The sequence below is a fragment of the uncultured Psychroserpens sp. genome, from assembly GCF_947501425.1.
GTDB lineage: Bacteria > Bacteroidota > Bacteroidia > Flavobacteriales > Flavobacteriaceae > Psychroserpens.
This window is the reverse complement of record NZ_CANMVN010000004.1, coordinates 173,015-288,357: the sequence shown is the minus strand read 5'-3', so window position 1 is coordinate 288,357 and position 115,343 is coordinate 173,015. Positions and strand designations below refer to the sequence as shown.

The window sequence follows — 115,343 nt, the reverse complement described above, 5'->3', positions numbered from 1 at the left end:
GTGCCGGAACTGGTGGAGATGAGGCAAGTATTTTTGCAGGTGATCTTTATAGAATGTACACTAAGTATTGCGAGAGTAAAGGTTGGAATGTGAGTACTGTAGATTACAGCGAAGGGACTAATGGTGGATTTAAAGAAATTCAGTTTGAAGTCACAGGTGATGATGTTTACGGAACTTTAAAATTTGAAGCCGGTGTGCATCGTGTGCAACGTGTGCCTCAAACTGAAACCCAAGGGCGAGTTCATACCAGTGCTGCAACTTGTATGGTATTTCCTGAGGCTGAAGAATTTGATGTGGAGATTGACCCTAAAGATGTACGTATCGATTATTTCTGCTCGTCAGGTCCAGGAGGTCAGTCGGTAAATACAACCTATTCAGCTGTTAGATTAACTCACGAACCAACCGGATTAGTAGCACAATGCCAGGATCAAAAGTCACAGCATAAAAACAAAGAGAAGGCATTCAAAGTATTGCGTTCTCGTTTATATGATCTGGAATTAGCAAAAAAACAGGAAGCAGATGCGGCTAAACGAGGTAGTATGGTAACCTCTGGAGATAGAAGTGCTAAGATTAGAACTTATAATTATCCGCAAGGTCGTGTAACCGATCATAGAATAGGATTGACTTTATATGATCTTCAGAATATCATCAATGGTGATATTCAAAAAATAATTGATGAATTAATGCTAGCTGAAAATACTGAGAAGTTAAAAGCTAGTGACGAACACATATAAATTTTGAGCCTCTGTTTTAGAGGCTTTTTTAATATGACAACACAAGAACTTACACAACAAATCAAAAAAAAGAACTCTTTTCTTTGTATAGGATTGGATGTCGATTTAGATAAAATTCCAAAGCATTTATTAAAAGAGGAAGATCCAATATTTGCTTTCAATAAGGCTATAATTGATGCGACTCATCATTTATGTATCGCTTATAAACCAAACACTGCTTTTTATGAAGCCTACGGACTTAAAGGATGGAAAGCTTTAGAGAAGACTATTATGTATCTCAATGTTAAGCATCCCGAAATATTTACCATTGCTGATGCCAAACGTGGTGATATCGGTAATACCAGTACGATGTATGCTAAAGCATTTTTTGAAGACCTAGCCTTTGATAGTGTTACTGTAGCACCTTATATGGGAAAAGATTCTGTAGAGCCTTTTTTAGCTTTTGAAGACAAACATACTATTATGTTAGCCTTAACTTCCAATCAAGGAGCTTTTGATTTCCAAACAAAAACAGTTAATGGGCAAGAGTTATACAAACAAGTTCTAGAGATTTCAAAATCATGGAAAAACTCCAACAATTTAATGTACGTGGTTGGTGCTACTAAAGCTGAATACCTTGCAGATATAAGACAGATTATACCTGATAGCTTTCTGTTGGTTCCAGGTGTTGGAGCTCAAGGCGGAAATTTGCAGGAGGTGTGTAAATATGGAATGAATGATTCTGTGGGATTGCTAATCAACTCTTCAAGAGGAATTATTTATGCGTCACAAGAGGATGATTTTGCACAGGCTGCAGCTCGTAAGGCTCAGGAGCTCCAGGAGCAAATGAAGATCATTTTATTGCAGTAGACATAGCGCTTAGCTGAGTATTTTTAGCTTCTCATCATGATACATCGAGACCAACTTAAAAGGCTTTTAGAGTTTGAGACCACTCCCAAACGCATTATCTCTTTAGTGCCTTCTCAAACAGAATTACTAGTTGATCTTGGTTTAGAAGCGTCAATAGTTGGAGTGACCAAGTTTTGTGTTCATCCTGAATATTTGCGAAAGGAAAAAACTATTGTAGGAGGAACTAAGGCAGTAAACATGAATAAAATCAAAGCCTTAAAGCCAGATATCATTTTATGTAATAAGGAAGAGAATACTCAGGAAATGGTTTCAGAATTGGAAACTATAGCAGCTGTTCATGTTAGTGATATAAATAATCTTGATGACTGTTATGAGCTTATTAAGATGTATAGTGCTTTATTCAAGATTAAATCAAAAGGAGAACAACTCATATCAGTTATTAATAATGAGCGTAATGTATTTAGAGAGAAGTTTTTGAACAGAAAGCAGTGTAAGGTAGCCTATTTCATTTGGAAAAATCCATGGATGGTTTGTGCTAATCATACGTTTGTCAATGTTATGATGACTGAAGCTGGCTTTGATAATGTATTTAAAAAGAGAGAGCGTTATCCAGAAGTGCTTCTTGATGATCCCTTACTTAATGATGCCGAAGTGATATTGCTCTCCAGTGAGCCATTTCCGTTTAAGGAAAAAGACAAACAAGAGTTTTTTGTAAAATATCCAAATAAACAGGTTATTATTATTGATGGAGAATTATTTTCCTGGTATGGGAGTAGATTGAAATATTCATACAAGTATTTTGGTACAATTTTTGAGAAATTACTTACATCTTAAAAATATTAACCTAAAAAAAACTCATTTATGAAGTCAACTATTACCCTCTTTTTATTCCTCTTTTCTTTTACCTTATTTGCACAAATCAAATACGAAAAAGGATACGTTATTGATAATACTGGTAAAAAAATTGATTGTTACATTAGAAACCTGGATTGGAGTAACAATCCATTGGAAGTTCAATACAGATTAGAAGAAAATTCTGAAACAATCACTGCCGACATAACATCTGTAAGCAGTTTTATGATTGGAAATAGCATTAAATATGTAAAAGCAACTGTCCAAGTAGATCAATCCTCATCAAAAGCTTCTAAACTTAGCAATAGACCTGAGCCAAATTTTAAATCTGAAACTGTATTTATTAGAGAGTTGGTGTCTGGTGACGCAAAATTGTACGCTTATAAAAGTAACAAGTTTAAGCGGTTCTTTTATCAGCTGGATGGTGGAAAAATTGAACCTTTAATTTATAAGAAATATTATGTTTCTAATAACTCGGTTGCCACAAACGAATCCTACAGAAAAACACTTTTTGACACTATGAAATGTCGAGGAATTGATTCCAATACCTTGAGAGAAATTGATTATAATCAGGATGATCTCGTTGGTTTCTTCTCAGACTATAATATCTGTATTAGTGGAGAAAACTTAGTCTTACAAGAAGAACCACTTAAAGGGAAGTTCAATATTAGAGTGAAAGCAGGTTTAAGCGTCAATCAGTTGAATGTAGAATTTGATGAAGGAGCTATCAGACAAGATAGACAATCTGCTCAATTTCCGCAGGAAATAGGACCGAGATTTGGTTTGGAGTTAGAATCCTTATTGCCATTTAATAAAAACAAATGGGGTGTTTTTTTAGAGCCAACATTCATGAGTTACTCGTCTTCTGTAGATATTAGAGTAGAAAACGATGTGACAGTTTTTGAAGATACTGCTACAATAGATTATAAAGTCATTGAAATTCCGTTTGGATTGCGTCACTATATGTATTTGAGTGATAAATCAAAGATTTTTATTAATGCGGCTTTAGTACTAACGGTTGATTTAACAGATGAAATTGACTATGCTGATGATTCTGTTGCCACAGATAATGATCCTGACATCAAATCAAGTTCAAATTTACTTTTCGGATTAGGATATGAATTCAACGATAGATTTAGTATCGAAGCCAGAACATATACTAATAGAGATATACTCTCAAGTTTTGTGACCTATAACGGAGAGTTTAGTAGCTACGGAGTTGTACTAGGATATAGATTTTTGTAATTGGAAATAATGATTTGATACGCTACAGTCTAGCTTTTTTAGTTTTGCTGTAGTGTGTTTAAATCTCTAATTAGGTATTTCAGTTTATTGATCTTGTGAAGTAACTTGATGGCTTTATATTCTGAAATATCACTAAGTGCAGAATCGGTCTGGCGAAAATTATAAGCTTGTTCAACCAACTTTTTGTAACGTGAAAGTAACAAGGATTGGTGATTTATAATTTTCTTAGTCTGATTCATTATGGTAATGGCTTTTCGTAATTAAATGTAGATAAAATATTGTAATTGAGCAAGATAAATTTACAAAAAGGCCAAAAAAAAACCGACCTTAGGACAAGATCGATTTTTGCAACTAACTTTTCTAATTCAAAATGAATGGTATTATTCTGCTAACTGATACAAAGATGGGCATTATCTAATAGTCTTATGTTATGCTAACATTAGGTTTATATTAATTCTTAATTTGTAAAAAAGGAAACTTTAATTTTGTAGCTATTGGATCAATGCATATCATTGCAGCTATTAATAAATTTTAATTTTCCTATTTATGAAATCCAATCTACTTTTCTTTTTTTTATTTTTTAGTTTCTTGTCATTTGCTCAATTAAATTATGAGCCTGGTTATATAATAGATAATCAAAATAAGAGAACTGAGGTGTATATAAAAAATGTTGATTGGAATAATAATCCGACAGAGTTCAAATACAGGTTGTCTAAAGCGTCTAAAGAAACACTCATCACAGATATCGAAAATGTAAAAGAATTTGGAATAGGTGATTATATCAAGTTTGAGAGGTTTAGTGTTGATATTGATCAGTCATCATCCAGAGCCAATAAACTGAGTATTACTAAAGAGCCTGAATATTTGAATCAAACGGTTTTTTTGAAACAACTAATTGAAGGCGACGCCGATTTATTTTACTTTCATGATAATGATAAAAATCGTTTTTTCATTAGAATTGGTGAAACAGATCTTCAGCCGCTTGTTTATAAAAAGTATTTACTCACAAATAAAACACTTGGAACAAATTCAACATACAAAAAACAAATATTTGATGAGTTAAAATGTGAGAGTATTACACTAGATCAAACAAGAGATTTAAAGTATTCTAAAGATGATTTGAAAGACATTGTCTCTAAATACAATATGTGTAGCTCTTCATTAAATAAAGTTTATGAGAATCCTAATAAAAAAATAGATTTAAACCTATCGGTTAAAGTTGGCTATTTTAATTCAAGTTTAGATGTGGTTTATGACGGAGGAGCTATAGCTGCTGATAGACAAGGAGGAGATTTAGGTTCTCAAAGTTCATATAGAATTGCAGCAGAGTTAGAGTACATGTTATCTTCAAAGTCAAAAAGATGGTCTGTGTTTATTGAGCCAGGTTTTCAATCGTATGAAAGTTCTGTTACTATTTTTTACGAAAGTGTAATTGAAGCCAATAGGAGACAAGATATATCGGTAGACTACAAGTATATTGATGTTCCAATTGGTTTAAGGCATTATTTTCTGTTGTCTGAAAAGTCTAAAATTTTTGTAAACGCAGCCTACGTTATTGTGTTTGACATGTCAGATAAAATTGAATACTCTGATAATCCTGGTATTGTAGATTTAGATATCCGATCTTCTCCAAACTTATTGTTTGGTATAGGTTATGAATTTGATAATAGGTTTAATATCGAAGCTAGAATTAATACGATGAGAGATATTACTAATGACTATACAATAGTTGAAGGTCGTTTTAATTCTGTTGGTGTTGTTTTAGGTTATAAATTATTTTAATCTCTTACAGTTTACAGGATAGAACTTTTAATCTTGAAGCGCAAAAACTTTTTGCAATAAATCAGTAGTTCTAGATGATACTTTATTTCGTATCTCTTTTTCTTCGACAGCAATCATAGTGTAAACACCTTTCAAAGCCTCTCCGGTGACATAATCTGTAAGATCTGGATTGACATTATTGGTAAGCGGTATGGCGTTATATTTGGTGATGAGATTTTCCCAAATTTGATCGGCTCCAACTTTACTGAATGAATTATTGATAACAGGTTTAAATTTGTTATAAAGTTCTGTTTGTGTTCTGCTTGTTAAATACTGGGTTGCAGCATCATCAGCACCTAATAGAATGTCTTTTGCATCATTAAATGTAATGCCTTTTACAGCATTTACGAATATAGGTGTAGCTTCTTTTACAGCATCTTCTGCAGCTCGGTTCAATACTTTTAAACCATCATCTGCTAAACTGCTCAAACCAATATCACGTAAGGCTTTATCTACTTTTTTTAATTCATCAGGCAGTAAAATTTTAACCAATTCATTTTTAAAGAATCCGTCCTTTTGTGTCAGTTTGCTTACTTGTTTATCGATTCCAAAATCCAAAGCTTGACGCAAACCTGAAGCGATATCAGCATTGCTTAAAACACCACCTCCTTGTTGAGGTAGACTATTAACAACATCCTGTAATTCGGCACAGGCTGTAAGATTAAAAATTAGAATGAAAGTGAGAAGTTTACGAATCATGATTTCGGGATTTTATTTATGACAAATATAAAATATTAAAGCTGTTATAGTTCAAAACTTTGTGAATTACATGCTGTTGAATTTTAAATTAATTAGTTTAAAATACTATTTTAGCACAATAGTTGTTAATCATAAGGGAGAAAGTAAACAAACAAAAAATGAATTTAAGTAAATTTTTTTTAGTCATTCTCTGTATTTGTCTTCCCTTATTAAGTAGCGGGCAAATTCGGTTTTCTGAAACCTTGCAAACATCAAAAAGCGCTAATGATACCCAAGCATCACTGTTCTTTATTGATTTCTGGGCAACATGGTGTGGGCCTTGTGTTTACGCCTCTGAGTATTTAGGCGTACTTCAGCGTCAATATCCTGATCGGTTTTATGTCATATCACTTTCAGAAGAAAACCCTGAAGTAGTAAAGCGTTTTCTTAAAAAAAATCCAACAGATTTAGCGGTGTCTATAGATTACAAAGGTGAAACTTTTAAGGCAAATAACACAAGAGTTTTGCCATACGGACTTCTTTTAAATGCTGACGGAGTTGTCTTATGGAAGGGAAGTCCAACCGATTTCAAGCAAGGTGACTTAGAGCGGTATTTAAGACAGAATACTAAGCAAAGAGACATAAGTAAAGTGTTTAAAGTTCAGCGAATAAAGGAAGAAACATTTAAAGCTGATTATACTCCAAAATCAGATTTTGAGATTAAAAGACTTAAAAATGAAAGCTATGAAACACTTGTAATGAATATTAACGGTGATTATGTGCATTATAAAGGTGACTTAAAAAGTATTATCGCAAAAGAACAAAAGCTTCTCAATAATCAAGTCCAAATTACTCCAGAACTAAATAAGACCTATGAGGTGTATAAAAAGAAAGGTGGAAATGTAACGTTTCAAATTTTAGACGAATTAAAATTAGACCTTTATCATACCGAAAAAGAAGGCGATGTCTTAATGTTAGATATATCAAATATCAATTATTGGGATACAAAACAAATAGATTGGGGTAAAGATACAGCTCCATATCTTATAGATGACACTCAAATTCAAGGAGATAATGTAACGTTTAAAGATGCTATGTATCAATTGGCTTCTGTGTTGAATATGCCAGTAATAACAAAAGGCGCAGAAGCAGATAATGAAGAGCATGACTGGCAAATACATCACAGGTTCTTTAATCTTATGCAAACAGATTTCCAAGACACCTATGGTATAAAAGTAAGCAAAGAGAAAGGCAACTTTAAAGTTTATACTATAAGAAAAAAGACACCTTAAAAAGGTGTCTTTTTTTATTATCTATTTGAAATAACGATTAGTTATTCAATACTCTAAATTCAGTACGTCTGTTTCTTTGGTGCTCATTGTCTGAACAATCAACGCCATTAGAACAACGGTTTGTTAATCTTGACTCACCATATCCTTTAGCAGATAAACGGCTTCTTGAAATTCCTTTAGAAACTAAATAGTTTACTACAGAATTAGCACGTTGCTGAGATAAAGACATGTTGTAATCATCATTACCTCTTGAATCTGTGTGAGACATGATTTCAATGTTAACTGGCTTATCATTTAAGATAGGAAGTAATGTTTCGTCAATAACTCTTTTAGAAGCAGGTGTTAAACGAGCACTAGCAGTTTCATAAAAAATAGGAATAACAGTTGGGTTTAATAACTCACACTCAACTTCTTCCCAAGTAGTGATACCACCTTTTTGATCTAAAATAGTTCTTGTTACTGTTTCAGTTCTCGCAGGAATAGTGTTGCTTCTTGTTGTTGCAGGAACATCAACAACTTGACGCGTAATTGTTTTGTATTCAGCTGGAATTTCAATCTTGTCCATACGAGCTGGAGTCTTAATAACACGTTTTTTGTAAGAAGACATTTGCTCAGGAACTGGAGCTGAAGTCGTGCTAGCATCAGTAACTAAAGTTGTAAAAGGTACATCTCTCATCACTGCTGGATACTCTACAAAACATGCAGCAACACAGTCATCTTTGTTTACAGAAGGACAATCTTCAAGAACCTTGTATTCCCAACCTGAAGTTGCAGGATAAGTTTCAAATGTTCTAGAATCTCTTCCAAATGTAGCAGGAACAATACTTAAATCTGTACGTCCTTCTTTTCTTACGTAAGAAACATCTACTGTTTCATAAGTAGCTGGAGTATATACATACTTTTCTGTTGCTTCTTTAACTAATACTGTTTCCTCTACAGTTTTATATGTTGCAGGTACAACTTCTAAAGTTGTATATGCAGGATATACTTGTAAAGTTTCAGTCACTTCTTTAAATGTATCTTTAGTAATACACTTTACATAACATTTTCCAGGTTCTGGATTAGTTGGAAGCCCTTGAGCTTGTACGTAGCCTACACTTGCTAATAAGCATAGGAATAAAAATAATTTTTGTTTCATAAAAATAATAATTAGTTAATGGTTATAGATAATAATTTTGCACCAACACTCATCGTGTAGTCATACATTAGACACACAATAACTTAAAGGGTCACTATTAAGTGATCTTTGTTAAAGCAGGGGAATCTTAAAATTTTAGTTTTAATTCAATTATTTGGATAGCGGAATACAAATTTAATAAAAATTAACATAAAATTATATGTTATATGTAATTTTTTAATATAAAAAATCTTACAAATATTTTTTTAAAAATTTGTTTGAGTTGTTTTTCCTTGCGTTAAAGAATTCTAATTAATTGAATGCTTCTTTTGAAAATTCCGTAAATTTGTCGCATCAAAACCATATATAATTACGAATGAAACAAGTCGCACCATATAATCCAAAGCATAAAGTTAGAATTGTTACCGCAGCATCATTATTTGACGGTCATGATGCCTCTATTAATATTATGAGAAGAATCATCCAATCAACAGGAGTTGAAGTGATTCACTTAGGTCATGATAGAAGTGTTGAAGAAGTGGTAAACACCGCTATCCAAGAAGACGTAAATGCTATTTGTTTGACATCGTATCAAGGTGGTCATAATGAATATTTCAAGTACATGCATGATCTTCTTGAAGAGAAAGGTGCAGGACACATTAAGATTTTTGGAGGAGGAGGAGGTGTAATTCTACCTTCGGAAATTAAAGAATTAATGGATTATGGTATCGATCGTATCTATTCACCAGATGATGGTCGTGAAATGGGACTTCAAGGAATGATTAATGATTTGGTTGAAAAATCTGATTTTGCCATAGGTGAGTCCTTAAATGGTGAATTTGATATCCTTCCGAAGAAAAATCCTAAAGCGATTGCTCGTGTTATTTCGTCTGCGGAAAACTTTCCAGATGTTGCTAAAGCGACTTTAGATAGAATTCATGTCAAAAATAAAAATTCTAAAACACCAGTTCTTGGAATTACAGGTACAGGTGGTGCTGGGAAATCTAGTTTGGTTGATGAACTGGTTCGTCGATTTTTGATTGATTTTCCTGAAAAAACTATAGGCATCATATCTGTCGATCCTTCAAAACGAAAAACAGGAGGCGCCTTGTTAGGTGATAGAATTCGTATGAATGCCATCAATTCTCCACGCGTTTACATGCGTAGTTTGGCTACACGTCAATCTAATTTGGCATTATCCAAATACGTTAATGAGGCGGTAGAAGTTCTAAAAGCTGCAGAGTTTGACCTTATTATTTTAGAAACATCAGGTATTGGTCAGTCAGATACTGAGATTATTGAACACAGTGATGTGTCATTATATGTGATGACTCCAGAATTTGGAGCAGCAACACAATTAGAAAAAATTGATATGCTTGACTTTGCCGATCTTGTAGCTATCAATAAATTTGATAAACGAGGATCACTCGATGCATTACGTGATGTGAAGAAACAATACATGCGTAATAATAATCTTTGGGATACACCTCAGGAAGATCTTCCAGTCTTTGGAACGATAGCATCACAGTTTAACGATCCTGGAATGAATACGCTTTACAAGGCCATCATGGATAAACTTGTAGAGAAAACAGATACTGATTTAAAATCTACATTTCATATTTCAGATGAAATGAGTGAAAAAATCTTTGTGATTCCACCAGCAAGAACACGTTACTTATCTGAAATAGCAGAAAATAACCGTGCCTATGATAAAAAGGCTAACGAACAGGTTGAAGTGGCTCAAAAGCTCTACGGTATTTATAAAACAGTAGAATCTGTGGCTGAAAGCACCCCAGAATTAGATAAAGCAGGTATTAATAATGAGATCCTGAAACAAGTTCAGGATGACAATAAGGATTTTGCAAGGCTTCTTATTGGAGAATTTGATCGTGTGAAACTTAATTTAGATCCATACAACTGGGAGGTAATTACAGGTTGGGAAGACAAAGTGAATACTTATAAAAACCCAATTTATTCTTTTAAAGTTCGTGATAAAGAGATCAAAATTGAAACGCATACAGAATCGTTGTCTCACACACAAATTCCAAAAGTAGCTTTACCTAAGTATCAGGCTTGGGGAGATATATTGCGTTGGACCTTACAGGAAAATGTACCTGGAGAATTTCCGTATACTTCAGGATTATATCCTTTCAAAAGAACTGGGGAAGATCCTGCACGTATGTTTGCAGGTGAAGGTGGTCCTGAACGAACCAATCGTCGTTTTCACTATGTGAGTATGGGATTACCTGCAAAGCGTTTATCTACAGCATTTGATAGTGTAACACTCTACGGAAATGATCCAGATCACAGACCAGATATCTACGGTAAAATTGGTAACGCTGGTGTGTCTATTTGCTGCTTAGATGATGCTAAAAAATTATATTCAGGTTTTAACCTGGCAGATGTTATGACGTCTGTGAGTATGACCATTAATGGTCCTGCACCAATGTTATTAGGTTTCTTCATGAATGCAGCAATCGATCAACAGTGTGAGATCTACATCAAGGAAAATGGATTAGAAAAAGAGGTTGAAGCTAAGATTGCTAAGATTTATATGGATAGAGAACGCCCAAAGTATAACGGAGAATTACCTGAAGGTAACGACGGACTTGGTTTAATGTTATTGGGTGTTACAGGAGATCAGGTATTGTCTGCCGATGTTTACAACAACATCAAAGCAAAAACAATTGCTCAAGTGAGAGGAACGGTTCAGGCAGACATATTAAAAGAAGATCAGGCGCAAAATACCTGTATTTTTTCTACAGAATTTGCATTGCGTTTAATGGGTGATGTACAAGAATATTTTATTGAAAATAACGTACGAAACTTCTATTCGGTATCTATTTCAGGATATCATATTGCCGAAGCTGGAGCAAATCCAATTTCGCAATTAGCATTTACATTGGCTAATGGTTTTACTTATGTTGAGTATTATTTGTCAAGAGGAATGGATATCAATAAATTTGGTCCGAATTTATCATTCTTTTTTTCTAACGGTATTGATCCTGAGTATGCTGTTATTGGTCGTGTAGCCAGAAAAATATGGTCTAAAGCCATGAAGCATAAATATGGAGCTAATGCCAGAGCTCAAATGCTGAAATATCATATTCAAACTTCTGGACGTAGCTTACATGCTCAGGAAATTGACTTCAATGATATTCGTACAACACTACAAGCGCTGTATGCTATTTATGATAATTGTAATTCACTGCATACCAATGCTTATGATGAAGCCATTACCACACCAACAGAAGAGTCGGTTAGACGTGCTATGGCCATTCAATTGATTATTAACAAAGAATTAGGGCTAGCTAAAAATGAAAATCCAATTCAAGGATCATTCATTATTGAAGAACTCACCGATTTAGTTGAAGAAGCTGTATTAATGGAGTTTGATCGTATTACCGAACGTGGAGGTGTACTTGGTGCTATGGAAACAATGTACCAGCGCAGTAAAATTCAGGAAGAAAGTTTGTATTATGAGACCTTGAAGCATAATGGACAATTCCCAATAATTGGCGTAAATACATTCTTAAGTAGTAAAGGATCTCCAACTGTTATTCCTGCTGAAGTAATTAGAGCAACTGAGGAAGAAAAACAATACCAGATTAGGACTCTTGAAAATCTTCATAGTGGTAATGATACTAAAACACTTTTAAGAGATCTTCAACATAAGGCTATTAACAATGAAAACATATTTGAAGCTTTAATGGATGTCTGCAAAGTCTGTTCTCTTGGTGAGATCACCTCGGCATTATTTGAAGTAGGAGGTCAGTATAGAAGAAATATGTAGCAGACATTATATCTGCAACACAAACACAAAAAAACCTCTTGTTTAATAAGAGGTTTTTTTTAGTTTATAAGGTCATCATCCAACTGCGTTGCAAGCGTTTAAATTTTCTAAGTTCTTTTTGAAGTATTGGTAAATAGTCTTTACCGTTACTATTGCAATGTTGTAAGCGATCACAGTTAAGATGTAAGCGATGCGTTAATCGTTCAATTGAAGCAATATGTTTATGTTTCTTTTCTGAAAAACGTTCCGCCTGAGCTTTTTCAATTTCTGGTGCAAGTGATTCAGATTGCTGAACAATATCTCCTGAAAAATAGATATCAGTGTCTTCAGAACCATCAGGTCTCAAATAAGATAGATCCTGATTGATATATGTGGAAATACTTCTTGACAATACAAGAATGTCCATAGCCTTTTGATATATAGGCAGTTCAGATAAGTGAGATGGGATATTATAATTCATTTTTCTAATAGCAAGGTTAACAAAATTAGTGACAAATAGGTAAAATTAACTTTGTAATTTAAAGCAAAAATGTATATTTGATTTAAATATTAACGTATATTTTTAATTTACTTTAAATGCAACTAGATACTCTAAATTGGAAGATTTTGAAATGCCTTCAGCTCAATGCGAGACAATCTCATACAGAAATTGGACGCCAAGTTGGTATCAGTTCACCAGCAGTTTCAGAGCGTATTAAAAAAATGGAAGATGCTGGTATTATTGAGAGTTATAACACTTTAGTATCACCTTTTGAAGTTGGATACCAACTCAAGGCATTGATTACACTAAGAGCATTTATGGGCATGTTAAAACCCTTTCTTGAAAAAGTAAAAACCTATAACGAGGTGATCAATTGCTATCGTATTACAGGTAATGAAAATATAGTCATGGAAGTTGTTTTAAAAAACCAAAAACATCTAGAAACCTTTATTGATCAGCTCATTGTATATGGAGAGACCAAAACACAAATCGTGTTATCACACGTCGTTAAACACAATGAGGTCAAACCTTTAAAGTAGTTGGTTACTTTTCAATGATAAGATGAGGTACATTGTCCAGTTTCCAATCAATGACCAATCCACCAGCAAGGCTCTTAGCAATCTCTTTTCCGTAGAGATATTCGCAGAGGTATAAAGCAGCTTCAAAAGATTTTGCGCCTCCAGCTGAAGTAATATATTTTCCGTCGTGTACAAACAGCACATTCTTTCTGATATCTAAATTTGGAAAGCGCTCACGCATGGTATCAATATCACTAGGAAATGTTGTTGATACAGAATGATCTAATAGTCCAGCTTGAGCTAGTACAAAAGCACCATCACAATGTGAGGTTATATACTGAGCGTCTTGGTCAACTCGTTTCACAAAATCAATCATGACTTTATCTTCAAGATCAGTATCTAAGTGATGTTCAGCACTTGGAACAACCAGAATATCAATTTTGGGTAACTCGTCAGTGGTGTAGTTAAAATCAGGTAGAATTCTCATGCCTTCAAATGTTACAATTGGATTGTTGGTTTTAGCTACAGTAAACACATTCATTGGCTTGATACTATCTCTAAAAATGGTATGTTGAAATATATCAAAAGGTGCTGTTAGTTCAGTATTATAAACACCATTCATAATAAGAAAGGCGACATTATATCGGTTGGGTTCTAATTTTGGGAGTTGTTTTTTGTCATGCTGAACTTGTTTCAGCATCTCATTATTTTGAACCTCTGTTTTATCGCTTGAAGTATTACAACTCACAACCAAAATTACTGAAAGTAAAAATAAAATTTGTTTCATTTTAATTTGATGTATTAACTCGCCAAGGTGGATTTTTTCTGTTCTTTCCAGCTTTAAATAATATAATTTGGTTGCCGTCAGAATCTTTTAAATGTGCCTCTCTCCACAGCCAAGGTTTATCCTCAACTTCTGAGGTAAATATAATTCCTTTTTGCTGAAGATAGCTTACATAATCGTCAAGATTATCTTCTTCAAAGTAAATGGTAATGCCATCGCCTTTTGGTAAATTCTCTACCTGATGGATTGAAAACGTAGCATTTCCGTCAGGACATTCAAATCTTACATATCTTGGTAAGGATTCAACAATGAGAATGAGCCCCAAAGTTTTATAAAATTCTGAGGCTTTTTTGACATCCAGTGACGGAATGGTAATTTGGTTGAGATTCATTGTGTTTCGTTTTTACGTTTCATATAAAATTTCAAGAACATTAACAGTAATACACATACAATAGCTAAAAGTGTAACAATAATCCATGTGTTATTAAATCCTAAACCATCCACTAGTTGTAGACCAATATTATGTCCGAAAATATGTGCTACGGAAAACGCCATAACATACATAGCCATGTATTCTCCTTGGTTTCCTCTTTTAGCACGTTGAATGGCAAAAGCGTTTGAAAATGGAAATGTTATCATTTCGCCTATGGTCATAAATAGCATTCCAATAATTAGAATGCCAACCCATGACGTGAAGGTCAAAATGATAAAACTGATGCCAAGCAGAATTGCTCCAAAAAGCATCAATCCAGTTTTTGTATATGATGTATTTTCCAACCACTTAATCAATGGCATTTCTAATGCGAATATTACAAAACCATTGAGCCCAAGTAAAAGTCCAATTTCAAATTCTGTGAGCGCATGCACATCTTTATAGTACAGAGGCATGGTAGAAAAATACTGAAGGAATATAATTCCGAATAATAGCATTGCTATAAAAAATATCCAGAAAGGCTTGTCAGTATAAACCGATTTAGGATTTTCAACTTTAAATTCATCTAGTGGTTTAGTGACTTTTGGGTTCAGTACTTTTACTAATAGAATTGTTGCAAGAATACAGGTTATACCGTCAATCCAAAACAAACCACTATAACCAATAGTAGTAATAATTAAACCACCAATTGCAGGTCCAGCTGAAAATCCGAGATTAATAGCAAGTCTGATTAATGTTACAGAACGTGTTTTGTTTTCTTCTTTACTGTAAGCGCTCATAGCAACAAACATTGCAGGTCTAAATGTGTCGGCAACAACCATAACCAGGAATATCCCAATACAAATGGCATTGAAGGTTTCAAGATATTGTAAAAAAATAAAAAGAATACCTGTTGATAATAAACTACGAACCATCACTTTATAATAGCCAATAATATCTGTTAGTTTTCCACCAATCCATGTGCCAATAACTGAGCCTAGACCATAGGCTGACATGATCCAAGCCACATCGCTAAATGTGAATTTTAAATTTTCAGTGAGATACAATGACAAAAATGGAATAACCATAGTTCCGGCTCTGTTGATGAGAGTCATAAGTGCTAACCACCATATCTCTTTTGAGAGTCCTTTAAATGTGTTGAGGTAATTGTTAAATAGTGTTTTCATTTTGATTGGTCGATCCTAGTATTTAGAATCTGATTGGTCTTTAAATGTAAAAAGTCCGACGATATCGTCGGACTTTTTATGATTGATTGGTTAAATAATTATATCATCATAACATATAGGAAGTCCGACTCTTCATAAAAGAGGTCTGTCTTTTTGTATATGTAATGACGCAGTTTTGCATTGTTTTGGTCTTATTGTACCTCAAAGCTATGAATTTTTTTTTAAAGTTGTATTTTTGATCTGGAAATTAGAATACTATGCGACACTTCTTTTACATTTTACTCATATTTACTTCAACCCTTAGTTGTGCTCAAGATAAACGACCAATTGCTGGTGAAACAGAGTTTCAAAGAGAGATCAATGCCGAATATAAAGATGCTACCACTTCACCTTTAAAGGATAAAGATCGAAAAACCTTTAAAGGCTTAGATTTTTTTAAATTCGATTCTATATTTGTTGTAAAAGCAAAATTTACAAGAACACCTAATGAGGAAGTTTTTAAAATGAAAACCACGACCAGTCGTCTTCCAGAGTATGTAAAATATGGAGAAGTTGAATTTGAGTTAGAAGGAGAAAAACGTCAACTTAATATTTATCAAAATCAAGGATTGATTAAAAAGGAGGGGTATGAAGACTATCTGTTTCTTCCGTTTTTAGACAATACTAACGGCGAGGAGAGTTATGGTGGAGGGCGTTACATCGATATGAGAATTCCTGAAGGCGATGAAATTGTGATTGATTTCAATAAGGCATATAATCCATATTGTGCTTATAATGAGCGTTACTCTTGTCCGATTGTACCAAGAGAAAACTACTTAGACCTTGAGATTAAAGCAGGAGTTAAGGCTTTTGATAAACATTAAGATTTTATCAAATACATTCCAAAGAAAACGGCTAAGAAGCCAACAATAAAACTTGCAATAGTGTAAATTGCAAAAGAGGTGAAATCTCCTGATTTTAACATGACGTGGTTTTCATATGCAAACGTTGAAAATGTTGTAAAGCCACCACAAAACCCTGTTGCTAAAAATAGAGTTTGATTAGATGTTAAGGTGTCATTTTTTGCTGCTATTCCCAGAATAATTCCGATAAGTAAACTTCCAATGATGTTTGCAGCAAAGGTTCCATAAGGAATTCCATTTTCAGCATTGTTTAGAAGTTTTCCGATAATATATCGCAATACACTTCCAAAACCGCCACCAACAAATACAAGTAATAATTGTTTCATTTATTTTATGGCCAAATAGATTTCAGTAATCCATTGAGCTGGATTAGGAACAGAAGTTGGGTCAGTTAAATAAGATTCTATCATTGGACCATTTTCAACTAATTCAAGATTATTCTCTTCGATATAAGTCATAGATGTATCCCATGCCTCTTTCAGGTTTTCATAATCGCCAGTAAGCACAGTTTTAAGCGCTTTAAATGGTTCTAATTGTCCTGTGATCACTTCAGGATCATTGCTGATAATCTTTGATGTTGTAGGAATACAGCAAGAGAACATGACCGCGTTATTTTCTTCGTCCCACTTATGATAGATGACAAATGGTTTTCCAGCCATAGTGATATTGTTTGCTAAGGCATAACCACCAATTTTTGGCATCATTTCCTGCATTTTTTGCTTAAAGTCAGAAAGTTTACAAGAGGTTGTGTTGTAAAGATAAAAGCCGCCACTATGTTGTGTGATTCCTTCAACGTTTACAGTATATTTTTTCATATCGACCATCAATATACTATCTAATTTTTCAAGACTTCTCTCATAATGCGGACCAATTTGTTTTTCCATTCCACCCGTAAAAGCTGCATATGCTTTAAATCCAAAAGGGAGGTCTTTACCTTGAATGGACCAGGTCACGTCGGTTGTGCCATTAGGGTTAGGTTTTAAATCCCAACGTACATCAGATTTAGGGAACTCAGCAAATTGCATTTCCTGAATAATTGTTGAGTTGGTTTTAGCATCGATGGTTTTCATGACACCTACACCATCAGCATCTTCCCATGAATAAGAACCATTAATGCCTCTGGTTTGTTCAGGATAGCTTAATGTCATCTCAGGATCTGACTCTACCCATGAGGACCAAGTTTCCCAGTTTTTAAAATCAATGATATTTTCATAAACTACACTCGCAGGTGCATTGATGGTTTTAGATCGTTGTACTTCAAATGAATTAGGTTGAACTGCTATGTATATTGCTAATCCGATAAATACAATTAACAGTAAGAACAAGATGTATTTTAATACTTTCATTTTGATTGACGCTATTAAATTGATTAGGTACCCAAAGATAATCAATTTTAGCAGATCAAGAGTTGAAGTAAAATGACTGCTAGTATTTACATTCTGTTTTTATTGATACTGAATTTCAATAGCAATAGATTGATTACAATTAGGCAGATGATTGTATATATGATAATCATAGTTAATGTTTAATTAGTATCGTTATTTTTTAGATTTGTCTTCTATTTTTAGAGGCAAATTGTATTAATAAAATTGAAAAATCCCCAATTAAGGGGATTTTTGTTGGTTGGATTAAACATGAATCTCCCTATGAAATAGCAGTCCAACCATAACTAACACTCCAATTATTGTTTTATGATACGCTTTTTTGTTGAACCTGACTTGGTTTCTAAGGATAGTATATAAATGCCACTGTTTAGCTTAGATATATCCATACTTTTATGTTGCTGATCTAAATGTTTTGATATCAACTGTTTTCCCTGGACATCGTATAGAATTGCTTTTAATATGTTAATGGAGTTTGGGAATCTTATGTGTATCATATTGCTGCTTGGATTTGGATGCACATTGATAAGCTCTTCAAGTTCGGTATCTGAAATGTTTAGGGTAGAACAGTCTTCACTGTAAGTCGCTATTGCATCTTTAAACCAGTTGGAATTATTTAAAGCAGCATTGGCATTATCAACTTGAATGCACGTTAAGTTAGGGTTGCCTGTAGCGTCTAGATAAGTTAAGGTCAATGCATCTTGCGTATTCCTATTGTTATTTCCATTCTTTATGTTTAAACTATTAAGTTGATTATTGCTGTGAGCTGAAATACTTTGTAAGTTGAAATTGCCAGACAGGTCTAAGTTGATCAGGTTAGTACTGTAAGCACCAAAAGATTCTAATAGAAGATTAGAGCTAACATCAATTGCAGCTATAGGATTTAATCCAATATTCAGATAAGTAAGTTGTGGGTTATTACCAACATACAAAGAAGTGAGATTATTTGCTCCGAGTTCAAGTATTCTTAAGTTTATATTTTGCGAAACATCTATAAAGTTTAAAGTAAATGTCTGGGAAGACACTGTTAGTTCTTCAAGTAATACATTCTGACTTACATTAACGCTGGTAATTGGGTTGTTGATTACATTGATTTTTGTAAGATTTGTATTAGAACTAAAGTCTAATGTTGTCAACGGATTTTGAATCGAGGTAAATTCTTCCAAAGCAGTAAAATCTTCAATCCCTGTGATATTAGAAACGTTCATAGACGATATGTCCAAAGCAGTTACATTTTCAATATTTTGTGTCGGAACTTGTCCGTCTATTGCCCCTGAATCGAGTCCGAGATTTATCAGTAATTGTTCGAAATTAGCATCAGAAATTGTGGTCATCACAACAGTTTGAGGTGTGTATTTATGCAGTTCATTCCCGAGGCCATTTCCGTTATCTGCACCAAAATATAAGGTGTTATTGAATGCAGCTCTATAGAAGGGGTTCGAACTTGTTGAACCTGGATTATAGTCTTCAATAAGTTGTGCTGATGGACCTAAAGCATATCTATATAATTCAAATCCTGTGCTAGGTTTTGCTGCAGAAAAATATAAAGAGCCATCTAATTCATCATAGAATATAATGTTGGTAATGTCTTCAGTTGTGCCTCCCAAAGGAATAGCAGTCTTTACGTCATTGGTATTAAGTTTTGCTAGCTGTCTCGTATTATTACTTGTGTTTATTTCAGAAAAATATAATTCGTTATTGAATACTTTCATTTCGAAGCCTATTGTAGTTGTAAACGCAGTAGCATTTGAGGTAGAAGTATCTAACTTAAAAAGCTGGATGTTAACCCCTTCGTTAAGAAGACCTAAATAGAGATAACCATTAAAAGATGTCATGTGAATGGGAAAGCTACTCAATGCACCAGGAAGAAATTCAAAGGCCAAAGTGACGTTGACTCCGTTGGTTTTATACAATTCCCATCCATTAGTACTTGTAAATCCTCTAAAGTAGAGCTCGTTGTTGTGAATCTCAAAGTCCTGAGGGCTGAAATCTCCTGATGGATTTACAGCGTCTACCAATCGAAATGATGAACCATTGAAGGCATATAATTGCTTGTTTTCATTGCTGAGACATGCCGATTTTGCACTCATATAAAGTTCATTATTATACACAAAGTTGTCATAAACTAAGAATTGATAGTTTCCGCAGAAAGCATCAAGAATTTGATCAGTTCCGAAGAAATTAATTCTCCAAAGTTGAGGTTCTGAAAATTCTCCAAAAGGCAATACAATGGACTTTACTGTTGCATACATTTGACCATTTAAAGGAATTAACTTTACAATCTGTACTGAAAAGTTAAACGTGTTAGCTTCTGTAACTGTCCCATTAGCATCTATTGAAAAAATACTTTGGTTGCCGGAAGAATTGTTTGCAATGAAATAAACTTTCCCGTCAAATTCGACAAATCCTCTGGGTGAACTGGCATTAGCTCCAAGATTGATATCTTGAACAAATTCCATTTGAGAAAAAGCAGGTTGCAAAAAGAAAAGGGTAATGGTTAGTAAGAGTAATACTCGTTTCATAATTAATAAGGTGTTGAATTAATAATTATGTAAACTTAGTTTTCTGTCTTAGGGGAAACCATACCCAATAACGGGTAAATCTAGAATTTGTATTTCTTTTCTAAGGCATATCGCATTAATTCACCTTTGCCTTGTAAACCTAAAATGCGAGCCATATTTTTTCTGTGCGTATCTACGGTATGAACTCCAATAAATAACTCATCAGCAATCTCACGGGAGGTTTTGCCTAAAGCAATAAGCTCGAGAATTTCTATTTGACGCTTGGTTAGTAGTCCTTTAGTTTTAGTAGTATTTTTTGAATCTAAGGCATTAGTATTAATATTAGCATCAAAATATGTGTCGCCTTTGGCTACAGTACGAATGGCATTGAGGACTTCAGTTAGTGATGAGTTTTTTAAGATGTACCCACTAGCACCAGCAGTAAGCATTTGTTGAATGGCATCTGTTTGGTCAAACATGGAAAATGCAAGAACTTTGATGTCCTTGTTAAAGCTTTTTATGCGTTTAGTAGCTTCAATACCATCCATTTTTGGCATTCTAATATCTGTTAGCACAACAGTTGGCCGCTTTTTTTCTACAATGTCAAGTAGCATTTCCCCATCATTAACTGTACCAATAATAGAAATATCATCTTCATATTCCAGAAGTAATTGTATACCATCAATGAGAGATTGATGATCTTCGGCAATAGCTAATCGTATCATAATGGAATGTCAATTATTATGGTTGTACCCTGATTTTTTTCTGATTCTATGGTCATTGATCCCTCCAGATGTTCTACGCGCTTGTCTATACTGCTTATACCCATGCCTTTATTGGTTTTGGTAATTTGACTTGGATTAAAACCTTTACCATTATCTTCTACCATAATATTAAGACTATCTTCATGATTGGTGATATGAATAGAAACCTCGTTGGCATTAGCATGTTTAATCACATTAGTGATGAGTTCTTGTACTATTCTGAAAATGGTAAGCTCAAGACTATTCTCTAATCGGTTTTCTAAACCGTGGTCTATAACATCAATAGTAATTTTATTTGCTACTGAAACTTTATCGGCCATGTCTTTAATAGCTTTTAAAAGACCTTGCTTAGCTATCACACCCGAATTTTTAGCATGAGCAACTGTTCTCACTTTGTCATAAGCTTCATCAATAAGCTGATTGGTTTTCGAGTAGAGCTCAGGAGTTTGCTTCTCTTTTAGCGCATTGAAATGGAGTTTCACTGTAGCCATAAGTCCGCCAAGGTCATCATGAAGGTCATTAGCAATACGCTGACGTTCTTTTTCCTGACCTTCAATCATAGCATCAATGGCTGTAAGTTCCTGTTCTTTTAAAACGGTAGCCAGTTTTTGGGTTTCGAGTGCTTTTTCCTGTTCGGCGAGTTTTTGTTTTCGTTTGGTGTTTTTAAAGAGGAGGAAGGCAATGATACTGCCTAGTGTGAGGCTGCCTCCTAAGCCAATGGCGATGTTTCTGTTTTTTCTGCTTTTGGCTTCACTCTCCAGACGACGCGCTTCACTTTCGGCTTTTTCAGCTCTGAGTTTTTCGTTGTCAAATTGCTCTTTAATTTCTGTGATAGCTATGTTTTGTTTGGTGTCATTGACATTTCCTTTTAAACTGTCTAATTTTTTAAGGTAATATGTAGAATTAATAAAATCTTTATTGAGCTCATAGGCCTCAGACATATTTTCATAAAGGATAATCTTACTTTTGGCTTCGTATTTGTCTAATGGAATAGAGTCAGCTTTGAGGTATAATCTAATAGCTTCATCATATTCTTTTAACTGTTTATATTGTTCTGCTTGATTATTATAATTATTAAATAAAGCGTTATTGTCTTGAAGTTTTTTATAGACGGGAACCACTTTTTTAGTGTAGTACATTGCGGAATCAATGTTCCCAAATACAGTTTGATGAACTGTGCCTATATTCTCTAGAGCGAAGGCTATATTTAAAGAATCATTTTTTTCTTTAGCAATGTCAATTACTTTTTTAAAGTATTTAATAGACTCTGATCCATTATCCCTATAAAGTAAATCTGCTGCAATTCTATGATATATTTTTCTTAGCGCATTGGAGTCTTTTCGGCTAATTGCTTTTTTATGCTCTTCATCTATTATATTATTAATTTTTTTGTAACGGTCCTTAAGGTTATTTTGGTGGCTTAAAATAGAAATTGTTAAAAAGTTAGCATCTGAAACGTCATTTACAGAATCCATACTTTCGAATAGGTCTTTAGATTCTAAAATATTCCTGTAAGCTTTATGGTGTTTGTCTAGATAAAACTGACAGTCAGCTTTAAAATATAGCCATGTGGCTTTTTCATAAGTTGTAAGTTTGCTTGTATCTATTATGGCAAGACGTTGTTCGGCAAATTCATAGTCTTCAGTATCATAGGCATTATAGAAACTTTCAAAGGTTGAGTTTTGTGCATATGAAAAATCAGCAAGCAGAAGGATACTTGCTGAGATAAATAGGTAGTATTTAAAATTGGTTTTGTTCAAATTTAATTACCTCCTTGTAAAATATTACCTTTTTTTCGCTCAGGTTGATTACCTGGACCACCATTTTGCGCAGGATCTACGAAGCACAATTCTAATTTAGGTTTTTCATCTTTGATGTAGTCGATGAAATCGAGTGTAATCTTTTCACTAGGAGCCAAAGTCATTCCATTTAAGTGTTTCTTTTCAGCAGTAAATGTACTTACTTGTGCTCCACCTTTAAAAACATGAATTTCTAATGTGTTTTGATCTTTACAATAATGAACATAATCTATTAAATGAGTAACATCATAATCGGTAAGAGTCAATTTTAGTTGTGTGACTTCTGAGTTGTCCCATTTGGTGAATTTCCCCTCCAGTAACCAGTAACCAGATTTAAAGAGTTCATAATTTGTTTGATCATCTTTTGTTTTAATTGTTATTGTTGCCATAAAAAATAATTTAAGAGTTATAAAAAATTGTCGAAATCCAATTTTGGCATTATCAAATATTCTGAATCTCCGATAAGCCTATAAAAAATATTATTGAGTTTATTGTGATAAGAATAATTTTCAGAATCACCCGCAAATAGAAGCCCAAGAGCTGAAGTAGAATGACCGTTTTTTGCAGATTTCAACAATACTGATCCTGAGTCTCCTGCTAAAGACATACATTTTGTTAATATTTGGTCTTTGAATATCCTACTTCCAGTTTTTGAGACAAGCTTATATTTGTCTTTAATTAGTACGGTACAGCGATCAGATCTAATAACACCGTGTGTTAAATTTGTAGATCTTCCACACTTCATCACATTTTGACCTATTTCTGGAGAATCAACGCCTTCTATTTTTAGATTGGGTAAGCATCGAATTCCAGAACCTATAGATTTTTCACAATTTGATTTTGCAATTGCTGCATCTACATATTCATCTAAATTAAACCAAAAGAGTGTAGCAATTGGATTTAAATCTGAGGTGTTATTATCATAAGTATCAGATTTACTTGGGTGTATTATTGTTTCATAGCGCTTTACATTTAGTTCTTTTCTTCTAGCTAAAACATGAAAATTTGATAAAAAATAAGAGCCGGTATGGTTTTTTAGTTTAAACGCCAACCCTAAACTACCACTAAAATCTTTGTGTAATTGATTATTGATTACACTGGTGCCTCCCGAAGGATTTTTATCTCTTAGTTTATAAGGATTATAGTGTTTATAATAGTCATCATTTTGAAGTGCTGGTCTGGTGCTTTCTGTAAACTCTGTTTCATCATTACTTACAGTCTTTGTGTCAAGTGATTTATTAATTTCCTGAATTACATTGTCAGAAAATGATTGAAGTCCAATTTGGAAAACGGGTAGCTTTTCAAACGCTATTTCAATTTTGTAATCATCGTCTAATTCAAATTTACCGTTTTCATCTTTATCGTAACTGTCTTTGATTATTGCGATATGAACAGTTTTATGCATCCTAAGAAAAACAGGACTAAAAACTATTGGTTCAATACTATTAAATAAATCTTCAGCATAATCTCTTTTCATTCAAACCTAGTTAATCGGATTAAACAAATACACTAATACAAAAACAGCAATAGCACCACCAGCAACAATAGTTGGTTGTTTATCTACCAAAGTAGCATGTTGGTTGTTTTGAGTGGTAATAAATGAACCATCATTATTGTAACTTACCTTTAGCATTCCAGGTATAGAAATACTCACAGCACTTGCTGCCAGAGCTGTGATGACTCTAAAGAACCAAAAGACAAACTCGTAATTGTCTTTGGTGAGCTCATTACTGGGATCAACTATTTTTTGTGAAATGTTGTTTAATGTAATTGCGGTAATTGCCAATGCGCCTATGGAAACAAGAAACATAACAAATGGTGGAACTGTTTTCTTCATAATGGTTGGTTTAGTCAGTTAATATTACAAAGATGAGAAGTAGGAACACATCAAAACATACCCAATAACAGGTATATTAAGTCAATAAGTTACGTAAAAAAGTGATAGTAAGGAGAAATTTCTGTCAATACGCAGGAAATTTCCGAAGAAATACAATTATACAAATATGTACTTGATGGTGGCAATCATAACCAGAAAAGCTATAAAGGCAATTAATACCCAAACACTTCCTTTGTAGTATTTTCTATGAAGCTTTAGGTCTTTTCGGTAAGCCATAAAAATGATGATCGCAAAGGCGATGGCGAATAAAATTCCAAAAATCAATTGACCGTTAGTAAACATATCTCTATTTTTATACAAAAATAATTAAACATTGTGTCTAACCCTATAAATAAAATGTGAATATTAATTTAATTTAAACAAATTATTATCAAGTTATACTATAGGTACGAAAAATAACTACATAAAGTTTTTAATATTAAATAAATACCATGAAAAATAAAATAGAAGCTGTTAAAGCATTTCATACAGCATTTAAAATAGGTCACAGAGAAACACCAAAAGCAGATTTAGGTCTTGAAAAAAATATGTTACGCTATAAACTCATGCGTGAAGAAAATGAGGAATATCTCGAAGCCGCTAATGATAATGATCTGGTAGAAGTTGCTGATGCTTTAGGTGATATGCTTTACATTCTTTGTGGTACAATTATAGAGCACGGACTTCAATACAAAATTGAAGAGGTCTTTGACGAAATACAACGCAGTAATATGAGTAAATTAGGTGAAGATGGAGAGCCAATTTACAGAGAAGATGGTAAGGTCTTGAAAGGACCTAACTATTTTAAACCACACATAAAAGAGATTTTAGAGTCATAAAAAAAAGAGCCGTGAGGCTCTTTTTTTTAGTTTACAGGATATCTCCAATTATGTTTATCTTCAGCTAAATTATGCTGTATGTTTAGCATGTTTTGTTTCAGTTTAGCAGCGTACGAATTTGAACCAAGATCTTGAAGATCATATACTTCATCTCTATATTCAAAAGCCGATATTTCACTAATCACTGCTGCTGTTCCAGCTCCGAAAATTTCTTTGAGTGTTCCATCATTTGAAGCATCAACAATCTCTTGAACTTTAATAGGTCTTACTTCTACTGTAATACCATTATCTCTGGCTAGTTGAATAACACTTTTCCTAGTCACACCATCCAGAATTCTGTCGCTAGTTGGCGCAGTAATTAAAGTGTCATTGATTCTGAAAAACACATTCATTGTTCCAGCTTCTTCTAAGAATGTGTGTGTGTTAGAGTCGGTCCAGATAATTTGTTGAAATCCTTTTTCCTGAGCTAATTTTGTTGGATAGAATTGAGCGGCATAATTTCCAGCTGCTTTTGCATAACCAACACCACCATCTGCAGATCTGCTAAAATGTTCAGCAATGACAACTTTTACTTTTCCTTTATAATAAGGGGATACAGGAGAGCAAATAATCATAAAACGATAGCTTTCTGAAGGAGCTGCAGAAATTACAGGCTCTATTGCTATAGCAAAAGGTCTTATGTATAGAGAATTACCAACTCCAGATTGGATCCATTCTTTATCAAGATTTAAAAGTGTTGTCAAACCTTCAAAAAAGTACTCTTCAGGAAATTCAGGCATCGCTAGTCGCGAACAAGATTTGTTAATTCGTCTGAAGTTTTCATCAGGTCTAAATAAAAATACGTCTCCATGTTCGTCTTTGTAAGCTTTCATACCTTCAAAAACAGCCTGTCCATAATGAAACACACGAGCTGATGGCTCCATTGGCATTGGTCCATAAGGAACTATCTTTGGTTGTTGCCACTCGCCATTAACATAATCACATACAAACATATGATCTGTAAAGGTTGTTCCGAAGGTAAGATTACTAAAATCTACACCCTTTATTTTTGAAGATTCTACTTTTTCAATGAGTAAATTACTGGTATTTATGTTTGACATTTTTGGTTGTATTTAGTCTTGCAAAATTAGTCATTTCTAATGGGTAAAAAAACATAATATTTTCACAAAAATTTTGTAACTTCGTAGACTTAAAACTTAACATAAATCACATTCAAAATGAAACATATTTTTTCAATATTATTAGTTGTTTTTTTACTAGTATCATGTAAAGATGAAGCCAAAAAAACAGAAGAAGTTGCACAAGCTGAAACAGAGCTTCAAGATATTGCTTATGCATCATTTGGTAAAGAAATCACAGCTACTGACGCTCTTGCTGCTGAACAAATGGCAGCTAACTACACTAAAATGTCTGTAGGTGATACTATCAATGCTAAAATGGTCGCTAAGGTTGATGAAGTTTGTCAAGCTAAGGGTTGCTGGATGAAACTTGATTTGGCTAACGGCGAGCAGGTGATGGTAAAATTTAAAGACTATGGTTTTTTTATGCCAAAAGATATTGCAGGAAAAGAGGTGATTATCAATGGTAAAGCCTTTGTTAACGAAGTGCCTGTTGATGAACAACGTCACTATGCAGAAGATGGTGGAGCAACGGCAGAGGAAATTGCTAAAATTACTGAGCCTAAAAAAACATTATCATTTGAAGCAGACGGTGTGCTTCTAAAAGAGGACTAATGAAAGTATACCTAAGCGGCTTATTGCTTATAGTACTTTTAGGTTGTAACACTTCAGAACATACAGAGAAAAAGGTTACCATTACCGATGGTGCTAAATCCTATGAGGTTTATAAACCTTCTGAAATGTCCTCGCTCATGAAAGGCATGTATGCTTACAATGAGCAAATCAAGGCAGAGATTGTAGATGGTAATGAACTATCTAACGAATTTCCTGAGGAGTTCTTAAAGATTCATTCAGCTGAGTTATCTGAGACCAAGTTACGGAATGAAACTTTTCAACATTATTCAGGTAAGTTTATTGATGCTCAGAGACAGGTGTTCATGTCAGATTCTGAACTATCTGTGAAAGATCGATATAATAACGCGATCAATATGTGTTTGTCATGTCACAAAACAGAGTGTACAGGACCAATTCCTAAGATCAAAAAGTTATTGATTAAATAAAACAGCGTGCAACGTAAAATAATTACCACGGCAGATGGCTCAAAAACCATTCAAATAGAAGATTGGAACGAGCAATACCACTCTGTTCATGGTGCCATACAAGAAGCAAGTCATGTATATATCAAGCATGGTTTGCTTTTTTTTATCTCTGAAAATAAGCCTCATGACCCTATATCAATATTAGAAATTGGTTTCGGGACAGGTTTAAATGCACTCCTTACCTTGCTGAAATCAGAAGAGCTGAAGTTACCCATGAGTTATGTTGGAGTTGAAGCTTTTCCTGTGTCTTCGGAAGAATTAAACCAACTCAATTACACATCTGAATTAAATATTGATTCCTTATATTTTCAACAACTTCATCAACCTTCTTGGGAAGAAGTACATCAAATTTCTAATCTGTTTCAACTTACCAAGCAACAGAAATTTTTTAAAGATATTTCTGAAGAAAATGCTTATGATATTATCTATTTTGATGCCTTTGGGGCAAGAGTACAACCAGAATTATGGACAGAGGATATCTTCAGGCTGATGCATAGGGCTTTAAGACAAAATGGAGTACTTACAACCTATGCAGCAATTGGTAGTGTTCGAAGAATATTACAATCTTTAGGGTTCGAAGTTCAACGTCTGGAAGGTCCTCCGGGTAAACGACATATGATCAGAGCGATCAAACGTTAAACCCTTATTAAAATGTCGTAGCTTGGAGTGGTATTTGAGTAAATTTGCAATACTATGCAAAAGATACTTATTACAGGTGCTACAGGATTAATTGGTCAGGAAATTGTCAAAGCTTGTCATGATCATAATTTAGCAGTTCACTATTTAACCACGTCAAAAAATAAGTTGGTTCAATCTGATAATTATAAAGGTTTTTATTGGAATCCAGAACAAAACGAAATTGACGAGAAGTGTTTTGAAGGTGTTGGTGCCATCATAAATCTTGCTGGAGCAACAATATCTAAGCGTTGGACTGAGAGTTACAAGAAAGAAATCATATCCAGTAGAGTAGACACTGCAAAGTTATTGTATGCTACCATAAAGAAGAATAATTTTCCGGTAAAGCAAATCGTATCTGCCAGCGCTATTGGTATCTATCCAAGTTCTGATACTAATTATTACGAAGAAGATGAAACGAAAGTGTCTACATCTTTTCTAGGTCAGGTTGTTGAACAATGGGAAGCTGTAGTTGATGAATTTTCGTCTCTTGGAATTACAGTCGCAAAGATTAGAATAGGTTTGGTGCTTTCTGAAAAAGGAGGTGCTTTACCAGAAATAGCAAAACCTATACGTTTTGGTGCAGGTGCAGCATTTGGTAGTGGAGAGCAATGGCAATCATGGATTCATATTGAAGATTTGGCTCAATTGTTTGTTTTTGCTGTAGCCAATGACTTAGATGGAGTTTACAATGCAGTAGCTCCTAATCCAGTATCAAATGCTGAAGTCACAAAAGCAGTGGCAAAAGTGTTGCACAAGCCATTAATATTACCAAATATTCCAAAACTGGCTATGAAATTGGTGTTAGGTGAAATGCATATTCTCCTTTTTGAAAGTCAGCGTGTTAGTTCAGCCAAAATAGAGGCAGAAGGTTTTGACTTTAAATTTCATCATTTAGAGCCTGCACTTCTTGAGATTTTTAGCTAGAACTCTTTTTAATGCCTACTTTCTAATCTAAAAAACCAAGTAATTATACCTGTTTTTTATTTTCATCAATTCTACGCTAAATTATCAGCTAGTATTAGTTCATTTTTATAGAATTATTAATCAATTAAATCATACATCATGGCAAAGACAAATGTCGCACTTACAATCAATTCTATTAGATCTGAAAATACTGTTAGTGAAATCGTATTAGATGTCAAGGGAGGGACTTTTTTTAATCATATGCAGCCTCCATATCCTCCTAAAAGCAACCAATATTGGATGGTTATATTTGATAGACGTTCACTTAAGGTCGTTGAAAATTTTCAGTTTTCTAACAATAGTGCTGTTCCTAGTCAAATTTCAAAGTATCAAAACGATACAAATTTCTTTTATGTATTAACCACTCAATTGATGTCAACACCTAATTTACCTACAGGCCCATTTTATAAGTGGTTAAGAGCTGAAGGTGCTGGTAAAGAACTTACACGAATTGAACAAGCAGCAGAAACATTAAATTGTGGATCATGGTCTTCAATATCTTATACTTTAGTAGATATTTTTGGACCAAAAGATTCTAGTACGTTTGAATTTTCAGGTTTAGAAACCTCACGACTCATAACCACACTTGAATTGGCTCCAATTGACATAAGCGGAACAACGTATTACTCTCCTATAGAGTTAAGATCCTAATGTTTTAGATGAATAAAAAATTAAAAATTGTAGCTATAGGGCTCTATGTACCAGGTTCAGGTTTTACTAGAGTACTTACGTCTTTATTTGAAAGACTACAATTACAGTATGACATCCATTGGTTAGGTATTGGTTACAAAAAGCCAAGAATCAAAACCAATGGATATACATTATACCCAACTAATCTCGAAGGTGGTGATTTATATGCTGCCTTTCAAATGGAAGCATTGGTTAAAGAACTTAAGGCTGATTTTATTTTTATTCTGAATGATTTTTGGATGTTTAAAAATTATGAGCGCGTCATTAAAACATTAGATCCTAAGCCTATTTCTGTAGCCTATATCCCGTTGGATGGGAAAATAGATAATCCCCATGACGTAGAAGATACATTGTTTTTAGATCATCTGATATGTTACACAGATTATGCATTAGAGCAGACTTTACAAGCCTATTCTAAACTTTCAGAATCAAACATACCAAAATCTCATGTTATTCCTCATGGTACTGATGTTCAGGATTTTTACCCTTTAAACCAAAGACAAATTCCTGATCTATTTTTAGATAGAACCAGTTTAAAATCTGAAATATTTCCTTCCATATCAAATCCTGAGGATAGTTTTATCGTACTTAATGCAAATCGTATTTCTGAACGTAAAGCATTACATTTAACCATAGACGGGTTCGCTCAATTTGCAAAAGATAAGCCTAATGCATATTTGTGTTTTCATATTCCTAACACTCCTGAATTCTTACTAAACAAATTAAGAGCTAAAATTGAAGCATCTGGAGTTTCAGATCAGATCATTTTAAACCCTTTGGGCGATAAGTACGTTTCTAATCCTGTTTTGAATCGACTTTACAATGCTTGTGATGTTGGTGTCAACACTTCAATGGGAGAAGGCTGGGGCATGATTGCTTTTGAACATGGTGCAACAGGTGCTGCTCAAATAGTGCCAGATCATACCGCTTGTCAAGAATTATGGAAAGATTATGGTGAACTTTTAGAGGTCAAAGAGTGGAGAGTATTAGATAATAATCCATTTACCATGGGCGAGATAGATCCACTAGCGCTTCAGAAATCTCTAGAAAAGCTTTACAACGACAAATCCTATTTATTAGAGATGTCCAAAAAAGCACTTCAGCATTCCGCTTCAGATTGTTACAATTGGACCACTATTGCTAGTTCATGGAATAAGGTACTTAAAGAGGCTAAAACACTGGCTAAGACAACCAAATCGGTTTTAATTTAAAGATGTTTAAAACTACCATTTTATCAATCGATTAGAATACTCAATTCTAATTCTCAGGCTGTAAATAAGGAGTTATGCGACCTTAGTTGTTTAGTTATAAAACCCATGTGTGTTTCTAACAGTATTTCAACTTCAATATATTCTAACGAATCCTTATCTTTAGCAAAAATTGTTTGCGTGAATAAAATTCTACACTTTCACAAATTGCCACTTGCTTTTGTTTTGGCTTTTCTAACATTGTCGACTACGCTTTTTGCTCAAACTTTTGAGCAAGCACAAGTCATCTCTGGATTAGGAAGCCTAGAAAACAATAATGGTATAGCTGTAGCCGATTATGATAACGACATGGATCTTGACATTTTTGTGGTAGCATTAGCTCAGGATGTTGAAGGTGATGAGACTACGCATAGTAAGCTTTTCAGAAATAATAATGATGGCTCGTTTACAGATGTGACAGCCGAAGTGGGATTGACCAATTTATTGCCTTTTGATGAGGACTTGGATGATTTTTTCGGACTTAAAGGATTCAAACATGGGGTGTCATGGGGTGATTACAATAATGACGGATTTCCAGATATTTTATTTACACATTCTGAAAAATTACAATTGTTTATCAATCAGGAAGGGATATTTACTGAAGTGTCAGAAGGGGTTGGATTAGAAGCTTCAAGTGAATGTCGACACACAGGTGCTACATGGTTTGATTATAATAATGATGGATTTCTTGATATTTACGTTAACGATTGGGATGCCTGTGAGACCAATTCATTATATCTAAATAATGGAAATGGTACTTTTACTAATGTAACTACAGAAGCTAATGTTCAAGATACTGGAGTGTTGGCAAGTTACACAGCAATTCCTTTTGATATTAATGATGACGGATTTATGGATCTCTACGTCTCTAATGATTTTAATCAACCTAATAGCTTATTTGTCAATCAAAATGGAACATCATTTATTGATGATGCACAAACTTACGGTTTAGACAATATGATTGATGATATGGGAGTTACCATTGGCGATTTTAATCTTGATGGTGCTTTTGACGTATTCATCACAGGTATCGAAATGAATTCTTTACTGGTCAATGATGGGTCAAATAATTTTTCAGATGGAACTTCTGCTAATAATATTTCAGAAACAGGTTGGGCTTGGGGAACACGATTTGCCGATTTTGATCTTGATGGAGACGAAGATCTAATCATTGTTAATGGATATGAGTTTGAAGAACGTTCCGCCGAAAATAATGTGTATTACAAAAATTTAACTGCGGAAGGTTCGTCAGGTTTTGAAGATATCTCTGGAAATGTCAACTTTAATGCACTTACTGTTAGTGTGGAAGCCGTAGACTTTGATTACGATAATGATGGCGATCTTGATATCTATGTAACTAATGCAGATCAACAATCCATATTATATGAAAATAAATTGTTGAATTTTGACGAAGAGAACTCCTTACATTGGGTTAAGGTAATGCTGCAAGGTACCACCTCTAATCGTGATGCTATCGGAACAACCTTGACTCTCACAACAGATTTAGGTACTTACAAAAGACATTATACTGGTGTTGGTTTTTTGTCGCAGAGTTTGCAAGCTGTTCATTTTGGTTTGGGTAATGATACCCAAATTCAGGAGCTTGAAATTAAATGGCCATCAGGCTTAATAGAGACGTATCAAAATTTAGATGCAGACCAAACATTTCTGGCTATCGAAGGAGGAGACATAACCGCTTTAGACCTTCCACCAAGTCAAAAAATATATGGTTGTACCGATCCTTTTTCATGTAATTACAATCCAGATGCAACTCTAGATGATGGGACTTGTTCTTATTTAGATGCCAGTCAAATAACTGGTAATGCATCTTCTGGATTTTTCCGAATAGAAAATTATACCTACCCAATTGCAGAAGGTTCAATGGCTAATTGGACAGTTACTGGAGGAGAGATTATAGAAGGGCAAGGTACAGATATAATTAGTGTAAAATGGGGATTAAATGAGACAGGAAGTTTAAGTGTTAGAGAAAATGACGGCAATTGTTTTAGTGAAGAGCAAAATATTGAAGTAGCGCTTAATGCCGATCAAATTCCAGAAGATGTATCCATTGCAAGATTGTGGAATGAAGTCTTACTTGTAGCCATTAGAAATGATTTTGCCAGACCAACAGTACATGCCAGAAATCTGTTTCATACCAGTGTGGCTATGTATGACATTTGGGCTATTTATGATGATGAAGCTAAACCATACCTAATAGGAAACACCGTAAATAATTTCTCAACAGAGTTGCTTGATTTTATACCCTTAGAAAGTGTTGAAGAATCGAGAAAAAAAGCCATTAGCTATGCAATGTATCGCATACTAACTTACAGATTTCAAAACTCTCCTAATGTAGAAGAATCACAACGCTTGTTTGACCTTATTATGGAGCAACTAGGATATGAAACCACATTTGCAGTCTCAACGTTATATCAATTCGGAAATGCGGCTGCACTGGGAAATTTTGTTGCTGAAACCATTATTAACTACGGAAACGGAGATGGTTCAAGAGAATTAGACTTTTTTAATAACGCCTATTACTTTTCGGTTAATCAACCTTTAGCACCAAACGTGCCTACCCAAGACCTCATGTTCGATCCTAATCGTTGGCAACCTCTAAGTTTAAATACTTTTATTGATCAAAGTGGAAATCTAATCGAAGGATCGGTTGTTGAGTTTTTGAGTCCAGAATGGGGAAATGTATTTCCTTTTGCAATGACTGATGAAGATAAAGTGAGCTACCAACGTGATGGAGAAACCTATAACGTTTACAATGATCCTGGAAGTCCTCCTTATCTCAACCTTGAGTCTGATGATGACTCCAGTGATGCCTATAAATTAGGATTTTCAATGGTTTCAATTTGGGGAGCTCATTTAGATCCTGCAGACGGTGTGCTTTGGGATATTTCGCCTGCAGCTATTGGTAATACTAATATTTCAACGTTTCCAACCAGCTATGAAAATTATCCTGATTTCTACAATGTGATCGAAGGTGGAGATATAGGTCAAGGTCATAGTGTTAATCCAATTACTGGACAGGCATATGAATCTCAAGTTGTGCCGAGAGGGGATTATACGAGAGTTTTAGCAGAATTCTGGGCAGATGGTCCAGATTCGGAAACTCCTCCAGGACATTGGTTTACCATTTTAAATTACGTTAATGAACATCCGCAATTAGAAAAGAAATTTGAAGGAGAAGGTGAGGTGCTAGATGATTTAGAATGGGATGTGAAATCGTATTTTATTTTAGGTGGAGCTATGCATGATTCGGCTATTTCAGCTTGGAGTGTCAAAGGGTGGTATGATTATGTCAGACCAATTTCTGCAATAAGGAATATGGCTGTTTTAGGTCAGAGTACAGACCAAACACTCGATAATTATAACATTGCAGGTATTCCTCTTGTGGATGGATATGTTGAAGTTGTAGGACCTACAGATCCACTGAGAGGAGATGAAAATCAAAATGTTGGAAAAATTAAACTGTATACATGGAAAGGTCCAGATTATATTGATGATGAGTCAACTGATGTTGCTGGTGTTGGATGGATTCTGGCAGAAAATTGGTGGCCATATCAACGACCAACATTTGTAACACCTCCTTTTGCAGGTTATGTGTCTGGGCATTCTACTTATTCTAGAGCAGCTTCAGAAGTACTCACTAAAATTACTGGCAGTCCTTTTTTTCCTGGAGGTCTTGGAGAGTTTATTGCCAAACAAAATGACTTTTTAGTATTTGAACAAGGACCTTCAGTTGATATAAAATTGCAATGGGCAACCTACAGAGATGCATCAGATCAAACAAGTTTGTCAAGAATTTGGGGTGGAATTCATCCGCCTGCCGATGATATTCCTGGTCGCTTGATAGGAGAGAAAGTAGGTAACGAAGCTTTTGATTTTGCGGTTCCTTATTTTAGCGGAAACGTTATTATTGAAGAAAATTCTGAGCAAATTGTATATCCAAATCCTGTTTTGAATAACGAAATTTTTGTTACCAACTCATCGATTGACGATGTCATTACTATTTTTGACATCAGAGGCCGTCAGGTGAATATTTTGAAAAAGCAGTTCAATGAATTTGGTGGTGTTACACGAATAGTTGTTCCAGAGGGAACAGCAACAGGTTTGTATTTTTTAAACATTAATGAGGAATCAAAACTGATTGCTATTAAGCGTTAAACGTCTTCTATGCAACACATGCTTCAAGATTATATTCCGCAAAACGCTATTCCGAAGGTTGTTGACCTTTTAGATCATGACAACTTAACTGTCAAAGTAAAGTCAGAACGTAAAACCAGACATGGTGATTACAAACGTTTGCCAGATGGAAGGCATCAAATTACTGTGAATTCTAATCTTAACTCGTATCGGTTCTTAATTACACTCATACATGAGATTGCTCATTTTGAAACTTATAAAGCTTATGGAAAGCTTATCAAACCTCATGGAATTGAATGGAAACATACGTTTCAACGTTTGATGTTACCGTTTTTGAATCCAGATATATTTCCGTCTGAATTACTACCATTATTAGCACAGCATTTTAAGAATCCGAAAGCATCCAGCGACACAGATCTACAACTCGCCTACGCTTTAAAGCAATTCGACGCACCAAACGACAAAACATTTATATTTGAAGTACCTTTGCATCATAAGTTCAAGATATATAATGGGCGAATTTTCAGAAAGGGCTCTAAACGCCGTACACGTTATGAATGTGTTGAAGTATCGTCAGGTAAAATTTATCTTTTTAATGCAAATGCTGAGGTTGATCTTATCGAAAAAGATGAGTTCATTTAGCGATTTAAATGAAATAGGATTACATGCAAAATAAAAATTATTATGCCATCTTAATGGCAGGAGGAGTTGGTTCAAGGTTTTGGCCAGTTAGTACTGAGGAGTTTCCAAAACAGTTCCACGATATGTTAGGAACTGGTGATACGTTGATCCAGAAGACATTTCATAGGCTATCTCAACTAATTCCAAAAGAAAATATATTCATTTTAACCAATGAGCGTTACAATGATCTGGTGTTTGAGCAACTTCCGGAAGTAACAAAACGTCAAGTAGTTTTAGAACCTGCTATGCGAAATACAGCGCCTTGTATTTTGTATGCATCACTAAAGATTCAGAAGGAAAATAAGGATGCTGTGATGATTGTGGCTCCGAGTGATCATTGGATAGAAGATGAAAATGCTTTTACCCAAAATGTACAGGATGCTTTCAACTTTTGTACAGAACATGATGCCTTAATGACATTAGGTATTCAGCCAACATTTCCTAATACAGGATATGGTTATATTGAGTTTGATAACGCTTCGATGGAGTCTATAAAAAGTGTAGAACAATTTAGAGAAAAACCAGATTATGAGACTGCTAAAGGGTTTTTGGCTCAAGGTAATTTCCTATGGAACGCAGGAATCTTTATGTGGAGTGTTAATAGTGTTATTGAAGCTTTTAAAAATAATCAACCTGAATTGTATGATCTTTTTTATCAAGGATGTGAGATCTATAATACCGATTTTGAAGATGATTTTGTAAGAGATAATTATGGTAAAGCTGAAAATATATCAGTGGATTATGCTATTATGGAGCGTTCAAAAAATGTATATGTTTTACCTGCTACTTTTGACTGGAATGATCTGGGAACATGGGGAAGTTTATACGATAAACTGGATAAGGACAATAATGGAAATGCAGTTGTGAATGCCCAAACGCTGACAGAAGATGCTTCGGGTAATATGATACGAACCAAAAACAATAAAGTTGTAGTGGTTGATGGTATAGAAGATTACATTATTGTTGATAAAGACGAAGTTTTACTTATCTTTCCGAAGACAAAAGAGCAAGATATTAAAAAAGTACTCCAAAAGGTTAAGGACAAATTTGGGGAACATTATGGATAATTATGAGTGAAGAAAATAAATTTAATTTCTCTGAAGAGGAAGCTCAGATAAACAAAGAAAAGGCTGTTGAGCAATCTAAGGAAGCTGTTAGAAAAGATGCACAAGGCTTATGGCAAAGTACTAAACAGTTTTTAAACGAATTACTCGATTTTAGAGATGACACTGATCGTGACGCTACTGTTCAAGCAATCAAAAATGATATTCCTTTTAAAGGTGCTACTGCATGGATTTTGGTGTGTTCTATTTTTGTAGCATCGGTTGGATTAAATGCAAACTCTACTGCTGTTGTTATTGGAGCCATGTTAATTTCTCCTCTAATGGGACCAATATTAGGTGTTGGTTTATCCATTGCAATAAATGATATTGATACCCTAAGACGTTCGTTAATCAACTTGGCAATTATGATTGTTTTAAGTTTATTAACTGCTTTTCTCTTTTTTAGATTTTTTCCTTTAAGTGAAGATACCTCAGAACTTCTGGGTCGCGTGAAACCAGATATCAGAGATGTATTGATTGCCTTTTTTGGTGGTTTAGCATTAATAATAGCCCGAACTAAAAAAGGAACAATTGCTTCTGTGATTTTTGGTGTTGCCATAGCAACTGCCTTAATGCCTCCTTTATGTACAGCTGGATATGGTTTAGCTAAAGCCAACTGGGTGTATTTTGGGCAAGCCATGTATTTGTTTACAATCAACACGATTTTCATAGCATTAGCCACATTTTTAGTGTTAAAAATATTGCGTTTTCCTATGCTGAAATATGCCAATTCAGCAAAGCGTAAACGTATAGCTAGATTGGCATCATTAGTAGCAATCATTGTTATGATTCCTGCAAGTTTTACGTTTGTGGATGTCTTGAGAGAGAGTCGATTTGAGATTGATGCTAAAGCTTATTTAGAAAACGAATTAAAGGCCTTACCTAATTCAGGATACATAAAGAAAAACGCATCTATTAATTATGATCCTTTAGGGAACTCATTTATTGAATTGATTCCGTTTGGAAATGATGAAATATCCGATGAAACAAAACGCTTATTGGAATCTCGTTTTAGTGATTATTCCGCTTTAAAAAATGCTAAACTCTATATCAATCAGGTGAAGAACCGAGCAATCAATAATTTAGAGTATATGGAAGAGTTACGTACCAGAGACTCTATTGATCTCCTATCCCAAAGTCAGAAAATCACATTTCTTGAGGATCGTGTAGCAAGATTATTACGTTTAGAGCGTGATCAAATTCCTTTTGAAGATTTGGTTAGAGAAGCAAAAATTAATTATGAAAATTTGAAGTCTGTATCGTATTCAAAGCGTATTACTTCAGACTTTTCTAAACTTGATACACTTTCTATATTTTCATTTCAATGGGTAGATTCTCTTACAACGCAAGAACAAAAAGACAAGGATCTTGGAAAGTTAAGAACTTGGTTTAAGGATAAATTGAAATTAGACACATTAGTTGTAGAGTAGTTTAGTCTCTTTCCTCTAAGTACATTTTACGTACTTTTTTGAATAATTCTGAAGAATACACAAAATCAGTAACAATTTTGTTGTCGGTTTTAAAGATGGTTTCTTTTGATCCTTCCCATGCTTTGAGTCCGTCTTTTAAAAACACAATTTTTTCACCAATTTCCATTACAGAATTCATATCGTGTGAGTTGATCACAGTTGTGATGTTGTACTCATCTGTGATTTCTTGAATAAGATTATCAATCACAATAGCAGTTTTAGGGTCTAATCCAGAGTTAGGTTCATCACAAAACAAATATTTTGGATTGTTTACAATGGCTCTTGCTATAGCCACACGCTTTTGCATACCACCAGACGCCTCACTAGGCATTTTATGATGCGCATCAGGAAGGTTAACCCGTTTCAGTACAAAATCGGCACGATCCTCCATCTCACTTTTACTTTGCTTTGTAAACATTTTCAATGGAAACATGACATTTTCTTGAATGGTCATAGAATCAAAGAGTGCACTTCCCTGAAACACCATTCCCATTTCTGCTCTTAGATTTCGCCTTTGATCGTCGGTAAGTTCAGAATATATATTTCCGTCATAGGAAATTGATCCCTCTTCCGGAGAAAATAAACCCAATAAACATTTAAGAAATACAGTTTTACCAGAACCACTCTGTCCAATAACCAAGCTTGTTTTTCCATTTTCAAAAACAGTAGAGATACCTTTTAGAATGTGAGCATCTTTAAACGACTTATGTAAGTTTTTTACTTCTATCATTAGCTTAGTAATAATTGAGTTAGAATATAGTTGAGAAGTATAATCACCACACTGGTCCAAACAAAAGATGTTGTACTGGCTTTTCCAACTTCTAATGCGCCACCTTTCATATAGTAGCCATAAAATGATGGAATGGTTGCCAATACAAATGCAAAAACAAATGTTTTAATAAAAGCATAGATAATATGAAAAGGAATAAAATCGGTTTGCACACCAGTAACATAATCTTCCAGTGTTCCAAATCCACCATATACAGCAGCAATCATTCCACCTAATATTCCTAAGAACATGGCAATTGAAATTACAAATGGATATAACATCAATGAAATGAATTTTGGAAATACCAGGTAGTTTAGTGAGTTAATTCCCATTACCTCAAGCGCATCAATTTGCTCAGTTACTCTCATTGTTCCTATGCTTGATGTAATAAAAGATCCTACTTTTCCTGCCATGATTATTGAAATGAACGTAGGAGCAAACTCTAAAATAACCGATTGTCTTGTAGCAAAACCAACAAGATATTTAGGAATTAGTGGATTGCTGATATTCAAAGCAGTTTGGATAGTAACAACACCTCCGACAAAAAATGAAATAAATGCTACAATACCTAAAGAGCCAATGATAAGATCATCAATGTCTTTTAGGATTAGCGTTCGCATAACCGACCATTTTGTGGGTTTGCGAAACATTTCGGCAATCATTAAAAAATAAGCGCCAATATTATGGAGGTATTGCATAGTCAAATTTGTTATGGTAAAAGTAAAAAAATATGCTGAGTTCTTAACCTTAACTTTAAAAGATGATGAATTAAAATCTGTATTTTTGGTATCCAAAAGTAAATTACTATGATGAACCGTATTTTGTTTTCAATATTGTTTCTGTGTTGCATTACTGTCAGTTTTGCCCAAAGGGAAGTTGTAACTTCTATTGATGAAGTTCTCGATCAAAGTGAAATATCTTCTAGTCCGAAACTAGTGATTGGCATTGTTGTCGATCAAATGCGCTACGATTACCTAACCCGATTCTATAACAAATTTGGAGATGGTGGATTTAAACGTATGATCAATGAAGGTTTTAATTGCAAGAACAATCACTTTAATTATGTACCAACGTATACAGGTCCAGGTCATGCTTCAGTGTTTACAGGAACGACACCAAAATACCATGGTGTAATAAGTAATAATTGGTATGACAAAGTCTCAAAAGAAATGGTGTATTGCGCAGGTGATAATTCGGTGCAATCTGTTGGAACACAAAGTAATGCCGGACAAATGTCACCACATAGAATGTTAACTACAAGCTTTGCCGATGAAAACAGATTATTTACCCAAATGAGAGGTAAAACTATAGGAATAGCTATAAAAGACAGAGGTGCAATTTTACCAGCAGGTCACACAGCTAATGCTGCGTATTGGTTTCACGGACGTGATGAAGGACTATGGATCTCAAGTACTTTTTACATGAACACTTTACCAAAATGGGTGAGTGATTTCAATGCTTCGGAAACTGCAGCATCCTATTTAAAAGAATGGGACACGATGTATGATATTTCGACCTACACAGAAAGCGGTAGTGATGATAATAATTTTGAACGTGGATTTACAGGAAAAGAAAAAGCCACATTTCCTTATGATCTTGCAGCATTAAAAGCAGACAATGGCGGATTTGATATCTTGAAAGCCACACCATATGGGAATAGTTTGACTACCGATTTCGCTATGGCTGCCATAAAAGGAGAAGAATTAGGTAAAGATGCTATTACAGATGTACTAACAGTAAGTTTTTCTAGTACTGATTATGTAGGTCATAATTTTGGAGTTAATTCTAAAGAAGTAGAAGATACATACATTAGACTAGATAAAGACCTGGAACGCTTATTTAACTATTTGGATGCCAATGTCGGAGTAGGAGCATACACCGTTTTTCTTACAGCCGATCATGGAGCTGTTGATGTGCCTGCCTATCTAAATTCGGTTAACATTCCTGCTGGTTATATTGACAATAATGAAAGAAAGGCCAAATTTCAGAAGTTTTTAACTGATGCTTACGGAACCAATGAGATCATTGAAGATATTAGTAATAACCAGATTTTTTTAGATCGGGAAAAAATAAAATCAATGGGCTTGAATCTCAATGATGTACGAGAAGCTATTGCTAATGAACAGATTAGTTATGATCATGTAGCTAAAACTTACACTGCTACAGCTATGAATTCGACACAGTTTGTGACTGGTATTGAAGCCTTATTACAAAATGGATTTAATCAAAAGCGATCAGGAGATGTGATCCTGGTGAACGATGTCGCATATATCTCTTATAGCAGAACGGGTTCTACCCATGGCAGTGGATTAAACTACGATACACATGTGCCTTTATTATTCTTCGGAAAAGGGATACAGCATGGCGAAACGTATCAAAAAACAGTCATTCCGGATATAGCACCTACAATCTCTGCTCTCTTAGGAATTAGTTTTCCAAATGGTTCTACAGGTCAGCCTTTGGAGTTTGTGATGGATTGATTGTTTCTAATTAAGATTTTATTTTTTTCTTCTAACCATCAATATCATAACTACAATGAGAATACCAACCAATGCGTATTTATAAATTATTGGCCAGCCATTATCAATAGCGATCTCTCCTGCATCACCTATTAAAATAAATGACGCCCAATGATAAGGTGACGATTGATTAGGCGCACTAGTTTCAAGATAGTCAAGTTTAGCATTATGTAGTGCTAATGACTTATTTTGACCTAATTCGATATTCTTATAAAAGGTATGTAATAATTCAACAGATGTTTTATCGTTTACTTCCCATAATGTAGGCAACACACTATGCGATCCTGTATTAAAAAAACCTCTGGATAAACTCATCACACCTTCACCTTTATTTAATTCTCCTAAAGAGGTGTTGCAAGCACTTAAAACGACCAAATCTGGTGTGCTGTTAAAATCATACAATTCATTCAAATCGACTTTAGAATTGTAAAAGGCAATCCACGGACTAATACTATCATTAGCATCTGCATGAGATGCTATATGGAGAATTCTTGCATTTTTACTATTACTAAAAAACCGTTCTTTTGTAGCATTTTCATTAAAATACATCTTTGAAGGAAATACATCATCAATTAGGTTTAGCTCTTGTTCTGTATTTGCCAGTGTGCTTAATCCTGAAGAGAATTTGATAGGAGCAAAGCCAACTAGATTTTTAGTGTTTGTACGTTCTATTTTTGCATTTTCATTTAGAAACGACAAAGAATACGCATAGCTGATCTCATGATCATAAATAAGGTAACTCTTTCCTTCAGTTGATGTTTGGAGTGCTTCAAATGGAATGTTTTGTAAGTAATAATCTGCTGATATTGTAAGCTTCTTGCCTTTGATCAACGGTTTAATGTCATCAGGAAATAAGGTTTGATAAATGGTATGCGCAACAGTATTATAATCTTTTATGGATTGGTTATCTAAATAAGGTTGCTCTAAAAGCGTTCTGTAGGACTTAGTGTTTTCCTTTAATTCTTCACAATTTTTGATTTCAAACAGTTTGGTTGTCTCGTTTGAGATGACTATTCCGTAACCGTCTTCTTCATTTAAAATATATTCAATAAAAACATTGCTATCAGATAAAAATTCAGATTTAAATGATTTGAGGTCAATGATTTTAGCAGGTATTTTGGTTTTAAAGAAAAATCTAAACTTAGGGTTTAAGCTATTGATGTATTCGTTGTAATCATCCTTAGCTAAAAGGGTTAAACGTTGAATAGAGTCTTTGTTTTTTGTAACAGGCAAACTTTGTAATCTGTCAATTTCAGTTTTAAGTTTTGATTCTTGTTGGATAATATCATCAGGAATTTCAGACGTGTTTCTAGACATCTTGAGAGACACATCTTCCAGTAATAATAAAGCTTTGTTCTTTTCTATAAAATAAAATGCTTTTTCAGGATTATCAGATAAAAAACAGACTTTTGTAGCACCTGTATAAATTTCGGTAGCGGTCTTTCTCCAAAATAATTTAGATTTAAATTCTTGACTTTCTAATCTGGCTTTTTCAACAAGAAAATCGGCAAGTTCAAAAGTACGTAGGGCTTCATTGATATATGTTTTGTCTTCAGGTGTTTTTTCAGCGAGCTCAGTCCAAATCAATGCTTTATCTATAAGGCCAGAAATCAATTGAAATTTAACTTTTGAATTTACTAAGTCTGACTTGGAAGGTAGATTTTTTATGTCAGAAGTATCTAAATGAACAAGAGTAGATATGGCAGTTTGTACTTCTGCTAAAGCCTTATCATGGTGTTTGAAGTTGAAATAATGAATACTTAAATTTCTATGAATGATCGATTTCATTAAAGCTCTAGGCTTGTAAGTTAGTGCTTTTTTGAAGTATGATTCAGCTTCTTTACGTTCATCTTTTAGGTGCAAAACGCCAATATCGTTATATGTTTTTCTCAGTAGCGTTCTTTTATCAAGTTCAATAGCAATTATAAGTGCTTGGTCAAGATTTACTTTTCCATTTTCAAAATCATAGTCATCTCTATCAATGTAAAGATTACCTAATTGATTGTACAGGGTGTGCATATGTTTTAAGTCAACATCATTGTCTAAATTATCATCATTATTCACAGAATTTACAAAAGCTATGGTTTTGGTAAGTTCAGCAATTCCATTTTTTAAACTTTTTGGCGTATTAATTAGTTTGTTAGATTGTCCTATGCCTATAGCGTTTCTTACAATTAAGTTATTGTGTTTTAATCGATTAGAAATGGATTTGCCTAACTCGAAATATTTAAGAGATTGGGTGTATTGTCCTGTGTCAAAATAAATTTCTGCAATATTAAATACACCTTGCATGACGGTTTTGTCTGGCTCGTCATAACGCAGCAATAGTTTTAGAGTCGTTAAGGCGTTATCTAGGTCGATGTTTTTTCTATAATAAAAACCCAAACTATAAACATTTCTTCTGTAGAATGGCTCATTTTTATAGTTGATGGAATCCATTAAAAACAAATTCCTTTTATTGAGAGCGATTGCCTTTTCTATGTTTCTTGGCTTTTTTTTATACAGCCATCTAAATACTTCAAAAGTGTCTTCTATTAAAAAATCTAATTGATTATTTATTTTGTGTGCATTAAGTAGTGAGTCAAATTGTCTCTCTTTTTCCGGAGCACTTAAATTGTTATTCTCGAAGATATTTAGATATCGTTTAGATGGTTCCTGTGAAAAACAAACAAGACCTGAAATAAACAATACAATTGATAATATATTTTTCAAATTTCAAAATCAAAATAGTAGAAAAAAGAGATAGCTAAGTCAATAGCTACCTCTCTTGTATTGTTATAATTTTACATTATTAGGAAAGCATTGTGCTAAATGCTCTTTTGGATCTAAATCAGGATCATCCTCTTCATCGTCATCATCATCGTCACTGCCACCACCATTTACAGGAGGACCTGCTTTAGTACCATCAACACCACCTAATCCTGGTCCTGTATTACTCGTTTGACCTCCTCCAGTATTATCCGGATTCGGATTAAAAACTGAAGCACCTGTACTATCAAGTAGTGCCTTATAGAGATCATATTCTTGCTTATTGACTACCCATCTTTCAACATTTTCACATATCGTACTCTCTTCAATAGTATATATGGTATAGTGAAGCGACATTAAATTCCTGAAATAAATATTAAATGGAACTGTTGGGTCAGCTTGAAATGGACTTTGAATCAATTCGTATTCCAATTCACTCATATTAAAATACAGAATTTGTGTTTCAGTACCTGCAGGCATCTCATTTACGATTGTTAGATTACTAGAATTCGTAGCATCTTGAGAAGAATTATTCCTTGATCTTTCACTATGATCTTTTTCAGAATTGATGTCTGCATCAATTTTTCTCTCAAGAGCTTCATTTTGATAATCTTGTTCGAGATTGTCAACTGAACAACTCATTGATAGCATGATCGCTAATATAGCGAGCACCTTAAAATTTAGTTTTCTCATAATTAATAGGGATTTATCTTTATCTTATAAATATATATATTTGTTTTATAAAAAAAAGACTTTTTTATTAAGCTACCCAAAAAAAGCCGATGAAAGACCCTAATTATTACCTGAATGGATTGATAAATAATAGTGAGTCTATTGTTGTTGAGATTTATAAAGAAATGTTTCCTAAGGTGCTTCGGTTTGTTGTAAATAATAAAGGTCAAAGTTTGGATGCTGAAGATATTTTTCAAAAAGCTTTACTGCAATTGGCTGTAAGATATAAGAAAGAAAGGTTTACTGTGCACTCTAGTTTTGAAGCTTATTTTTTTACCGTTTGCAAAAATTTATGGCGTCGAGAGTTAAATAAATCAAAAAATAAGGTAACAAAATATGAACTAGGTGAACTGAAGGATGATAGCACAGATATTGCTATGGCTGTTTTAGAACAAAAACGCTGGGAATTATACAAAGAGTGTTTAGAACTGATCTCTGACAAATGTAAGCAGGTATTAAAATTGTATTTTAATAAAGTATCATATGCAGATATTGTAAATAAAATTGGTTACAATACAGAAACAGTTGCCAGACAAAGTGTCTTTAAGTGTAAAAACAAATTAAAGCAGTTGGTACAAGCTGACAAACGTTTTGTCTTATTGAATAAGTTATGACTGAAAAGGACTATATACTAATAGATAATTATCTTAAAGGTACGCTATCTGAAACTGAAATGGAATTGGTTTTAGAGCGTTTAAAAGTTGATGCCGATTTTAGCAAGCAATTTAAGCTAGAAGCTGAACTTTTTGAAACGCTTAATGATGAAGAGTGGAGTTTTGTTAGTGAAAAGTCGCCAGAGGTTGAAGAATACAAACTTTTGTTGAATGAGGGTGGGATGCAGGATCTAAAGCATACAATTGATAAAGTGAGTAAGCAGAAAGATAACACTACACGTAAATTGAACAAATCGTTTTTTTATTATCTGGCAGCAGCTTCTATTGTTGTGTTCCTCGGGTTTCAATTATTTTTTAATCAAAGTGTTTCTGGTAAAGCCTTGTATAATGATTATGTAAGCTTAAGTGAGTTGCCATCGTTTGCTACCAGAAGTAATGCAAATGAAATAGAGAAACAACTTGTTAATGCCCAAATTCTTTTCGAAAAGAAAAACTATAAAGAATCACTGGCTATTTTTGAATCAGTTCTAGGTACAGAAAGCTCTAATATTTCATTATATCTATATACAGGATTAGCTCAGGTGGAGTTAAATCAGTTTAAGAAAGCTGAGATAACTTATGATAATTTAATTAACAACCCATCTATTGATGGGAGTATGGGCTATTGGTATAAAGCCTTACTCTATCTCAAACAAGATCGCCTTGACGACTCTAAAGTTGTTTTGAATACTGTTGTTTCTAAGAAGCTTTATAACTATAAAAAAGCCGAAGAGTTATTAAGCCAATTAAATGATGAATAAAAAAGCCCCTTAATTTAAGAGGCTTATTTACATAATAGATAATACATATTATTTTACGACAATCTTCTTTTGTTCAATTCCTTTCGATGTATAGAACTTTACAAAGTAGATTCCAGAAGTTAAATTTCTAACATTAAGTGTATTGCTTGTTGGTTTTAGTCTTAATTTAATATTTCCAACGATATCTAAAACTTCAATGTTTTCAATGTCATTTTTGTCAATTCCATCAAAATGTAATTCTTGATTTGGTTTAATCGGATTTGGATATAATTTTAAATCGTTCTGTGAATTACGGAAATTACCTCCAATACCACCATTATCATCACAATCTAGAGTAATGTAGGTATATACTTCATCACATACGGTTCCGTTTTCAAATACAATTTCGGCATATACGTATAAATTATAATTGTCCCAGCTTGAGATTCCTGCAGGAGGGCTTGGTAAATAGATTGGTTGCGCATGTTGTCCGGCAGCATTACCTGATGATTGTCCAGCAAAAACATGGTAATATGTACTACTAATGGTATAATACCAATTAATATAATCTATATTAGGATCATTACAATTCATCCAGGCTTGATAATCAACACAGTTTTCAACTTCTACTATATCTAGGCAACTTGCAGGTTTACAGTCTGGTTGACAGTTGATATAAATAGTTACTGACTCTTTATCCTGACATATCTTAACACTTCCGTCATCATAAGTAACTCTTAATTCGACAATGTAATATCCATCAGAATCATTAGAGAAATCATAAGTGAAATCCTTATTTGTATTCGTTGTAATGGTAACTCCGTTTCTCTTGATAGTCCAAGTATAAGAATATATATCTTCGCATTGAGGAGCAATTAAATTTGTGCCAGAAAATTCTCTTACACAGGCAGAAACATTGTTAATATCTATGTCAGCATTTATATTACACGGGTTAGTACAAGGATCTGGATCATCATCGCCACAATTTGATATGTTATCGATGTACACATAACCAGCATGAACACTTTGACTACAATCTCTTACTTCTAATCTTAACTCTACAGATTTACCTACATTAGCTTCGCCGATATCTAATGTCATCGTTTCCCATTGACCTGAATATCTTAAGTCTGTATTCAAATTATTTGTAAGATTAGCATAGCTGTCATTTACATTGTTTTGGTCTAAAAAGTCATCAAAAGACTCTAAATCGCTGTCAGAAGCTCTTACCGTTTCTGAGTCTGTAGCAAACGGACTTCCATCTACGTAGACATTTACTTTAAAGTAAGGGTGTTCAGCTACTGAATGTTGAGACCATTTCTCTAAAACTGCTGCATAATCTAAGGTGATGTATCTATCGTCTGCAACAAAAGTCTTAAGTAATTTATCGTTTTCAGCATTGTCTGTCATATTAGTAAAAAAGCGTTTGTTTTGATTGATTCTAACTGCTTTAGTAGAACCATTTGTTCTTGACAATGTAATGGCGTTGGCGTCTTGTAATCCTGTTGTAAGGCTAAATAGAATAGGGTCATTTCCAGAACTTACAATGGCTACAGGAGAAAGAGGATCAACAAATGGTGACTCAGTTACGATTGGAGTTGGAGATCCATTTTTTGTGGCACTATATGTTCCTGGATTGCCATTTTCAAAAGTTCCATCATCATTATCATCTGTACAAGGTGTCACATCGTTTTTTCCTTTTCTGTAAGCAGTTTTAAGTGAAGGATTGTTATCAAAGAATTCTTTGCGGAGAAAGTCTTCCTTTAAAGATCTGATATAATAATTTCGACTTTTAACATCATTTAGTTCAGAACTGGTTCTTGCTGCGTTTGAAAAATCAATTGGAATTTTCTTATCAATATTCTGCTGAATATAAAAATCGATTGTTTGCTCTATAGCATCAATTGTGTTTTGATACTCTTTCTCTGGCTTAAGGTCTTGAGCTATTGAAAAATTTGTAAATATTACAAAAGCTAATAGCACTAAAAAAATAGATTTTTTCATAGTTGAAATAGTTTTAATTGCCTACTCATTCGCTTTTCGGTTTCCGCGATAATACGACAATGAAAAAGAGATTTTTCAAATGTATTATACTTAAAAGTAGTGTCAAGAACCTGTAAAATCTAGAACAAAATGACGAGCGTTAAGATTTTAATGATAAGCGTTGTCTTATAACTTTTTAAGATGACTATGATAATTGATTAATCAAATCAGTAAGATTAGATTTGTTTCTGACAGAGACATTTATTTTGTCATTATTGGTAAGTATGATGGTTTCCTTTTTATATATGGAAGCGATATACTCTATATTAATGAGTACTGATCGATGTGCCTTAAAAAAGCCTTTATCGATTAACAATTCTTCGTAATATTTGAGTGAATTGGACGCTAAGTATTTTTTATGATCTGCGAGGTAGAAATAAGTGTAGTTTCCTTCAGCTTCACATTTGATAATATCATTTATATTAATTGATACATGCTCATTTCCAACATGTAAAAGAAAACGAGAACTTTTAGAACTCAGAAAACTGGAAAGTAGTTGGAATTTATGTTCTGAGAATAAGCGCTCTTTTAAATGGATATATCGATTAATAACTTTAATCATTCTATCCTTTTCATAAGGTTTAATGATATAACTAAACGCATAGTGGTCAATAGCTTTGCTCATATAATTGTCAAAGGCGGTAACAAAGATCACTTCAAAATCATGATGTTTCAGATGTTTGAAAATCTCAAATGAGTAACCATCGATTAATTCAATATCCATGAAAATCAACTCAGGTTTCTCAGTATTAATAATTGATATGGAGTCTATCACATTATCAGCATAACCAATAATATCTATATTACTGAATTGACTCTGTAAAATAGAAGTCAAATATTCTTGAGATTCAATATTGTCTTCTATAATAATTGTGTTAATTTTAGAATTGCTCTTTATCATTTATTAACCGCTAATTTTAAACATGAAAATACTTCTTTTTTTTATAACTTTTTTAATTAATTATGTTGGTTATTCTCAAAATGAAGACATACTTACATATGATGCAAATAAAGTATATACTCAGAAATATGTTGACTCTATTAATAAAAATAATCTAAGAATTAAATTGTCAGACTATAAAAAAATATTAGAGTCTGATAAAAAACTTAAAGGATGGACACGTTATTATGCAGGCTTGGCTTCACTTGCCTCTAGAGAAAATAAGTATGACTCCGTATTCTTTTATGCTGATAAGGCAATTAAAACGTATAATGACTTAGAGGTTCCTCGTCCAGTGGACGAGCATTATTTGGTTGGTGTTTATATTAATAAAGCCAGAAGTTTAAAAGCCGCTTCAAAGGATTATAAGAATTCCATCATAAATTATCAGGCAGCAATTGATCTGTCTAAGATTTACCCTTATAAGTATATATCATATGTCACAGCAGGTATTGCAGATGCACATATTCAAATGGGAAATAAAGAATTAGCCCTAAAATATTTTCTTGAAGTAGAAAAAGACTCAGTCTATATGAATATTAGTAGACCAGCTGTTGTTACTTTAACTAAAATTGGAGCACTATATAAGGATATGAACAATGTTGAAGAAGCAAGAAAGTATTACAATAAAGGATTAGATAAATCTATCAATTCAGATTATAAAAGTAATATCCCAACATTGTACGCTTATTTGGCATTTACATACCATCAAGATGACAAGTATCTCCAAGCCTCTAAATATTTTAAACAGGCCATTGAAGCTATTAAAGCTAATGGTGTAGGCGATTTTCCTGGAGCACAATTTAATTATGATTTTTTAAAATGTTATGTTGAAGTTTTTGAAGGGAAAACGAACAAGGCTATTGAAGATTTAAAAGAACTATTAAGTGCTATAAAAGGTCAAGAAAAAATTAATAGAGATGATTATGAATTAGCAACATATGTTATTGAAACACTAGGTATTGCGTATCAAAAAAAAGGCAATGCTTCTGAGTACAAAGCGCTAATAAAAGAATCCTCTCTCATTTATGAAAGATATAATAAAGAGCAACAACAGCAGGAACTTCAAAACTTGGAAACCTCTTACCAAACAAAAGAAAAAGATGCCTCTATTGCACAATTAGAGGAAAGCAAAAAACAACAAGGGATAATTATAAAACAACAAAGAACAATTGGTTTTGGATTAGCAGGTTTGTTTTTACTGGCTCTTCTTTTGGGTGTCTTGTTTTTTAAACAACGAAAACTTAAAAATAAATATGAAAAAGAAAATTTAGAACAACGCTTGTTACGTTCTCAAATGAATCCACATTTTATAGGTAATGCCATGAATACAGTAAGTGCACTGGTTAATAAGAAATCTGATGATGCCATACCTTACATTAATAAATTATCAAATTTATTTAGATTGGTATTAACTAATTCTAGAGAGGAGTTTGTAAGCTTAGAAGATGAGCTAACAACCTTAAATAGCTATCTGGAATTACAATCCCAATTTTCTAAGGATTTCGACTTTAGTTTTAATATAGATCAATCAATAGATCAGGAAGAATTTATTATTCCTCCAATGCTTATACAGCCTTTTGTTGAGAATGCTATCTTACACGGTTTGAAACCTAATCATAACAGAGGTAGAGTAGATATAAAGATTTCTAGAAATGAAAAAGGTTTGCTCTTATGTGAAATTGATGATAATGGCGTAGGCTATTCAAAAGGTTTAAAAGAGACTAAGAAGCAAAAATCGGTTTCAGGTGATATTATCAAAGAACGTTTAGAAATTTTAAAAAATAAGTTTAAAGTCGATGCCAGATATTTAATTAAAAATAAAGATCAGGGAACGCAGGTTAAATTATATTTGCCATACTTATTAGATGTTTAAAAATGAATAAAAAAACAATTTCCACTGCCATAGCAATAATTATTATACTATGTGTTTTTGGTTATGAATATGTTTTAAAAGAACAAGAATCAACCGAGATTATAAAGCAAGGACAAACCGTAAAAGACGATACCAACGAATACTTTTTACCAACAAGTACAACGGGACAAATTATACATCACGAAGGCTATTCTTTATCCTACAGCGAACCACACGAACAAGCCGAATGGGTGGCTTATGAATTAAAGAAATCACATCTTGCAAACACCAATTTTAAGCGTCCTTATTTTGAAATTGATAAGGCAGTAAAAACTAAAGCTGCACATTGGAGAAATTATAAGCAATCGGGTTATGATCGAGGACACCTCTGTCCTGCAGGTGATAAGAGGTATAGTCAAGAGGCACATGATGAAACCTTTTTAACCAGTAATATAAGTCCGCAAAAACACGACTTCAATTCAGGAATTTGGAATACTCTTGAGCAAAAAGTACGCTATTGGGCAAGGAAATATGATGGCGTTTTTGTTGTTACAGGAGGTGTATTAAATGGAACCATGAAAACCATAGGTGATGAGAAGGTGAGTGTGCCTAATCAGTTTTATAAAGTATTGATTGATAATAATATAGGAAAGACTAAAATGATTGCATTTTTAATGCCTCACAAAAATTCTAAACGACCGCTTTATGAATTTGTTGTTTCAGTTGATGAAATCGAGGAATTAACAGGTATTGACTTCTTTTCAGAATTAGAGGATAGCATTGAAAATACGTTAGAATCCTCTAGTAGCTATAAAGGTTGGAGTTTTAATTAAACTATTTTAATTTGCCTAACATACCTTTCCAACGGAGTCGTCTTATGAATTGGCCTTGCTCTTTACTGACAAGGCGTTCTAGGCTTTGTTGCTTTCCTCTAAAATAACCAAACATATAATCTTTAAAAAGAACTATGCTTTTCTTTTTGTAAGCTAGTTTTAAAGCCGAAATTAGCGTGATAATAAAACCGTAACGCATTTTATACATCGCTTCTCCTTGAAGATATTTGGAGGCTTTATTGTAACTTATGCCTGTAGGTTTAAGGTGCTTGACATGCAAGGATGCATCAGTTAATAAATCCCAATTGTAATACGAAGCCAAGAGTTCGTCAACAGTATCCCAACCCATAGATGGTTTGAGCTTGCCAATATCTAAAAAGCATTGTTTTCGATATGCTTTTAGTGCACCGCGAATGTGATCTTTTCGTGTAAGATTTTCTAAAACCCACTCTTTGTTTTTCTCAACGTAACAAAAGCCAGCAGCCATGCCTAGTTGCTTATTTTTGCTGAAATGCGATGCCAAGCGTTCTAAATAATGTTTAGGAAAAATCAGGTCTGCATCAAATTTACAAATCACGTCATAAGCCTCATCTAAGGTCTCATATCCTTTATAGAATGCATTGATGATTTTAGAGCCAGGTAAATGCTCATCTGATGAGGTCACATTAACTAAAGATATATTGGAATGTTCTTTTGCTAAAGTTTTAACAATTTGTTCTGTAAGATCTGTCGAGTTATCATTGACCACCACAATGTGTTTTGCAGGTAGTGTTTGAGTAATCAACGACTCTAAAGTTTGAGCAATAGATTCCTCTTCGTTGTGTGCTGGGATGATGATATAAAACTTCAGATTTTTCATTATATTTATTCAAAATTAGCAATTATGTATTTAAGATGTTTTATTGTAGTGAGTTTATTTTTTTTTATGACAGGAGCCCAAGAGTATGAGGTGCTTTCTTATCAAAAATTAAACTCTTCTAGTACAAATTTTAGCTACATCTTAGATGATGAAGATTGGTTTGGGCACTCGGTTGAAGGGATAGGTGATATTAATGGAGACGGAGTTAATGATCTTGCAGTTGGAGCAAATCAAGATGATGATGGAGGTACAAACAAAGGCGCTATATATATTCTTTTTTTGAATCAAGATGGAAGTATAAATTCAACTCAGAAGATTAGTGAAACTGAAGGCGGTTTTAACGCTAGTTTGATTGAATGGGATTATTTTGGTCGATCTATAAGTTATTTAGGTGACTTGAACAATGATGGACTTACTGAGATTGCCGTTGGAGCTGAATATGATAATGAAGCTGGACATAGACATGGAGGAATTTACATACTATCTTTATTAAGTGATGGAACAGTTTCATCATATCAGAAAATTAATGAGATTCAAGGTAATTTTACTGGAATAATTGATGTTTGGGATGTTTTTGGTAGTGATATTACTAATATAGGAGATTTAAATGGAGATGGTAATTCAGATATTGCCGTTGGAGCGAGACGTGATGGAGATGGTGGTCAAGAAAGTGGAGCTGTCTGGGTTTTATTCTTGAACAGCGATTTTACAGTTAATAGCCATCAAAAAATAAGCGCAACAAGTGGGAATTTAAATCTCAATTTCGACTTTCAAGACTATTTTGGATCTTCGGTTACAAATCTTGGAGACTTAAACGGAGATGGTATTATTGATTTGGCTGTTGGTGCCTATCGTGATGATGATGGAGGCACAAACAAAGGCGCTATATATATATTATTTATGAACTCTGATGGAACAGTAAATTCATCCCAGAAAATAAGCGAGACAAATGGTGGCTTATCTGATACTTTATCCCAAGAATTAAGATTTGGTAGATCTTCAAGTTACATTGGAGATTTGAATGATGATGGAAAACCAGAATTGATAGTGGGCTGTCAAAGTAACTTGTTTTATATATTGAATTTGAATGCTGATGGGACAGTTGATAGCTTTGAAAAATATGGGGCAGGTCTAAATAATTTTACTGGTACACTTGGTTCAGATGATTTTTTTGGATTTTCGGTAGCTAATATCGGAGATCTTGGTGGGCAACAATCTATTGCAGTCGGTGCTTTCGGAGATAGCGTAAATGGGTATAACAAGGGAGCAATTTGGATTTTGAAATTGAAAAAAGAAGCGTTGTCAATAGAAGATTTTTCATCAAAACAAGACATCAAGCTTTATCCAAATCCAGCAAATAATTCTATTTCATTTACAGGAAATATGTCAGGTTATTCTTTTCGTATATATGAGCAAACTGGCAGACTTGTTTCATCTAGTTTAATTAACCAAACCAATCAATACGATATATCTATGTTGTCTAAAGGAATGTATATAGTAGTTTTAAATGAAAGCTTCTCAAATAGTAGTTTTACATATAAGCTAATTAAGAATTAGACTTTTGCGCATAAACGATATAGTATCTTGGTGTAAACCAGCGAAGCAATGGCCTGATTCCAATTTTTTTAGTTGGATTTGTCCACTTTTCTGAAGCTATTATTTTCCAACCAGATTTTTCTAACAACCAATCAAATTGCCAGTCTTCAAATTCGTGATAATGACGATCTCTCATATCCGTTTTGCTTCTGTATGCTGATGCAAACCATAATTTTAGAGGAATGCTGGCTACTAATTTATCTGCTTTTATCGATTGCAATACAGTAAAAGGTGAGAGTAGGTGTTCAAAAATTTCAAAGGCAGTAATTACACTTGCAGGAGACTGTTCAATTTCGGTGGTGTCTAAATCTAAATCTATACCAGAGGTGTTTGTAACGTCATAACCATTGATTTTTAGAATTTCAGATAAAGGGTTTTCAACGCCGAGATCGAGAATAGACTCAGAAGTATTTACATGGGTTTTTAGAAACTGAACGGTATGCTTGAAGCGTTTATTAGGATATGTGTTTTCGTACATTAATCTGAAATATTATCATATGAGGTTTTGATGCCTTTAATTAAAGCAGAGCTAAAACCTTGGTGTTCCATTTCATTTAATCCTGCAATGGTACACCCTTTTGGAGTTGTTACTTTATCAATTTCGGCCTCTGGGTGATTGCCTTGTTGTAATAAAAGCTCGCTTGCTCCTTTTACAGTTTGTGTTGCAATTTTTGTTGCTGTTTGCGCATCAAATCCTATTTCTATACCACCTTGGATCATTCCTCTTATAAATCGCAATACATAAGCGATTCCACAGGCACCTAAAACAGTAGCTGCATCCATGAGTTGCTCGCTAATGACAATGGTCTCTCCAAGCGCATTAAAAATGGAAATTACTTTAGCGGTCTCGTCATCAGTTGCATTGGACGAGGCAATGCATGTCATTGATTCATTTACAGAAGACGCTGTATTTGGCATAGCTCTAAAAACTGTAGGCTCAAATTCTAATTCTTTTTTTATTTGAGCTATTGAAAAATCACTAACGACAGATATTAGAAGCCTATCTGATGTAAGTTGAGAAGAGATCTCCTGTAATACTTCTGAAATGCGATATGGTTTTACAGCAATAATTATAATTTTCGCACTTTTAACTGCGTCTATATTATCAGAAGATATACGAACACCTTGATCTTTGTAAGCTTGTAGCAAATGTGTTTTATGCCTTGTGATTACTATATCTGAAGGCTTAAAATTTTCGCTCAATAATCCAGAGGCAATTGCCTGCCCTAGATTACCACCTCCTAATATGGCTACAGTAGAATTCATCTAATATTTGTAAACTATAGCATTGATATGCATTCCTGCACCAACACTTGCAAATATGATAACGTCACCTTTTTCTATGGATTGATTCTCAATTTTATTGTTTACAACTAGGTCGAAAAGGGTAGGGACTGTTGCTACTGAGCTATTACCAAGTTTATGAATGCTCATTGGCATAATGCCTTCTGGAGCTGGTGTTTTATACAAACGATAAAAACGTTTGATTATAGCTTCATCCATTTTTTCATTAGCTTGATGTATCAGAACTTTTTTCACATCCTTAATGTCTACACCACTTTTATCAAGACATGATTTCATGGCTAATGGTACATTATTCAATGCAAATTCGTAAATCTTACGACCATGCATTTTAATGTATCGTGTATCTCGACAAAGTTCTTGGTTGTTAGAGTTTCCGAAGAATAAATAATACGCTTCATCATAGGTGAACGATGCTGTTTCGTGAGCTAAAATTCCACCTTCTTCATCGGTTTCTTCTACAATTGTAGCACCTGCACCATCACTGTAAATCATAGAGTCTCTATCGTGTTTATCAACTACTCGAGATAAAGTCTCAGATCCTATTACTAGGCATTTTTTTGCCATACCAGCTTTTATAAATGCTTGCGCCTGAATAACACCTTCAACCCAACCTGGACATCCGAAAAGTATATCGTAAGCCACACATTTAGGGTTTTTTATTCGTAACCTATGTTTCACTCTTGATGCTAGACATGGCAAAATATCAGACTGAACAGTATTTGATTTCACATCACCAAAGTTGTGTGCACATATGATATAATCTAGTTCTTCAGGATCCATGTTAGCATCCTCAATGGCCTTTTGGGCAGCAAGGAAACCTAAGTCTGATGACGTTAATTGCGGATCTGCGTAGCGACGTTCAACAATTCCGGTTATGGCTTTAAATTTATCGACGATGACTTCGTTTGGCGAATCGATATGACTACCATCAATATTTAAAAATTCATGCTGATGAAAATCTTCATTTTTTTCAACTTCACCTGGTATATAGCTACCTATTCCTGTTATTTTTATCGACATTTTTAATATTTTTTATAACATTCCGATTTACTAAAATAGCAATTAATACTGTTTTAAGTCAATGTATGCTAAATAAGTTGTCATTTTTATGAAATTCATAATAAATCAGCTAGAATTTCAATGAAATAAAAAAAGCGCACCATTATCTGATACGCTTTTTAAAAATTCAATATGTTGTGTTATGCTTCCATATATTCTTCAATGGGCGCACAAGTACAAATTAAGTTCCTGTCACCATAAGCATCATCTACACGACGAACACTTGGCCAGAATTTGTTATCATGTACATAATCTAAAGGAAATGCTGCTTGCTGACGTGTATATGGCAATAACCATTCATCATTAGTAATCATAGCCATAGTATGAGGTGCATTTTTTAGAATGTTATTGTCATCATCTTTAGAGACATTATCGATTTCATGCTTGATAGAGATCATAGCATTACAAAAACGATCCATTTCATCTTTACTTTCACTTTCAGTTGGTTCAATCATCATGGTTCCAGCAACAGGGAACGATACAGTAGGCGCATGGAATCCATAATCCATTAATCGTTTTGCGATGTCAACAACTTCTATACCATGGGCTTTGAAAGGTCTACAATCAATAATCATCTCATGTGCTGCTCGTCCTCGTTCTCCCGAATATAAAGTTTCAAAAGCGCCTTCGAGACGTTTCTTGATATAGTTAGCGTTTAGAATGGCAACTTCTGTAGAGCGTTTCAAGCCTGAAGCACCCAACATTTTGATATAACCATAAGAAATCAAACACGCTAATGACGAGCCGAAGGGAGCAGCAGAAATAGCAGTAATAGCTTGGTCACCACCAGTTTGAATTAATGGATTTCCTGGTAAGAAAGGTACCAGTTGTTTTGCAACACAAATTGGTCCAACTCCAGGACCACCACCACCATGAGGAATCGCGAATGTTTTATGTAAATTCAAATGACAAACGTCTGCTCCAATATTTCCTGGATTTGTTAATCCTACTTGAGCATTCATATTGGCACCATCCATATAAACTTGTCCGCCATTATCATGAATAATCTGTGTAATCTCTTTAATTGCTGATTCATAAACACCATGAGTTGATGGATACGTTACCATCAGGGCTGCTAAGTTATCTTTGTGCAATTCGGCTTTTTCTCGTAGATCGTCTACATCAATATTTCCTTCATCAGTAGATTTTGTAACCACTACTTTCATTCCTGCCATTACAGCACTCGCTGGATTTGTTCCATGAGCAGATGATGGAATGATACAAATGTTTCTGTGGTGGTCTCCACGAGATTCATGGTAAGCTCTAATAACCATCAAACCAGCAAATTCGCCTTGAGCTCCTGAGTTTGGTTGTAACGAAGTTCCAGCAAAACCTGTAATTTCAGTTAATTGATCTGCTAATTCTTTTAATACAATATGATAACCTTCGGCTTGTTCGATAGGAACAAATGGATGTATATTTCCCCATTTGAACCAACTTAATGGTAACATTTCCGAAGCTGCATTAAGTTTCATTGTACAGGATCCCAAAGAGATCATAGAATGGTTCAATGCTAGATCTTTGCGTTCTAAAGACTTGATGTAACGCATTAATTCTGTCTCAGAATGATAGGTGTTAAAAACAGGTTCTTGTAAAAATTCAGTTTGACGCTTTAGACTGTCTTCAATGTTATTAGAATCCTCTAGGTGAAGAATACTAGTTACTGGTTTGTTTTCCGCTTCAGCAAAGATGGACAATATTGTGTTAAGATCGTTTATAGTTGTTGTTTCATTAACTGAAATAACAACTGTATTTGTATCTGGATAGTAAAAATTGACTTTGTGTTTTTCTGCTAAGGTTTTTACGTTTTGAGCGTTTGCCTCAATTTGAAGTGTGTCAAAAAACGATGTGTTTTTTTGATTCAATCCCATTTTTGAGAATGCTTTAGCTAAAGAAACGGCACTCATATGTACTTGGTCAGCAATATGCTGTAAACCTTTTGGTCCGTGATATACTGCATACATTCCAGCCATGACTGCAAGTAGTACTTGAGCAGTGCATATATTTGAAGTTGCTTTGTCCCTTTTAATATGTTGCTCACGAGTTTGTAATGCCATACGTAGCGCTCTGTTACCATTAGCATCTTTTGTAACACCAATAATACGACCAGGAATATCACGCTTGTAAGCTTCTTTAGTTGCAAAATAAGCTGCATGAGGTCCCCCATAGCCCATTGGGATTCCAAAACGTTGTGTGGTACCAACGACAACATCAGCACCAAATTTACCTGGAGCTTCTAGTTTAATCAAACTCATTATATCAGCAGAAACAGCAACTTTTATACGAGAGGTGTTTGCTTTTTCGATAAAGCTCTTGATATTTGTTACTTGTCCGTGTTTTCCTGGATATTGTAAAATGGCAGCAAAGAAGTCTTCGGAGAACTCAAAATCTTCTTCTTTACCAATCACTAATTCAATCCCGATAGGAATTGCTCTTGTCTGTAATAAGGACAATGTTTGAGGAAGGATATTTTCAGAAACAAAAAATTTATTAATTCCAGCTTTTTTCTGATCTCTTTCACGAACAGCATAAAGCAAGCTCATAGCTTCGGCAGCAGCAGTACTTTCATCTAAAAGAGATGCATTTGCCAACTCCATTCCAGTAAGATCGGTAATCATCGTCTGGTAATTGAGTAACGCTTCCAGTCTACCTTGGGCAATTTCAGCCTGATAAGGTGTGTAGGCTGTATACCATCCTGGATTTTCCAGAATATTACGTTGAATCACAGCTGGTAAAATTGTTGGATGATATCCTAATCCTATGTAGGTTTTGAATACTTTATTCTTTTTTGATAATTCATAAATATGAAGCAAATACTCATGTTCGCTCATAGGTTTATCAAGATCAAGATCTGATTCTAAACGAATTCCATCAGGAATAGTTTCCTGGATCAATTGCTCCATAGAATCTACACCAATTGTTTCTAGCATTTGCTTTTGATCCGCTTGCCTTGGACCAATGTGACGAAGTGAAAAATCTGCTGTATTCATTAAAATTATTTGTGTTGAATTTTATTTTTGCAAAATTAAGCAATTATTGACCTTTAAATGTTAATGAAAATGAAACTTTTCAACCATTTGAATTGGTTATTAACAGTTTGTCTATTTTTGTATAATGCGTCCTCTAAAAACAGTATTGGATTTTTATATCAATAGCAGCATTCATGTAGCTTTAGCTGTCTATGCTTTAGCATGGTTAACCTTATTGCGGTTTGGTGTTGATTATGATAAGAATATACTTTACTTCGTGTTTTTTGCGTCAATTACTGGATATAATTTTGTCAAGTTTTTTGGAATTGCCAAATTTCATCATCGCTCTTTGACACCAAAACTTAAGGCTATTCAAATGTTTTCATTGATCTGCTTTGTTGCTATGTCTTATTATCTAGTGAAGTTAGAGACTCAAACTTTGATTTATGTTTCAATTTTTGGAGCAGCTACATTTTTGTATGCTGTGCCAATTGTTCCTAAGAAGTTGTATCTGGATGAGCAACAAAATCTGAGAAGTATTGGCGGACTTAAAATTTATATTATTGCTTTGGTATGGACAGGAGTTACGGTGTTCTTACCTTTGGTTAACAATAATTACAGTATTAATGATGACGTTATAATTACTGCTGTTCAACGTTTTTTATTTGTCATTGTTTTGATGTTGCCTTTTGAGATTAGAGATTTAAGCTACGACAGTTTAAAATTGTCAACAATACCTCAAACGATAGGAATTAAGGGCACAAAAATTTTTGGTGTGCTACTGTTAGTGGTGTTTTTCTTTTTGGAGTATTTCAAAGATGAAATTAATACTGACACATTACCTATTCACTTAGTAATTACAGTAATCGTGTTATGCTTTTTATTGTTCTCATGGACGAGACAAAACAAATATTACACAGCATTTTGGGTAGAGAGTCTACCAATGTGGTGGTTGTTATTAATGTTGGTGTTTAGCTAGTTCTTTTTCAAATACAGACTTTATACTTTCTTTAGCTGAAGCTTCTAACGATACAGGTTTTTTAGTGACCAATTTCGTTAACTTGGTATTGTTCTTTGTATATTTTCTACAAGCTCTACAATAGATCAAGTGTATGTTTAATTTAATTTTTTCCCATAGTGAAGCCTCCTTGTACTGTGTTTTATCACAGACATGATTTGCTTCTTCACAAGGAATAAAAAATTTGTTACTCATAATTAAAACCAATTTTTTTCAAGGCAACTTGCCATAGCTGTTCTCGCTCTATGTATAATTACCCATAGGTTAGACGCAGTAATGCCTAATTCATTACAAATGGCCTCAGTTTCGTAGTTTAAAATTGTTTTCATTTCAAAAACCTGAGCTTGCTTTTCTGGTAATTTTTCTAAACAATTATCAATAGCTTGTCCAAGTTCGGTGTTTTCTATAGAATCTTCTGCAGTCTTATCAAAAGGATCTGCAACACGTTCTTCTAACCAATCCCCTTCACTTTCATCGCTGCTGTAAGACATTCTAACTTCTGCTTTACCTTTATTAGAATTAATCTTACGATAGTAATCTATAATTTTTCGTTTCAAAATTGAAATGAGCCATGTTCGTTCACTTGCTTCGCCTTTAAAATTCTTCATAGAATTTAGTCCGGCAACAAAAGTATCTTGTACAAGATCTTTAGCAATCTCTCTGTCATTCACACGTGAAATCGTGTAGTTAAAGAGGTAATCCGAATATAGATTTATCCATTGATTAGGATCTATGACGTGTTTTGGCATTTCTTTTTCTGAGAATTTAGTACCAAAAATAATGTAAAAAAATGATTTTATCTAACGTTTCAGCGATGTATGGTTCTTTTGTTTTTTACACTCACTTCTGAGCCCTCTGCAAGAATGATCGAGGTAGGAGAGGCAGAACTTAAACATTTAAAAGCAGATCCATAGTTGGATTCAAAGTCTATATCAATTTGAGATGTTTTTACTTTGAGTTGCCTCCAGCTTGGATGCACAACTTCGTATTCATAAGTTTTATCGCCATATTTGGTATATCCAAAATAATGTTCAGTTATAAATTGTTCTTCCGAATGATCAACAATTTTAGAATATTCTTTTTCTGTTGTTACCGAAATGTTCTGCCATGATTTACCCAGCTTCCATTGATATTTAAAGTATTTTGAATGCTCATCTTCAGTCCAATTATGTTTCATTTTATTGGTCTGGTAATGTTCATGATACATAGAATTAGCTACCCAAGTAATCAATGGTTTGGGAACGATTTCCTTTATGAAAACAACACCTCTTTTACCATTGTGCTTGACATAGAATCTAAGATTGACCTCTTCAAAGTTGATATTATATGGGAGTTTGATGCCTAGTACTTTGGTGTCCATAAACATAAATCCAACAATACTCACATAGCATTTACCATTGAACAAATCCAGTTCAGTCCCTTTTGGAACAAACGATTCTAAGATGTTTGGATCGATCTCATAATTGATAAGAAGTAAGTTTTTCCAGTAAGCGTTTAAAAAGGTCATAATTTCTATTTTAAAAGGTCTTCTAATGCAATTTCAATATCTGAATGTATAAATTTAAATCCGTTGTCCAATAAGCGTTTCGGGATTACATTACGGCTTTTGAGTACAAGCTCTGGTTCTGTACCAATAAGTTTTGCTCCAAGTTCTATTAACCATTTAGGGTGTGATATACCGAAAGGCATATGCATTACTTTTCTAAAACTTTTCATAAGCATACTGTTATTAGTTGGCTTAGGTACAGCAAGATTAAAATTTCCTTTTAGCTCTTCTGTATCTATTAAATACTCGACAGCTCTTGCAAAGTCAAGTTCATGAATCCAACTAACCTTTTGTTCGCCAGACGCTTGTTTTCCTCCCAAACCAAAGCGTACAAGATTTTTAAGCGGTTGGATTGCACCTCCAGCTTTTCCCATGACAATAGATGTACGTAAGGTAATTTTTCTGGTTTTCGGATTAGTGATTGAGTAGAAGGCTTTTTCCCAAGATTTAGCAATATTCATCGAAAAATCATTGCCAATTTCCCCATTATCCTCAGTCATTTGTTTATCCAATGAATGTCTGTAAATAGTTGCAGTAGAGGAGTTGATCCATAATTTTGGAGGACGTTCACATAAATTGATTGCTAGTCCCAGCACATGTGTTGAATCCACTCTTGAATCTAAAATACGTTTCTTATTTTCAGTATTATACCTGCAATCTACCGATTTGCCTGTGAGATTTATGAGTACGTCTGTATACTCCAAGACCTTGGTCCAATCTTCCAAGTCTCTGGCATTCCAATAGATATGATTGTCCTGCTTAGGTGTTCTTGTAAGAATGTATACAGTGTTGCCTTTTTGGTTAAAGTAGTTTTCAAGAACTTGTCCTAAAAATCCACTTCCACCAGCTATTGTTATAGTGTTCATGATTTTTGAATTAAGTAAGTTATTCCCAAAAAATATGTTGCAATACTCATTGGAACTACGATTAATATTTTAGATGTCGTTACAGGAGAGAAAGGTTGACCAGCTAGTAGGATGATATATATTAAAAATGTGATCATGACTAGAACAGCATAATTTCTCATGTGCTTCTTAACACTGTCATTATTCAATTTTGATCTGCATATTAAAGAAAATAACAGCTGTATTATTCCTAAGAAAAATTGAAATAGAAGCCCAACTGTAATTTCGTAGTATATATACATATACAGAGTAGCGCTGTAAAATATGACGTTAGAATAGTGTAGCAGTTTCATAAGGGGATCCTTTAATGTTATTATTTGTTTTGAACATTATAAGTGGGTGTCTTAGTAACCATTTTTTGAGCTTGTCTGGATTTACGTCGACCTCTAAAGAAGAAAAAGAGATTAATAAAGAGCATGATGCCTAAATAGATTGAAAATCCTCCAATTTTCTTACTTAAGATCTCGATAAGTGTTTGAGAGCTCATAGCTTTAGAACTGTAATACGTAATCTTTAAGATAAGTAGAGCCCAACCAATATTGATCAAATAGAATCCAATCTCAAACAGTTTATTGGTTGCCAATGCAATATCCTCTTTACCTTTAAAAATATCCAACATAAAGTATTTTCCATTTTTAAATAACATCTTTGATACATAAATAGTAAGTACAATTACTATAGGTAAATAGATGAGGTAGCCGATGATAATTTTTGAATTTTCCATGATTTATTGTTTTAAAGTTTTCGATTTTACGAGATAGTTAAGTACAAGTACATTGTTGTAATGCAACAATGAGAGTCCGATAATAATAATACCAAGGTGCTCACTTAAGGTATTTAGCATTTGAGGTATAGATTCAACAGTTTCCCAATAGGCCAAGGTGATAATGCCATATCCTAAATTGACAAGGTAATACCCTATAAGTAGTAGGTTGTTTATGGATTTTACCAAAGGCGTATTGTGCTGAAATACATGCATTAAAAACACTTCGCCATGCGTGTAAAACCTCCAACCAACCTTGACCATGATCACAGCAATGATGGGTAAATAAATGGTATATGTTAAGATGTTATAGCTCATGACTAGTAATTGAGGATTTTTTTGTGTGTATGATGTAAGTCAGGTAACCCACTAAGAAAATTGGAACTAACATTAACCAATCGAGGCTTGTATGATTCCAAAACACAAAAAATAATATGGATATACTGAAATAGATATAAATAGGTTTATCCTTCGGAAAGAGAACTAAAAATAATAATGCAGCTATAGTTTGTAAGATGCCAATGATGATCAATCCATACAAACCAAAGATGATAAAACATAAGGCTATTATGTTTATGACTTTTACGATGTTAAATACTGTTTTCATTGTTCTCATACATATTAAACTTTCAGAAATTATTGAAAGTATAATTTAAATTTTTTTAGGTTAGTAATTTTAGTAAAGATTTAGTGATCCAATTTTGTCTTTGATTTACTAATTTGTTGATCATATCATCAGCAGTTTCAGTCAATTCATGAAGTGCTTTAGTTTGTTTAATGAGTTCTTTAGTTTTTTCTGTTCCATCATCTTTAATAGAGGAGACGTCTTTTAAAACTTTGATAACGGGTTGAATTTCTCTACGACTACGCTCTTTAGCAATAGTTCTTGCTAATTCCTGTACATCTTTTTCGGTAGTAAAATATTCTTTTCGCTCACCAGGAATAATCTCTTTGGTTACGATTCCCCAATCCATTAATTGGCGTAAATTCATACTGGTATTTCCACGAGAGATCTTTAGCTCTTCCATTATGTCCTCCATGGATAATGGTTTCGTTGAGATAAATAATAAGGCCTGAATTTGTGCCATAGCTTTATTGATTCCCCATAGTGTACCAAGGCTTCCCCAGGTACTTACAAACTTTATTTTTGCTTCTTCGTAATTCACATTATTTGTTTTACATTACAAATATATAAAATATTTTAAACTTTCAATAATTATTGAAAGTTTATTTTATTTGAAAATGGATATGATCATCATGACGAACAGCCTGACACCCATGAAATCGTATTTTTGAATAGTTACTTAGGCCTAGCTCTCTTTTAAGATATGGCTCTATAAATAATTTTTGAGCGTTAGATTGTGATAAGAGTTCTTGAATTAGAACTTTTGTATTTTTTTTATCTAGTCTTAAATCATTAATAGTTCCGAAGGTTAGATACTTTGTCATATCATATTGCCAATAATCTAATACTTCACATTTAGATGAGTAGTCGCTGTCTTCTTTTACATAAGCACCATATCCAGAAACTGATGGCTTCTTATCTGTAGCTTTACCTGTTTTATCTAAATACTGAAATGAGATATCAATTTTTTTTCCGTCATTATGACTTAAATGTGGAAACAATGGAAATCCATCAATGAATGGGAAATTGGCATCTAGGTACGTGATACTAATTCCAGAAGCTGATAATTTTTCAGACGACCTTTTGAGGTACACTTTTAACTCAGATGATACATAATTTCTACACAAAATGGAGTACATCCAGTGTCTTGGTTTTAATACATATGAAAATACGGGAAGACGTTCTCTTCCAAAGTATGACGCCACAGGTGGAATGATTAGCAGATTAAACGTCAGGTATAAGATGGGAAAAACAAATCGTTTTTTCTTTTTTAGTCTATTCGAAATTAAAACAGAAACCAACCAGATGACTCCACCAACTTGAGTTAAAGTAGTTAGAATTAAAACAATTAAAATATGACCAAAAAGCTTAAGTATTCTCATACTTTAAGCTAACGCTTTTAAGTCCGTATTATTTCTCAATCAATCCTGCACGTCTAAGTAAAGCCTCTGGTTTGGGTGCTTTACCTCTAAAACGTTTATACAACGTCATCGGGTCATCAGTACCGCCTTGAGATAAGACGTGATCTTTAAATTTTTTGGCAACCGTTTTGTCAAATACACCTTCTTCTAAGAAGTACTCAAAGGCATCAGCATCTAAAACTTCTGCCCATTTATAACTGTAATATCCAGAGCTGTAACCTCCCTGAAAGATATGAGAGAAAGAGGTGCTCATACAATTCTCAGCAACATCAGGATAGAGTTTAGTGTTTTCAAATGCTTTTAACTCATGAGCTTTGACAGAAGTGATAGTGTCTAACGATTCGCTACCATGCCAAGACATATCAAGTAACCCAAAGCTAATTTGCCTCAAGGTTTGCATCCCTTCATGAAAGGTTGCAGAGGCTTTGATTTTGTCTATTAATTCCATTGGAATGACGTCTCCAGTTTCATAATGGGTTGCAAATAACTCTAATGCTTCTTTTTCGTAACACCAATTCTCTAGCACCTGACTTGGTAATTCTACAAAATCCCAGAATACACTTGTTCCAGATAAACTAGGATAGGTGGTGTTGGCCAACATACCATGTAAGGCATGGCCAAACTCATGAAATAAGGTTGTCACTTCATTGAAAGTGAGTAATGAGGGTTTACTTTTTGTTGGCTTAGTAAAATTACAAACTATTGAAATATGTGGTCTGTCATTAATACCATTTTTAACATACTGAGGTTTATAAACCGTCATCCAGGCACCATTTCGTTTTCCTTCCCTTGGGAAAAAGTCAGCATAAAAAATAGATACCAAATTTCCGTCAGTATCTGTAACCTTATAAGTCAAAACATCTTCATGATATTTGTCGATGTTATCAATTTCCTCAAATTTCAAATCGTATAAGCGTTCAGCAATAGTGAAGACACCATCTATAACATTTTCTAATTTGAAATAAGGTTTCAATTGTTCATCATCCAGATCAAAAAGCTTTTGTTTTAATTTTTCCGAATAATACGCGCCATCCCATTTTTGGAGCGTATCAATACCATCCAATTCTTTAGCAAATTTCTTAAGGGTATTAAATTCTCGCTCTGCAGCTGGTTTGGCTTTTTCTAAAAGTTCATTTAAAAAATCCTGAACCTTTTCAGGTGTTTTTGCCATACGTTCTTCCAAAACAAAATGTGCATGTGTTTTGTAACCTAAAAGTTGAGCACGCTCATGACGTAGTTTAGCAATCTGAATAACATGTTCCTGATTATCCAATTCGTCCCCTTTGAACGCTTTGGCACCAGCAGCAATGGCTAATTGTTTACGTAGTTCACGATTGTCTGCATAAGTCATAAACGGTATATAACTTGGATAATCTAAAGTGATTAACCATCCGTCTTTGTTCTTTGATTCAGCTAATTGTTGTGCAGCTTCTTTAGCACCTTCTGGTAATCCAGAAAGATCAGCTTCTTCAGTGATATGCATTTCAAAATTGTTGGTTTCGGCTAAAACATTTTCGCCAAATTTGAGCTTTAATTGACTCAATGATTTGTCGATCTCACGAAGGCGTAATTTTTTATCTTCGGAAAGATTAGCACCATTTCTGGAAAAGCTTTTGTATTTCTTATTGAGCAACGTGGCTTGTTCTGTCGTTAGGTCAAGTAAATTTCTGTCGTTATATACCGTTTTAATTCGTTCAAACAATGCTTCATTTAGTGTGATGTCATTACTAAATTCAGAGAGTAGAGGAGAGACTTCCTGAGCAATCTTTTGAATGTGTTCGTTAGTTTCTGCACTATTTAAATTAAAAAAGATACTTGAGAGTCGGTCTAGTTCTTCTCCTGAAAAATCCAAAGCTTCAACAGTGTTTTCAAAAGTTGCTGCTTCCTGATTGGCAGTTATGGCATCAATTTCTGCTCTGGCTTTTTCAATAGCTTTTAAAAATGCAGGAAGGTAATCCTCATTTTTAATTTTTGAAAAAGGTGCAGTATGATATGGTGTATCGAATTTAGAGTTGAGTATACTCATCTTAATTATAGGTATTGTATGTAATTAATATGTTGTTTTGATCATCGACCAAACGTAATTGTCCGTTTTCTAGTTTATAAAACCATCCAAAAGGTTCGTTCTCTATTCTAAAAGACTTTGAATACGCATCAGAATCTATGAGTATTAATTTTTGAAGTCTATGTTTACGTCTTAAGTATAAATTATCATCAGACATCCTTACAAATTCAAAAGTACCTTGATCATCTGTACCTGATAAGTGCTGACGCCTCCATTTACCCATTACTTTTATGTCTTTTAAAGCATTTAGTACTTGTTGTTCTTCATAAATTTTAGCAAGCGCTGTACTTACTCTGGGATATGTTCTCTGATTTAATTTTTCTAGTAATCTAGGATACTCAGATGCTTTATTAAACAATGAGTAGTCATAAAAAGTCAGCGACATACCTTCGAGTTGGTAGGCTGGAAACTGACCTCCAAACGATTCAATGATACCTCCAACCGACTTGCATTTTTGAATGATTGGCCAAAATGCCAGATTAGAATCACCAATGTAACTATGTGAGAAATTGAGAATAGGTACAGTATTATTTGGTTTATAAATGTCATTACCATGGATTTCAAACATTAAAGCTGTTCTCATCATATTGGTTTGTGAAATAGAGTCTCCAGAGACAGGGTCATCTGTATCTTGCATATAAGTCACTTGATCTAAATCATACAATGTTTTCCAATAGGCATCTTTTTGAGATTCTGTTTTCAATTGGGCGACTTCTTTAGTGTAAATTTTTAAATAATCTACTGAGAAAGAGCTTAATATTGAGGGTATTAGAAGTAAGTAGGTGATGATTTTCATAAGTTACTCAGTGTGAATTTTTTTAAAGTTTATAATTTCTCATTCATTAACTAATTGTTAAGAAGACTATGTTAAATTAATTATTACTTTTGCACTATTATTAAAACTTATTTTTTAAGGTTTAGTAAGAATTGATTAATAGCTCTAAAACCTCGTGTAACAGCGAGGTTTTTTTATTTGTTAAGTTTAAAGATCTTTAGACGATGCTATCACTTTAGCTTTTAAGCCTTCTTTATACGATATAATGGTATCAAGCACGTCTTTGTGAGATGCACCAATAATTTGCGCAGCCAAGATACCAGCATTTTTGGCCCCATTTAAAGCTACCGTTGCTACTGGAACGCCTCCAGGCATTTGAAGTATTGATAATACCGAATCCCATCCGTCAATAGAATTACTACTTTTTACCGGAACACCAATAACAGGTAGTGGAGAAAGTGATGCAACCATTCCTGGTAAATGTGCAGCACCTCCAGCTCCTGCGATGATCACATTGATACCACGAGTGTGCGCATGCTTACTAAAATCAAATAACTTTTCAGGAGTTCTGTGAGCAGATACAATATCTACTTCAACTTCAATGTGAAATTCTTTTAAGATGTCTATGGCATCTTGCATGACAGGAAGATCGCTTTTGCTTCCCATAACTACAGCTACTTTACTCATAATTATTTACTTATAACTTTTATCGTTTTCTTTACCTCTTCGGCAATTCGTCTGGCTTCGTTAATATGTTCATTGACAATAGTCACATGTCCCATTTTTCGGAAAGGGCGAGTTTGCTTTTTTCCGTAGATGTGAGGTGTAACCCCTTCAAGTTTCATAATGTCCTGAATGTTTTTGTAAATCACATCTCCTGTATGACCTTCGGCTCCAACTAAATTTACCATAATACCACCAACTTTACTTTCGGTTTTTCCTAACGGAAGATTTAAAATGGCGCGTATATGTTGTTCAAATTGAGAGGTGTAACTCGCTTCAATAGTTTGATGTCCAGAATTGTGAGGTCTTGGAGCCACTTCATTGACTAAGATCTCATCATCTTCAGTTTGAAACATTTCAACAGCTAATAAACCTACGTGTTTAAAAGCTTTAGATACCTTTAAGGCAACATCTTGTGCTTTTTTAGCTACTACATCGTCTATTCGTGCCGGACAGATCACATATTCGACTTGATTGGCCTCAGGGTGAAATTCCATCTCCACAACAGGATAGGTTTTGATTTCACCATGCACGGTTCTGGCTACAATAACAGCTAACTCATTCTTGAACGGAATGAGTTCTTCAACAATACATTCGCCTACTGGTAGACCGTGAAGATCTGATAATTCTCTCACGATCTTAACGCCTTTTCCGTCATAGCCAAATTGAGCTGCTTTCCATACAAATGGAAAATCAAGTGCTTCATTTTCTAATGCATCTTCAATTTCTGAAAGGTAAGCAAATCTTGAAAAATCTGAAGTTGGAATGTCATGATCCCTGTAAAACAATTTTTGCGTCGCTTTATTTTGAATGGTACGTAAGGTCTTTGACGATGGAAACACACGAACACCTTCTTTTTCAAGAGTTTCTAAGGCATCTACATTGACATTCTCTATCTCAAAGGTTAATAGGTCTACTTGCTTTCCGAAGTTGTAAACGGCATCATAATCCATGAGGTCACCAATCGTAAATTGATTACAGGCAATTTTACATGGTGCTTCGCTACTAGCGTCCATAACATGAGTAGTGATGTCATACATTCTGGTGGAGTAAAGCATCATTTTACCTAGTTGTCCGCCACCTAGAATTCCAAGTTTGAAATCAGAAGAAAAATAATTCATCAACTTTGTATTGTTTCCATTTTACTGGAAAACGTTTTTAGAGATTAATATTTGCTTTCGTGACACAAAAATACATTATAAAATAGAAAGCTAAGAGGACTTAAAGCACAAAAATGGAATCCAAAAATCGGTAATCGACAATCTATTGATTATCTTTGCATTTTCTAAATCAAAATCAAGTGATTAAACTACACGATTTATACTTTAAACCATTTATTTCTGAACAAGAAGTTGATGCTACAGTTCAACGTATGGTTGATGAAATTGCTAATGACCTTCAAGATGAAGTTCCAGTATTTGTTGGAATCTTGAATGGGTCATTTATGTTTGTAAGCGACTTTGTAAAGAAATATCCAAAACCCTGTGAGGTGACGTTTATAAAACTAGCATCTTATGAAGGTTTAAAATCTACCGAAGATATTCATCGTCTTATTGGTTTAACTCAGGATCTGTCTGGTAGAAAAGTAATCATTCTTGAAGATATTATAGATTCAGGAAACACTTTAGAAGAAGTGCATCGCATTTTCAAAAATGAAGGTGTAGATGAACTTAAAATTGCTACACTATTCTACAAACCAGAAGCGTACAAGAAAGACTATAAACTTCATTACGTTGGTATTGAAATTCCTAATAAATTTATCGTTGGCTATGGATTAGATTACAACGGTTTAGGACGAGATTTACCAGCTATATATCAATTAAAAACAACACAACACATGACTAACTTAGTGCTATTTGGACCTCCAGGTGCAGGTAAAGGAACACAAGCAGAATTTTTAAAAGAAACCTATAACCTCGTTCATATCTCTACAGGAGATGTGTTTCGATATAATATGAAAAATGAAACTGCATTAGGTATGTTAGCTAAGTCTTACATAGACAAAGGTGCTTTAGTACCAGATCAGGTAACTATAGACATGCTTAATGCTGAAGTGGAGAAAAATGCAGATGCAAAAGGTTTTATTTTTGACGGATTCCCAAGAACGAATGCACAAGCTGAAGCCCTTGATAAATTAATGGACAGTAAAGACTCTCAAATCAATGCCATGATTGCTCTTGAAGTTGATGATGAAGTCTTGGTTGGGCGTTTATTGGAGCGTGGTAAAACCAGTGGGCGAAAAGATGATTCTGATGAATCTATCATTAGAAACCGTATCAAGGAATACTATAAAAAGACAGCAATATTAAAAGATTACTACACTGCTCAGGATAAATATTTTGGAGTAGATGGTGTAGGAAGTATTGAAGATATTACCAAGCGATTAAACAGTGTAATTGATAAACTTTAGACACGATGATTGGACCTTTAATTTTAGCGTTTATTGCCTTATCGGTAATTTTATTTCCATTAACGGCAATAATTCATATCATGAAATCTGAATTTGAAGGCAATGATAAACTCATATGGGTTTTGATTATTTTGTTCATGCCAATTATTGGTAGCATCCTTTATTTTACCATTTCAAAATCTAAACCTAAGAACAAGCGGTTCTAAGTTTTAACAACGCGTTAAAGCTTCAAACCAATTTAAACAAGTCCGCAACTGCGGTAATACTAATATGACCGAAGGAAACTTTGTAGATTATGTAAAAGTGCATGTGTCTTCCGGGAAAGGAGGACAAGGTTCTGCGCATTTACATCGTGAGAAATTTATCGAAAAAGGTGGACCAGATGGAGGCGATGGAGGACGAGGTGGTCATGTGATCATTCGCGGAAATTCTAACCTATGGACCTTACTGCATTTAAAATTCAAACGACATGCCAGAGCAGGACATGGCGGACATGGAAGTAAGAGCCGAAGTACTGGAGCCGATGGAGAAGATATCTATTTAGATGTTCCTCTGGGAACCGTTGTTAAAGATACGGAGACCGATGAGGTGCTTTTCGAAATTACCGAACACAACGAAGAGCAAATCGTAGCTAAAGGTGGTCGAGGTGGATTGGGAAACTGGCATTTTAAAAATTCCAGAAATCAAACACCAAGATATGCACAACCAGGAGAACCGCTCGAAGAAAAAAATATTACCATTGAGCTCAAAATTCTGGCTGATGTTGGTCTGGTTGGTTTTCCAAACGCTGGAAAATCAACACTGTTATCTGTAATTACAGCAGCTAAACCTAAAATAGCCGATTACGAATTTACCACACTCAAACCTAATTTAGGCATTGTAGAATATCGCGATTATCAAACTTTTGTCATGGCCGATATTCCTGGAATTATCGAAGGTGCTGCCGAAGGTAAAGGGCTTGGACATTATTTTCTTAGACATATTGAACGTAACTCAGTGTTACTGTTTTTAATTCCTGCCGATGCTGATGATATTCGTAAGCAGTACGATATTTTATTGGACGAGCTCAAACGCTACAATCCGGAAATGCTGGATAAAGAACGTATGATTGCTATTTCTAAATCAGATATGTTGGATGAGGAGTTAAAAGCAGAACTTAAAAGTGAGTTGGATAAAACCTTACCAATTGATTATATGTTTATTTCATCTGTAGCTCAACAAGGGATTACAGAATTAAAAGATAAACTCTGGAAGATACTTAACGATTAATATTTGGGCGTTACCTCATTCACTCAACGAAGCGTCTCGCGAAGTTGAGGTCGTGCTTTTCATTTCAATCTTTTTTCTCAAAAAAAGGATTTTCATTCCAATCACTAACGCGAGTGATAACGTTAAAGTTATGTGTTAAAGATGTTTTTTTAGTATCTTTAAAATAAAAAGTAATGAAGCATTTACCCAAACTTTTAATCCTTCTTCTCATCATGTCCTGTGCACCTGTTCATGTGAGTTATGACTACGAGAAAAGCACAAATTTTGAAAACTATAAAACCTATAACTACTACACCGATCTTAACACAGGATTAAGCGAGCTAGATACCAAACGTCTTGTAGATGTATTGAATCAAGCCATGCAGAGTAGAGGCTATTCATTATCAGAAACGCCTAATTTTATAATTGATATTAAGAGTTCAGAATTTCAGGAACAACCTAATAATAATGTTGCTGTCGGACTTGGAGGTACAGGGCGTAATGTAGGTGGTGGAATTTCAATAGGATTACCCATTGGTCAATCTCAAATGCAAAGAGAGATTGTTTTTGACTTCATAGATGATAGTAGTGTTGGATTGTTCTGGCAAGCTATTGCAGTTGCCGATTATAGAGAGAATTGGTCTCCCGAAAAACGAGAGGCTCATTTTAAGACCGTTGTCGATAAAGTACTTGAAGGGTTTCCTCCTGAAACCAAATAAATGTTTACGTTAACATCCTGTTAATCATAATATTTTCAGAGAAAGTTTGTTTTATTTTTAAATGAATTTAAAACAGCAACCATGAAAACGACATCAATTCTATTAGTATTCTTAATGACATCTACAACAGTATTTGCGCAATCGGTTATTGACATTCCTAAAGGATATTCTGATGATATTGGTCAGATGATCTCTATGTTAGACAATTTGAAAAAACGCGTTGAGCGTAATGTTATTAATTTAGATCAGGAAGGTACCGACTTCCTCTTAGATGATAAAGCCAATACACCAGGTGCCATTATATACCATTTAGCTGCCACAGAAGCTTATTATCAGGTTTATACTTTTGAAGGAAGAGGTTTCAACGCTGAGGAACGACGACAATGGAATACAGCTTTAAATCTTGGAGAGAAGGCACGACAAGAGTTTAAAGGCAAGCCTATTTCCTATTATTTAGAGATCTACGATGAGGTACGAGCTAAAACCAAAGCACTTCTAAAAACAAAAGATGATAAATGGTTTAAGGAAAAAAATGGAAACATGAGTAACCATTGGGCATGGTTTCATGTTATGGAACATCAAGCTAATCATATGGGACAACTGGCACTCATTACAAAACGAATTAATTAGAAAAGAGGCTCATTTGAGCCTCTTTTTATTTCAAGAATCTTAATCTTTTATTATCCTCAGAATACTCACCATCAGAACACGCTATTCAACTTTGATTCTAACACCCTCACTATGGCTACTAAACTCAGGAGCATACATGCTTTGAATAGTGGTAATCCCATTACTCATATCTCCAGCATTATTAACTCTTAGGTCGTATTCAAAGACATAGACGCCTTTTGGTAAATAATCAAAGAAGAAGTTTGTAGAGGCGTCTTTGGTACTCTCATAATATCCTAAACCATCTTGATATTTATATTGCGACAAGACATTTACAGGTTCTAAACCAGCAGCTCTCATGTCTTTCATATGTACAAATTCCATATCACGATCACTGCGTAATTCAATACGTACTCTAATCAGATCTCCTACCTTCAAATCCGTTTCAGAAGTGATGTCTACTATCTCTTCACCTGTGTCTGTGTTGATTTTTTTGAACAGCTTTTTCTTCAGTTTTAAAGGTGTTTCGGCTGAAGTGATTTTATCCAGATCTTCAAAATATTGCCAGTATAAACTTCCCCAGGCAATACCATCACCTTTTTTAGTGAGCGTTACAGTAGCCATATCCGATTTAATTTCAGGGGCTGTCCATGAGGTTTTGTAATAGCCCGTTCCAGCTTCAACTTTAACGGCTTCCAGTTTGGATGGCTCTATCGATTGTCCTCCTATTACCACATCAACCATGTCGGTAACGCTTAACCAATCACTGCCTTGTAGTAATAATGCATAAACTGCTTCAGTAGTGGCTTTAGTTGTTTTCCAACGGTTGGTTTGTTTGTTCTTCAACAACCAGATCTTTAAATTATCAATAGTGGCTGTATCGTTTTCAATTTCAGAAAAGGCTTCTATCAATAAGGCTTGCGTTTCAATTGGCGCCTGATACCAATACCATGAACTTCTGTTTTCTTTCCAATACATACCAAGTTCATCAGAGGTGATGCTCGTTTCGCGTAACGATTTTAAGATCTTTTCTGAAGTGGTTTTATCATCCATTCTGTCTACAACTAATGCCATCAGACCTTTAGCATACAACGAACGACTCAACCAGTATTTCTGAATCTGACCCTGATAATAATTCATGATGCTTTTGACCTCTTTCGAGGGTTTGTTTTCAGGGAAAAAACTACGCATATATAGATAATGCAATTGTGTGTAAGACAGATAATCTTTTGATAAATCGGCTTTCGGATTGTATTTTTTAATGTCTTTGTACTCTCTAACAAACTCAGCGTCCAGATATGAAATCGCCTTATTGATCATTTGAGATTCTCCGTTTGTAGTGACACCCAATTTTTCCAGATGACCAAAGCCAGTAATGATATGTTGCGTGATATAACGATTTGGTCGTCCACCATTAAACCATGACCAGGCACCATTACCCATTTGTCCGTTTTTGAGTTTACGTTTCGCAGCTGATAACTCATTATTCATTTTATTGAGGTCAAATAAGAGCGCGATTCGTTTTTTCTGTTCGGTTTCACTTTGTGCATCACGTAACCATGGTGTTTCCTGAATAAGAATGGATTTTAATTCCTGATTCTTCTCTAAATTACTGAGTAACGCATCTGTGTTTCGCCATTGATTGAACACCTCTTGAATTCTCGGATTGCTATTGGCAATATGACTTGCAAGCGCATTGGCATAATAGCGACTGAACGTTTGCTCATAACATTCATAAGGATATTCCATTAAATATGGTAAGGCTTGTACAGCATACCACGCAGGATTTGAGGTCATTTCAAGCGTTAGCTTATGATGCTTGAGCGATGTTGAGGTCGTTGTTTTTAATTTGTCTAAAGTAAAGGTGCGTGTTTCATTACTCCTAATCCACATGGGTAAGGTTTCGGTAACCAACATCCGATTACTTAATACAGGTAAAGCATTTTGCTCACCATCACTAAAATCACCAGCTTTTGCAATGATCTTATATTGTACAGCATCAACATCAAAGGGGATGTTGAGATGCCATGAGACATTAGTATTTCCTTTGGCAGATACGGTAAACCCTAACTGATTATCTGCATTAGACAGTTTTTTATCAATAGGTGTTCCTGTAAGCGCATCAAACAACTGCAGTACTGCGGTTCCTTTGAGTGCTTTTTCAGTAAGATTCGCAATTTTAGAACTGATGTATATTTGATCTCCATGACGTAAAAAACGCGGCGCATTAGGTAAGACCATCAATTCTTTTTGAGTGACAGTTTCTAAAGTTGTTGTCACATTTTCTAAAGACTTATTATGTGCTAATAATTGCAGGTTCCATTTGGTTAAGGCTTCAGGTGTTGTGAAGTTAAAACTCACATGTCCGTCTTTATCTGTTTGTAACTGCGGAAAGAAAAAAGCAGTTTCCTGAAGATTCTTACGGATCTTAACATCATCAAAGTTTTGTTGTTCTTGATTTTCTTTAGTGCTATTTTTGGGAGACCATTCACCTTCGTCAATATTTAAACCTGGAGCTTGTCCAGCAAGTGTTTGAGTAAATGAGGCGTTTGGCATGTCTTCGAGTGATTCAGCTTCTATGGATACACTATCTGCTACTACAGATTTTTTCATTTCCGATGTTGTAGCATAACCAGCAACAACCACTTCATCCAATTCCATATCACCATTCATGGTAATGGCAAAGAAATTAGCTTTAGAGATCTTAATCTCTAACTGAGAGTATCCAATATAGGAAATAACGAGAACGTCACCTTCCTTCGCTTGCAATGAAAACTCACCATCAAAATCTGATGTGGCTCCTGTTTCGGTGCCTTTAATAATTATGTTTGCTCCAGGCAATGGCTCACCAGTATCATCTTTGATCACGCCTTCAACATAGCCTTTTTTTATAGTGCTTATGGTATTGCTCGAGTAGGTGGAAGGTGTTGCCATTCGTGTTCGTCTGAGATACTGCTGTCTTCCGTAGTAATAATCACTAAAATAGAGTCCGAATAAATTAAGCGTATCATAGTTTTGAACATCATAATCGGCATAACCTCGATCCAGATTATGGATTGTGAAATTATTTTTAGTAAAACTCTGACCAGTTCGTAATCGGAGTGCAGGATAGTAATTAGATCTTTGGATTGGGTTAAAAAACCAGCTGTGTGGTTTAAATTGATCTAGAGATGCATCATACATACTTGCAAGTAATTCTGCGGAAACTTTATCACCTTTCGGACCTTTGATCTTGAAACTCCATGTTTCGTCGGTTCCTGGTTGTAGTTTGTCTCTAAAAGTCAGCGTTTCTATATCCAAATCGGTTTTTGGATACGGAACAGAAATGTTTACCGTTCCATTTTTAAAACTATTTTTAAATGCATAGTTGTAATGAATGACAAAACCACCAAGGTCTTTAGAATTCACAGGAATAGAAATGGTTTTTTTATTGTTGTTCAATGTTACAATTTGTTTGCTAACGATCTTGTGAGCTTTTTCAATTTCTAAAGTTACAAACATATCAGAAGCCGAAGAGCCAAGAGTCAACTCAACAGTGTCATTGACCTGATAATCGTTTTTGTTTGTTGTAGCACTAAACAATTGGTTGTCGGCTAAGGTGTTATCTTCATTTCTAAATAAGCTGGTATGTGCTTGGTCTTTGACGATTTGACCAAAGCGATCCTCACTTTCTAAAACGATACGATACATTCCAGAGTCCCAACGTTTGATACGTCCTAACTCCAGTGCTTTGTCTTTTGAGGTGTCAAAAGTTTCAGAAAATATCAGATCACCATTTGCCCAGTTTTTGCTATCGTGTTCATTATCGTAAGCATCATTTGGAAATAAGGATTTAAAGGCTTCTTTAGAAAACGTTTGATAATCTGGTGCGCTCCATGGTCTTGGTCTTAATACAGTATTTGGTGCTTTTAATTTATAGATCTTGATTGTTCCAGTTGCAGGCACAAATTCACCATTTAAGTTTCTGGTATCGATTCCTATTTTATGATCTTTGTTATTCTTATCTAATTGTGGTCTTACAGCTATGGAAGCTGTCATGGCATGATATCCAACATTAACAATAGTTGTTGTGCTGCGTGTTTCGCCATTAATATCAGTGATATCAGCGGTAACTTCATAATTAAAAATAGGTAGTGATGTTTTATCTACACTTTCATCAGGAATAGCTTTGAATTCTATGTTAAAATTGCCATCAGCATCTGTCAAGGTTTCACCATTTGTAATCTCCTGAGGTTCACTATTAAAGTAAGGTCTGTACCAATAGTACCAGCGAGGATATTGAACTTTTCTGTGTACACGATATACGACTTTGGCATCTGTGATATTACTGCCAGCATAGGCTAGGGCATTACCTTTTACCGTTACAGTATCGTTAACTTTATACGTTTCAGTAACAGGATTGAATTTGGCTTCAAACTTAGGTCGTTTGTATTCTTCTACCGAAAATGAATGGTAGACATTTAGATTGCTACCAATTAAACGCATAGAAAAATTACCTGTTAAACCATCGTCAGGCAGTACAAATTCTCCTGAAACAGAACCAAATTCATTACTCACAAGTTCTAGTTTTTTCAATTCTTCACCATTGGTGTTGAATAGGGTCAAACTGACATTGGTATCTGTGAGTAATTCAGAATTATCATTTTTAGTGGTCATGATAATTCCTTTGAAATATAAGGTCTGTCCTGGTCTGTATATGCTTCTGTCGGTAAATAAAAATCCTTTATTGATACGATTGGTTGACCTGTCATTTCGATGATCGTAATAACGATTTAAATAGATGTTCTCAAAGATAGCCGTATCGTCTTTAGTACTAACTTGTAACTTGATTTGCGAACGAGAATAGCGTTTTCTGTTAATGAGGATTTCACCATTACTGTCGGACGTGTAAGATTCAGATTTGTAACCCCCTTCATAGTTCTTAATGTATGAGAGTTCAACCTCGGCATTGGCTAATGGTTTACCATTGTCTCTATTGAAAAATTGATAATAGATGTCTCCTTTTAGTTCTTTTTGAGCATAAGCTATGTTACTAATTTGAAACTCTTTAAATGCAAAGGTGTTGTTTTTGTTTTGTACCTGACCAAAAATGATATAGCGTCCGTTTGTTAACTTAGGAATCGCAATTTCTGTACTGTGCAATTGATAATCATTCTCATTTTTAAGTTGTGATGTCCAACTTTTGATAGCTGTCATTTTATTCAAGATCTTCAACTTATCTTGAATTCTGTTGTAGGAGCGTAGTACTTTTAAATCACCATCACTTACTTTTCCAATCTTAAAATCTATATCAGCTAAGTTTTTATAGGTAATACGTGACAATGCATTAACATTAATGGCTACTACATCTTCAGTAAAAATTTGTAGTGATTGTGATAAAATCAGATCTTTTAAGATCTCACATTGTTCTGCACCTATACTGTCTGGAAAAGCCTTGATGGCAGCATCGCAAATAGCCAGGGCTTCCTTGAGTTTCCAACGATGTTCTTCATTGATTTTAGGTTTGTATTGCGCACCTTGACGTTGATAAATTTTAGCAATCTCAAAATCATATAATGTAGCAACATCAGTTTTATTAGAGTGCCAGCGCTTACTTTCTTCTTTTAGTGTTTCTAATAATAGTTGGTCTTTGTTTTCAAAAGTCGCATTTTGGTAGATATAGTTCAACCGTTCGATATCTACATCAACCAATGCTTTTGGACTTGTGTTTTTTGAGTGAAACTTGATGAGATTTTGATAAATTTTAAGTGCTTGAAGTTGTAAAGAACTTGAGTCTTTAGTCGTTAATTTCAGAAATTTAAATTGTTCAGCATTAGCCAAAAACTCAGGATTATCGATCTTAAATTTATAAGCGGGTTTTGTGATTGTGTTTTCATCAGTTTTATAAAATTCTAAGGCATTATGTGCTAAAAGGTCATATAGTGATGGTCTGTAAGTCTTAGAATCATATTGTTTGTTAATGATGGCATCATAATCCTTTAGACTGGTTTGTTGTAAAATGAGTCCGTTTTCCAGTGAGTGTTTATAGAGTTGGTGAATATCTTCAAACAAGGTTTCCAGATCCCAGGTTCTAAAATCTGTTTCATCAACTTTTTCACTGGTTTTAGTACGATTGTAAAATTTCCATCTGTTCTGATTAAAATATTGCCAATATAAGGTTGCCAGGATGTTTTGTAAAACATTCTTTGTAGGAGCTTCGCTTGTGGAAATAGCATCTTTAAATTCGTTGACAATACTGAATTGCGCATCCTCTTCAAGAATTAGCGCATACTTACTTCTAAAAAGTAGTGTCTTTATTTCTTGAGGTGTATTCTTACTTGCTTTAGCTTTTTGCTCTATGGATTTTACAACTTTTAGAGCAGATTTTGGTAACCCCTTACTTTCAAAATCGTTCACTTCTTTCCATAACTCAGAATAATCTTCAGGAGTTTGAGCATTTGTGAAATTAGCGAAACATAGGATCATTAAAAGACTTATAAATGATTTCATATAATATTTTTTTTGGAAATTTAATCCCTTATCCAATGTAATGAAACAAGAAATTAGGTATTGTTTCGTTTGGATGAGTGAAGTTAATGATTTAATAAGTAAACTCATTATCTTTACAAATTGAAAATCAAAAACAATACCAATGCTGAAACTATTGGTATACATTTTGCGTAAGTAATAACATGAAGTATATTTTTTTATTTCTTTTAATTCCGATTTTAGGCATTAGTCAGACTTCTAGCCTTGATGAAGCTAAGCGATTACTGAGTAGTAAGAAGTTTTCAAAAGCGCAAACATTACTTTCAGAATATGTAAGGGAGAACCAAAATGATAAAGAGGGAATTGAACTCTTGGGAGATGCCTATGGTCATCAAAAAAAGTGGGATGACGCGATAATCAATTATAAAAAACTTACAAAGCTTGAGCCAAGAAACGCAAATTATCATTACAAATATGGAGGTGCTCTAGGGATGAAGGCACTTAGTGTGAGTAAGTTGAAGGCACTAGGTATAATTGGAGATGTCAAAGATGCCTTTCTAACTGCAGCCAGATTGGATCCAAATCATATTGATACCCGTTGGGCATTGGTTGAATTATATATGCAATTACCTGGAATTGTTGGAGGCAGTAAAAGCAAATCGTTTAAATATGCCAACGAGTTAGAGATGCTTTCTAAAGTAGATGGCTATTTAGCTAAAGGCTATATTTACGAGTATGACGATGAACCAGAGCAAGCTGAAAAGTATTACAAGATGGCAATTAATGAAGGTGGATCATTAAACTGTTATGACAAACTCACGAGTTTGTACGAAAAGGAAAAGAAACCTGAAAAGGCCATCGTAAATCTGGAAGCCTCTGGTAAAAAGCATCAACGAAATGCAATGCACTATCAAATTGGTAAAGTGTGTGCAGAATATAATATTCAGTTAGATAAAGGTGAACAATGTTTACTTACATACATTGAAAATTATTCGGCAAAAGACGGTGTGCCTAAAGCCTGGGCGTATTATCGGCTAGCTCAAATTAATAAGAATAAAAAAAATAAGGAAGAAGCCTTAAAATGGATTGATAAAGCCATAACCAGTTTGCCAAAAATCAAAGTGTTTAAGACTGAAAAACGTCGCATAGAACATCTTTAGATTCTCATCTAAAACTTCTCACTAACAACTTCCTACTTAGCACTTCAATTAGTATATTTGGATACTGCAAAATTCAACACATGAACGTACATTTTATTGCTATTGGAGGAAGTGCGATGCACAATCTAGCCTTGGCACTCCATAATAAAGGATATCAAGTCACAGGAAGTGATGATACTATTTTTGAACCTTCTAAATCAAGATTAGATGCTAAAGGATTACTTCCTGAAACATTTGGATGGTTTCCAGAAAAAATTACATCAAACTTAGATGCTATTGTCTTAGGGATGCATGCTAAGGCTGATAATCCTGAGCTCTTAAAAGCGCAAGAACTCAATTTAAAAATCTACAGTTATCCTGAGTTTTTATACGAACAATCCAAACATAAAACACGAGTAGTTATTGGTGGAAGTCATGGTAAAACAACTATCACGTCAATGATTTTACATGTTATGCATTATCACGATAGAGATGTAGATTATATGGTTGGTGCTCAATTAGAAGGATTTGATGTCATGGTAAAGCTCACTGAGGATAATGATTTTATTGTATTGGAAGGTGATGAGTATTTGAGCTCACCAATAGACAGGCGACCAAAATTTCACCTCTATAAACCTAATATTGCGTTATTGAGTGGTATTGCATGGGATCATATTAATGTTTTTCCAACCTATGAGAATTATGTAGAGCAGTTTTCGATATTTGTTGATAGTATTATTGATGGTGGAAGTATTAATTATAATGAAGAAGATCCTGAAGTAAAACGGGTGGTAGAGGCTAGTACTAACCCGATACGGAAATTAGCCTATCAAACGCCAGAATATCGTGTAGAGAATGGAAAAACACTATTGGCAACACCAGAAGGTGATTTGCCCATTGAAGTTTTCGGAAAACACAACCTCAATAATTTGGCAGGTGCTAAGTGGATTTGTCAGCATATGGGTATTGATGAAGATGATTTTTATGAAGCTATTTCCACATTTAAAGGGGCAAGTAAACGCTTAGAGAAAATTGCAGAAAGTTCTAAAAGTGTGGCCTATAAAGATTTTGCTCATTCTCCCAGTAAGGTAGAAGCTACAACAAAAGCAGTTAAAGAGCAATACAGCGATCGAACTTTGGTGGCATGTCTTGAGTTGCATACTTACAGTAGTTTAAATGCCGAATTTTTAAAAGAATACAAAGGCGCTTTAGACGCCGCAGATGTAGCTGTTGTGTTTTACTCGCCTCATGCTGTAGAGATAAAAAAATTAGAAGAAGTTACTCACGAACAAATTGCTAATGCCTTTGAGCGCGATGATTTGATTATTTATACCAATCCGGACGAATTTAAATCGTATCTGTTCTCACAGAACTTCGATAATAAAGCTCTGTTATTGATGAGTTCTGGTAATTATGGAGGTTTGGATTTTGATGAGGTTAAGGAGTTGATCAAATAATAAAATAGATTTTATATCGTTATTCTTATAAACCAATCAAAATCAATTATTTATACTGCACTTTTACGTTCACTAATTATTAACTCAATCAGAATGTTATGATTACACGTCTTCTTTTATGTATAAGTATTTTTACTTTATTTTTTTCATGCTCTAATAATGACTCTGTAACACCAACAGACCAAGAAGCTAATTTTTATGCCTTAACTGTCGGGAATTCTTGGGTATACAAAAATTACAGATATAATATGCAATCTGAAATTTACGAAGATACAGGAGTTGTAGATTCTATTTCGATAGTTTCTACCGAGGATATCTCAGGACAAACCTATTTTAAATTTAGAAGATTGACCACAGGAAATGAAGAAGGTATTTCCTTATGTAATCCCAATGGCGAACACTTTGAGTTTCTGAGAGAAGATAATGGTAACCTAGTAAGAGATGACGGTACTTTAAAATTTACAAATAATGATTATTCACTTAGAATTATAAGCGATAATGAATGGGGAGATGTAGTTGAACAACTAATAGAAGGAGAGACCACTATTATGGTAGAGGCAGGAAGTTTTAATTGCATCAATTCTGAACGCTATGCAATTCTAACAGGAGGCACTAACTCTTCTGGTTTAGATCGCTTTTATTACTCAGAAGGTGTTGGTTTAATTTATGATACGTCATCAACTATTACTAATAATATTCCTACGATTATAAGACGCTTGGATTCTTATAGTATTCAGTAAAATTAAATGATACAGTATAAAAAACCTCCAATCATTACAATTGGAGGTTCTTTTTATGTCTGTTACTTTTTTACTCAAAATTCAGGATGATTTGTTTTGTTCCAGAGTCATCTTCAGTGACAAGGAAAGTTTCTGTTCTTGCTAATACGTTGTCAGCAAAGATGCTTAAAATAACATTGTAGTCTGTCCAACTGGAACCCTCAGGTGTTACTACATAAGAACCATCTTCTAAGAAGGCCAATCTTATAAATGTGCCACTTTCTAATTCTACATCAGCAATAGTTTTACTATATGGAAGGCCACTTTCATCAACATTTTCTGTTTCAGTAGTTTCATCAATAGTGGTTGTAATTATGGCATCTGTACTTCGAGATGTTACAACTTCAAATCTAATATTTGCAGTAATTGGACCTTCTGGATCTGCTCCAGAATCACTATCGTCAGGTATACATGAGTAAGAAATACAAGATACCAATACAGCAAGTAAAAGCAATTTTTTCATTTTTGTAATGTTTATTAATTATTGGACGAAGGTCGGTATTTTTTTTGACTACTCAAAGCCAATAAGCCAAAGAGCGGACCGATAGCTAAAACCATATAAACGATTAACGAATTTGTAGTATCTACAAACATATTAAAGAGGAGTAAGCTTACTATTGTTATTGAAAAACCAATGCAGTTGACTATTGTTAAAGCTGTTCCCTTTATATCAGGTTTTGCATTTTGTGCCACTAGAGTTGAAAATAGAGGAGAGTCGGCTATAACAACAATTCCCCAAAAGATAAGAAATCCGATGAAGACGATTTCCGAAGTGATAGAGAAAAGAAACGGACAAAAAATACAACATATGCCAGATAGCAAAAGAGCAGTAAATGCAACTCGTTTTGTGCCAAGTGTTTCTGAAATGTAACCAGCAAGGACACATCCTAGTGCGCCAATTCCAATAATTATAAAAGCGAGTATAGGAATGTTAAAATTGACTCCCGGATGTAAATTACTGTAGGTTTTGAGTATCACAGGAACAAAAGCCCAAAAAGTATACAGTTCCCACATATGTCCAAAATAACCAAATGCAGCCGAACGAAAATCACTATTCATAAATACTTTTGAAAATGCAGATATATCTAATCTTATTGCCGCTATTCTATAAGGACCATTTGGCACAAATATTACCATGAGTAATCCGCCTAATACAGCAATCCCAGATGTTGTGATGATGACAGAAGTCCACATTGAGACATCTACAAGTCCTTTAAGTAAATGCGGAAATGCTGTTCCGAGAACTAATGCGCCAACCAAGAAGCCTAAGGATTTGCCCAATCCTTTTTTAAAATGATCTGCAGCTATTTTCATACCTACAGGATAAATACCTGCGAGAAAGAAACCCGTTAAAAACCGAAGTAATAAAAGGCTTGTTAAGTTATGACCAGTCCAAATGATGCCAACATTAAAAAAAGCACCAAGAAGAGCACAAACAAAAAATACTTTTGATGGCGGAAACCGATCAGCTATAGTTAATATGGCAAAAACCAAAGTACCTGTTATGAAGCCAAACTGTATTGCAGAGGTTAAGTGACCAATAGCATTTGTATTGAGATTAAACGCTGTAACGAGATTGCTCATCACACCATTACTGGCAAACCAAAGGGATGTACAGCAAAACTGCGAAATCACAACAATAGGAAGGATTCTGATGGTTTTAATTGTCTGCATTGAGGTTTCAGTCGTTGACTTTAAATCGTAAAACGGTTTTAAGTTTTTCTGGAGCAACTTTCCTGAAATCGGTTAGATAAACCTCTCTGTGCTTTTTTGATAATCTGGATAATTTCATACTATTGGCAAATTCCTCCATAATCTTAAAGCTAGCAGGCTCATCGTCATAGCTTCCAATATGCATCATTTGAATGCACTTGTCTTCAGTTATGGTTTCAAAATGAAGTTGATTCAAAAGTGGATTTGGTTTTTTGCTTTTTGTAAGTTCAAGCATCTCCTCAAAGAATGAATGTGTTACAAAATCGGGTTGTCGTATCATAAGCGTGTAGACAAAATCATCTTTGTTTATTTGTCCGCTAAATTGCTGCTTTGCCTTATCATTTATATCCCAAATGCCTTCAAGTGGATAGACGGTGTAATCCATATAATTTTTGGGATGAGTGTCTAGTTTTTTGAGATTCATTTTAATAGCATAAGACATACTGTACAAAGCTTCAATACAGGTTTTGAAGTGCTCGGAATTTGGATTGCCCTCACCTTTAATCGTGAGAAACTGATAGGCAGGAATAGTTACAACTTCTGGTTTTGCCTTTGGTAAGTAAATGTCTTTTTCTTTTTTACGCCACTCGTGTTTCATGATTGTAGAATAGTTATCGTAAGACTTCTTTGTTCAGTTTTATAAACATTAATCCTTCAAATGTGTATTAAAAAAGTCTATTGTCCTTGTCCATGATAACTCTGCTGCTTCCTTATTGTAACGAGGTGTTGTGTTATTATGAAATCCGTGATTAACATTAGGATAGATATAAGCTTGATAAGTAATGTCATTTGCTTTTAATACCAATTCAAACGCTGGCCAGCCAGCATTAACTCTTGTGTCTAGTTCTCCGTACTGTAATAGGAGAGGTGCTTTTATGTTTTTAGCATCTTCATCTGAAGGTTGTCTTCCATAATACGGAACAGCTGCTCCAAGGTCTGGAAGTCGTACAGCCATCATATTTGAGATCCATCCGCCAAAACAAAATCCAACAACACCAACATTTCCATTACAATCCTCATGTGATTTTAGATAATGATATGCGGCAATAAAATCTTCTAACATTTCAGCTCTATCTCGCTTTTTCTGCATGGATCTTCCATCATCATCATTTCCAGGATAACCACCTAACGGACTTAAAGCATCTGGTGCTAAACTTATAAATCCCGCTTTTGCGGTTCGTCGCCCAACATCTTCAATGTAAGGATTCAAACCTCTGTTTTCATGAACAATAATAACACCTGGAAGCTTTGTGGTGCTGTCTTTAGGTTTTGATAAAAGCCCTTTAATTGATCCACCACCTTTTGGTGAATCATAATGAATGTATTCAGAATCTAAATTTGGATCATTAGGACTTACAAGAAGGGAATCTATGTAGTTAGGAGACATAAAGCTCAGTAAAGATCCAACTGTAATACCACCAACAGCATAAATGGAGAGCTTTTCAACAAATTGACGACGATTGAGTTTGTTATGTGCATAATCATCGTAAAGGTCAAACACCTCCTGGCTGATATCTTCTTTTCGTAATTTGTTCATGGTTATAGCATTTTATTTTTTCTAAGCTTAAGTTACGATATTTAGAATACTTTATCTAAAAACTGTTTGATACTCTCTTGATTTGCTTTTATTAATTCAGCTCGTGCATTTTGTATGTCTTTTGGCTTTTTATCTTGTGAAAGTTTAAACTTTCCTTCCCAATCTGTAATAGTAATCTCAAACATTTTAATATAATCCAGGTTGCGATCTAATCTTGGGTTATCAGGTTCTAAGACATACTTATGATCTGGTGCTTCCAAAAACTCAGTCATAGTGATCAACGACTGTTTTAGAGCTGCTTTACTTTCAACAGCTTCTACAGTACCTTTTAAATGCACTCTAATATAGTTCCATGTTGGTAATTGTGTTGTACTATACACACTAGGTGAAATGTAACATTCAGGACCAGAAAACAGGATTGTTATGGCATTATTGTCTTTTAGTAAGTTGGCTTGCGGATTATAAATATCGATATGACCGATGAGTTTTCCGTTATCAAATATGAGTGGTAAATGTGTAATTAATGGCTGATTATTCTCTACGGAAATCAGAGTCGCCAGCGGATAGGTCTTCATGACCTCAATCATATGGTTTTGATCGTCATCCTGATGATGTTTTGGAGGATATTTCAATAGTTTATGAGTTTAATTTATACACCAAATTGTTGTAAATGGTGATCAAGATGTTTGTATTGCATTTTTCCCCATTGATCTTTGGTAAGCTTCCCAAAGGCAGGATGAGGTTGCCAATCGACTCTATCTTTTTGAGCGTGTAATTCTTCTAATAAATTGATGAGTTTAGGTTTTTCTTCTGAAAAGTCTTTATCCTCTCTAGCTTTAAAACGAGGTACTGTTGGCATATTTTTTCGCCATGGTTTATCACTATACATTGATTTTTTAAATAACAGATTGACCAGCCAGTTTGGTTTCAGATTGTAATCTTTTTTCTCTAAAATGATATGAAGCGGAAATTGGCAATGGTGTGCCATTTGTCCAACACTCATTTTTCCCCATTGTGGTTTGGTATTCGCATCGAGTTGTTCAATGCGGTTCATTATCTCTTGATGTGCTTCGGTAGAAAATATGGATTTCATATCAGTATAGTATTTTTTCTATATTATGCATTATATTTATACTCTAGAAAGTTACAATATATCTTTATAAGATGCATAAAAAACCTGTTTCATTTTCTATAAAAAGTTGGTCGCAAGATGATCAACCCAGAGAAAAGCTTCGTGATAAAGGCACTGCTGCGTTGAGCGATGCCGAATTAGTAGCCATTCTTATTGGTTCTGGTAATAGAAATGAAAGTGCTGTTGATTTAAGTAAACGTATATTATCTAGTGTTAATCATAATTTGAATGCCCTCGGAAAGCTGAGCTTAAAACAACTCATGCAATTCAAAGGTATTGGAGAAGCTAAGGCAATTACCATCACAGCGGCTATGGAATTAGGACGACGGCGAAGAGGTGAGGAGGCTGTGGAAAAAAATAAAATCAGTTCCAGTGTGTCTGTGTTTGAATTAATGCAACCACTAATTGGCGAATTACCACACGAGGAGTTTTGGATCATTTATCTTAATAATTCCAATGCCATTATTCAAAAACAACAACTGAGTAAAGGTGGAATTACAGGAACATTGGTCGATGTGCGTTTGGTACTTAAAACGGCTTTAGAAGTTGGAGCTGTAGGATTACTATTAGCTCATAATCATCCTTCAGGGACTTTAAAACCGAGTCAAGCCGATAAAAACCTAACCCAAAAATTAAAAATTGCGGCACAAAGTTTAGATATAAAAGTCTTAGATCATTTGATTATCACAGAAAAAGCATATTTTAGTTTCGCAGATGAAAATCTCCTATAAAAACTAAAGATTCTATTGTTACTTGTATACACCCATAAAATAACACCCAGAGTCAAATATGTATTCAAGCATATTTGCACAAGAGTTCTCGGGATTCCTGTGTCATTTACAACCACAATTGAAGAGTTTATTGCACACGATAGTATCAAAATGTCCTACACCAGACAACCATTGAGTAATGAAGTTTTTATAAGAAATTATGAATTGTTATTTGAGCAAGGGCTTTCAGATATTGATATTAATGTTCAGAAATGGGATGATACAAAATGCTTTTTTTCTACAGGTGAGAAAAGTGCTTTACCTTTTGATATTTTCGCGGCATCTTTCTATCTCTTAAGTCGGTATGAAGAGTATCTTCCGCATGTTAAGGATGCCTATGGACGATTCACAGCAACGGAGAGTCTGGCGTATAAGCACGAGTTTTTAACTCAGCCAGTTATTGATATTTGGGCTTACAAATTGAAAACCGTTTTAGAGCAAAAGTTTGAAGGTTTTACATTTCCGAAGCGTCAATACAATGTAAAGCCAGTGATAGATGTGCCTATGGCATATTACTTTAAACAAAAAGGGTTAATGCGAACTATTGGTGGTACACTGAACGATTTATTTCGATTCAAGTTAAGACGGTTGTACCAACGCTATTTAGTATTATTTGGCTTTGAGCGAGATCCTTATGATACGTTTAAATGGATCATCAACAAGCAAAAACAACATCAATTTAAGTTTATTGTTTTTTTTCTAATCGGAGATTATTCTACCTATGATAAGAATATCAACATTAACAAAAAGAGGTTTGTGTCGCTTATTAAATCGGTTGCAGACTATTGTAAGGTTGGATTAAAAGCATCCTATTTTGCTTTAGATAGTATTGCTATTCTCAAAAAGGAAAAAAAGAAAATGGAGTTTGTAACTAATTATGAGTTGGAAGCCTCTAGGAATTCATTTTCTAAAATTAATTTACCGGTTTCATACCGACATTTGATTGAACTGGAAATTAAAGAAGATTTTACCATGGGGTACTTGAACTACATTGGCTTTAGAGCAGGGACGTGCACACCGTTTTTATTCTATGATCTCGATTATGAAACGGCAACACCATTACTTATAAATTCGTTTCATTGTATCGATTTCGCGTTACTTAAACACCAATCGCAATTAGATAAACAACAAGAATTACAACGTTTGATTAATACTGTTAAGCAGGTCAATGGAACGTTTACACCAGTATTCCATAACTATTCTTTTGGTAGTGATATTAGATGGAAAGGTTTTAGAAAATTATTTACGCAAATATTAGATTCAGTAGATGAAAATTAGAGGAATTAAACATGTCTTTTTTGATTTAGATCATACACTTTGGGATTTTGATAAAAATTCAGCACTTACATTTGAAAAAATCTTTGAGATCCATAATGTTGAGGTTAACACACATGAGTTCTTATCAGTTTATGAACCCATCAATCTTAATTATTGGAAATTGTATCGCGAAGAAAAAATAGATAAGAAAAGCTTGAGATATAAGCGTTTAAAGGATACGTTTGATTTGGTCAATTTTGATGTTTCCGATGATATTATACATAAGCTTTCAGAAGACTATATTAATTATCTCACCACATTTAATCATCTTTTTGAAGGCACTATTGAAATTTTGGAGCATTTTCAGCAACACTATCATTTGCACATCATTACTAATGGTTTTGAAGAAGCACAACAACGAAAAATGAATAATGCTAAAATCTCACAATATTTTAAAACGGTAACAAACTCTGAAGCTGCAGGAGTAAAAAAGCCAAACCCAATAATTTTTAATCATGCATTAGATCTGGCACAGGCAAAACCCATGGAAAGCATGATGATAGGCGATAATTACGAAGCCGATATCTTGGGGGCTTTAGATGTAGGTCTCGATGTAATCTTGTTTAATTACCACAATCATGATGCAGATGACCATATCAAACAGGTAAAGCATTTACTTGATCTCAAAAAATATTTATAACAAACAAAGTGTATCTTTACATTTCAGAATTAACCTAATTTTTGATTCAGATGAATAAACTGTTCTTTTTTATTGCGATTATTTTTTTATGTCCTTTCAATACGCAAGCTCAAGAAGCAATCAATAACTACAAATATATTATTGTTCAAAATCAATATGATTTTCAGAAATCTGAGGATCAGTACCAACTCAATTCATTGACCAAGTTCTTATTTAACAAATATGGCTACGAAGCCTTTTTAGACTCTGAAGAATACCCAAAAGATCTTGGAGCAGATAATTGTTTGGGACTCAAAGCCATTCTAAAAGATGTTAAGGGAGGATTTTTGAAGACTAAAATTCAAATTGATTTGGTGGATTGCAAAAATAATGTCATTGCAACATCACAAGTGGGTAGTAGTAAGGTTAAAGACTTTAAGAAGGCTCACACTGAAGCAGTAAGAGAAGCTTTTATTACGTATCAGTATTTTGATTATAAATACAATGGATCTAAGGTGTCACAGGAAAGATCTGCTATTGAAAAGGAGACTCAAACACCTGTTTCAAAAGACAAAGGTGAAGAAGCTATCAAAGCGGTTGAAAATGAGATTCCATCTGAAATAGAAGTTATTGAGCCCAAAGAGAAACCTTATGTTAATGCCTCAGATAAAAAAGACCTCTTGTACGCTCAGCCTATTGATAACGGATTTCAAATAGTAGATACTGAACCTAAGAAAGTGATGATATTACTAAATACTGGAGCTCCTGGCACCTTTATTGTTCAGGGAAAAGATGCTGTAGTTTATAAAAAAGATGGTATTTGGTTCTATGCTGAAAATAGTGGTGAGAACTTGACTGTTCGCAGAATTAATTTAAAATTCTAATAGTTGTATTTGTCTTTCCAACGCACTTTTAAAAATTCACGTTGCGCATTTTCCCGTGCATTATTTCCTGGTTGATAAAGTGTAGTATTTTTAATCTCTTCTGGCAAAAATTCGTGAGCTACAAAATTGTTTTCATAGTTATGGGCATATTGATAATTGTCTCCATAGCCTAACTCTTTCATAAGTTTTGTAGGCGCATTTCTAACCGATAATGGTACAGATAGGTCTCCTGTCTCTTTTACTAATTGTTGAGCTTTACCAATAGCTTCATATGCAGCATTACTTTTAGGAGAAGTGGCCAGATAGGTAACACACTGACTGAGAATGATTCTCGATTCAGGATAACCTATAACTGATACAGCTTGAAATGTATTGTTTGCAATTACTAATGCAGTAGGATTAGCATTACCAATATCTTCACTGGCTAGAATGAGCAAACGACGTGCAATGAATTTGACATCTTCGCCACCTTCAATCATTCGTGCTAACCAATATACAGCAGCATTTGGATCGCTACCTCGAATGGATTTTATAAACGCTGAAACAATGTCGTAGTGTTGCTCACCTGTCTTGTCATATCTAACTGTATTACTTTGAACACGACTTGTAACGATCTCGTTTGTTATGACGATCTTTTCTTGTTCATCAAATGAGGTGACAATAAGTTCAAAAAGATTTAAAAGTTTTCTCGCATCACCACCAGATAATCTAATAAGAGCTTCAGTTTCTTTAAGTTTAATATGTCGCTTTAATAAGAGCTCATCTTCTTTTAGAGCACGATTCAAAAGTGCTTCCAGATCTTCTTTTCCAAAGGAATTGAGGACATACACCTGACATCTTGAGAGTAGCGCAGGAATAACTTCAAAACTCGGATTTTCTGTTGTGGCGCCAATGAGTGTTACCCAACCTTTTTCAACAGCTTGCAATAGTGAATCTTGTTGCGATTTGCTAAATCGATGAATTTCATCAATGAATAAAATGGGATTTTTAGTTGTAAATAGACCACCACTTTGTTTTGCTTTATCAATCACCTCTCGAATATCCTTAACACCAGAATTGATAGCACTTAAGGTGTAAAACGGTCGCTGAGATTCATTAGCAATAATATTAGCTAATGTTGTTTTACCAGTTCCAGGTGGTCCCCAAAATATCATAGATGCAATCACACCTTGATGTAATTGTTGTGTCAAAACGCCAGTTTTGCCAACTAAATGCGACTGACTTAAATAGTCATCCAGCGTTTGTGGACGTAATCGTTCTGCTAAAGGTTCGTTCATAATGTAAAATTACAAAAAACGAATGTGACAATATTTCAGAGTTTCAATAAATGGATAGCATTTTGCTAATAAAGTTTTAAATTTAGATAATGAGTAATCACCAGCAACATTTTAGATATTCAACAGGAGTCATTGCATATCCTGTGTTTTTTGTGTTGTCACTGTGGATTGTATTCTGGATGCAGGTTCGGTTTTTTCCATCTATTAAAAGAATGGGTGTGTATCCGCAAAAACTGGAAGGCCTAATTGGAATTTTTACCAGTCCGTTTATTCATGCCGATATCGAGCATTTATACCATAATAGCATCCCGCTGTTTGTTTTATCTGCAGCATTGTTTTATTTCTACAGAAAGATCTCATGGAAAGTGTTATTCTTCGGAATATTGCTGTCGGGATTATTTACCTGGATCATTGGCAGACCAGCAAATCATATTGGAGCCAGTGGACTCGTTTATGTTTTGGTGAGTTTCATCTTTTTTAAAGGTATATTCGCTAAACACTTTAGATTAATTGCCTTGTCGTTGATTATTATATTTCTCTACGGAAGTATGATTTGGTATGTATTTCCTGTTAAAGATGGCATGTCTTGGGAAGGACATCTTGGCGGACTCATATCTGGATTTGTGTTTGCTCTTATTTTTAGGAAAGCTATTGCAAAGCCTGAACGATATGTATGGCAGCAACCCGATTATAATGAAGATGATGATCCATTCTTGAAACATTTTGACGAAAATGGTAACTTCATTGAACATTTAGAGCCAGAAATAGAGGAGGAGCCACTTTCCGAAGATACCAGTCCTGATATCAACTATACGTTTAAAGAGAACAAAGATTAAAGACGTTGTCTTACCGCTTCGTATAAAAATGCACCACAAGCAACAGAGACATTTAAGGATTCTATCTCACCTAATAGAGGAAGTTTAGCTTTTTCATCGGCAACCTTTATAACTGATGGGTTGATGCCTTTTCCTTCAGATCCCATAATGATAGCGCATGGTTCTTTAAAAGATACATCATAGATCGTGTTGTCTGTTTTTTCGGTAGCAGCAATCACTTTTATGCCACTAGCTTGCATATAAAATACAGCATCTTTGATATGATCAACTTTACAAATTGGCATTTTGAAAAGTGCGCCTGCACTAGTTTTTATGGCATCGCCATTAACAGGAGCGCCACCTTTTTTCTGAATAATAATCCCAGAAACACCTGTGCATTCTGCTGTACGAACGATAGCTCCAAAATTTCGAACATCACTTAATTGATCCAGTAACAGAAATAGTGGTGTTTTTCCAGATTCTGTAACACTCATAACAAGATCTTCAATGTTATGAAAGGTTATAGGAGCAATTTGGGCAACCACACCTTGATGGTTCTTTTTTGATAAACGGTTCAGCTTTTCAATTGGCACATAAGAACTATTTAAACGTTCTTTCTTAAGTAGCTGCTCTAATTCTGAGAATAATTCGCCTCGTAATCCTTTTTGTAAAAAGATCTTATCGATGTTTTCTCCAGATTTTATAGCTTCAATAACTGCACGTATACCAAAAATGGTGGTTTCTTTTTCCATGGCTCAAAGGTATAAAAAAACCATTCTAATTTTAGAATGGTCTTTATCTATTATCTGAGAGGTTTACTGTTTGATAATTTTTTTACTCAAGCTTCTGTTTTGTGCGTGTATTTGGATAAAATAAATACCTGCATCAACACCAGAAAGGTCAATTGTATTGGTGTTTCTGACTTCCATAACTTTTTTGCCTAAAGTAGAAAACAATTCAATTTTATCAATAATATCATTAGAAGCTACTGTAATTAGATCTGTAGTTGGGTTTGGAAATACAGAAACGTTAGCTAATTCAAATTCTGATACACTTAAGTTATTACAAGGTGAAAGATCTGGATTGAGTTCTATTGGATCTCCGGGAGTGAGATCTCTACCTATGAAAGCCGGATAATCAGTTGCATATTTGATGGCTCTAAATGTTAAATTACCTGCAGGAACAGGATCTCCTTGAGTAGCAATTACACCTGTGTTATTACTTACAGGATTAACATATCTCCATACTACAGTATCTGTATCATCGATCTCAAATATTTCTCCAGTCCGTCCCTCACATATTAAGGTATTACCATTTTGTAGACGTTGAGCACTACTCACAATTGAAGAGTAAAAATCAGAGGGTGTATTGGTTTGATCTGAATAGATATAGTCTGGAGCTGTTGGTCCATAGGCTGTATTAGTTGTGTAGCTGTATACACCTGGAGCCGATGTAGGAGGTATTAAGATAAAAACTTCAGAGAATTCTGGAAATCTACCATTACCATTATTAAATAATATGAGTTTTCCTGCATCCACTAATCCATCAGCAATAAAATGAGGATAATGTTGCCCATACAATTGACGGTCTGTTTCAGTGCCTTGTCTGTAAGATTGCGGATTTCCCCAACGGTATAAAAAATCACCTCCATTGCCATAAGTTCCTCCAGAACTTGTTGCAGCTTCAGCAGTTGTTGTAGAGTGATCGATAATATATATTTCACTTAAGTTACGACTACTAATAACTATTTGATCTAAGCCTTCATCGTATTGAATGGAATTGAAGTGCAACCAGTTGGCTGCTCCAGAACCACCATTAAGAAAGTTGATGTCTAATTTACCCGGACTCATACTTACATCACCAAAATTAGCTTTAGTATTGTCAAAGTCCTGTATAAGATGATCTTTAACGTTCCATTCCCAAACTACATTGGCTTGATCAACTCCAACAGGTTCTACCTCAATGATTTGTTCATTGTATAATCTGGTTTCGCTCATTAGATTTGGATCTCTACCCGCATCAACAGCTTCTGTCATCGTTAATGCTGTAGCTGCCAGAATAAGGACATTTCCGTTAGGCATAGGAAATATATCATGGTGTTGTCTAAATTGATTGGTATTGTATAAATAGGACCAAATTAAATTTCCGTCCCAGTCAAATAATTCTATAATTCCACCTTGACCGCCAAAAGTAATATTACTACTGCCATCAGTAACTTGACCAGCTCTTAAAAGATTACCATTAGGTAAAAGATAAACCGCATTTCCTGGTCTGTATGCACTGGACCACTCATTAATTACTTGTCCACAATTATCAAATAAATATGCTTTGGTATTCACAGAAATTAGCGTGTAAGCTTCAAATACATCATTGGTAATAAATGTAGTTCCAACCGTATTTTGAGCTTTTACGTTGAAACAGAATAAGAGTGCTGTTACGAGAAGTAGTTGTCGTATCATAGCTTGCTTTTTTTTGTAAACCTAATATTTATATGTCAAAGATAATGACAAGAATTGAAATTTAACAAAAAAAGCCACCTGAGATCAGATGGCTTTTTTAACAAGAACTTAGTCTAGTTATTTTTTAACGCTCTTTTTTCTTTAAGAGACATCTTATAATCTGATAGTCTACCTTGAGCTACTTGGTTATCATTGCTATCTGTTATAGTATAGGTGTTACCTAATTTTTCAACAGTAAAAGATGTAATGGCATTACCATTTCCGTCGTTAAGTCCTCCATCGTTAAGAGGGAATAATGCCGAAAGGTCTACAGATTCAACAAATACTCCAGCTTTTAAGAAGTCTAATGAAGCTGGAACATTACTGTTATCAGAAGACGTGTTACCATTAGCGGTCCAGAAACTTGCATCAATGGTATAGGTGCCATCAGCATCAGAACCTAAAATGATGAGTTCCTCTGGACAATCATTATAGCTTGTTTGGATATAATCACCATTGAAAATCAGTTCCAGATCCAGATCTAATCCATTATCAATATCACAAGGGTCAGCTTGACTTTCTAAATAATCACCATCCCAATTCAAACGTGCTACAAGATCACTTCCAACAAAATCATTGATAGTAATGCTAATATCTTCTTCAATAGCAGCAGCCATTAAAGATGTAGATGATAATCTGAGATTGACTGTTTTCGTATTTTCAGGAATAAAATCCTGAATGGTTTCAATATTGAGTTCGATGGTTTCAGAAAAAGGAGGGAACGAGGCAATGTAACCTGAGCCACCTTGATATCCGTATTCGAAATAACCAGATTCAAACCAAGTAGGATAAGGTACTTCTATATCTTCAAATTCAACTCTGTCATAGAATCCATTACCAGTTGTAGCATCTCCATCAGTTGGAAGCGCAGTAACAACTGGATTACCTTCACTATCTAAGATGTCGATTCTAATATCTATTTTTTCAGAAACACCATATTCAACATCAATCATAAATACTGCGGTTTCTCCTTCAGTTACAGTAACCGAATTGCTCATTACCGTTAAAGCAGGCTTGCCTCGTCTTGGTATAGAGTCATCGTCCTGACAAGAAAAGTTGACCAGACCTAACAGGAATACCAGACCTAATGAATAACTTATTTTTTTATATGTATTTTTCATTTCTTTTAAGTATTAAAGTGGTGTATAAACTGAAACTCCATTTTCTCCATAACCTTCACAAAACCATGAAATGGTTATGACTCCGGTATCTGGGTCAACGGCATTAACGCCTCCATCAAGAGGAACTACTAATCCCCAAGGGTCATTTTGGTTTACCCAAGAGATATCACCACAATTTTCTGTAAAAACGACATCAAAGCTTGTAGCACCTGTGCCGTAGGCTGTGGTGTAAGGACCGTTGCTATACAATCCTCCCGACATGTCGAAAACTCTGTATTGTCCATCACCTAAAGCTTCTACTTCTATATCTATAGTGTTTGTGCTGAAATTAGGTAAGAAGTCATGATAACCGTAAGTTGTGGTCATACTATAGATACCACCTATGTCAGAAAAACAAATCCCGTTGATTGTAATGGTTAACGTTCTAAAAGAACTAGCCACTTCACCATTACTTGAAGATGTGATATTAAGTATTAGTGTTTTTGGATTATCAACGTCAATATTTTCAGAATAAAAATTGATATTTAATTCTCCATAATCTCTATCCTCAGGAATTGTTATAGATTGAGACCCGTTTACAAAATCATAATCTGTACCTGCGACTGCAGTAGAATTTGCATCTACTTCGAAGTTTACTGTAATACTTGGATTACTGGAGAAATCATCTCCACCAAACAATACAATATTTTCACTATACATCTTAACTTCTCCATCTGTAACAAAAGCAGGAGAGGCTTCGCTGTTGTTGAAACCCACCACAAATGGTGTGTTAGCAAGATCTGCTTCTAATTGCTGTGGGTTATCGTCAACACTACAGGAGACGATTAATTGAGCACTTAGAATTGACAATAGAATAAATTTAATTTTTTTCATAATCTTTTTTTTTAATTAACATCCCAAAAAATTGGTAAATCAAAAGCTGTATCTACAGTTTGATTGTAGATGCTTACGTTAGCTGAATTTCCTGTGTACTCAGATGTCGGATATAATAATCTCAATGGTCTATTTGGTCTATTTGTAATATCGGGAAGTGGCATATTACTTGGATAGCCTGTTCTGGTAAATTCTATCCATGTCTCTACTCCGTTAGTACCTCCCAAGTCAATCCATTTTTGAGTAATTATTGCTTCTAGTTTATCTGCACTACCATCCCAACCAATAGTATTAACATTATTTGCGTCGTTGAGATAATTTCCAATGGATGCTCCTAATCTGTCGAATGAAGATTGTATTGCGCTCTCAAAAAGGTTTTTTGCATTTCCTGAACTTAATAATCCTTTAAATACTGCTTCTGACTGAAGGAATAGAGATTCAGAAGCCGTCATGATATATCCATCTTGTTGTGGCGAGATCAATAATCCAGGACCAATTCTTGAGGGTTGGTCTCCACCACCTTGTGTATTACCTTGAATAGTTGTTTGTCCGCCTCTAGGCGCATATAATCGCTGTAATCTGGCATCTGTTACACCATTAGTAGTTCCGTTCAAGAATTCTACTAAAAATGTCGTTGGTCCAGCTCTTAAGTTTGAAAATGTTTGATTAGATGCATTTCCAAATTGTCCAGGATCATAACCAAAAACCTCTGCAAAAGGATTCATTCTATCCTCTTCATCTGAATATCCAGGATTAATAGTTACATTCTCTCCTGCACCCAGAAAATCTGCATTATTTAGAGAGGCAAGTTCACTGTTTACAATAGATTGCAGGTCTGAGGAAGATTGTGCAGCATCATAGATACGTAGTAACATTCTCAGTTTGACCGTATTTCCAAACTTAATCCACATATCCATATTTCCACCCATGATCACATCGTTTGTTCCCATTCCAATTGCAGTGTTAGTATCTGTGTTTTGAATTTGTGCAATGGCATCGTTGATATCATTAATTAATGCAACATAGACATCTTCCTGATTATCATATTCAGGAAATAAGAGGTCACCACGTTGATGAATATCTGTAAATGGAATATCTCCATAAAGATCTACCAAATATTGAAAATAAAATGCTCTGTAAATTTTAGATGCACCTTTGAAATAATCGTAATTATCTCCATACTCGTTCTCAATGATTTGAGTTAAGTTTCCTGTTCTGGCCATAAGGTTATCCCAAATTCCGCTGTAGAAATCTGTAGTTAACTGGTATTGGAATTCTTCAAAATATGGTGCTTGTACCTGTTGAGCATTACCAGACCAGGTAGCTACCATTGTATTTCCAAGTCCGTTCATTGTAGTCATTAAAGTACTTGAAGGCACTGTAAGTGCTCCAGGAAGTATTACCTCTGGAGGTAATTCATTAATCACAACACCATTAGGATCTTCATTCACTAGCACATCACTACAAGAAAATGTAAGAAATAAAAGGGCTAATGACAATGTATATTTTATGTTATATATATGTTTCATTTTCTTAAAAGTTAAGTTTTACGTTCATTGAATAGAATTTAGTTGGAGGCGTTTGACCGTATCCACCTATACCAGATCCTATTTCAGGATCATTATATCGTCTGTTCTCTTTTGGTAGAACAACAAGTAGATTTCTACCACTAATACCAACAGCTAAACCTTGAATAAAAGTTTTTTCAAGGTATTTACGTGGTAGTGTGTAACTCAAAGCAACCTCTCTTAGTTTGAATGCTGTTGCATCTAGAATAAAGTTTTCGTCTACACCAGAAAAATCACCACTCTGTATGAATGATTGATACTGAGCATATGCTGAAGGTCCTCCATAAGACGGTCCTGTCAATACATCGGTATTTGTAACACCAGATCCTTGTACAGTTGAATTAGGGAATATGAAGTACCCTCTTCCGTTTTCCGCAGTAATAAAACTACGACCTTGTCCTGTTAGGTTATTATAGATGTTAGAATAGAATACATGACCCGTCCTGAAATCGGCAACAGCACTTAGTCTAAATCCTTTGTATGTGATATCTGTTCCGAAATTTAGGATGTAATCAGGTGTTGTTCGTCCTAATACTTTCAATCCAGAAGCCGTTCTTGGTGACCCATCAGGATTTAAAACCACTCGACCTTCATCATCACGTTCGTAAGCACTACCTCTAATTAAAGGATACTCTTGTCCTTGAATAGCATAGATACCTGGTGATCCGCTACCTAATATGTCTGAGTCGTCTGTAATTTTTGTAGCAATGGTTCTTTGAGATGCATAGCCAAAATTTAAGTTCCATCTGAGATCGTCTGTCTTAATAGGTGTTAACCCCAAATCTAATTCGTAAGCATTGGTTTGTGTTTCACCAACGTTGACTCCTGCGCTAAATACACTTGTCGATGATGATACTGAAGCACTTAATATTTGATTATCATTTGTATAAAATGAATAACTACCATCCAAAGTGATTCTAGGAATACCAGCTCGTTTTAAAAGTTCTAAATTAATATTGGCTTCATAGGTGCTAATGAACTCTGGTTCAATCGCATTATCAAAAGTTGATGATGGGATGATAAATGAATTTACACCACCTGGATATGGAAATGCAGCTGGCCTAAATCCAGTATCAAATAGGTCATGTGATCCCAGTGCTGAAATATTAGCTGTTTTAACATAACCACCTGATACTTTCAATTTATGCAAAATATCTGATTTGATCTCAGGGAAAGCTTTAGTAGCTATGAAGGATGCACCTGCAGAGTAGTAGAAGAATCCAATATCTCCAATATCTCTACCTGGTGATTGTAATCTGGAATCCCATTCTTGTCGTCCGGTTAAATTTAAATACAGATAGTCTTTATAACTAAGATCAATATTAGCAAAAATGGCTTGTTGTCTTCTTATGGAACTAAAATCTGTAACGCTTATACCACTAGAAATATTCTCTACAGTATACAAACCTGGAAGTGTTAAAATGTCTCCCGAAGTGGTTTGAGAAAAACCTTTACTTTCGGTGGCGTTAAAACCTATCAAAGATTTTAACCCTATATCTTCAGTAAGATCATAGTTGAAGTTAGCAATCAAATCTGTGTATAACAATCGAGAGTTATTACTATTGACACTAAGTGAAGATTGAATATCCCGACCATCACCTGTGATTGTAAATTCAGATACATAATCATTAACATATGTAAAACCTTTTCCACTATTGGTCACCACGTTACTTCGTAATACAGCACTAATATTGTCATTGAATTGATAGGATAATTCTGCCGACAGATCTGATCTGGTATTTTCAGATAATGAACGTTGGTTGTCTCTTACCCAATATGGGCTATCACCAAAAGCAGTCCAGTGATCACTATTACTACCAGAACTAAAGTCTAAGATGTTAACATCACTAGGAAGTTGCGCAAGTTGACCATAAACACCATTTGAGACCGATTGGTCTTCTGTTGTAAAACGTACATTTCCGGAGATGGAGAATTTTCCAAAGGTCTTACCTGCACTCAAAGCAAGGAAATCCTTTTTGTATTCATCTCTTGGAATAATACCATCTGTTGTTCGTCTGTTAGCAGTTAAGGAGTAAAACCCTTCACTGTCTCCACCAGAAAGTGTGATCGTATTTTGTAGAGCGATACCTGTATCAAAAAAGTCTTTCATATTATCTTTTCTGAATTCGTAAACACCATATCTAAAATCAGATACTGTTGGATAAGGCAAGCCTACAGGTTGAATTGATCCATCGTATTCTGGTCCCCAAGATCCTTGATCGAAAGCATCAATTTCACCCCAATATCCCTTACCATATCTGTCTTGTAACTGAGGTAAAAAAGCAATATCTTCTAGGGTGACAGTGGTAGAGACGCTAATATTCAGTTTTCCTGTATTTCTTGCGCCTTTTTTTGTGGTAACAATTATAACTCCGTTACCACCTCTAGACCCATAAAGAGCAGCTCCATTTGGACCTTTTATAATGTTGATAGATTCTATGATCTCTGGATCCAGATCTGAAAGAATAGTGGCTGAAGAAATCACATTATCAATAACGACTAACGCTGAGTTAGAGCCCGATAAAGATCGTGTTCCTCTCAGTCTAATGGTCGTAGATGGATTAACACCTGTATTTGTCGTGTTAATTTGTAAACCAGAAACTTTACCAGCAAGAGATTGTACAGCATCTGGATTATTTGCAGCTACAATTTCTTCAGATTTTAAGTTTTCATAGGCTGTTGTTATTTCGTCAGGTTTTCTTTTAATACCTACCGCAGTTACAACAACTTCATCTAAAGATTCAGTGTCTTCTAGCATAGTGACATCGATAACATTGACTTCACCAACAGTAATTTCCTGAGTTTTTAAACCTAGATATGAGAATACTAGTACATCACCAATATTCGTGTTTAAGGTATAATTCCCATCAAAGTCAGATTGGGTTCCGGTGGTTGTCCCTTTAATTAAGATGTTAACACCTGGAATGGGTAAGCCAGTTACATCTGAGACGGTCCCAGAAATGGTTTTTTCTTGTGCTAAAGTGAGTTGCACAGCTAACAGCAAAAGTAGCGTTAGCGTTTTACTAAGCGTTAATTTCATATTATTGATTGATTTAAATTGGTCTATTTCAAATTTCACAATAAAAACTTTATAAAACAAAGGATATGTCAGTTAATATTTATCTTTATTGAAAAATATTTGCTTTTAGAAGCGAGTTGTTAAACTTAAATGAATTTTTGAATCTGATAATCTGAATTTTTGATTTTCAGTTTTTCCGCTAGTGTAGTTAAAGCGAAATAGTCCAGCTTTAGTAAGAAGCCCAAATCCAAAACCAAATCCGAAAAGCTTTCCTTTTTGATTTGATATCTGATTTTCAAAATAGGCAGCATCTATAACAGAGTGTACATAGATAGAATTATTAAGTTTGTATCTATATTCAGTATTTAGTACGCCGTATAAATTTGCAATAAGACTATTTTCTTCAAATCCTCTGATTGAATTAATCCCACCAAATCTTGGAAGTTCATTTTCTAGATAACTGTCAGAAATGAGATAGTTAGAGCTAATCCTTCCATAGATACTATTTCTGTCATTCAAATTGAATATTTTGAAGGTGTTGATATAAAAGTTTGATTGACGTTCATCAATGGCATTGTAGGTTCTGTTTCCAAAACCAGTAGATACATCAAGCAAAAAATTTATTGGAAACAAGAAATCATAATTTTGTCTGTTGGTGAAGGTGTAATTTATGAGAAATTGATTCGATTTGTAGTCTGTAATTGCTGCAGTTGGTATCTCTAATAAATCTGTCGATGTCACCGTGTTTATTCCTGCAGATATTAAATGTTTACTATTGATTTGATAGTTGATTTTAGCCGCCTGACTAACAGTAACAAAAGAGGTGTCTCTTTTGAAAATATTTAAGTTTAGGTCTATTCCTACCGGAGAATTAAATATATATGGCGCACTTAATTTAAGATCGAAAGTTTGCTGGTCGTTCTCATCGCTTTTATATAGTAGTTGTAATGATTCACCATAATTAAGATTATTGGTAAGGTTTAAATCCAGATAACCATCAAATTCAATTTTATTGGTGGCTTCGTTTGTGCCAAAACCTAAAAAGCCATCAAATGTATTGCTTTTAGTTTTTTCTATGTACATATATAATATGGTGGAATCTTGAGTAAATAAAACCTCAGGATCTTTAATTTGATTAGCAAATACCAAGTCGTTAAGATCTCTTGTTTTCTCTTTGATTTTTTCTAAGCTGAACGTTTGCCCTGTTTTAATCCTCAGATATCTTTTAATGAACGACTTAGGAAATTTTTCATATCCTTTTATAATGAGCTTATCTATTGTTCTGGGTTTTGATGCTGTAACTGATAAAGTTCCAGTTAAAGTATTAGTGTCAATTTTCTTAATATCTGTAACCACGAGTGTGCTAAAAGGATTCCCACGATTAGCAATTTCAGAATTGATAGATTGTAACGTGGGTTCTACAAATTCTATAGGAATTACAAGCTTGTTATTGTCATCCAGAAAATCAGTTAATTTCAAAATAGACATGTCCACCAATCCATTGTGTTCAATTATGATGGATCTATATTTATTTTTTAAACTGAAATTGGCATAGTAGGTTGTATCGTTCTGTTTTTTGAAATCTAAGAGTTCACTTTCAATGTATCCAATTTTTATGAGTTTCTTTTTAAGGATATTAACTTCTGAGTCTAGAGAGCTAAAGTCCTGAAAAGATTTTTGATATCCCAAAGAATCAATAACCTTAGTTTCCTTCTCTGAAATTCCAACAGCACTTAAATACAAGTTTTGTGTAAACGCTTCCGAAGACCACAGTATGAATAGGAGTAATAATAAAGGACTAATTTTTCTCAACATTAATAGAAATATTATTCAAATCTAACGGAAATTAATCACTAAAAATATGCGACAGGAAAAATAAATTAAGAAACTTTTTGAAATTAATCGTTATGGGTTTGAATAATTGATATTTATTTCTACCTTTGCAGCCCTCTAAGGAGAGGGTTTAATAAAAATTATATAGTAATATATGCCAACAATTTCACAATTAGTACGAAAAGGAAGAGCCAAAATAACTAAGAAGAGTAAATCGGCTGCTCTAGATTCGTGTCCACAAAGACGTGGTGTGTGTACTCGTGTTTACACGACGACACCTAAGAAACCAAACTCAGCAATGCGTAAGGTAGCAAGGGTTCGTTTAACAAACGGAAACGAGGTTAATGCATACATCGGTGGAGAAGGACACAATTTACAAGAGCACTCGATAGTATTAGTTAGAGGTGGAAGGGTAAAAGATTTACCAGGAGTTAGATATCACATCGTTCGTGGTGCCTTAGACACAGCAGGTGTTGCAGGTAGAACACAACGTAGATCTAAGTATGGTGCAAAACGCCCTAAGAAGTAATTTAAAACTTTAAGAAGAAGACATGAGAAAAAGAGCAGCAAAAAAGAGACCGCTTTTACCAGACCCAAGATTTAACGATCAGTTAGTAACTCGTTTCGTTAATATGATGATGTGGGATGGAAAGAAGTCTATCGCTTTTAAAGTATTCTATGATGCAATTGATATTGTAGATTCTAAGAAAACAGATGACGAAAAAACAGCTTTAGAAATCTGGAAAGATGCTTTGTCTAACGTTATGCCTCACGTAGAAGTACGTAGCCGTAGAGTTGGTGGAGCGACATTCCAAATTCCAATGCAAATTCGTCCAGATCGTAAAGTTTCAACTGCAATGAAGTGGTTGATCGGATACGCAAGAAAAAGAAATGAAAAATCTATGCCTCAAAAATTAGCAGCTGAAATTTTAGCAGCAGCTAAGGAAGAAGGTGCAGCTGTTAAGAAAAGAGTAGATACTCACAAAATGGCAGAAGCAAACAAGGCATTCTCACACTTTAGATTTTAATTTAAGATGGCAAGAGATTTAAAATACACAAGAAACATAGGAATTGCTGCACACATTGATGCAGGAAAAACTACTACTACAGAACGTATTCTTTATTATACAGGTGTTTCTCACAAAATTGGTGAAGTACATGATGGTGCTGCAACAATGGATTGGATGGAGCAAGAGCAGGAAAGAGGTATTACAATTACTTCTGCTGCTACAACTTGTACATGGAATTTCCCAATTGAAAATGGTGAAAAAACTCCTGAGACAAAAGGATACCACTTTAATATCATTGATACTCCAGGTCACGTTGATTTTACGGTTGAAGTAAACCGTTCATTACGTGTATTAGATGGTTTAGTATTCTTATTTAGTGCAGTTGATGGTGTTGAGCCACAATCTGAAACTAACTGGAGACTTGCAGATAACTATAAAGTGCCAAGAATTGGTTTCGTTAATAAAATGGACCGTCAGGGGTCTAACTTTTTAGGTGTTTGTCAGCAAGTAAAAGATATGTTGAAGTCAAATGCAGTGCCAATTGTATTAAATATTGGTGATGAAGCAGATTTCAAAGGTATTATTGACTTAGTAAAAAACAGAGCTATCGTATGGCATGATGAAACTCAAGGGGCAACTTTTGATGTTATCGACATTCCAGAAGAAATGAAAGAAGAAGCTCGTAAGTATCGTGCGCTTTTAATTGAAGAGGTGGCGACTTATGATGAGAATCTTTTAGAGAAATTCATGGAAGATGAAGATTCAATTACAGAAGAAGAAGTGCACGCTGCACTTAGAGCTGCTGTAATGGATATGGCTATCATTCCAATGATTTGTGGTTCTGCATTCAAAAATAAAGGTGTACAGTTCTTATTAGATGCTGTATGTCGTTACTTACCTTCTCCAACAGATAAAGAAGGTATTGTTGGAACTAATCCAGATACAGAACAAGAAGAAATTCGTAGACCAGATGTAAAAGAGCCTTTCGCGGCTTTAGCATTTAAGATTGCTACTGATCCTTTCGTAGGACGTTTAGCATTCTTCCGTGCATATTCTGGACGTTTAGATGCAGGTTCTTATATCTTGAACAACCGTTCAGGAAAGAAAGAACGTATCTCTCGTATTTATCAAATGCACTCTAATAAGCAAAATGCTATCGATTTTATTGAAGCAGGAGATATTGGTGCAGCTGTAGGATTTAAAGATATCAAGACTGGTGATACTATGTCTGATGAAAAGCATCCTATTGTTTTAGAATCTATGGACTTCCCAGATCCAGTAATTGGTATTGCTGTGGAGCCTAAGACTAAAGCAGATGTTGATAAATTAGGTATGGCATTATCTAAGTTGTCTGAAGAGGATCCTACATTTACAGCAAGAACAGATGAGGCTTCAGGACAGACAATTATTTCTGGAATGGGTGAGCTTCACTTAGATATTATTGTAGACCGTTTAAAGCGAGAGTTCAAGGTTGAAGTCAACCAAGGACAGCCTCAGGTAGAGTACAAAGAAGCTATTACACAACGTGCAGAGCACAGAGAAGTTTATAAAAAGCAATCTGGTGGACGTGGTAAATTTGCTGATATTGTATTTACGTTGGAGCCAGCTGAAGAAGGTAAAGTAGGATTAGAATTCGTTTCTGAAATTAAAGGTGGTAACGTTCCTAAGGAATTTGTCCCTTCAGTTGAAAAAGGATTTAAAATGGCAATGGTTAACGGTCCGTTAGCAGGTTACGAAGTAGATGCAATGAAAGTGACATTAACAGACGGATCTTACCACGATGTCGATTCAGATCAGTTATCATTCGAATTAGCTGCTAAGTTAGGATTCAAAAATGCTGCCAAAGCTGCCAAAGCTGTAATCATGGAACCAATTATGAAACTTGAAGTTATTACTCCAGAAGAGAACATGGGGGATATTGTAGGTGACTTAAACCGTCGTCGTGGTCAGGTGAGTGATATGGGAGACAGAGCTGGTGCAAAAACTGTAAAAGCTACTGTGCCATTATCTGAAATGTTTGGATATGTAACTACATTGAGAACATTATCATCAGGTCGTGCAACATCAACAATGGAATTTTCACATTATGCTGAAACTCCTAAGAATATTTCAGAGGAAGTAATTGCAGCAGCAAAAGGCGTAGAAGCTTAAAACTAAAAGAAAATGAGTCAGAAAATTAGAATAAAATTAAAGTCTTACGATCACAATTTAGTTGACAAGTCTGCTGATAAGATTGTAAAAACAGTAAAAAGTACAGGTGCTGTTGTAACTGGACCAATTCCATTACCAACACACAAAAAGATTTTCACTGTGTTACGTTCACCACACGTAAACAAGAAGTCTAGAGAGCAATTTCAATTATCATCTTACAAGAGATTATTGGATATCTACTCGTCGTCTTCTAAAACAATTGATGCCTTAATGAAACTTGAATTACCAAGTGGAGTTGAAGTAGAGATTAAAGTGTAATGATCTAGATGTCACCCTGAGCGCAGTCGAAGGGTCTCATCAATGAAATGTCCCACCGATGCGGTCGCGGGAAAAACGGTAAAAATACAATTCAAGGTCGAATGTATTTTCGGCCTTGAATTTTAATAAATAGTAATAATAAATAAATTAATAATTATGTCTGGGTTAATTGGAAAAAAAATCGGTATGACCAGCATTTTCGATGAAAACGGGAAGAACATTCCTTGTACAGTAATCGAAGCTGGACCATGTATCGTTACCCAAGTCAGAACCGAAGAGGTAGACGGGTACAATGCCCTTCAACTTGGTTTCGATGACAAGACAGAGAAAAGTGCTACAAAAGCTGAAATTGGTCACGCCAAGAAAGCTGGTACTTCTGTTAAAGCAAAAGTCGCGGAATTTCAAGGATTTGAAGGAGATTACAAATTAGGAGATGCAATAACAGTAGAGCACTTTATAGAAGGTGAGTATGTTGATATTGCTGGAACTTCTAAAGGAAAAGGATTCCAAGGTGTTGTAAAACGTCATGGATTTGGTGGAGTTGGTCAAGCAACGCATGGTCAACACAACCGTTTAAGAGCTCCAGGTTCTATTGGTGCAGCTTCATATCCTGCGAGAGTATTCAAAGGAATGAAAATGGCCGGAAGAATGGGTGGCGAAAGAGTGAATGTTGAAAATTTAAGAGTATACAAAGTTGTTCCTGAAAAGAACTTACTTGTAGTTAAAGGATGTGTTCCAGGACACAAAAACTCTTATGTAATTATTCAGAAGTAATGAAAGTAGCAGTTTTAGATATAAACGGAAAAGACACAGGACGAAAGGTAGACCTTTCAAAAGATGTGTTTGCTATTGAGCCTAATAACCATGCTGTTTACTTAGACGTTAAGCAATATCTTGCAAACCAACGTCAGGGAACGCATAAGGCCAAAGAAAGAGCAGAGATTGCAGGAAGTACACGTAAGATCAAGAAACAAAAAGGAACAGGTACAGCACGTGCAGGTTCTATCAAGTCTGGTGTATTTAAAGGTGGTGGACGTATGTTCGGACCAAGACCAAGAAATTACAGTTTTAAACTGAATAAAAACCTGAAGCGTTTAGCACGTAAATCAGCGTTAACAATGAAAGCAAATGATAAAGATATCGTTGTTTTGGAAGACTTCAATTTTGATGCGCCAAAGACGAAAAACTTTACAGCTGTATTGAAAGCACTTGATATACAAGACAAAAAATCTTTGTTTGTGTTGGGTGCGTCAAATAATAATGTATATTTGTCATCACGAAATTTTAAAGGCTCTGAAGTTGTAATTAACTCAGAATTAAGTACTTATAAAATTTTAAATGCAAATAAATTAGTTCTTTTAGAGAGTTCTTTAGAAGGAATTGAATCGAATTTAAGTAAATAAGAAGACAATGAGTATCTTAATTAAACCTATCATCACTGAAAAAGCGACAACCAATAGTGAGTTGAATAACTGCTTTACGTTTCAAGTGAACACTAAGGCGAACAAGGTAGAAATCAAAAAAGCGGTTGAAGCTGCTTATGGTGTCTCTGTTGAAAAAGTTCGTACTATAAATGTCCGTCCAGATCGTAGTACCCGTTACACAAAAACTGGTATTCAACATGGTAAAACAAATGCTGTTAAAAAGGCAATTGTACAACTGGCGGAAGGTGAAGTAATTGATTTATACACTAACATGTAATTAGACAACAATGTCAGTAAGAAAATTAAAACCAATCACATCAGCTCAGCGTTTTAGAGTAGTAAATGGATTTGACGCCATCACTACTGATAAGCCGGAGAAGAGTTTACTCGTTCCGAAAAAACGATCTGGTGGTAGAAACAGTCAAGGAAAAATGACGATACGCCAAATTGGTGGAGGTCATAAGAGAAAGTATCGTATTATCGATTTCAAGCGTAACAAAACTGGTATTCCTGGTGAAGTTAAGTCTATCGAGTATGATCCAAACAGAACAGCGTTTATCGCATTATTGAATTATCAAGATGGTGAAAAGCGTTACATCATTGCTCAAAATGGTTTACAAGTTGGGCAAAATGTAGTCTCTGGAAGAGAAGGTATAGCTCCTGAAATAGGAAACGCTATGCCATTAAGTCAAATCCCATTAGGTACAATTATTTCTTGTATCGAATTACGTCCTGGACAAGGAGCAGTAATGGCAAGAAGTGCTGGAGCATTTGCTCAGTTAATGGCAAGAGATGGTAAATTCGCAACAGTGAAATTACCTTCAGGTGAGACAAGAATGATACTTTCAGAATGTATGGCAACTATTGGAGTTATTTCTAACTCTGATCATCAATTAACAGTATCTGGTAAAGCAGGACGTTCAAGATGGTTAGGTAGAAGACCAAGAGTAAGACCAGTAGTAATGAACCCAGTTGATCACCCAATGGGAGGTGGTGAAGGTAAATCTTCAGGAGGACACCCTAGATCAAGAAATGGTATTCCAGCTAAAGGTTACAGAACACGTTCTAAGACGAAAGCGAGTAATAAGTATATTGTAGAACGTAGAAAGAAATAATTGAGATAATATGGCACGTTCATTAAAAAAAGGACCTTACATCCACTATAAATTGGCTAGAAAAGTAGAAGCAAATGTAGCCGCTAACAAAAAAACAGTAATCAAAACATGGTCAAGAGCCTCAATGATTTCTCCAGATTTTGTTGGACAAACAATTGCAGTTCACAATGGTCGTCAGTTTGTTCCAGTATATGTTACTGAGAACATGGTAGGTCACAAGTTAGGAGAATTTTCACCAACACGATCTTTTAGAGGTCACGCGGGTGCAAAAAATAAAGGAAAAAAATAGTAAGCTATGGGAAGTCGTAAAAAACAAATGGCAGACGCTATTAAGGAAGGCAGAAAAAATGTTGCATTTGCAAAGTTGAATAACTGCCCAACCTCACCAAGAAAAATGCGTTTAGTCGCAGACTTGGTAAGAGGTAAAGAAGCTGAGAAAGCATTACAAATCTTAAGATTTAGTCAAAAGGAAGCCTCTCGTCGATTAGAGAAATTATTACTGTCGGCAATTGCTAACTGGCAAGCTAAAAATGAAGATGCAGACATCGAAGATGCAGATTTATTTGTTCAAGAGATTAGAGTTGATGGTGGATCTATGTTAAAAAGATTACGTCCAGCACCTCAAGGTCGTGCACACAGAATTAGAAAAAGATCTAATCACGTAACAGTTGTGATTGGAGCTAAAAATAACACACAAGCTTAAATAGAGATATGGGACAAAAGACAAATCCAATCGGAAATCGTTTAGGAATTATCAGAGGATGGGAATCTAACTGGTATGGTGGAAATGATTATGGAGATAAACTTGCTGAAGACGATAAAATCAGAAAGTATATCCATGCTCGTTTATCTAAAGCTAGTGTATCTAGAGTTATTATTGAGCGTACGCTTAAACTTGTAACCGTTACTATCACTACTGCTAGACCTGGTATTATTATCGGTAAAGGTGGTCAAGAGGTAGACAAGTTAAAAGAAGAGCTTAAGAAAATTACTGGAAAAGAAGTTCAGTTAAACATCTTTGAAATTAAGAGACCTGAACTTGATGCGTTTTTAGTAGGATCAAGTATTGCTCGTCAAATAGAAAATCGTATTTCTTACAGACGTGCAATCAAAATGGCTATTGCTGCTGCTATGCGTATGAATGCAGAAGGAATTAAAATCCAGATTAGTGGTCGTTTAAATGGTGCAGAAATGGCACGTTCAGAACACTACAAAGAAGGACGAATTCCATTGTCTACTTTTAGAGCTGATATTGACTATGCTTTAGTTGAAGCACATACTACTTATGGTAGATTAGGTGTGAAAGTATGGATCATGAAAGGTGAAGTATACGGAAAAAGAGAACTTTCTCCATTAGTTGGCTTGTCTAAGAAACAAGGTGGCAAGTCTGGAGGACGCGGTGGGAACAACAAATCTCGTCGTAGAAAGTAATTTTTAAAGAACAATAAAATGTTACAACCGAAAAGAACAAAATTTCGTAAAGTCCAAAAAGGACGTATGAAAGGAAATACCGGAAGAGGATACACACTTTCTAATGGTATGTTTGGTATAAAATCTTTAGATGCTAATTTCTTAACCTCTCGTCAAATCGAAGCTGCACGTATTGCTGCAACTCGTTACATGAAGAGAGAAGGACAATTATGGATTAAAGTTTTTCCAGACAAACCTATTACCAAGAAACCTCTTGAGGTACGTATGGGTAAAGGTAAAGGTGCTGTAGAATACTGGGTAGCTGTAGTAAAACCAGGAAGAATTATCTTCGAAGTTGGTGGAGTGCCAATTGAGGTTGCTAAAGAAGCCTTACGTTTAGCTGCGCAAAAATTACCAGTTAAAACTAAGTTTTTAATCGCTAGAGATTACGAAGCATAATTTATTTGATATGATGAAACAATCAGAAATTAAAGAATTATCAGTAGCTGAGTTACAAGAGAAACTTAGTGAAACTAAACAGAGTTATGCTGAGCTTAAAATGGCTCACGCAATCTCTCCATTAGATAATCCAATTCAGTTACGTAACGTTAGACGTTCAGTAGCAAGAATTGCAACAGAATTAACTAAAAGAGAAATACAATAATTGTATTCTGGCTGAAAGATGGAAAAAAGAAATTTAAGAAAAGAGCGTATAGGAGTTGTTACTAGTAACAAAATGCAGAAATCAATCGTGGTTGCTGAAGTTAAAAAAGTAAAACATCCTATGTACGGAAAGTTCGTTTTGAAAACAAAGAAATATGTTGCTCACGACGAAACAAACGACTGTAACATTGGTGATACTGTAAAGATCATGGAAACAAGACCTTTAAGTAAATCTAAATGTTGGAGATTAGTAGAAATAATTGAAAGAGCGAAGTAATTATGGTACAACAAGAATCAAGATTAAAAGTAGCTGATAACACTGGAGCAAAGGAAGTATTAACTATCCGTGTTTTAGGTGGTACAAAAAGAAGATACGCGTCTATTGGAGATAAAATTGTTGTCTCAGTTAAAGATGCTACTCCTAATGGAAACATTAAAAAAGGAGCAGTATCAACAGCAGTAGTTGTTCGTACTAAAAAAGAAGTTAGACGTCCAGATGGATCTTACATCAGATTTGATGATAACGCATGTGTACTTTTAAATCCAACAGGAGAAATGAGAGGAACACGTGTATTTGGACCTGTAGCTAGAGAACTTCGTGATAGACAATTCATGAAAATTGTTTCATTAGCACCAGAAGTGCTTTAATGACTAATAAAATGACAAAGTTTAAAATTAAATCAGGAGATACTGTTAGAGTTATTGCTGGAGACCATAAAGGTACTGAAGGGAATGTACTTAAAGTATTAAAGGATAAGAACAAAGCCATCATAGAAGGTGTGAACATGGTTAAGAAACATACTAAACCAAGTGCACAAAACCCTCAAGGTGGAATTGTAGAAAAAGAAGCACCAATTCATATGTCCAACTTATCATTGTTAACATCGAAAGGTGAAACAACACGAGTTGGTTATAAAATGGAAGGTGATAAGAAAGTAAGATTTTCAACAAAATCA

112 protein-coding genes (2 of these 112 running past the window's edge) are annotated in these 115,343 nt (G+C 34.5%); 56 read left to right on the top strand and 56 right to left on the bottom strand.

The features are described 5' to 3' along the window. The 4 genes in view from prfA to Q0951_RS08130 are tightly spaced (at most 36 nt apart) and all read left to right on the top strand, a layout consistent with a single transcriptional unit that may run on beyond the window. Positions 1-734 carry the 3' portion of a peptide chain release factor 1 gene (prfA, locus tag Q0951_RS08145; RefSeq protein WP_299336078.1) on the top strand. The gene continues 343 nt to the left of window position 1, outside the view, so 734 of the gene's 1,077 nt are visible here — the last part of the coding sequence; its start codon lies beyond the left edge, outside the window; it ends in the stop codon at positions 732-734. Positions 735-767: 33 nt separating this feature from the next. Beyond that, the gene (pyrF, locus tag Q0951_RS08140; protein WP_299336077.1) at positions 768-1,583 is read left to right on the top strand and encodes an orotidine-5'-phosphate decarboxylase; all 816 of its coding nucleotides are present in this window, start codon (positions 768-770) and stop codon (positions 1,581-1,583) included. A gap of 36 nt (positions 1,584-1,619) precedes the next feature. Next, complete coding sequence (locus Q0951_RS08135) at positions 1,620-2,417, top strand: ABC transporter substrate-binding protein (RefSeq protein ID WP_299336076.1); 798 nt, start codon at positions 1,620-1,622, stop codon at positions 2,415-2,417. A 27-nt stretch (positions 2,418-2,444) separates the two neighbouring features. Next, positions 2,445-3,680, top strand: coding sequence for an outer membrane beta-barrel protein (locus Q0951_RS08130; protein ID WP_299336075.1), 1,236 nt, complete (start codon positions 2,445-2,447; stop codon positions 3,678-3,680). Between the two features lie 38 nt (positions 3,681-3,718). Here the strand turns inward: Q0951_RS08130 and Q0951_RS08125 are convergent, their stop codons facing one another. After that, positions 3,719-3,919 (bottom strand): Lacal_2735 family protein, encoded by a 201-nt coding sequence (locus Q0951_RS08125; RefSeq protein ID WP_299336074.1) that lies wholly within the window; start codon positions 3,917-3,919, stop codon positions 3,719-3,721. A 307-nt stretch (positions 3,920-4,226) separates the two neighbouring features. On the opposite strand from Q0951_RS08125, the gene Q0951_RS08120 reads away from it, so the two are divergent. Beyond that, positions 4,227-5,462 (top strand): hypothetical protein, encoded by a 1,236-nt coding sequence (locus tag Q0951_RS08120; protein WP_299336073.1) that lies wholly within the window; start codon positions 4,227-4,229, stop codon positions 5,460-5,462. A 27-nt stretch (positions 5,463-5,489) separates the two neighbouring features. Here the strand turns inward: Q0951_RS08120 and Q0951_RS08115 are convergent, their stop codons facing one another. Then, complete coding sequence (locus tag Q0951_RS08115; protein ID WP_299336072.1) at positions 5,490-6,200, bottom strand: DUF4197 domain-containing protein; 711 nt, start codon at positions 6,198-6,200, stop codon at positions 5,490-5,492. A 158-nt stretch (positions 6,201-6,358) separates the two neighbouring features. Between Q0951_RS08115 and Q0951_RS08110 the strand changes: the two genes are divergently transcribed. Beyond that, positions 6,359-7,471 carry a TlpA disulfide reductase family protein gene (locus tag Q0951_RS08110; RefSeq protein WP_299336071.1) on the top strand — a complete coding sequence of 371 codons (1,113 nt, stop codon included), beginning with the start codon at positions 6,359-6,361 and terminating at the stop codon, positions 7,469-7,471. Positions 7,472-7,508: 37 nt separating this feature from the next. Here the strand turns inward: Q0951_RS08110 and Q0951_RS08105 are convergent, their stop codons facing one another. After that, a complete protein-coding gene (locus tag Q0951_RS08105; protein WP_299336070.1) occupies positions 7,509-8,609 on the bottom strand; it encodes an OmpA family protein in 1,101 nt (366 codons plus the stop codon). A gap of 355 nt (positions 8,610-8,964) precedes the next feature. Here Q0951_RS08105 and Q0951_RS08100 point away from each other — a divergent pair, with 355 nt between their 5' ends. Further along, a complete protein-coding gene (locus Q0951_RS08100) occupies positions 8,965-12,381 on the top strand; it encodes a methylmalonyl-CoA mutase family protein (RefSeq protein WP_299336069.1) in 3,417 nt (1,138 codons plus the stop codon). Positions 12,382-12,445: 64 nt separating this feature from the next. Here Q0951_RS08100 and Q0951_RS08095 read toward each other — a convergent pair whose 3' ends face one another. Beyond that, entirely contained in the window at positions 12,446-12,841 is a 396-nt protein-coding gene (locus Q0951_RS08095) for a hypothetical protein (RefSeq protein WP_299336068.1), read from the bottom strand. 116 nt (positions 12,842-12,957) lie between these two features. Between Q0951_RS08095 and Q0951_RS08090 the strand changes: the two genes are divergently transcribed. Continuing rightward, the gene (locus Q0951_RS08090; protein ID WP_299336067.1) at positions 12,958-13,401 is read left to right on the top strand and encodes an Lrp/AsnC family transcriptional regulator; all 444 of its coding nucleotides are present in this window, start codon (positions 12,958-12,960) and stop codon (positions 13,399-13,401) included. A gap of 4 nt (positions 13,402-13,405) precedes the next feature. On the opposite strand, the gene Q0951_RS08085 is transcribed toward Q0951_RS08090, so the two are convergent. Genes Q0951_RS08085 through Q0951_RS08075 form a run of 3 tightly spaced genes read right to left on the bottom strand, consistent with a single transcriptional unit; the run spans position 13,406 to position 15,763 of the window. Next, positions 13,406-14,167 carry a DJ-1/PfpI family protein gene (locus Q0951_RS08085; protein WP_299336066.1) on the bottom strand — a complete coding sequence of 254 codons (762 nt, stop codon included), beginning with the start codon at positions 14,165-14,167 and terminating at the stop codon, positions 13,406-13,408. Position 14,168: 1 nt separating this feature from the next. Further along, entirely contained in the window at positions 14,169-14,555 is a 387-nt protein-coding gene (locus Q0951_RS08080) for a VOC family protein (protein ID WP_299336065.1), read from the bottom strand. Continuing rightward, entirely contained in the window at positions 14,552-15,763 is a 1,212-nt protein-coding gene (locus Q0951_RS08075; protein WP_299336064.1) for an MFS transporter, read from the bottom strand. Before Q0951_RS08075 ends, Q0951_RS08080 begins: the two co-directional genes overlap by 4 nt. 257 nt (positions 15,764-16,020) lie before the next feature. Here Q0951_RS08075 and Q0951_RS08070 point away from each other — a divergent pair, with 257 nt between their 5' ends. Beyond that, the gene (locus Q0951_RS08070; RefSeq protein ID WP_299336063.1) at positions 16,021-16,626 is read left to right on the top strand and encodes a DUF1684 domain-containing protein; all 606 of its coding nucleotides are present in this window, start codon (positions 16,021-16,023) and stop codon (positions 16,624-16,626) included. On the opposite strand, the gene crcB is transcribed toward Q0951_RS08070, so the two are convergent. From crcB to Q0951_RS08025, 9 genes are all read right to left on the bottom strand, one after another. Beyond that, on the bottom strand, positions 16,623-16,991 hold the full coding sequence (crcB, locus tag Q0951_RS08065) for a fluoride efflux transporter CrcB (protein WP_299336062.1): 369 nt from the start codon (positions 16,989-16,991) through the stop codon (positions 16,623-16,625). The genes Q0951_RS08070 and crcB overlap by 4 nt on opposite strands. Then, positions 16,992-18,011: an SRPBCC family protein gene (locus Q0951_RS08060; RefSeq protein ID WP_299336061.1), complete on the bottom strand. Its 1,020-nt coding sequence runs from the start codon at positions 18,009-18,011 to the stop codon at positions 16,992-16,994. It abuts the gene before it with no gap. Positions 18,012-18,346: 335 nt separating this feature from the next. Continuing rightward, positions 18,347-20,569: a T9SS type A sorting domain-containing protein gene (locus tag Q0951_RS08055; RefSeq protein WP_299336060.1), complete on the bottom strand. Its 2,223-nt coding sequence runs from the start codon at positions 20,567-20,569 to the stop codon at positions 18,347-18,349. Between the two features lie 80 nt (positions 20,570-20,649). Continuing rightward, on the bottom strand, positions 20,650-21,273 hold the full coding sequence (locus Q0951_RS08050; RefSeq protein ID WP_299336059.1) for a response regulator transcription factor: 624 nt from the start codon (positions 21,271-21,273) through the stop codon (positions 20,650-20,652). After that, a complete protein-coding gene (locus tag Q0951_RS08045) occupies positions 21,270-23,072 on the bottom strand; it encodes a sensor histidine kinase (protein ID WP_299336058.1) in 1,803 nt (600 codons plus the stop codon). Before Q0951_RS08045 ends, Q0951_RS08050 begins: the two co-directional genes overlap by 4 nt. Positions 23,073-23,074: 2 nt before the next feature. Continuing rightward, positions 23,075-23,500, bottom strand: coding sequence for a hypothetical protein (locus Q0951_RS08040; protein WP_299336057.1), 426 nt, complete (start codon positions 23,498-23,500; stop codon positions 23,075-23,077). A gap of 17 nt (positions 23,501-23,517) precedes the next feature. Then, on the bottom strand, positions 23,518-24,588 hold the full coding sequence (locus Q0951_RS08035; protein ID WP_299336056.1) for a hypothetical protein: 1,071 nt from the start codon (positions 24,586-24,588) through the stop codon (positions 23,518-23,520). 6 nt (positions 24,589-24,594) lie between these two features. After that, positions 24,595-24,948: a hypothetical protein gene (locus Q0951_RS08030; protein ID WP_299336055.1), complete on the bottom strand. Its 354-nt coding sequence runs from the start codon at positions 24,946-24,948 to the stop codon at positions 24,595-24,597. Positions 24,949-25,104: 156 nt separating this feature from the next. Continuing rightward, entirely contained in the window at positions 25,105-25,290 is a 186-nt protein-coding gene (locus Q0951_RS08025) for a hypothetical protein (protein WP_299336054.1), read from the bottom strand. A gap of 149 nt (positions 25,291-25,439) precedes the next feature. On the opposite strand from Q0951_RS08025, the gene Q0951_RS08020 reads away from it, so the two are divergent. Next, positions 25,440-25,826, top strand: a complete 387-nt coding sequence (locus Q0951_RS08020; RefSeq protein ID WP_299336053.1) for a nucleoside triphosphate pyrophosphohydrolase family protein — start codon at positions 25,440-25,442, stop codon at positions 25,824-25,826. Between the two features lie 26 nt (positions 25,827-25,852). Here Q0951_RS08020 and Q0951_RS08015 read toward each other — a convergent pair whose 3' ends face one another. Continuing rightward, complete coding sequence (locus Q0951_RS08015; RefSeq protein ID WP_299336052.1) at positions 25,853-26,926, bottom strand: branched-chain amino acid aminotransferase; 1,074 nt, start codon at positions 26,924-26,926, stop codon at positions 25,853-25,855. A gap of 117 nt (positions 26,927-27,043) precedes the next feature. Between Q0951_RS08015 and Q0951_RS08010 the strand changes: the two genes are divergently transcribed. The 10 genes from Q0951_RS08010 (at position 27,044) to Q0951_RS07965 (ending at position 38,991) form a co-directional block, all read left to right on the top strand. Next, positions 27,044-27,559: a DUF4920 domain-containing protein gene (locus Q0951_RS08010; RefSeq protein ID WP_299336051.1), complete on the top strand. Its 516-nt coding sequence runs from the start codon at positions 27,044-27,046 to the stop codon at positions 27,557-27,559. Then, the gene (locus Q0951_RS08005) at positions 27,559-28,005 is read left to right on the top strand and encodes a hypothetical protein (RefSeq protein WP_299336050.1); all 447 of its coding nucleotides are present in this window, start codon (positions 27,559-27,561) and stop codon (positions 28,003-28,005) included. Before Q0951_RS08010 ends, Q0951_RS08005 begins: the two co-directional genes overlap by 1 nt. A gap of 6 nt (positions 28,006-28,011) precedes the next feature. Then, complete coding sequence (gene mnmD / locus Q0951_RS08000) at positions 28,012-28,683, top strand: tRNA (5-methylaminomethyl-2-thiouridine)(34)-methyltransferase MnmD (RefSeq protein ID WP_299336049.1); 672 nt, start codon at positions 28,012-28,014, stop codon at positions 28,681-28,683. Between the two features lie 54 nt (positions 28,684-28,737). Then, positions 28,738-29,646 (top strand): TIGR01777 family oxidoreductase, encoded by a 909-nt coding sequence (locus tag Q0951_RS07995; RefSeq protein WP_299336048.1) that lies wholly within the window; start codon positions 28,738-28,740, stop codon positions 29,644-29,646. Between the two features lie 138 nt (positions 29,647-29,784). Then, positions 29,785-30,336: a hypothetical protein gene (locus tag Q0951_RS07990; protein ID WP_299336047.1), complete on the top strand. Its 552-nt coding sequence runs from the start codon at positions 29,785-29,787 to the stop codon at positions 30,334-30,336. Between the two features lie 8 nt (positions 30,337-30,344). Then, the gene (locus tag Q0951_RS07985; protein ID WP_299336046.1) at positions 30,345-31,586 is read left to right on the top strand and encodes a glycosyltransferase; all 1,242 of its coding nucleotides are present in this window, start codon (positions 30,345-30,347) and stop codon (positions 31,584-31,586) included. A 177-nt stretch (positions 31,587-31,763) separates the two neighbouring features. Beyond that, on the top strand, positions 31,764-35,798 hold the full coding sequence (locus Q0951_RS07980; protein ID WP_299336045.1) for an FG-GAP-like repeat-containing protein: 4,035 nt from the start codon (positions 31,764-31,766) through the stop codon (positions 35,796-35,798). 9 nt (positions 35,799-35,807) lie between these two features. After that, on the top strand, positions 35,808-36,419 hold the full coding sequence (locus Q0951_RS07975) for a SprT-like domain-containing protein (protein WP_299336044.1): 612 nt from the start codon (positions 35,808-35,810) through the stop codon (positions 36,417-36,419). A 23-nt stretch (positions 36,420-36,442) separates the two neighbouring features. Next, positions 36,443-37,525, top strand: a complete 1,083-nt coding sequence (locus tag Q0951_RS07970; protein ID WP_299336043.1) for a mannose-1-phosphate guanylyltransferase — start codon at positions 36,443-36,445, stop codon at positions 37,523-37,525. A 2-nt stretch (positions 37,526-37,527) separates the two neighbouring features. Then, the gene (locus tag Q0951_RS07965) at positions 37,528-38,991 is read left to right on the top strand and encodes a DUF389 domain-containing protein (RefSeq protein WP_299336042.1); all 1,464 of its coding nucleotides are present in this window, start codon (positions 37,528-37,530) and stop codon (positions 38,989-38,991) included. Between the two features lies 1 nt (position 38,992). On the opposite strand, the gene Q0951_RS07960 is transcribed toward Q0951_RS07965, so the two are convergent. Together Q0951_RS07960 and Q0951_RS07955 are read right to left on the bottom strand one after the other, a co-directional pair. Then, positions 38,993-39,760 carry an ABC transporter ATP-binding protein gene (locus Q0951_RS07960; protein ID WP_299336041.1) on the bottom strand — a complete coding sequence of 256 codons (768 nt, stop codon included), beginning with the start codon at positions 39,758-39,760 and terminating at the stop codon, positions 38,993-38,995. After that, the gene (locus Q0951_RS07955; protein ID WP_299336040.1) at positions 39,760-40,497 is read right to left on the bottom strand and encodes an ABC transporter permease; all 738 of its coding nucleotides are present in this window, start codon (positions 40,495-40,497) and stop codon (positions 39,760-39,762) included. Before Q0951_RS07955 ends, Q0951_RS07960 begins: the two co-directional genes overlap by 1 nt. Before the next feature lie 108 nt (positions 40,498-40,605). On the opposite strand from Q0951_RS07955, the gene pafA reads away from it, so the two are divergent. After that, positions 40,606-42,279 (top strand): alkaline phosphatase PafA, encoded by a 1,674-nt coding sequence (gene pafA / locus Q0951_RS07950; protein ID WP_299336039.1) that lies wholly within the window; start codon positions 40,606-40,608, stop codon positions 42,277-42,279. Between the two features lie 18 nt (positions 42,280-42,297). Here pafA and Q0951_RS07945 read toward each other — a convergent pair whose 3' ends face one another. Together Q0951_RS07945 and Q0951_RS07940 are read right to left on the bottom strand one after the other, a co-directional pair. Then, positions 42,298-45,030: a CHAT domain-containing tetratricopeptide repeat protein gene (locus Q0951_RS07945; protein ID WP_299336038.1), complete on the bottom strand. Its 2,733-nt coding sequence runs from the start codon at positions 45,028-45,030 to the stop codon at positions 42,298-42,300. A 63-nt stretch (positions 45,031-45,093) separates the two neighbouring features. Beyond that, the gene (locus Q0951_RS07940; protein WP_299336037.1) at positions 45,094-45,759 is read right to left on the bottom strand and encodes a hypothetical protein; all 666 of its coding nucleotides are present in this window, start codon (positions 45,757-45,759) and stop codon (positions 45,094-45,096) included. Positions 45,760-45,848: 89 nt separating this feature from the next. Between Q0951_RS07940 and Q0951_RS07935 the strand changes: the two genes are divergently transcribed. Next, positions 45,849-46,412 carry a sigma-70 family RNA polymerase sigma factor gene (locus Q0951_RS07935; protein WP_299336036.1) on the top strand — a complete coding sequence of 188 codons (564 nt, stop codon included), beginning with the start codon at positions 45,849-45,851 and terminating at the stop codon, positions 46,410-46,412. Further along, positions 46,409-47,212: a hypothetical protein gene (locus Q0951_RS07930; RefSeq protein WP_299336035.1), complete on the top strand. Its 804-nt coding sequence runs from the start codon at positions 46,409-46,411 to the stop codon at positions 47,210-47,212. Before Q0951_RS07935 ends, Q0951_RS07930 begins: the two co-directional genes overlap by 4 nt. Before the next feature lie 48 nt (positions 47,213-47,260). Here the strand turns inward: Q0951_RS07930 and Q0951_RS07925 are convergent, their stop codons facing one another. Together Q0951_RS07925 and Q0951_RS07920 are read right to left on the bottom strand one after the other, a co-directional pair. After that, complete coding sequence (locus Q0951_RS07925) at positions 47,261-49,195, bottom strand: T9SS type A sorting domain-containing protein (protein ID WP_299336034.1); 1,935 nt, start codon at positions 49,193-49,195, stop codon at positions 47,261-47,263. 184 nt (positions 49,196-49,379) lie between these two features. Further along, positions 49,380-50,135, bottom strand: a complete 756-nt coding sequence (locus Q0951_RS07920) for a LytTR family DNA-binding domain-containing protein (RefSeq protein ID WP_299336033.1) — start codon at positions 50,133-50,135, stop codon at positions 49,380-49,382. Positions 50,136-50,157: 22 nt separating this feature from the next. On the opposite strand from Q0951_RS07920, the gene Q0951_RS07915 reads away from it, so the two are divergent. Both Q0951_RS07915 and Q0951_RS07910 read left to right on the top strand, forming a co-directional pair. Next, positions 50,158-52,050, top strand: a complete 1,893-nt coding sequence (locus tag Q0951_RS07915) for a histidine kinase (RefSeq protein ID WP_299336032.1) — start codon at positions 50,158-50,160, stop codon at positions 52,048-52,050. A 2-nt stretch (positions 52,051-52,052) separates the two neighbouring features. Next, on the top strand, positions 52,053-52,862 hold the full coding sequence (locus Q0951_RS07910; protein WP_299336031.1) for a DNA/RNA non-specific endonuclease: 810 nt from the start codon (positions 52,053-52,055) through the stop codon (positions 52,860-52,862). A gap of 1 nt (position 52,863) precedes the next feature. Here Q0951_RS07910 and Q0951_RS07905 read toward each other — a convergent pair whose 3' ends face one another. Beyond that, positions 52,864-53,712, bottom strand: a complete 849-nt coding sequence (locus Q0951_RS07905; protein ID WP_299336144.1) for a glycosyltransferase family 2 protein — start codon at positions 53,710-53,712, stop codon at positions 52,864-52,866. A gap of 33 nt (positions 53,713-53,745) precedes the next feature. On the opposite strand from Q0951_RS07905, the gene Q0951_RS07900 reads away from it, so the two are divergent. Beyond that, positions 53,746-55,278, top strand: coding sequence for an FG-GAP-like repeat-containing protein (locus Q0951_RS07900; protein WP_299336030.1), 1,533 nt, complete (start codon positions 53,746-53,748; stop codon positions 55,276-55,278). On the opposite strand, the gene Q0951_RS07895 is transcribed toward Q0951_RS07900, so the two are convergent. From Q0951_RS07895 to gcvP, 4 genes are all read right to left on the bottom strand, one after another. Next, complete coding sequence (locus tag Q0951_RS07895) at positions 55,268-55,795, bottom strand: methyltransferase (protein ID WP_299336029.1); 528 nt, start codon at positions 55,793-55,795, stop codon at positions 55,268-55,270. The two genes, Q0951_RS07900 and Q0951_RS07895, sit on opposite strands and share 11 nt — an antisense overlap. Next, positions 55,795-56,583 carry a pyrroline-5-carboxylate reductase gene (gene proC, locus Q0951_RS07890; protein WP_299336028.1) on the bottom strand — a complete coding sequence of 263 codons (789 nt, stop codon included), beginning with the start codon at positions 56,581-56,583 and terminating at the stop codon, positions 55,795-55,797. The genes Q0951_RS07895 and proC overlap by 1 nt, the downstream gene beginning before the upstream one ends. Continuing rightward, entirely contained in the window at positions 56,584-57,642 is a 1,059-nt protein-coding gene (locus Q0951_RS07885; RefSeq protein ID WP_299336027.1) for a 3-oxoacyl-ACP synthase III family protein, read from the bottom strand. It abuts the gene before it with no gap. A gap of 179 nt (positions 57,643-57,821) precedes the next feature. Beyond that, positions 57,822-60,671, bottom strand: a complete 2,850-nt coding sequence (gcvP, locus tag Q0951_RS07880) for an aminomethyl-transferring glycine dehydrogenase (RefSeq protein ID WP_299336026.1) — start codon at positions 60,669-60,671, stop codon at positions 57,822-57,824. 124 nt (positions 60,672-60,795) lie between these two features. Between gcvP and Q0951_RS07875 the strand changes: the two genes are divergently transcribed. Beyond that, positions 60,796-61,629, top strand: a complete 834-nt coding sequence (locus Q0951_RS07875) for a hypothetical protein (RefSeq protein ID WP_299336025.1) — start codon at positions 60,796-60,798, stop codon at positions 61,627-61,629. Here the strand turns inward: Q0951_RS07875 and Q0951_RS07870 are convergent. The 13 genes from Q0951_RS07870 to Q0951_RS07810 all read right to left on the bottom strand — a co-directional run bounded on the left by Q0951_RS07870 (position 61,609) and on the right by Q0951_RS07810 (position 71,612). Next, positions 61,609-61,863 (bottom strand): glycine dehydrogenase, encoded by a 255-nt coding sequence (locus Q0951_RS07870; protein ID WP_299336024.1) that lies wholly within the window; start codon positions 61,861-61,863, stop codon positions 61,609-61,611. The genes Q0951_RS07875 and Q0951_RS07870 overlap by 21 nt on opposite strands. 2 nt (positions 61,864-61,865) lie before the next feature. Continuing rightward, positions 61,866-62,417 carry a sigma-70 family RNA polymerase sigma factor gene (locus tag Q0951_RS07865; RefSeq protein ID WP_299336023.1) on the bottom strand — a complete coding sequence of 184 codons (552 nt, stop codon included), beginning with the start codon at positions 62,415-62,417 and terminating at the stop codon, positions 61,866-61,868. 59 nt (positions 62,418-62,476) lie between these two features. Continuing rightward, positions 62,477-63,175 (bottom strand): DUF2071 domain-containing protein, encoded by a 699-nt coding sequence (locus Q0951_RS07860; RefSeq protein ID WP_299336022.1) that lies wholly within the window; start codon positions 63,173-63,175, stop codon positions 62,477-62,479. Positions 63,176-63,180: 5 nt separating this feature from the next. After that, positions 63,181-64,080: a TIGR01777 family oxidoreductase gene (locus tag Q0951_RS07855; RefSeq protein WP_299336021.1), complete on the bottom strand. Its 900-nt coding sequence runs from the start codon at positions 64,078-64,080 to the stop codon at positions 63,181-63,183. Between the two features lie 352 nt (positions 64,081-64,432). Further along, on the bottom strand, positions 64,433-64,843 hold the full coding sequence (locus Q0951_RS07850) for a hypothetical protein (protein WP_299336020.1): 411 nt from the start codon (positions 64,841-64,843) through the stop codon (positions 64,433-64,435). A 3-nt stretch (positions 64,844-64,846) separates the two neighbouring features. After that, complete coding sequence (locus Q0951_RS07845) at positions 64,847-65,200, bottom strand: hypothetical protein (protein WP_299336019.1); 354 nt, start codon at positions 65,198-65,200, stop codon at positions 64,847-64,849. Next, complete coding sequence (locus tag Q0951_RS07840; RefSeq protein WP_299336018.1) at positions 65,190-65,489, bottom strand: hypothetical protein; 300 nt, start codon at positions 65,487-65,489, stop codon at positions 65,190-65,192. Before Q0951_RS07840 ends, Q0951_RS07845 begins: the two co-directional genes overlap by 11 nt. A gap of 55 nt (positions 65,490-65,544) precedes the next feature. Next, complete coding sequence (locus tag Q0951_RS07835; protein ID WP_299336017.1) at positions 65,545-66,048, bottom strand: MarR family transcriptional regulator; 504 nt, start codon at positions 66,046-66,048, stop codon at positions 65,545-65,547. Between the two features lie 61 nt (positions 66,049-66,109). After that, complete coding sequence (locus tag Q0951_RS07830; protein ID WP_299336016.1) at positions 66,110-66,889, bottom strand: hypothetical protein; 780 nt, start codon at positions 66,887-66,889, stop codon at positions 66,110-66,112. A 28-nt stretch (positions 66,890-66,917) separates the two neighbouring features. Continuing rightward, on the bottom strand, positions 66,918-68,954 hold the full coding sequence (locus tag Q0951_RS07825; protein WP_299336015.1) for a M3 family metallopeptidase: 2,037 nt from the start codon (positions 68,952-68,954) through the stop codon (positions 66,918-66,920). 1 nt (position 68,955) lies between these two features. Continuing rightward, entirely contained in the window at positions 68,956-69,789 is an 834-nt protein-coding gene (locus Q0951_RS07820; protein ID WP_299336014.1) for a hypothetical protein, read from the bottom strand. Positions 69,790-69,975: 186 nt separating this feature from the next. Further along, positions 69,976-70,455 carry a 5-(carboxyamino)imidazole ribonucleotide mutase gene (gene purE, locus Q0951_RS07815; protein WP_299336013.1) on the bottom strand — a complete coding sequence of 160 codons (480 nt, stop codon included), beginning with the start codon at positions 70,453-70,455 and terminating at the stop codon, positions 69,976-69,978. Between the two features lie 2 nt (positions 70,456-70,457). Then, positions 70,458-71,612 carry a 5-(carboxyamino)imidazole ribonucleotide synthase gene (locus Q0951_RS07810; RefSeq protein WP_299336012.1) on the bottom strand — a complete coding sequence of 385 codons (1,155 nt, stop codon included), beginning with the start codon at positions 71,610-71,612 and terminating at the stop codon, positions 70,458-70,460. A gap of 179 nt (positions 71,613-71,791) precedes the next feature. Here Q0951_RS07810 and Q0951_RS07805 point away from each other — a divergent pair, with 179 nt between their 5' ends. The 5 genes from Q0951_RS07805 (at position 71,792) to Q0951_RS07785 (ending at position 75,498) form a co-directional block, all read left to right on the top strand. After that, positions 71,792-72,901, top strand: coding sequence for an adenylate kinase (locus Q0951_RS07805; RefSeq protein WP_299336011.1), 1,110 nt, complete (start codon positions 71,792-71,794; stop codon positions 72,899-72,901). 5 nt (positions 72,902-72,906) lie between these two features. After that, on the top strand, positions 72,907-73,107 hold the full coding sequence (locus Q0951_RS07800) for a PLDc N-terminal domain-containing protein (RefSeq protein WP_299336010.1): 201 nt from the start codon (positions 72,907-72,909) through the stop codon (positions 73,105-73,107). Positions 73,108-73,171: 64 nt separating this feature from the next. After that, on the top strand, positions 73,172-74,170 hold the full coding sequence (gene obgE, locus Q0951_RS07795; protein ID WP_299336009.1) for a GTPase ObgE: 999 nt from the start codon (positions 73,172-73,174) through the stop codon (positions 74,168-74,170). A gap of 173 nt (positions 74,171-74,343) precedes the next feature. Then, the gene (locus Q0951_RS07790) at positions 74,344-74,868 is read left to right on the top strand and encodes a DUF4136 domain-containing protein (RefSeq protein WP_299336008.1); all 525 of its coding nucleotides are present in this window, start codon (positions 74,344-74,346) and stop codon (positions 74,866-74,868) included. An 81-nt stretch (positions 74,869-74,949) separates the two neighbouring features. After that, positions 74,950-75,498 carry a DUF664 domain-containing protein gene (locus Q0951_RS07785; protein ID WP_299336007.1) on the top strand — a complete coding sequence of 183 codons (549 nt, stop codon included), beginning with the start codon at positions 74,950-74,952 and terminating at the stop codon, positions 75,496-75,498. Positions 75,499-75,579: 81 nt separating this feature from the next. Here the strand turns inward: Q0951_RS07785 and Q0951_RS07780 are convergent, their stop codons facing one another. Continuing rightward, positions 75,580-81,966 carry an MG2 domain-containing protein gene (locus Q0951_RS07780; protein ID WP_299336006.1) on the bottom strand — a complete coding sequence of 2,129 codons (6,387 nt, stop codon included), beginning with the start codon at positions 81,964-81,966 and terminating at the stop codon, positions 75,580-75,582. Positions 81,967-82,148: 182 nt separating this feature from the next. Here Q0951_RS07780 and Q0951_RS07775 point away from each other — a divergent pair, with 182 nt between their 5' ends. The 3 genes from Q0951_RS07775 to Q0951_RS07765 all read left to right on the top strand — a co-directional run bounded on the left by Q0951_RS07775 (position 82,149) and on the right by Q0951_RS07765 (position 85,281). Further along, positions 82,149-83,105 carry a tetratricopeptide repeat protein gene (locus Q0951_RS07775; RefSeq protein WP_299336005.1) on the top strand — a complete coding sequence of 319 codons (957 nt, stop codon included), beginning with the start codon at positions 82,149-82,151 and terminating at the stop codon, positions 83,103-83,105. Positions 83,106-83,185: 80 nt separating this feature from the next. Next, entirely contained in the window at positions 83,186-84,541 is a 1,356-nt protein-coding gene (murC, locus tag Q0951_RS07770; RefSeq protein ID WP_299336004.1) for a Mur ligase family protein, read from the top strand. A 98-nt stretch (positions 84,542-84,639) separates the two neighbouring features. Beyond that, positions 84,640-85,281: a hypothetical protein gene (locus Q0951_RS07765; protein WP_299336003.1), complete on the top strand. Its 642-nt coding sequence runs from the start codon at positions 84,640-84,642 to the stop codon at positions 85,279-85,281. 70 nt (positions 85,282-85,351) lie between these two features. On the opposite strand, the gene Q0951_RS07760 is transcribed toward Q0951_RS07765, so the two are convergent. The 6 genes from Q0951_RS07760 to Q0951_RS07735 are packed head-to-tail and all read right to left on the bottom strand — an operon-like array spanning position 85,352 to position 89,663. After that, a complete protein-coding gene (locus Q0951_RS07760) occupies positions 85,352-85,783 on the bottom strand; it encodes a hypothetical protein (protein ID WP_299336002.1) in 432 nt (143 codons plus the stop codon). Between the two features lie 14 nt (positions 85,784-85,797). Next, on the bottom strand, positions 85,798-86,994 hold the full coding sequence (locus tag Q0951_RS07755) for a nitrate/nitrite transporter (RefSeq protein WP_299336001.1): 1,197 nt from the start codon (positions 86,992-86,994) through the stop codon (positions 85,798-85,800). 7 nt (positions 86,995-87,001) lie between these two features. Then, positions 87,002-87,631: a GyrI-like domain-containing protein gene (locus Q0951_RS07750; RefSeq protein ID WP_299336000.1), complete on the bottom strand. Its 630-nt coding sequence runs from the start codon at positions 87,629-87,631 to the stop codon at positions 87,002-87,004. Positions 87,632-87,679: 48 nt separating this feature from the next. Continuing rightward, complete coding sequence (locus Q0951_RS07745) at positions 87,680-88,570, bottom strand: dienelactone hydrolase family protein (protein ID WP_299335999.1); 891 nt, start codon at positions 88,568-88,570, stop codon at positions 87,680-87,682. Positions 88,571-88,611: 41 nt separating this feature from the next. Further along, positions 88,612-89,202: an FMN-binding negative transcriptional regulator gene (locus Q0951_RS07740; RefSeq protein ID WP_299335998.1), complete on the bottom strand. Its 591-nt coding sequence runs from the start codon at positions 89,200-89,202 to the stop codon at positions 88,612-88,614. Between the two features lie 17 nt (positions 89,203-89,219). Further along, positions 89,220-89,663 carry a DUF1569 domain-containing protein gene (locus tag Q0951_RS07735; RefSeq protein ID WP_299335997.1) on the bottom strand — a complete coding sequence of 148 codons (444 nt, stop codon included), beginning with the start codon at positions 89,661-89,663 and terminating at the stop codon, positions 89,220-89,222. A 71-nt stretch (positions 89,664-89,734) separates the two neighbouring features. Between Q0951_RS07735 and radC the strand changes: the two genes are divergently transcribed. The 4 genes from radC to Q0951_RS07715 are packed head-to-tail and all read left to right on the top strand — an operon-like array spanning position 89,735 to position 93,292. Beyond that, complete coding sequence (gene radC, locus Q0951_RS07730; RefSeq protein ID WP_299335996.1) at positions 89,735-90,433, top strand: DNA repair protein RadC; 699 nt, start codon at positions 89,735-89,737, stop codon at positions 90,431-90,433. A 15-nt stretch (positions 90,434-90,448) separates the two neighbouring features. Then, complete coding sequence (locus Q0951_RS07725) at positions 90,449-91,750, top strand: polysaccharide deacetylase family protein (protein ID WP_299335995.1); 1,302 nt, start codon at positions 90,449-90,451, stop codon at positions 91,748-91,750. Beyond that, positions 91,740-92,429, top strand: a complete 690-nt coding sequence (locus tag Q0951_RS07720; RefSeq protein ID WP_299335994.1) for a YjjG family noncanonical pyrimidine nucleotidase — start codon at positions 91,740-91,742, stop codon at positions 92,427-92,429. Before Q0951_RS07725 ends, Q0951_RS07720 begins: the two co-directional genes overlap by 11 nt. 50 nt (positions 92,430-92,479) lie before the next feature. Beyond that, complete coding sequence (locus Q0951_RS07715; RefSeq protein ID WP_299335993.1) at positions 92,480-93,292, top strand: hypothetical protein; 813 nt, start codon at positions 92,480-92,482, stop codon at positions 93,290-93,292. On the opposite strand, the gene Q0951_RS07710 is transcribed toward Q0951_RS07715, so the two are convergent. Next, the gene (locus Q0951_RS07710; protein WP_299335992.1) at positions 93,289-94,569 is read right to left on the bottom strand and encodes a replication-associated recombination protein A; all 1,281 of its coding nucleotides are present in this window, start codon (positions 94,567-94,569) and stop codon (positions 93,289-93,291) included. The two genes, Q0951_RS07715 and Q0951_RS07710, sit on opposite strands and share 4 nt — an antisense overlap. An 89-nt stretch (positions 94,570-94,658) precedes the next feature. On the opposite strand from Q0951_RS07710, the gene Q0951_RS07705 reads away from it, so the two are divergent. Next, positions 94,659-95,405, top strand: coding sequence for a rhomboid family intramembrane serine protease (locus Q0951_RS07705; protein WP_299335991.1), 747 nt, complete (start codon positions 94,659-94,661; stop codon positions 95,403-95,405). Here the strand turns inward: Q0951_RS07705 and rlmB are convergent. From rlmB to Q0951_RS07670, 7 genes are all read right to left on the bottom strand, one after another. After that, entirely contained in the window at positions 95,402-96,136 is a 735-nt protein-coding gene (gene rlmB, locus Q0951_RS07700; protein ID WP_299335990.1) for a 23S rRNA (guanosine(2251)-2'-O)-methyltransferase RlmB, read from the bottom strand. The two genes, Q0951_RS07705 and rlmB, sit on opposite strands and share 4 nt — an antisense overlap. Positions 96,137-96,199: 63 nt before the next feature. Beyond that, entirely contained in the window at positions 96,200-97,843 is a 1,644-nt protein-coding gene (locus Q0951_RS07695; protein WP_299335989.1) for an aryl-sulfate sulfotransferase, read from the bottom strand. Between the two features lie 113 nt (positions 97,844-97,956). Beyond that, complete coding sequence (locus tag Q0951_RS07690; RefSeq protein ID WP_299335988.1) at positions 97,957-99,003, bottom strand: hypothetical protein; 1,047 nt, start codon at positions 99,001-99,003, stop codon at positions 97,957-97,959. Positions 99,004-99,015: 12 nt separating this feature from the next. Continuing rightward, complete coding sequence (locus Q0951_RS07685; RefSeq protein WP_299335987.1) at positions 99,016-99,876, bottom strand: hypothetical protein; 861 nt, start codon at positions 99,874-99,876, stop codon at positions 99,016-99,018. 11 nt (positions 99,877-99,887) lie between these two features. Beyond that, positions 99,888-101,405, bottom strand: coding sequence for a SusD/RagB family nutrient-binding outer membrane lipoprotein (locus Q0951_RS07680; protein ID WP_299335986.1), 1,518 nt, complete (start codon positions 101,403-101,405; stop codon positions 99,888-99,890). Between the two features lie 4 nt (positions 101,406-101,409). After that, a complete protein-coding gene (locus Q0951_RS07675; protein WP_299335985.1) occupies positions 101,410-104,484 on the bottom strand; it encodes a SusC/RagA family TonB-linked outer membrane protein in 3,075 nt (1,024 codons plus the stop codon). A 105-nt stretch (positions 104,485-104,589) separates the two neighbouring features. Further along, positions 104,590-106,278 carry a POTRA domain-containing protein gene (locus tag Q0951_RS07670; RefSeq protein WP_299335984.1) on the bottom strand — a complete coding sequence of 563 codons (1,689 nt, stop codon included), beginning with the start codon at positions 106,276-106,278 and terminating at the stop codon, positions 104,590-104,592. Positions 106,279-106,450: 172 nt separating this feature from the next. Between Q0951_RS07670 and rpsL the strand changes: the two genes are divergently transcribed. The 16 genes from rpsL to rplX all read left to right on the top strand — a co-directional run. Further along, positions 106,451-106,825 (top strand): 30S ribosomal protein S12, encoded by a 375-nt coding sequence (rpsL, locus tag Q0951_RS07665; RefSeq protein ID WP_008269190.1) that lies wholly within the window; start codon positions 106,451-106,453, stop codon positions 106,823-106,825. Between the two features lie 22 nt (positions 106,826-106,847). Next, positions 106,848-107,324: a 30S ribosomal protein S7 gene (rpsG, locus tag Q0951_RS07660; RefSeq protein WP_299335983.1), complete on the top strand. Its 477-nt coding sequence runs from the start codon at positions 106,848-106,850 to the stop codon at positions 107,322-107,324. 6 nt (positions 107,325-107,330) lie between these two features. After that, entirely contained in the window at positions 107,331-109,457 is a 2,127-nt protein-coding gene (gene fusA / locus Q0951_RS07655; RefSeq protein WP_299335982.1) for an elongation factor G, read from the top strand. A gap of 12 nt (positions 109,458-109,469) precedes the next feature. Continuing rightward, entirely contained in the window at positions 109,470-109,775 is a 306-nt protein-coding gene (rpsJ, locus tag Q0951_RS07650; RefSeq protein WP_007650482.1) for a 30S ribosomal protein S10, read from the top strand. Positions 109,776-109,931: 156 nt separating this feature from the next. Continuing rightward, positions 109,932-110,549 (top strand): 50S ribosomal protein L3, encoded by a 618-nt coding sequence (rplC, locus tag Q0951_RS07645; RefSeq protein ID WP_299335981.1) that lies wholly within the window; start codon positions 109,932-109,934, stop codon positions 110,547-110,549. Further along, on the top strand, positions 110,549-111,178 hold the full coding sequence (gene rplD, locus Q0951_RS07640; RefSeq protein ID WP_299335980.1) for a 50S ribosomal protein L4: 630 nt from the start codon (positions 110,549-110,551) through the stop codon (positions 111,176-111,178). The genes rplC and rplD overlap by 1 nt, the downstream gene beginning before the upstream one ends. A gap of 7 nt (positions 111,179-111,185) precedes the next feature. Next, positions 111,186-111,476: a 50S ribosomal protein L23 gene (gene rplW, locus Q0951_RS07635; protein WP_204346315.1), complete on the top strand. Its 291-nt coding sequence runs from the start codon at positions 111,186-111,188 to the stop codon at positions 111,474-111,476. Positions 111,477-111,486: 10 nt separating this feature from the next. Beyond that, the gene (rplB, locus tag Q0951_RS07630) at positions 111,487-112,314 is read left to right on the top strand and encodes a 50S ribosomal protein L2 (RefSeq protein WP_299335979.1); all 828 of its coding nucleotides are present in this window, start codon (positions 111,487-111,489) and stop codon (positions 112,312-112,314) included. 10 nt (positions 112,315-112,324) lie between these two features. Then, positions 112,325-112,603 carry a 30S ribosomal protein S19 gene (rpsS, locus tag Q0951_RS07625; protein ID WP_230936849.1) on the top strand — a complete coding sequence of 93 codons (279 nt, stop codon included), beginning with the start codon at positions 112,325-112,327 and terminating at the stop codon, positions 112,601-112,603. A gap of 6 nt (positions 112,604-112,609) precedes the next feature. Then, positions 112,610-113,017 carry a 50S ribosomal protein L22 gene (gene rplV / locus Q0951_RS07620; RefSeq protein ID WP_299335978.1) on the top strand — a complete coding sequence of 136 codons (408 nt, stop codon included), beginning with the start codon at positions 112,610-112,612 and terminating at the stop codon, positions 113,015-113,017. Between the two features lie 8 nt (positions 113,018-113,025). Next, positions 113,026-113,745, top strand: a complete 720-nt coding sequence (gene rpsC, locus Q0951_RS07615; protein ID WP_299335977.1) for a 30S ribosomal protein S3 — start codon at positions 113,026-113,028, stop codon at positions 113,743-113,745. A gap of 18 nt (positions 113,746-113,763) precedes the next feature. After that, positions 113,764-114,183, top strand: coding sequence for a 50S ribosomal protein L16 (gene rplP, locus Q0951_RS07610; RefSeq protein WP_299335976.1), 420 nt, complete (start codon positions 113,764-113,766; stop codon positions 114,181-114,183). Positions 114,184-114,196: 13 nt separating this feature from the next. After that, positions 114,197-114,388 (top strand): 50S ribosomal protein L29, encoded by a 192-nt coding sequence (rpmC, locus tag Q0951_RS07605; RefSeq protein WP_299336143.1) that lies wholly within the window; start codon positions 114,197-114,199, stop codon positions 114,386-114,388. Between the two features lie 18 nt (positions 114,389-114,406). After that, the gene (gene rpsQ, locus Q0951_RS07600) at positions 114,407-114,664 is read left to right on the top strand and encodes a 30S ribosomal protein S17 (RefSeq protein WP_006988541.1); all 258 of its coding nucleotides are present in this window, start codon (positions 114,407-114,409) and stop codon (positions 114,662-114,664) included. Positions 114,665-114,666: 2 nt separating this feature from the next. After that, a complete protein-coding gene (rplN, locus tag Q0951_RS07595; RefSeq protein WP_028871112.1) occupies positions 114,667-115,035 on the top strand; it encodes a 50S ribosomal protein L14 in 369 nt (122 codons plus the stop codon). A gap of 11 nt (positions 115,036-115,046) precedes the next feature. Beyond that, positions 115,047-115,343, top strand: the 5' portion of a protein-coding gene (rplX, locus tag Q0951_RS07590; RefSeq protein ID WP_299335975.1) for a 50S ribosomal protein L24. 15 nt of this gene lie beyond the right edge of the window; the window shows 297 of its 312 coding nt (coding positions 1-297); it begins with the start codon at positions 115,047-115,049; its stop codon lies off the right edge, out of view.

Excerpts from the sequence above, each read along its gene's own strand:
- pyrF (WP_299336077.1), top strand. The coding sequence starts at position 768 with ATGACAACACAAGAACTTACACAACAAATCAAAAAAAAGAACTCTTTT.
- Q0951_RS08135 (WP_299336076.1), top strand. The coding sequence starts at position 1,620 with ATGATACATCGAGACCAACTTAAAAGGCTTTTAGAGTTTGAGACCACT.
- Q0951_RS08130 (WP_299336075.1), top strand. The coding sequence starts at position 2,445 with ATGAAGTCAACTATTACCCTCTTTTTATTCCTCTTTTCTTTTACCTTA.
- Q0951_RS08125 (WP_299336074.1), bottom strand. The coding sequence starts at position 3,919 with ATGAATCAGACTAAGAAAATTATAAATCACCAATCCTTGTTACTTTCA.
- Q0951_RS08120 (WP_299336073.1), top strand. The coding sequence starts at position 4,227 with ATGAAATCCAATCTACTTTTCTTTTTTTTATTTTTTAGTTTCTTGTCA.
- Q0951_RS08115 (WP_299336072.1), bottom strand. The coding sequence starts at position 6,200 with ATGATTCGTAAACTTCTCACTTTCATTCTAATTTTTAATCTTACAGCC.
- Q0951_RS08110 (WP_299336071.1), top strand. The coding sequence starts at position 6,359 with ATGAATTTAAGTAAATTTTTTTTAGTCATTCTCTGTATTTGTCTTCCC.
- Q0951_RS08105 (WP_299336070.1), bottom strand. The coding sequence starts at position 8,609 with ATGAAACAAAAATTATTTTTATTCCTATGCTTATTAGCAAGTGTAGGC.
- Q0951_RS08100 (WP_299336069.1), top strand. The coding sequence starts at position 8,965 with ATGAAACAAGTCGCACCATATAATCCAAAGCATAAAGTTAGAATTGTT.
- Q0951_RS08095 (WP_299336068.1), bottom strand. The coding sequence starts at position 12,841 with ATGAATTATAATATCCCATCTCACTTATCTGAACTGCCTATATATCAA.
- Q0951_RS08090 (WP_299336067.1), top strand. The coding sequence starts at position 12,958 with ATGCAACTAGATACTCTAAATTGGAAGATTTTGAAATGCCTTCAGCTC.
- Q0951_RS08085 (WP_299336066.1), bottom strand. The coding sequence starts at position 14,167 with ATGAAACAAATTTTATTTTTACTTTCAGTAATTTTGGTTGTGAGTTGT.
- Q0951_RS08080 (WP_299336065.1), bottom strand. The coding sequence starts at position 14,555 with ATGAATCTCAACCAAATTACCATTCCGTCACTGGATGTCAAAAAAGCC.
- Q0951_RS08075 (WP_299336064.1), bottom strand. The coding sequence starts at position 15,763 with ATGAAAACACTATTTAACAATTACCTCAACACATTTAAAGGACTCTCA.
- Q0951_RS08070 (WP_299336063.1), top strand. The coding sequence starts at position 16,021 with ATGCGACACTTCTTTTACATTTTACTCATATTTACTTCAACCCTTAGT.
- crcB (WP_299336062.1), bottom strand. The coding sequence starts at position 16,991 with ATGAAACAATTATTACTTGTATTTGTTGGTGGCGGTTTTGGAAGTGTA.
- Q0951_RS08060 (WP_299336061.1), bottom strand. The coding sequence starts at position 18,011 with ATGAAAGTATTAAAATACATCTTGTTCTTACTGTTAATTGTATTTATC.
- Q0951_RS08055 (WP_299336060.1), bottom strand. The coding sequence starts at position 20,569 with ATGAAACGAGTATTACTCTTACTAACCATTACCCTTTTCTTTTTGCAA.
- Q0951_RS08050 (WP_299336059.1), bottom strand. The coding sequence starts at position 21,273 with ATGATACGATTAGCTATTGCCGAAGATCATCAATCTCTCATTGATGGT.
- Q0951_RS08040 (WP_299336057.1), bottom strand. The coding sequence starts at position 23,500 with ATGGCAACAATAACAATTAAAACAAAAGATGATCAAACAAATTATGAA.
- Q0951_RS08035 (WP_299336056.1), bottom strand. The coding sequence starts at position 24,588 with ATGAAAAGAGATTATGCTGAAGATTTATTTAATAGTATTGAACCAATA.
- Q0951_RS08030 (WP_299336055.1), bottom strand. The coding sequence starts at position 24,948 with ATGAAGAAAACAGTTCCACCATTTGTTATGTTTCTTGTTTCCATAGGC.
- Q0951_RS08025 (WP_299336054.1), bottom strand. The coding sequence starts at position 25,290 with ATGTTTACTAACGGTCAATTGATTTTTGGAATTTTATTCGCCATCGCC.
- Q0951_RS08020 (WP_299336053.1), top strand. The coding sequence starts at position 25,440 with ATGAAAAATAAAATAGAAGCTGTTAAAGCATTTCATACAGCATTTAAA.
- Q0951_RS08015 (WP_299336052.1), bottom strand. The coding sequence starts at position 26,926 with ATGTCAAACATAAATACCAGTAATTTACTCATTGAAAAAGTAGAATCT.
- Q0951_RS08010 (WP_299336051.1), top strand. The coding sequence starts at position 27,044 with ATGAAACATATTTTTTCAATATTATTAGTTGTTTTTTTACTAGTATCA.
- Q0951_RS08005 (WP_299336050.1), top strand. The coding sequence starts at position 27,559 with ATGAAAGTATACCTAAGCGGCTTATTGCTTATAGTACTTTTAGGTTGT.
- Q0951_RS07995 (WP_299336048.1), top strand. The coding sequence starts at position 28,738 with ATGCAAAAGATACTTATTACAGGTGCTACAGGATTAATTGGTCAGGAA.
- Q0951_RS07990 (WP_299336047.1), top strand. The coding sequence starts at position 29,785 with ATGGCAAAGACAAATGTCGCACTTACAATCAATTCTATTAGATCTGAA.
- Q0951_RS07985 (WP_299336046.1), top strand. The coding sequence starts at position 30,345 with ATGAATAAAAAATTAAAAATTGTAGCTATAGGGCTCTATGTACCAGGT.
- Q0951_RS07975 (WP_299336044.1), top strand. The coding sequence starts at position 35,808 with ATGCAACACATGCTTCAAGATTATATTCCGCAAAACGCTATTCCGAAG.
- Q0951_RS07970 (WP_299336043.1), top strand. The coding sequence starts at position 36,443 with ATGCAAAATAAAAATTATTATGCCATCTTAATGGCAGGAGGAGTTGGT.
- Q0951_RS07965 (WP_299336042.1), top strand. The coding sequence starts at position 37,528 with ATGAGTGAAGAAAATAAATTTAATTTCTCTGAAGAGGAAGCTCAGATA.
- Q0951_RS07960 (WP_299336041.1), bottom strand. The coding sequence starts at position 39,760 with ATGATAGAAGTAAAAAACTTACATAAGTCGTTTAAAGATGCTCACATT.
- Q0951_RS07955 (WP_299336040.1), bottom strand. The coding sequence starts at position 40,497 with ATGCAATACCTCCATAATATTGGCGCTTATTTTTTAATGATTGCCGAA.
- pafA (WP_299336039.1), top strand. The coding sequence starts at position 40,606 with ATGATGAACCGTATTTTGTTTTCAATATTGTTTCTGTGTTGCATTACT.
- Q0951_RS07940 (WP_299336037.1), bottom strand. The coding sequence starts at position 45,759 with ATGAGAAAACTAAATTTTAAGGTGCTCGCTATATTAGCGATCATGCTA.
- Q0951_RS07935 (WP_299336036.1), top strand. The coding sequence starts at position 45,849 with ATGAAAGACCCTAATTATTACCTGAATGGATTGATAAATAATAGTGAG.
- Q0951_RS07930 (WP_299336035.1), top strand. The coding sequence starts at position 46,409 with ATGACTGAAAAGGACTATATACTAATAGATAATTATCTTAAAGGTACG.
- Q0951_RS07925 (WP_299336034.1), bottom strand. The coding sequence starts at position 49,195 with ATGAAAAAATCTATTTTTTTAGTGCTATTAGCTTTTGTAATATTTACA.
- Q0951_RS07920 (WP_299336033.1), bottom strand. The coding sequence starts at position 50,135 with ATGATAAAGAGCAATTCTAAAATTAACACAATTATTATAGAAGACAAT.
- Q0951_RS07915 (WP_299336032.1), top strand. The coding sequence starts at position 50,158 with ATGAAAATACTTCTTTTTTTTATAACTTTTTTAATTAATTATGTTGGT.
- Q0951_RS07910 (WP_299336031.1), top strand. The coding sequence starts at position 52,053 with ATGAATAAAAAAACAATTTCCACTGCCATAGCAATAATTATTATACTA.
- Q0951_RS07900 (WP_299336030.1), top strand. The coding sequence starts at position 53,746 with ATGTATTTAAGATGTTTTATTGTAGTGAGTTTATTTTTTTTTATGACA.
- Q0951_RS07895 (WP_299336029.1), bottom strand. The coding sequence starts at position 55,795 with ATGTACGAAAACACATATCCTAATAAACGCTTCAAGCATACCGTTCAG.
- proC (WP_299336028.1), bottom strand. The coding sequence starts at position 56,583 with ATGAATTCTACTGTAGCCATATTAGGAGGTGGTAATCTAGGGCAGGCA.
- Q0951_RS07885 (WP_299336027.1), bottom strand. The coding sequence starts at position 57,642 with ATGTCGATAAAAATAACAGGAATAGGTAGCTATATACCAGGTGAAGTT.
- gcvP (WP_299336026.1), bottom strand. The coding sequence starts at position 60,671 with ATGAATACAGCAGATTTTTCACTTCGTCACATTGGTCCAAGGCAAGCG.
- Q0951_RS07875 (WP_299336025.1), top strand. The coding sequence starts at position 60,796 with ATGCGTCCTCTAAAAACAGTATTGGATTTTTATATCAATAGCAGCATT.
- Q0951_RS07870 (WP_299336024.1), bottom strand. The coding sequence starts at position 61,863 with ATGAGTAACAAATTTTTTATTCCTTGTGAAGAAGCAAATCATGTCTGT.
- Q0951_RS07865 (WP_299336023.1), bottom strand. The coding sequence starts at position 62,417 with ATGCCAAAACACGTCATAGATCCTAATCAATGGATAAATCTATATTCG.
- Q0951_RS07860 (WP_299336022.1), bottom strand. The coding sequence starts at position 63,175 with ATGACCTTTTTAAACGCTTACTGGAAAAACTTACTTCTTATCAATTAT.
- Q0951_RS07855 (WP_299336021.1), bottom strand. The coding sequence starts at position 64,080 with ATGAACACTATAACAATAGCTGGTGGAAGTGGATTTTTAGGACAAGTT.
- Q0951_RS07850 (WP_299336020.1), bottom strand. The coding sequence starts at position 64,843 with ATGGAAAATTCAAAAATTATCATCGGCTACCTCATCTATTTACCTATA.
- Q0951_RS07845 (WP_299336019.1), bottom strand. The coding sequence starts at position 65,200 with ATGAGCTATAACATCTTAACATATACCATTTATTTACCCATCATTGCT.
- Q0951_RS07840 (WP_299336018.1), bottom strand. The coding sequence starts at position 65,489 with ATGAAAACAGTATTTAACATCGTAAAAGTCATAAACATAATAGCCTTA.
- Q0951_RS07830 (WP_299336016.1), bottom strand. The coding sequence starts at position 66,889 with ATGAGAATACTTAAGCTTTTTGGTCATATTTTAATTGTTTTAATTCTA.
- Q0951_RS07825 (WP_299336015.1), bottom strand. The coding sequence starts at position 68,954 with ATGAGTATACTCAACTCTAAATTCGATACACCATATCATACTGCACCT.
- Q0951_RS07820 (WP_299336014.1), bottom strand. The coding sequence starts at position 69,789 with ATGAAAATCATCACCTACTTACTTCTAATACCCTCAATATTAAGCTCT.
- purE (WP_299336013.1), bottom strand. The coding sequence starts at position 70,455 with ATGAGTAAAGTAGCTGTAGTTATGGGAAGCAAAAGCGATCTTCCTGTC.
- Q0951_RS07810 (WP_299336012.1), bottom strand. The coding sequence starts at position 71,612 with ATGAATTATTTTTCTTCTGATTTCAAACTTGGAATTCTAGGTGGCGGA.
- Q0951_RS07800 (WP_299336010.1), top strand. The coding sequence starts at position 72,907 with ATGATTGGACCTTTAATTTTAGCGTTTATTGCCTTATCGGTAATTTTA.
- obgE (WP_299336009.1), top strand. The coding sequence starts at position 73,172 with ATGACCGAAGGAAACTTTGTAGATTATGTAAAAGTGCATGTGTCTTCC.
- Q0951_RS07790 (WP_299336008.1), top strand. The coding sequence starts at position 74,344 with ATGAAGCATTTACCCAAACTTTTAATCCTTCTTCTCATCATGTCCTGT.
- Q0951_RS07785 (WP_299336007.1), top strand. The coding sequence starts at position 74,950 with ATGAAAACGACATCAATTCTATTAGTATTCTTAATGACATCTACAACA.
- Q0951_RS07780 (WP_299336006.1), bottom strand. The coding sequence starts at position 81,966 with ATGAAATCATTTATAAGTCTTTTAATGATCCTATGTTTCGCTAATTTC.
- Q0951_RS07775 (WP_299336005.1), top strand. The coding sequence starts at position 82,149 with ATGAAGTATATTTTTTTATTTCTTTTAATTCCGATTTTAGGCATTAGT.
- murC (WP_299336004.1), top strand. The coding sequence starts at position 83,186 with ATGAACGTACATTTTATTGCTATTGGAGGAAGTGCGATGCACAATCTA.
- Q0951_RS07765 (WP_299336003.1), top strand. The coding sequence starts at position 84,640 with ATGATTACACGTCTTCTTTTATGTATAAGTATTTTTACTTTATTTTTT.
- Q0951_RS07760 (WP_299336002.1), bottom strand. The coding sequence starts at position 85,783 with ATGAAAAAATTGCTTTTACTTGCTGTATTGGTATCTTGTATTTCTTAC.
- Q0951_RS07755 (WP_299336001.1), bottom strand. The coding sequence starts at position 86,994 with ATGCAGACAATTAAAACCATCAGAATCCTTCCTATTGTTGTGATTTCG.
- Q0951_RS07750 (WP_299336000.1), bottom strand. The coding sequence starts at position 87,631 with ATGAAACACGAGTGGCGTAAAAAAGAAAAAGACATTTACTTACCAAAG.
- Q0951_RS07745 (WP_299335999.1), bottom strand. The coding sequence starts at position 88,570 with ATGAACAAATTACGAAAAGAAGATATCAGCCAGGAGGTGTTTGACCTT.
- Q0951_RS07735 (WP_299335997.1), bottom strand. The coding sequence starts at position 89,663 with ATGAAATCCATATTTTCTACCGAAGCACATCAAGAGATAATGAACCGC.
- radC (WP_299335996.1), top strand. The coding sequence starts at position 89,735 with ATGCATAAAAAACCTGTTTCATTTTCTATAAAAAGTTGGTCGCAAGAT.
- Q0951_RS07720 (WP_299335994.1), top strand. The coding sequence starts at position 91,740 with ATGAAAATTAGAGGAATTAAACATGTCTTTTTTGATTTAGATCATACA.
- Q0951_RS07715 (WP_299335993.1), top strand. The coding sequence starts at position 92,480 with ATGAATAAACTGTTCTTTTTTATTGCGATTATTTTTTTATGTCCTTTC.
- Q0951_RS07710 (WP_299335992.1), bottom strand. The coding sequence starts at position 94,569 with ATGAACGAACCTTTAGCAGAACGATTACGTCCACAAACGCTGGATGAC.
- Q0951_RS07705 (WP_299335991.1), top strand. The coding sequence starts at position 94,659 with ATGAGTAATCACCAGCAACATTTTAGATATTCAACAGGAGTCATTGCA.
- rlmB (WP_299335990.1), bottom strand. The coding sequence starts at position 96,136 with ATGGAAAAAGAAACCACCATTTTTGGTATACGTGCAGTTATTGAAGCT.
- Q0951_RS07695 (WP_299335989.1), bottom strand. The coding sequence starts at position 97,843 with ATGATACGACAACTACTTCTCGTAACAGCACTCTTATTCTGTTTCAAC.
- Q0951_RS07690 (WP_299335988.1), bottom strand. The coding sequence starts at position 99,003 with ATGAAAAATACATATAAAAAAATAAGTTATTCATTAGGTCTGGTATTC.
- Q0951_RS07685 (WP_299335987.1), bottom strand. The coding sequence starts at position 99,876 with ATGAAAAAAATTAAATTTATTCTATTGTCAATTCTAAGTGCTCAATTA.
- Q0951_RS07680 (WP_299335986.1), bottom strand. The coding sequence starts at position 101,405 with ATGAAACATATATATAACATAAAATATACATTGTCATTAGCCCTTTTA.
- Q0951_RS07675 (WP_299335985.1), bottom strand. The coding sequence starts at position 104,484 with ATGAAATTAACGCTTAGTAAAACGCTAACGCTACTTTTGCTGTTAGCT.
- Q0951_RS07670 (WP_299335984.1), bottom strand. The coding sequence starts at position 106,278 with ATGTTGAGAAAAATTAGTCCTTTATTATTACTCCTATTCATACTGTGG.
- rpsL (WP_008269190.1), top strand. The coding sequence starts at position 106,451 with ATGCCAACAATTTCACAATTAGTACGAAAAGGAAGAGCCAAAATAACT.
- rpsG (WP_299335983.1), top strand. The coding sequence starts at position 106,848 with ATGAGAAAAAGAGCAGCAAAAAAGAGACCGCTTTTACCAGACCCAAGA.
- fusA (WP_299335982.1), top strand. The coding sequence starts at position 107,331 with ATGGCAAGAGATTTAAAATACACAAGAAACATAGGAATTGCTGCACAC.
- rpsJ (WP_007650482.1), top strand. The coding sequence starts at position 109,470 with ATGAGTCAGAAAATTAGAATAAAATTAAAGTCTTACGATCACAATTTA.
- rplC (WP_299335981.1), top strand. The coding sequence starts at position 109,932 with ATGTCTGGGTTAATTGGAAAAAAAATCGGTATGACCAGCATTTTCGAT.
- rplD (WP_299335980.1), top strand. The coding sequence starts at position 110,549 with ATGAAAGTAGCAGTTTTAGATATAAACGGAAAAGACACAGGACGAAAG.
- rplW (WP_204346315.1), top strand. The coding sequence starts at position 111,186 with ATGAGTATCTTAATTAAACCTATCATCACTGAAAAAGCGACAACCAAT.
- rplB (WP_299335979.1), top strand. The coding sequence starts at position 111,487 with ATGTCAGTAAGAAAATTAAAACCAATCACATCAGCTCAGCGTTTTAGA.
- rpsS (WP_230936849.1), top strand. The coding sequence starts at position 112,325 with ATGGCACGTTCATTAAAAAAAGGACCTTACATCCACTATAAATTGGCT.
- rplV (WP_299335978.1), top strand. The coding sequence starts at position 112,610 with ATGGGAAGTCGTAAAAAACAAATGGCAGACGCTATTAAGGAAGGCAGA.
- rpsC (WP_299335977.1), top strand. The coding sequence starts at position 113,026 with ATGGGACAAAAGACAAATCCAATCGGAAATCGTTTAGGAATTATCAGA.
- rplP (WP_299335976.1), top strand. The coding sequence starts at position 113,764 with ATGTTACAACCGAAAAGAACAAAATTTCGTAAAGTCCAAAAAGGACGT.
- rpmC (WP_299336143.1), top strand. The coding sequence starts at position 114,197 with ATGAAACAATCAGAAATTAAAGAATTATCAGTAGCTGAGTTACAAGAG.
- rpsQ (WP_006988541.1), top strand. The coding sequence starts at position 114,407 with ATGGAAAAAAGAAATTTAAGAAAAGAGCGTATAGGAGTTGTTACTAGT.
- rplN (WP_028871112.1), top strand. The coding sequence starts at position 114,667 with ATGGTACAACAAGAATCAAGATTAAAAGTAGCTGATAACACTGGAGCA.